This is a genomic window from Streptomyces iranensis (assembly GCF_017874715.1).
In the GTDB taxonomy this organism is placed as follows: domain Bacteria; phylum Actinomycetota; class Actinomycetes; order Streptomycetales; family Streptomycetaceae; genus Streptomyces; species Streptomyces iranensis.
In genome coordinates, this window is the sequence record NZ_JAGGLR010000038.1 from 1 (window position 1) to 80,954 (window position 80,954).

The following is an 80,954-nucleotide window of genomic DNA, read 5'->3' on the forward strand; positions in this document are numbered from 1 at the left end:
CAACGCCCACCGCGCGGGCACCGTCAAGGGTCTGGCCGCCGAGGTCGGCGCGTCCCTCACCTCGGGCGCCGTCATCTGCGAGATCAAGGACTGACGCGAAGATCGAGGACTGACGCGGAGATCGAGGACTGACGGGGAGATCGAGGGCCCACGCAAAGGTCGAGGGGCCGACGCAAAGGTCGACGGGCCGACCGCCCCATCACATGCCACATGCCCCATGACGGCGGGCCCCGGCCGAATCATCCGGCCGGGGCCCGCCGTCGTCGCGTACGGCCCGCTCAGCGGCCGTGCACCACGTCCTGCGGAAAGGTCAGCTGTCCGTTCATCCACCGCAGGGCGGTGGGCAGTTCGCGGCGCCAGGTGCGGAAGTTGTGGCTGCCCCGGTCCAGGATGATCGACTGCGCGCTCATCGGCGGCCGGACCGCGGCCAGGAAGTCGCGGGTGGCGCCGTAGTCGGGCTCGCCCCGGCGGCTGGAGGCCACCAGCACCGACACCTGCGGCTGGGGCAGATGGCGCAGCCGCCACAGCACATCGTGCTCCCGCTTCCTGCGCTCGCCCGCCGGGCCCCGGCCGAAGAGGTCGCCGGTGGTGGGGTCGTTGACCACGCGGTAGTCGGGCGACAGGGCCGCGGCCGCGCCGTAGACACGGGGATGGCGCAGGGTCAGCTGAAGGGCGCAGGTGCCGCCCGACGAGTAGCCCAGCACGCCCCAGGCGCTGGGGTCATGGCCGATCCGGTAGTGCGCCCGCAGTGCCTCCGGCAGGTCCCGGGCGAAGTACGTCTCGGCCTGGGGGCCGCCGGGGACGTCCACGCACTCGGTGTCGCGGGGCGGGGCGATGGTGGGCCGCACCATCACGATGACGGCCGGCTGCAGCACCCCGGTGCGGATCAGCCCGCCCGCGGTCTGGGGCAGCCGCAGATGCTGGGCCAGCAGGAAGGATCCGCCGGGGTAGCCGCTGATCGCCACGATCACGGGAAAGCGCTGCCGGGCATACTGGCGCTGGAAGTACTGGGGCGGCAGATAGACATACGCCGGGTTGGCCACCTGGCTGCGGCGGCCCAGGATCCGCACCGACTCGACCTTGCCCGCCTCGGCGGGCGGCCCGCTCGGCAGTCCGTGCACCGTGTTCAGCCCCTGCGGCGGGGCGGGCCGCACCAGACCGCCCGACTCCCCGACCGGCCCCGCGGCGCCGCCCTGCACATGGGACAGGGCCGCCGGTGCCGCATCGTCCTCGCCCAGCAGTTCGTCCCAGGACCCGTAGAACTGGAAGGTGCTGTTCACCGCGAGGGCCAGGGCGGCCACGATCGCGCACTGGGTCACGGCGAGGGCGGCCAGCCGGCCCGCCCAGGCCCGTACGCCCCGGCCCGCGAAGCGCGGCCACAGCCAGAGCGTCAGCCCCGCGCACGCCAGAGCGAGGGCGATCATCACATACTCGAGTGATCGACTGGTCAGTCCCATTGTTCTTCCACTCCGGCGCACCGCAACGCACTGTGCCGCCGCCCTGTTTGATGCCGCCTCCGGCACCCGCGTTGCCTGGCCAGGGCGTGCCTCCGGTCACGAAATGGCATGCTTGACTCACGGGCAGGCACGGCAGGGAGGACCGCGATGGCGATGGAGACAGCCACGGCGCAGACGCCACCGCGCCCCATGCGCGCCGACGCGCGCCGCAACTACGAGCGGCTGCTGGCCGAGGCGCGCACGGCCTTCACCCAGCACGGTACCGACGCCTCGCTGGAGGACATCGCACGCCGCGCGGGCGTCGGCATCGGCACGCTCTACCGCCACTTCCCGAACCGCACCGCGCTGATGGGCGCGGTCTTCCAGGGCGAGATATGCGCCCTGCTGGAGCGGTCGCGGGAGCTGGCCCAGGCGCCGCGGCCGTGTCAGGCGCTGATCGACTGGCTGCGCGCCATCGTGGACCACGCGAGCACCTACCGCGGGCTCTCCCAGGCCCTGATGGCGTGCTCGGGCGACGAGACCTCGGAGCTGTCCCGCGGCTGCGGTCTGCCGCTGCGCGAGGCGGGCAGCGAACTGCTCGCCCGCGCCCAGCAGAGCGGTGCCGTACGGTCCGGTGTGGTCATCGCCGATCTGATGCAGCTCACGAACGCGATCGCGCTGGCCGTGGAGCAGTCGCCGGACGACCCGGAGTTGGCCGACCGGCTGCTGGCGCTGGCCTTCACCGGACTCAAGGCCCGCTGACGCCCCCGGCGACCACTCGGTACGGGAGGTCCGGCGGACCGCGCGGCGGAGCGGCATATCGGCGCTTTCCGCTCCCCGCCCCTTCCCACGGCGTCGATATGCGGCTCCGCCGCATGGCAGGAGCTCCACCCCCAGGCCCCGGGGTCTGGGGCGGAGCCCCAGCTGAGGGAAGGGGCGGGGAGGGGAACAACCCGCCACAGGCATCACGATCCGGCGGCCAGTCGCTAGCGGCGGCGCGGCGCCAGGTCCGCCACCCGCCCCGGCTGCTGCTCCGCCAGCGGCACCGCCGTGCGCAGCTGGGCGGAGCCGGGCCCACCCGGCGGGTGGGGGTGGTTACGGCGAGGCCCCGGCAGCGGCAGGCCCTCCTCGCCGCCGCCACGGCCCTGCGACGGGCCCAGCCGCCCCGACTGCCGCCCCGCCGAACCGCCGCCCTCACCGCCCCCGGCCGGGCCGGACCCCGCGCCCGGCCCGGCCACGGCGATCTGAACCCCCTGGTCCGCGAGGGCCTGGAGCTCGGTCAGGGCACGGTCGTCATGGGCGGGCGGCTCATCGGTCACCAGCCGTGTGATCACATCGGTGGGCACCGTCTGGAACATGGTGTCGGTGCCCAGCTTCGTATGGTCGGCGAGCACGACCACCTCCGCCGCCGCCTGGACCAGCGCCCGGTCGACGCTGGCCGAGAGCATGTTGGAGGTGGACAGGCCGCGCTCGGCGGTCAGCCCGCTGCCGGACAGGAAGGCACGCGAGACCCGCAGCCCCTGCAGGGACTGCTCGGCGCCACTGCCGACCAGGGCGTAGTTGGAGCCGCGCAGGGTGCCGCCGGTCATCACGACCTCGACCCGGTTGGCATGTGCCAACGCCTGCGCGACCAGCAGGGAATTGGTGACCACGGTCAGCCCGGGAACCCGCGCGAGCCGGCGGGCCAGCTCCTGCGTAGTGGTCCCGGCGCCGACGACGACGGCCTCGCCCTCCTCGACGAGGCCGGCCGCGAGATCGGCGATGGCCGTCTTCTCCGCGGCCGCTAGATGGGATTTCTGCGGGAAGCCGGACTCCCTGGTGAATCCGCCCGGCAGCACCGCACCGCCGTGCCGGCGGTCGAGCAGTCCTTCTGCCTCCAGCGCCCGCACATCACGCCGGACGGTCACTTCGGAGGTCTGGACGACGCGGGCGAGCTCCCGGAGCGACACCGCTCCGTTCGCACGCACCATTTCAAGGATCAATTGGCGACGTTCTGCAGCGAACACGAAACTGACAGTAATGCCAACGACCGTCTGTTTTCAGCAGCTTGCACCAATTAGCAGAAGTTGTACATCTGTGAGGGCACGGAGTGCTATAAGGACCGGGTCTATGACTCTTCCTGAGTCTTCCGGGTGTGCAACTGCCGGGCCACCTCGGCGATCGAACCGGACAGCGACGGGTAGACCGTGAAGGCGTTGGCGATCTGCTCCACCGTCAGATTGTTGTCCACCGCCAGCGATATGGGGTGGATCAGCTCGCTCGCCCGCGGCGCGACCACCACACCGCCGACCACGATGCCGGTGCCCGGACGGCAGAAGATCTTCACGAAGCCGTCCCGGATGCCCTGCATCTTCGCCCGCGGATTGCGCAGCAGCGGCAGCTTCACCACCCGGGCGTCGATCTTCCCGCCGTCCACGTCCGCCTGCGAGTAGCCGACCGTGGCGATCTCCGGGTCCGTGAAGACATTCGCCGAGACCGTCTTCAGGTTCAGCGGGGTCACCGCGTCCCCGAGGAAGTGGTACATCGCGATCCGGCCCTGCATCGCCGCCACCGACGCCAGCGCCAGCACACCGGTGCAGTCACCGGCCGCGTAGATGCCCGGCGCGCTGGTCCGGGACACCTTGTCGGTCAGGATGTGCCCCGACTCCGCCAGCTTGATCCCGGCCTCCTCCAGGCCGATGTCCGCCGTGTTCGGGATCGAGCCGACCGCCATCAGACAGTGGGTGCCGGAGATGACCCGCCCGTCCGAGAGCGTGACCTCCACCCGGTCCCCGACCCGCTTGGCGGCCTGCGCCCGGGACCGGGACATCACGTTCATCCCCCGGCGCCGGAAGACGTCCTCCAGCACCGCCGCCGCGTCCGGGTCCTCGCCCGGCAGCACCCGGTCCCGGCTGGAGACCAGCGTGACCTTCGACCCCAGCGCCTGGTAGGCACCCGCGAACTCCGCGCCCGTGACACCGGAGCCGACCACGATCAGCTCCTGGGGGAGCTCGTCCAGGTCGTACACCTGCGTCCAGTTCAGGATCCGCTCACCGTCCGGCTCGGCGTCCGGGATCTCCCTCGGGTGAGCGCCCGTCGCCAGCAGCACCGCGTCCGCCACCAGCGTCTGCTCGCTGCCGTCCGCGGCCCGTACGACCACCCGCCGCGAACCGTCCAGCGACTGCTGCGGCTCCACCCGCGCGCGGCCGCGCATGACCCGGCCACCGGCCCGGGTGACCGAGGCCGTGATGTCGTGCGACTGGGCGAGCGCGAGCCGCTTCACCCGGCGGTTGACCTTGCCCAGATCCACGCCGACCACCCGGGCCGCCTGCTCCAGCGGCGGGGTGTCGTCGGCGACGATGATCCCCAGCTCCTCATAGGAGGAGTCGAAGGTCGTCATCACCTCAGCGGTGGCGATCAACGTCTTCGACGGCACGCAGTCGGTGAGCACCGACGCCCCGCCCAGACCGTCGCAATCGACGACGGTCACCTCCGCGCCGAGCTGCGCGGCGACCAGCGCCGCCTCATAGCCGCCGGGTCCGCCACCAATGATCACGATCCGAGTCACATGCTCCATTGTCCCGCACCGGTTCGAATGCCTTCAGCCCGGGGGGTTTCGCGGGGGCGACTGCCGTACGAAACCTCTCATCGAACCTCCTGCCAAACCTCCCGTCCCGAGGGCCGTTCCACCCCACTCCCGTACCCTCAGACCCATGTCGCTCTACGCCGCGTACGCCGGCAACCTCGACGCGCGGCTGATGTCCCGCCGCGCACCACACTCCCCGCTGCGCGGAACGGGCTGGCTGAACGGTTGGCGCCTCACCTTCGGCGGTGAGCAGATGGGCTGGGAAGGCGCCCTCCCCACGATTGTGGAGGCCCCGCGCTCCCAGGTCTTCGTCGCCCTCTACGACATCGCCCCCATGGACGAGGACTCCATGGACCGCTGGGAGGGCGTCGGCCTCGACATCTACCGCCGGATGCGGATCCGCGTCCACACGCTGGACGGCGACGAGGCAGCCTGGCTCTACGTCCTCAACGGCTACGAGGGCGGACTGCCGTCGGCCCGCTACCTGGGCGAGATCGCCGACGCGGCGGAGTCGGCGGGGGCGCCGCACGACTATGTGATGGAGCTGCGGAAGCGCCCTTGCTGAGTCCGGTGTTTCCGGTTGACCCGTTTGCCCCGGTTGCTCGGTTGGTTCGGTTCCCCGGGTGTCCCGGGTGCCCGGTTGCCGGGTTGGTTCGGTCCCCCGGTTGACCTGGTTGGCCCGGAGGCCCGAAGGCAACGCATGGGTCGGGCCGTGAGCCTTGCGGCAATGCAACGATCCGAACACCTCGGCGGGCTCCGTCTACGCGCGTAGGCAGTTACCGGCTACCCTCGTGCGCGTGAACGCATCAGTTTCTTGGGACAATCAGAGCGACCCACACGCCGCCGCCGACGCCGCCGCCACCCGCCTGCGCGAGCTGACCGGCGCGGAAACCCACGACGTCGCGCTGGTCCTGGGCTCCGGCTGGGTCCCCGCCACCGACGCCCTCGGGGCGCCCGAGCACGAGTTCCCCGTCACCGAGCTGCCCGGCTTCCCGCCGCCCGCCGTCGCGGGCCACGCGGGCCGGATCCGGTCGTACCGGATCAACGACAAGCGGGCGCTGGTCTTCCTCGGCCGTACGCACTACTACGAGGGGCGTGGTGTCGGCGCCGTCGCACACGGCGTACGCACCGCCGTCGCCGCGGGCTGCAAGACCATCATCCTCACCAACGGCTGCGGCGGCCTCCGCGAGGGCATGCGCCCCGGCCAGCCGGTACTGATCAGCGACCACATCAACCTCACGGCCACCTCACCGATCGTGGGCGCCAACTTCGTCGACCTCACCGACCTGTACTCGCCGCGGCTGCGTGCCCTGTGCCAGCAGGTCGACCCGACCCTGGAGGAGGGCGTCTACGCCCAGTTCCCCGGGCCGCACTACGAGACTCCGGCGGAGATCAACATGGCCCGCACGATAGGGGCCGACCTGGTGGGCATGTCCACCACCCTGGAGGCCATCGCGGCGCGCGAGGCGGGCGCGGAGGTTCTCGGCATCTCCCTGGTGACGAACCTCGCGGCCGGGATGACGGGCGAACCCCTCAACCACGAGGAGGTCCTCCAGGCGGGCCGCGACTCCGCCTCCCGCATGGGCAGCCTGCTGTCCCAGGTCCTCAACCGCCTCTGATCCCCGGGGCGCGGCGTCACGGCGCCCTGCGCGGGTACTCACCCCTTGGCTAACTGAACAGCGATGCGCAAGGTACGCGGGACGTGGCGGGGGCGCGGGCCGCGGGCGCGGTGCGGGCCGGGGCGCGAGTGCGGGACGGGCGGGCCGGGGTGCGGGCGCGGGGCGGGCCGGGGTGCGCGGTCGGTTGTGTGGTGGGTGCCGGGGGCGGGGCCTCCGGGGCGGCGCCCTGGACCGTATATTTACGGCGCCATTGACCGGGGACTTGCGTGGGCCGGAGATCGGCGCCACAAATACACGTAAGCGTCCAGGACACCGCCCCTCCGACCCCACCCCCTCCCGCCGTCCCGCGGCGAGCGGCGACCGACCGCCGGTGGCCCGAGCCTCTTCTCCGGCTCCGGATTCCCGGGTGCCGGATGCCCCCAGCCCCCTCCCGCCGTCCCACGGCTACCCGCGAGCGATACGGGCGCCCCATCCGTCTCCGGCTCGCCCGGGGGCGGCGACCACCCGCCGGTGGCACAAGCTCCCGCCCGGTTGGGGCCTGGTGGCGCCCCTGCCGTTCCTCGGCTACCTCCCCGCCCCCGAGGCCAGAGAAGGCTCGCCCTCGGCGGGCATGGATGTCGACGAGGCGCGAGGGACGGTGGCGCACCCAGCCCCCGGACGGTCCGGAAACCGGCCGGGGCTCGTGCCGCCGGGGGGCGGTCGCCGACGCTCGGGAGGGGGCGGGGTCGGAGGGGCGGGGTTCTGGACGCTTACGTGTATTTGTGGCGCCAATCTCCGGCCCACGCAAGCCCCCGGCCAATGGCGCCGTAAATATACGGTCCAGAGCCCCGCCCCGCAGGCCCCGCCCCCGCACCCGACCACGGACCCACCGCGCACCCCAGCAACCACCAACGCACCCGCACCACCGCACCCGCACCCCGCGCACCCCGCACCACCCATACGACCACCCCCCAGGAGGCCCCCATGGCCACGGAGCCCGATCTCATCGCCCAGGCTCGCGCATGGCTTGCCGAGGATCCCGATCCCGAGACGCGGGATGAGCTCGGGAAACTGCTCCAGGACGATGCCGTCGACGCGATCGCCGAGCGGTTCTCCGGCACGTTGCAGTTCGGCACCGCCGGTCTCCGGGGTGAGCTCGGGGCCGGGCCCATGCGGATGAACCGCGCCGTCGTCATCCGCGCCGCCGCCGGGCTCGCCGCGTATCTGCGCACGTATCACGGTCAGGACGGTCAAGGGCTCGTCGTCGTGGGGTACGACGCCCGCTACAAGAGCGCCGAGTTCGCCCGCGACACCGCCGCCGTCATGACCGGCGCAGGCTTCCGCGCCGCCGTTCTGCCCCGCCCCCTCCCCACGCCCGTGCTCGCGTTCGCCGTCCGCCACCTCGGCGCGATCGCCGGAGTCGAGGTCACCGCGAGCCACAACCCGCCGCGCGACAACGGCTACAAGGTCTACCTCGGCGACGGCTCCCAGATCGTGCCGCCCGCCGACGCCGAGATCGCCGCCGAGATCGAGGCGATCCGCAGCCTGGGCGACGTGCCCCGGCCCGAGACCGGATGGGAGACGCTGAACGACGACGTCCTGGAGGCGTACCTCGCGCGGACCGACGCCGTTCTCACCCCGGGTTCGCCCCGGAACGCCCGCGTCGTCTACACCCCGCTGCACGGCGTCGGCCGTGAGACCCTCACCGCCGCGTTCGCCCGCGCCGGGTTCCCCGAGCCCGCGGTCGTGCCCGAGCAGGCGGAGCCCGACCCGGCGTTCCCGACCGTCGCGTTCCCCAACCCGGAGGAGCCGGGGGCGATGGACCTGGCCTTCGCCACGGCCCGCAGGGTCGCGCCGGACATCATCATCGCCAACGACCCGGACGCCGACCGCTGCGCCGTCGCCATCCCCACGATCACGAACCCCACGGCCCCCACGGACGCCGCGAGCTGGCGGATGCTGCGCGGGGACGAGGTCGGCGCGCTCCTCGCCACCCACCTCGTTCACAAGCGCGCCCGCGGGGCCTTCGCGACCACGATCGTCTCCTCGTCGCTCCTGTCCCGGATCGCGGACGACGCCGGGCTGCCGTACGCCGAGACGCTGACCGGCTTCAAGTGGCTGGCCCGGGTGGACGGGCTGCGCTACGCGTACGAGGAGGCGCTCGGCTACTGCGTGGATCCGGAGGGCGTACGCGACAAGGACGGCATCACGGCCGCGCTGCTCGTGGCCGAGCTGACGTCGGAGCTCAAGGAACAGGGCCGCACCGTCGCAGATCTGTTGGACGACATCGCGGTGGCCCACGGCCTGCACGCCACCGACCAGCTCTCCGTCCGGGTCACCGACCTCTCCGTGATCGGCACCGCGATGAAGCGGCTGCGCGAACAGCCGCCCACCGGGCTCGCGGGGCTCGCCGTGACCTCGGCGGAGGATCTGACGCGGGGCACGGACACCCTGCCCCCGACGGACGGCCTGCGCTATCAGCTCGCCGGGAAGGGGAACGTTCGCGGCGCCCGTGTGGTCGTCCGGCCCAGCGGCACCGAGCCGAAGCTGAAGTGCTACCTGGAGGTGGCCGTCGACGTCCCCGCCGCCCACGCACTCACTCCGGCCCGCGCCACGGCGGACACCGTGCTGGCCGCGCTCAAGACGGACCTTTCGGCGGCGGCGGGAATCCAGCCCCCGGAAGCCGCCACCGCGGACGCGGACGCGGGCGTATCAGCTGCCGAGCCCGTCGCCGTCGCCCACGGCGATCAGTGACGGCGCCGGAGCGGCTCGGATCCGGCTGAGAAAAGGCCATGGACGACCGGGGGGCATCGCCCCGCACCCCGGGTACACGCTGTAGCGGAACGTGTCACACGGGCCGTCACGGTGACGACCGCCCCGTCCGGCCGTCGGCCCCGGTCCGTACTGATGGCCGCGTGGTCTCCGGCCCCGGCCGCCTGGCCCTCTGGGGGCGGGACGTGGGTGTCGCCGGGGGTGTGCTCGGCCCCCAGCGGCGGGCCAGGCACCCGACGGTCAGCCGGAATCAGGGCCACCCCAGCCCAAGCGGCCAGCCGGGGACCGGTAAACCGGACCCACCGGCCCAGCGGCCCGGCTCTCAGCCGATCGCCAGCATGACGCCCAACAGCACCGCGCCCGCCAGCGTCGGCGCGATCACCTCGAAGGCCCAGCGCACCTCCGGCGCCCCCTGGGCGCCCTCGCGCTCGGCGTTGAGTTCGGCCAACTCGCGCAGGTCGCCGATCGCCGCGTCGGAGGAGGCCCGGCGGTCCTCGTCGGGCCTGCCGGCCGCGACATGGGTGGACGCGGCGCCGAAGGGGTCCTCGGAGGCCGCCCTGGCCTGCTGCCGGGCGGCCCGCTTGCGCTGGCGCAGCGAGACCGGGATCGCCCACAGCTGGTACGTGGACCCGCCCGCGAGCACCTCGCTGGTGTACCCGGCGCGCAGCCCCTCGACCGAGGCCCAGGGGAGCGTGATCGTACGGAACGGGTTGCGGACGAGCAGCCGGTCCTGCCCCGCGTACACCGCCGGGCGCACCGTGAAGGCGATCACCACCGGCACCGCGAAGAACAGCCCGGCCAGCGCCAGCCACGGCGTCCGTCCCTCGCCCCGGACCATCGCGTCGATGCCGAGCCAGCTGCTGAGCCCGAGCAGCAGCACTCCGCCCGCGATACCGCTCGGGGAGCGGTAGATCCGGTCCGAGAAGGTCTCGGTCTCGGCATCGGAGGAAGCGGAGGAAGCGGAGCTGGAGGCAGCGGGGGCGGAGTCGTCGTCCGGGCTCGTCATGCGCCCGATTGTGCACCACACTCACGGGGCGGGGAGCGCCCAGGGCGGACGCGAGATCGCTCGCCTCCGGCCCCCGATCGATTCCAGGCCCGGGGGTGACATCCGACTACGCGCGTAGATATGCTCATCTGGTGACCATGCCCACCACAGTTCCCGCATACGGCAAAGAGGCCGCGGAGCGACTCGCGTCGATGGCGGACGTGACCGCCGGCGACGGCGCACTGCGCCGCTTCCTGCACGGCCTGCCGGGCGTCGACGCGGTCGGCCTGCAGGCCCGTGCCGCGACCCTCGGCACCCGCTCGATCAAGACCACGGCGAAGGCGTACGCCATCGACCTGGCGATCTCGATGATCGACCTGACGACCCTCGAGGGTGCCGACACCCCGGGCAAGGTCCGGGCGCTCTGCGCCAAGGGGATCAACCCCGACCCCACCGACCGCACCGCCCCGAAGGTCGCGGCGATCTGCGTCTACGGCGACATGGTGGCCACCGCCAAGGAGGCCCTGACCGGCAGCGGCATCCATGTGGCCGCCGTCGCCACCGCCTTTCCCTCCGGCCGGGCCTCGCTGCCGGTCAAGCTGGCCGACACCCGGGACGCGGTGGCCGCCGGGGCGGACGAGATCGACATGGTGATCGACCGCGGCGCCTTCCTCTCCGGCCGCTACCTCGACGTCTTCGAGGAGATCCGGCAGGTGAAGGAGGCGTGCGTCCGCGAGGACGGCAGCGGCACGGCGGCCCACCTCAAGGTCATCTTCGAGACCGGTGAGCTCCAGACGTACGACAACGTCCGCCGCGCCTCCTGGCTGGCGATGCTCGCGGGCGCGGACTTCATCAAGACCTCCACCGGCAAGGTGGCCGTCAACGCGACCCCGCCCGTCACCCTCGTCCTCCTGGAGGCGGTCCGCGACTTCCGCACCGCGGTCGGCGTACAGGTGGGCGTGAAGCCCGCGGGCGGCATCCGCACCTCCAAGGACGCGATCAAGTACCTGGTGATGGTCAACGAGACGCTGGGCGACGAGTGGCTCTCCCCGGAGTGGTTCCGCTTCGGCGCCTCCAGTCTGCTCAACGATCTGCTCATGCAGCGCCAGAAGCTGAGCACCGGCCGGTACTCCGGTCCCGACTACGTGACGGTGGACTGATACGCCATGCCAGTTTTCGAGTACGCACCCGCGCCCGAGTCCCGCGCGGTCGTCGACATCGCCCCGTCCTACGGCCTGTTCATCGACGGGGAGTTCACCGAGGCGGGCGACGGCAAGGTCTTCAAGACCCTCTCCCCCTCCTCCGAGGAGGCCCTCTCCGAGGTCGCCCAGGCGGGCGTCGAGGACGTGGACCGCGCGGTCAAGGCCGCCCGTAAGGCGTTCGAGACCTGGTCCGCGCTGCCCGGCGCGGAGCGCGCCAAGTACCTGTTCCGCATCGCGCGGATCATCCAGGAGCGCTCGCGGGAGCTGGCGGTCCTGGAGTCGCTGGACAACGGGAAGCCGATCCGCGAATCGCGGGACGCCGACCTGCCGCTGGTCGCCGCGCACTTCTTCTACTACGCGGGGTGGGCCGACAAGCTCGCGTACGCGGGCTATGGCGCCGATCCGCGACCATTGGGCGTCGCCGGTCAGATCATTCCCTGGAACTTCCCCCTCCTGATGCTGGCCTGGAAGATCGCTCCGGCGCTCGCCACCGGCAATACGGTCGTCCTCAAGCCCGCCGAGACCACGCCCCTGAGCGCCCTGTTCTTCGCGGACATCTGCCGTCAGGCGGGCCTGCCCAAGGGCGTGGTGAACATCGTCACCGGCGACGGCTCGACCGGCGCCGAGCTGGTCGCCCACCCCGGCATCGACAAGGTGGCCTTCACCGGCTCCACCGAGGTCGGCAAGGCCATCGCCCGTACGGTGGCCGGTACGAAGAAGAAGGTCACCCTCGAACTCGGGGGCAAGGCGGCGAACATCGTCTTCGACGACGCCCCCATCGACCAGGCGGTCGAGGGCATCATCGGCGGCATCTTCTTCAACCAGGGCCATGTCTGCTGCGCGGGCTCCCGCCTCCTGGTCCAGGAGTCCGTCCAGGACGAGCTGCTCGACGCGCTCAAGCGCCGGATGAGCACCCTGCGCGTCGGCGATCCGCTGGACAAGAACACCGACATCGGCGCCATCAACTCCGCCGAGCAGCTGGCCCGGATCCGTACCCTGGCCGACGCGGGCGAGGCCGAGGGCGCCGAGCGCTGGGCGCCGCAGTGCGAACTGCCCAGCTCCGGCTACTGGTTCGCGCCCACCCTCTTCACCGGCGTCACCCAGGCCCACCGGATCGCCCGTGAGGAGATCTTCGGCCCGGTGCTCTCGGTGCTCACCTTCCGCACCCCCGAAGAGGCCGTGGCCAAGGCCAACAACACGCCGTACGGGCTGTCGGCGGGCATCTGGACGGAGAAGGGCTCGCGCATCCTGTGGATGGCGAACAAGCTCCGGGCGGGCGTGGTGTGGTCCAACACCTTCAACAAGTTCGACCCGGCCTCCCCGTTCGGCGGCTACAAGGAGTCCGGATACGGCCGTGAAGGCGGTCGCCACGGCCTGGAGGCGTACCTCGATGTCTGACAACCGACTCTCCGTGCTCAAGACCTACAAGCTGTTCGTCGGGGGCAAGTTCCCCCGGTCCGAGAGCGGGCGGGTGTACGAGGTGACCGACGCAAAGGGCAAGTGGCTGGCCAACGCCCCGCTGGCCTCCCGCAAGGACGCCCGGGACGCGGTCGTCGCCGCGCGCAAGGCGTTCGGCGGCTGGTCGGGGGCCACCGCCTACAACCGGGGCCAGATCCTCTACCGCGTCGCCGAGATGCTGGAGGGCCGCCGCGACCAGTTCGTCCACGAGGTCGCCGACGCCGGGGGCGTTTCGAAGTCCAAGGCCACCGCGCAGGTGGACGCGGCGATCGACCGCTGGGTCTGGTACGCGGGCTGGTCCGACAAGACAACCCAGATCGCCGGGTCCGCCAACCCCGTGGCCGGGCCGTACTTCAACCTCTCCTCCCCCGAGCCGACCGGCGTGGTCGCGCTCCTCGCGCCCCAGGACTCCTCCTTCCTGGGCCTGGTGTCGGTGATCGCCCCGGCGATCGTCACCGGGAACACGACCATCGTCATCGCCGCCGAGGGCGCCCCGCTCCCCGCCCTCTCCCTCGCCGAGGTTCTCGCCACCTCCGACCTCCCGGGCGGCGTGGTCAACGTCCTGTCCGGCCGCACGGCGGAGATCGCCGCCCCGCTGGCCGCGCACCAGGACGTGAACGCGATCGACCTCGCCGGCGCGGACCCGGAGCTCGCGACCGAACTGGAGAAGGCCGCCGCGGAGAACCTCAAGCGCGTCCTGCGTCCACAGCCTGTGGATTGGACCGCCGACCCCGGCACCGGCCGCCTCCTCACCTTCCTGGAGACCAAAACCGTCTGGCACCCGATGGGCGCCTAGCCCGACGGCCGAGTCCCCCCGCCCCCGGGGGCCGGGGGCCGGTGAGCTGACCGCGACGTCGGCCCGCTAACCGGCCCGGCCACCAACCACGCCGCCTGCAACGCGGTGCTCGAGTGGCCACCGGCGAGCAGGGGGCCAGTGCACCCGCGGGACGGCATCCGCGTCGCCATCTGCCGACCAGCACCGACGACCGGATCCAGGTCAGCCGACACCCGGACGGCCCCCAGGAGCCCCCACCACGGCACCCGCCCCACAAGCCGGCGGCCGTGCACCGTTCGCGACGGCCGGCAAGGGCGTGATCACCTGCGCCGGCGAGCTGATCGCGGTCCGTACGCCGGCGCGGCGGGTGGGCGCGTGGGCTTCCGCGCACACCCTGGACCCACCCCCGCCCCCTCTTCCGCACCGAGCGCCCCCGCACCGTCCGCATCCCGGACATCGCGGCAGCATTTTTCGTCGCACATATTGTCAACAATTTCATCGACAGTTAGGTTGCGAGGAACCGCACGCCACGAAGGAACAGCGAATGATCATCGACTGCCATGGCCACTACACCACCGCGCCCCCGGCGCTGGAGGCATGGCGCACCCAGCAGATCGACGGACTCACCGACCCCGCCCGCACCCCCTCCCGCACCGATCTCCGCATCGGCGACGACGAGCTGCGCCGGAGCATCGAGCCGAATCAGCTCCGGCTGATGGACGAGCGCGGCATCGACCTGACGGTCTTCTCGCCCCGGGCGTCCTTCATGGCCCACCACATCGGCGATCTCCACACCTCCTCCGAGTGGGCGGCGCTCTGCAACGAGCTCTGCTTCCGCGTCGGCGAGCTCTACCCGGAGCGCTTCGCCCCCGCCGCGATGCTTCCGCAGTCGCCGGGCGTCGACCCGGTCACCTGCGTGCCCGAACTCGTCCGCTGTGTGGAGGAGTACGGGGCCGTGGCCGTCAACCTCAACCCCGACCCCTCGGGCGGCCACTGGACGGCCCCGCCGCTGACCGACCGCTCGTGGTACCCGATCTACGAAAAGCTGGTGGAGTACGACGTCCCGGCGATGGTGCACGTGAGCACCAGCGTGAACCCCGCCTTCCACACCACCGGGGCGCACTACCTCAACGCCGATACGACGGTGTTCATGCAGCTGGTGCAGGGCGATCTGTTCGCCGACTTCCCCACCCTTCGGCTGATCATCCCGCATGGCGGCGGGGCCGTTCCGTATCACTGGGGCCGGTTCCGCGGACTGGCGATGGCCCTGGGCAAGCCGCCCCTGGAGGAGCATGTCCTGGACAATGTCTTCTTCGACACCTGCGTCTATCACCAGCCCGGTATCGACCTGCTCTTCGACGTCGTCCCGGCCCGGAACATCCTCTTCGCCTCGGAGATGATCGGCGCCGTCCGCGACATCGACCCCCGGACCGGTCGGCACTTCGACGACACCCGCCGCTACGCCGAGGCCACCGGGCTCGACGCGGACGAGCTGACCGGCGTCTTCGAGCACAATGCCCGCACCGTCTACCCCCGACTGGACGCCCTGCTGACGAAACAGGGCCGCTGAGATGACGCGCACGTCCGTCGATTCGCCCCGGGTTCCCAACGACCGCAGGGCCGCCCACCCGCCCAGAGGAGCCCTCATGAGCACGCTCTCCCCCAAGACCCCGGGCTGGCTGGACTGGCATCCCGACCCGTCCCGGCCCGCCTTCGCCCTGCCGCCGGGCACCGTCGACACCCACTGCCATGTCTTCGGCCCGCAGGCCGCGTTCCCCTTCGCGCCCGAGCGGAAGTACACGCCCTGCGACGGCGGCAAGGACGACCTCTTCGCCCTCCGCGACCATCTCGGGGTCGCCCGCAATGTGATCGTCCAGGCGACCTGTCACGGCGCGGACAACAGCGCCATGGTCGACGCCGTCCAGGCGTCCGGCAGCCGGGCGCGTGGCATCGCGACCGTACGCCCGGAGGTCACCGACGCCGAGCTGCGCCGGCTCGACGCGGCGGGGGTGCGCGGGGTGCGCTTCACCTTCCTGAGGCGGCTGGCCGACGCCGCGCCCCAGGACGCGCTGGCCGCCGTCGCCCGGCGGATCGCCCCGCTCGGCTGGCATGTCGTCCTCTACTTCGAAAGCGCCGACCTGCCCGAGCTGGAACGTTTCTTCAGCTCCCTGCCCACCCCGCTCGTCGTGGATCACATGGGACGGCCGGACGTGACCGAACCGGCGGACGGGCCGGACTTCACCCGCTTCCTGCGGTTCGCCGAACGCAATGACGTATGGGTCAAGGTCACCTGCCCCGAGCGCCTCAGCGTCACCGGCCCCCCGGCCCTGAACGCCGAGCCGCACCCGTACGCCGATGTGGTGCCCTTCGCCCGCCGCGCGATCGAGGAGTTCCCCGACCGGGTGCTGTGGGGCACGGACTGGCCGCATCCCAACCTCACCGCCCATATGCCCGACGACGGGCTGCTGGCCGACTACGTGCCCCAGGTGGCGGTCACCGCCGAGCAGCGGCGGAAGCTGCTGGTCGACAATCCCATGCGGCTCTACTGGCCCGGCGAAGGCGCCTGACCCCGGTCCACCCCCGCCCCCCGCTCCGTCCCCCTCCCCGCCTCTTCGACAAGGGCCGCCCATGCAGCACTCCAACGCGGTGAACCGGCTGGACAGACTCCCCATCTCCCGGTTCCACAAGATCACCTTGCTGGCCGTCTCGTTCGCCTACTTCTTCGAGTTCGCGGACATCAACACCTTCGCCACCACCGCTCCCCAGCTCATCGACCTCTGGGGCATCACGGTCGACCAGATCGCCTACGTCACCTCGCTGTCGTTCGTCGGCATGTTCATCGGCTCCGTGGTCGCGAGCACCCTCGCCGACCGCTGGGGCCGCAGGAAGGCGCTGATCCAGACCACGCTGTGTTTCGGGGTCTTCTCGCTCGCCTCCGCCTTCGCCTGGGACGTCGTCTCCCTGGGCGTCTTCCGGGTGCTGACCTCGGCGGGGCTGTCCGCGATGACCGTCGTGGCGGTGATCTACGTCAACGAGATGTATCCGTCCGCCGTACGCGGCAAGTACCAGGCGTACGCCATCGTCATAGGCATCTGCGGCACCCCGGCCACCAACCTCATCGCCAGCGCCGTCGTACCGCTCAGCGACTGGTCCTGGCGGCTGGTCTATCTGTGGGGCTCGCTCGGCCTCCTCTTCGTCCTCTTCACCCGGCATCTGAAGGAGTCCCCCCGCTGGCACGAGAGCAGGGGCGAGTACGACGCGGCGGAGACGGTCCTCGGCGAGATCGAGGCCCGGGTCGCCGCCGAGAAGGGCCCGCTGCCCGAGCCCGCGCCGCCGATCGACGAGACCCGCCCCGCCAAGGCGTCGCCTCGCCTCCTCCTGAAGAGGAAGTACCTCGGGCCGACCGCGCTGCTCACCGTCCTGTGGGTGACCCAGACCATCGGCTTCTTCGGCTACTCCAGCTGGGCGCCCACCCTGCTGGCCAAGGAGGGCTTCAGCGTCGAGAAGTCGGTCTTCTACGTGGCCCTCACCACCGTGGGCGCGCCGCTCGGCTCGTTCCTGGCCTCCCTGGTCACCGACCGGTTCGAACGCAAATGGTGTCTGGTGGCCTTCGGCGCGGTGATCGCGCTGTGCGGTCTGCTGTACGGGCTGACCTTCAACCCGGCCCTGATCGTGGTCTTCGGCTTCCTGGTGAACCTCTTCGAGCGCGGCTACACGGCCCTGGGGTACGCCTACTCGCCCGAGCTGTTCGACACCCGCGGCCGCTCGCTGGGGACGGGCGTCTCCTACGGGCTCGGGCGGCTCTCGAACGCCGCGGGGCCGCTGATCATCGCGGCCCTCTACCACGGCACCGGCTATCAGAGCGTCTTCTTCTTCATCGCGGGCACCTGGCTCCTGGGCTCCCTCGTCCTGGCGGTCTTCGGCCCCCGGACCCGCCCGGCCCGTACCGCGGCGGCGGAACGGCCACGCGCGGTCGTCTGACGGCGGCCGGGGCCATATGGGCGGTCAGCTCGACGGTCACGCGGGGGTCACGCGGGGGAAAGGATGCGTCACACTGGTGTTCCGTGACCAGCCAACCGCCTTCCGCCCGTGTCGTCCTGCTCTCCGGCCCCTCGGGTTCGGGCAAGTCCTCCCTCGCGGCCCGCACCGGGCTGCCCGTGCTCAACCTCGACGACTTCTACAAGGAGGGCGGCGACCCGACGCTCCCCCAACTCCCCGACGGCGGGGGCGCCGACTGGGACTCACTGCTGTCCTGGGACGCGGACGCGGCGGTCGCGGCCATCGAGGAGCTGTGCCGTACGTCCGGTACGACCGTGCCGCTGTACGACATCGCCACCAGCGCCCGCGTCGGCGAGGAGGCGCTGGGCATCGGGCGGTCGCCGCTGTTCATCGCCGAGGGGATCTTCGCCGCCGACATCGTCGGGCGGTGTGCCGACCTCGGGGTGCTCGCGGACGCGATCTGTCTGCGCGGCCGCCCGTCCACCACGTTCCGGCGCAGGCTGCTGCGCGATCTGCGGGAGGGCCGTAAGCCCGCGCTCTATCTGCTGCGGCGCGGCTGGCGGCTGATGCGCGCGGAGCGCGGGATCGTGGCCCGGCAGACGACATTGGGCGCGTACGCGTGCGGCAAGGACGTGGCGCTGGGCCGGATAGCGGCGGCGGGAGAGCGGATCCCCGTCTCCGGCCAGAAGGCGTCCGTATAGCCACGTAGCCAAACGTAGCCACACGGCCAACGCAGCCACTCAGCCAACGCAGTCACGCAGCCAACGCAGCCAAAAAGGTGCGAGGCCGGACATCCCCCCTCGGCTGTCCGGCCTCGCACCTGTTTCCCCCGTGCTCCCCCGATTTCTCCCTCCCATTTCCCCCGTATCCCCCGATTTTCCCCCGCCTTCGATCGTCCCCGTCGCCGTCAGGCGACCAGTTCGCCGAAGGACTCCTCCTCGTCACGGCCGAAGCTCAGGCTCTCGTCCTCGCGCAGCCGGCGCAGCGAGCGCCAGATGCTGCTCTTGACCGTTCCGACGCTGATGTTCAGAATGTCCGCGATTTCCGGATCCGTCCGGCCCTCGTAGTAACGCAGCACCAGCATCGTGCGCTGCAGCTCGGGGAGCCGGGCCAGGGCCTGCCACAGCACGGTGCGCAGCTCGGTGCCGCGCATCGCGTCGTGGTCGCCGACCGTCTCCGGCAGCTCCTCGGTCGGGTACTCGTTGAGCTTCCGCCGACGCCAGGCGCTGATGTGCAGATTGGTCATGGTGCGGCGCAGATAGCCGCCGACCGCCGCCTTGTCGCTGATCCGGTCCCAGGCCCGGTAGGTCGAGAACAGCGCGCTCTGCAGCAGGTCCTCGGCCTCGAAGCGGTCCCCGGTCAGGTGGTAGGCGGTTGCGTACAGGGAGGCGCGGCGCTCCTGGACATAGGCGGTGAACTCCGCCTCCGACGTGGTGCGCCGCTCCCCCTCTGCCTCCCCGTACGAGCCACCCCCGTGGCCCCCCGGTCCCCCGCTGTCCCCCCCGAGGCCGTGACCGGCCTCCTTGTCCCCCGTGATCGCGTCAATGGCCACCATGTAAGGAGGCCGCTGACGCCCGGCGCCGCGAGCGCACCCCCGCCCGCTCACGGCACCGGACTTCTCATTGCCCCGCCCGGCGTCGTGGAGGCGCGTGCGAACTGCGCTGGTGGTGGAGAAGTGCAGTGTGCTCATTTCGCGCCCCCCGTCGATGGAGCCTGGTCGGTCTGGCTTCTGGCTGCCCCGGCCGGTGGTGTTCCGCCCGGTGCACAGAAGACTTTGCCGGGCCAGTTTCATCGGGGTGTCTGTCGACTGTCACAGGCTCGTCACAGGCGATCGAGCCGATAAACCCCTGACGGTCGAACTACAGGCCCCTTGTAGGCCAGAATGACCAACGTGCCTTTCCTGTTGCTGATCGAGGACGACGACGCCATCCGCACGGCCCTCGAACTCTCGCTGTCTCGCCAGGGCCACCGTGTGGCGACCGCGGCGACGGGCGAGGACGGCCTGAAACTGCTGCGTGAGCAGCGGCCGGATCTGATCGTGCTCGATGTGATGCTGCCCGGGATCGACGGCTTCGAGGTGTGCCGCCGGATCCGCCGTACCGACCAGTTGCCGATCATCCTGCTGACCGCGCGCAGCGACGACATCGACGTCGTGGTGGGCCTGGAGTCCGGTGCCGACGACTATGTGGTCAAACCCGTCCAGGGCCGGGTGCTGGACGCCCGGATCCGTGCGGTGCTGCGGCGTGGCGAGCGGGAGGCCAATGACTCCGCGGCCTTCGGCAATCTGCTGATCGACCGCGCGGCCATGACGGTCACCAAGAACGGCGAGGACCTCCAGCTCACCCCCACCGAGCTGCGGCTTCTGCTGGAGCTCAGCCGCCGTCCGGGGCAGGCGCTGTCCCGGCAGCAGCTGCTGCGGCTGGTGTGGGAGCACGACTACCTCGGGGACTCGCGGCTGGTCGACGCATGCGTACAGCGGCTGCGCGCGAAGGTGGAGGACGTGCCGTCGTCGCCGACGCTGATCCGTACGGTGCGCGGGGTCGGATACCGGCTGGACACGCCACAGTGAGCAGCCCGGTGAGCACTACGGTGTGCCGCACGCACGGGGGCGGAGAAGTACGGAATTGAGCGCAGTGAGCGACAAGCCCGGTCGGGCCCGGGGCTGGGCCGCGGGGCTCTTGCGGTGGTTCAGCCTCCGGCTGCGGCTGATGCTGGTCTTCGGCCTGGTGGCGCTGACCGCCGCCGTGTCCGCCTCCGCCATCGCGTACTGGCTGAACCGGGACGCGGTGCTCACCCGCACCCAGGACGCGGCGCTGGACGAGTTCCGCAAGGCCCTGAAGGACGACACCGATCCGTTGCCCTCCGTCCCCACCTGTTCCGAATTGCGGGAGGCGGCGGGTCGTATGGCGGACAACACCCAGAAGTACGAGGTGCTGCTGATCACCCGGACGAAGGACGCCGGAAGCTGTCCGGCGGCCTCGGACAAGGATCTGTTCACGCTCGATGTGGTGCCCTCCTCGCTGCGGCGCGCGGTGGACCAGAAGCGCCCGGTGGGCAAGGGGAACACCTCCCCGTACCACCTCTACTGGCAGCGGATCACGCTGGGCGGCACCCCGTATCTGGTCGGCGGGGCCAAGGTGAACGGCGGCGGGCCGACCGGCTACCTGCTCAAATCCCTGGACACCGAGCGCCAGGATCTGAACTCCCTGGCCTGGTCGCTGGGGATCGCCACCGGGCTCGCGCTGATCGGCGCGGCGCTGCTGGCGCAGGCCGCCGCGGCCACGGTGCTGCGGCCGGTGCAGCGGCTCGGGGAGGCGGCGCACCGGCTGGGCGAGGGACATCTCGACACCCGGCTGCAGGTCTCCGGCTCCGATGAGCTGGCCAATCTCTCCCACACCTTCAACCGGGCCGCGGAGCGGCTGCAGAAGCGGGTGGCGGAGCTGTCGGGGCGGGAGGCGTCCAGCCGGCGCTTCGTCGCGGACATGTCGCATGAGCTGCGGACGCCGCTCACCGCGATCACGGCCGTCACGGAGGTGCTGGAGGAGGAGGCCGATTCGCTCGACCCGATGATCGCTCCGGCGGTGCAGCTGGTGGTGAGCGAGACCCGGCGGCTGAACGACCTGGTGGAGAACCTGATGGAGGTGACCCGCTTCGACGCGGGCACGGCCCGGCTGGTGCTCGACGATGTCGATGTCGCCGACCAGGTGACGGCGTGCATCGACGCCCGCGCCTGGCTGGACGCGGTGGAGCTGGACGCGGCGCGCGGGATCGTGGCCCGGCTGGATCCCCGGCGGCTGGATGTGATCCTGGCGAATCTGATCGGGAACGCGCTCAAGCACGGCGGCTCGCCGGTGCGGGTCTCGGTGCGCACCGACGGCGATGAGCTGCTGATCAAGGTCCGGGACCACGGTCCTGGCATCCCCGAGGATGTGCTGCCGCATGTCTTCGACCGCTTCTACAAGGCGAGCGCGTCCCGCCCCCGCTCGGAGGGCAGCGGGCTCGGGCTGTCGATCGCGATGGAGAACGCGCATATCCACGGCGGCGACATCAGCGCCGCGAACTCGCCGGAGGGCGGCGCGGTCTTTACACTGCGGCTGCCGATGGACACCTCACGGACCGCCTCCGACGAGGCCGAGGACGAGCGCGATCACGATCACGACCGAGACGGCTCCTCCGGGGGCGATCGCGACGGCGGCGGGTCCAAGGGCAAGGGCACCGGCACGGGCCGGGACGAGGAGGGCAGGCCATGAGCGCGCGCTGGACCCGGTCGGCCGCCCTCCTGCTGACCGGCGCGGTCGCGCTGCTGGCGGCCGGGTGCGGGATACGGGGCACCTCGGTGCCGGTGGACGCCGGGGCCGCGCCCTCGCGGGCGTCGTGCCGGACACCGGAGTCGGAGCGGGCCGTCGAGGGGATGGGCAGGGGCTCCGTACGGATCTATCTGCTGTGCTCCTCACGGATCCTGTCGGTGAGCCGGACCACCCGGCAGGGCGACGAGAAGACGTCCCGGGAGCCGGTGCGGGTCGCCCAGGCGCTGCTGGAGCAGCTGCGGCTGCCGCCGGCGGCGGCCGAGGTGTCGGCCGGGTTCTCCACGGCGGTCGAGGACTGGGTGGAGATCTCCGGTCCGGCCAAGGGCGACCCGGACAGCGCGCTGCGGCTGAACCGGCCACCGGAGGAGATCCAGTCCCTGGCGCTCGCCCAGATCGTCTGCACCTTCGCGGACACCACGGTGGCCGGCGACGACGGCAAGGTGGTGCTCGGCGGCCCGGACAGCCAGCGGGATCCGCTCAAGGCGTACCAGTGCACCGAGGAGATGCGCCGCAATCCGACGATCGCGGTCAACTCCGGGGTCCTGGTGTCCTGATTCGTTACCTGTCGGTACCGCCCCGTCCCAGGTCGGCGACTTGTCGGTAACAAGGTGCTGACCAGCGGGGCGGGGGCGGAACCGCGACCCCCGCGTGCGGCGTCCTGATTTTCGTGCAGGGTCCTTTCGGCCGCAGGGCCGCCTTCCGCTACCGCGTCGCGGGCTTCGTGCTTCTCGTGGCACACCTCTCGTTCGTCTGCTGGCTGACCCTGCGACCGGTGAACGTCCCCTGGGTGTCCGCGGCGACCCTCGAACCACTGGCCACCATCCGCGCCGATCTGGCGCTCAGCCCCTGGTCGGCCGCCCGTTCCATCGGGGGCGGGCTGCTGCTGCTCGCACCGCTGGGGGTGCTGCTGCCGCTGGCCGCTGGCCGGGTGGAGGCGTATCCGCTGGCCTCGCTGGTCCGTACGGCCTTCACGGGGGCGATGGCGGCCATGGGGTTCGCGCTGCTGCGCAGCGAGGTGACCGGGCAGATCATGAACGTGGACACGGTGCTGCTGAACACCGTCGGGGTCGCCCTCGCGCATGTGCTGGTGGTCCCCGCCGTACGGGCGTGGCTCCGCCGCCGGGCCGACCGGGGCCGGGTGGCCCCCCTCCCCCGGAACGACGGCGCCCAGGCCCCGACCCCGACGATTCCCAGGGTCGGGATCGCACCGTGGAGCGACGTCTCCTCCAGCTCGCGGACATAGCGTTGAGGACATCGGGAACCAGCTCTTCCCGAGCCCACCCGACGACGAGGAGTGCCCATCATGGCCGCACCGCTGGTCCGCCCCCGCCACGACAAGAAGATTGCCGGTGTCTGCGCCGGTCTCGCCCGGCGCTTCGGGACCACCCCGACGACGATGCGGGTGCTCTTCGTGGTGTCGTGTCTGCTGCCGGGGCCGCAGTTCCTGCTCTATCTCGCGCTGTGGGTCCTGCTTCCGGCGGAGGACGCCTACCGCGAGGCGTGGTGACCCGGCGCGCCGACGCCACGGCGTAACCCCGCATAGGTACCCCATAAGGAAATGGCCGGGCCGCACACCCCCTTCGGGATGTGCGGCCCGGCGGTGTGCCCAGGTGGGATTCAGCCCAGCTTGATGAGGCCGCCGGTCGGCAGATTCCCCAGCGGGAGCTGCCCCAGCATGCCCTGGGCGGGCTTGGCCTGGGGGGCGGCGGGCTTCGCCGCGGGCTGGCCGGCGGTTGGCTGCCCCGGGGCGGCGACACGGCCCGCGGAGCCACCGGGGACCGGCGCCGCGGACGCGGCACTGCCTCCGGCGACGACGGCGGCGGCACCGAGGGCAATGACACCGAGAGTCTTGAGGGTTCCCTGCTTCATCAGAAATCTGTCCTTGAGACGGGGGCTTGACCGATACGGAAACGTAGCCATGGATTTCGGCTGCCCGCAAACACCGAAAACGGCCTTCGCTGCTCCGCCCAGATCGTGTGCCGGACGCGCCCGCTCAGTCGCTCTCGGGCACGGAATCCCTGGTCACAGCCGACGCGGAGGCCACATTGCGGAACAGCCATTCGGACTTCAACTCGGCGTATCCGGGCTTGATCACGTCATTGATCATCGCCAGACGTTCGTCAAAAGGAATGAAGGCCGATTTCATCGCATTGACCGTGAACCATTGCATGTCGTCAAGCGTGTAATGGAACGTTGATACAAGATGCTGGAATTCTCCGCTCATGCTCGTCCCGCTCATCAGACGATTATCCGTATTCACGGTGGCGCGGAAATGCAGTCGGCGGAGCAGTCCGATGGGGTGCTCGGCATAGGAACTGGCCGCGCCGGTCTGGAGGTTGGAGGTCGGGCACAGCTCCAGCGGGATGCGCTTGTCGCGGACGTACGAGGCGAGGCGGCCGAGGGAGAGGGAGCCGTCGTCGCCGACCTCGATGTCGTCGATGATGCGGACGCCGTGGCCCAGCCGGTCGGCGCCGCACCACTGGAGCGCCTGCCAGATGGACGGCAGCCCGAACGCCTCGCCCGCGTGGATCGTGAAGTGGTTGTTCTCCCGCTTCAGATACTCGAAGGCGTCCAGGTGTCGGGTGGGCGGGAAACCGGCCTCGGCGCCCGCGATGTCGAAGCCGACCACGCCCAGGTCGCGGTAGCGGTTGGCGAGTTCGGCGATCTCCAGGGCGCGGGCCGCGTGGCGCATCGCGGTCAGCAGCGCGCCGACGCGGATGCGGTGGCCGTTCTCCCAGGCCCGGCGCTCACCCTCGCGGAAGCCCTCGTTGACCGCCTCCACGACCTGCTCCAGGGTCAGCCCGCCCTCCAGGTGCTGCTCGGGGGCGTAGCGGATCTCGGCGTAGACGACACCGTCCTCGGCGAGGTCCTCGGCGCATTCGGCGGCGACCCTGACGAGCGCGTCGCGGGTCTGCATCACACCGACGGTGTGGGAGAACGTCTCCAGATAGCGCTCCAGCGACCCGGAGTCCGCCGCCTCGCGGAACCAGATGCCCAGCTTGTCGGGCTCGGTCTCCGGGAGCGCGTCGTACCCGGTCTCCCTGGCGAGGTCGACGATGGTGGCCGGGCGCAGCCCACCGTCGAGGTGGTCGTGCAGCAGCACCTTGGGCGCGCGGCGGATCTGTTCGGGGGTGGGCTCATGGGTGTGCTCGCTCGTCATCTGGGCAGCGTAGCCCCTACGCGCGTAGAACGTGCGGGATAGATACCCAACAGTGACCCGCACGGGTAGTGGAGTACACCAATCCTTCTGCGATCGTGTCGCCATGGCTCAGCAAGCGTTGCCCGAGCGGGGCGCACGGCTGGGGCGGCCGATGGGCGCGGCCGCCGCGCGAACGACCGTACATGGTGTGGTGCTGCTGCTCCCCGAGGGGGAGCCCAGCGGCACCAGACGGCCGTCCAGACTCTCGGTGGCCGCCACTCTGCCGCTGGCCCGGCGGCTGGTCCGGGCGGGCCGGGAGGAGGGGCTGGCCGCCCATGTCGTCCACTACCGGCGCCGGGGCTGGAACGGTGCGGCCGCCGACGCCGCGTCGGATACGGCGTGGGCCGTGGAGGAGGTGGTGCGGCGCTACGGCGACGTACCGGTCTGCCTCGTGGGCCACGGCATGGGCGGGCGCGCGGCTCTCCGCGCCGCCGGGCACGAAGCCGTCACCTCGGTGGTGGCGCTGGCGCCCTGGCTTCCGGCGCCGGACGAGGTGCTCGAACCCGAGCCGGTGAAACAGCTGGTCGGCCGGCAGGTGCTGATCGCCCACGGCACGAACGACGAGCGCACCGACCCCGATCTGTCCTACCGGCTGGCGGAACGGGCGAAGAAGGCCAACCGCGATGTGTGCCGCTTCGAGGTGCACACCGACGGGCACGGGCTGCATCAGCACCGCTCCGAGGTGCAGGCGCTGGCCGCGGACTTCCTCCTCGGCTCCCTCTTCCACTCCGGCTTCTCCCGCCCGGTGGCCGACGCGCTGGCGGCTCCCCCGCCGCTGGGCCTGCGGATGCCGCTGGCGGCGGGCTTCGGGGCGAACCTGGGCCGCTGAGTGCTTGGTTGTGCGGCTGGGGTGCGTCTTGGTTGTGCGGCTGGGGTGCGTCGAGGGCCGGGTTCGCTGTCGGGTGCGGCGCCGTCTCGCGCCTTCGGCGCCTTTGAGCAGCGGGGCAGGGTGTGGGGGGCGCGGGCCTCGCTGCCGGGCGCCGGGCCGGTGGGTGTGGGCGCCGGGGCGGCTTCCGTGCTCGATGGCCGAGGTCCCGCCGGACCCTCCCTCCGGGTACCCCTCCAAAAAACGCTTGATCTGACGCAACTAATTCATCAAGCGACTTTTAGGGGGTACCCCTCCGCTGTCCGGCATCGGCCCCGGGCCACCTTCGCCGCCACCGGCGCTCACCCCCACCGGCCCGGCACCCGGCGACGCGGGCCCGGCCCGGCACCCCCGACCCATGCTCAAATGCGCCGAAGGCGCGAGACGAAAGCCGCACCTGACCGAGCAGGCCCGCGCAGGCCCCCACGAACCGGGCCCGCACGGGCGAAGGGGCCGCCCCGCCGGACAGTGGCGGGGCGGCCCCTTCGGGCTTCAGGCGGTGCGCCCCGAAGGGGCGCGGGGCTGTATCGATGTGCGGCTCCGCCGCGGCTGTGTCGATATGCGGCTCCGCCGCGTGGGCGACCAGCCACGGCGGCGCCGCAGATGACCGACGGCAGGTCGGGGCACTACGCCGGCACGCCGACCAGCCCGCGCCGTTCGGCCCGCGCCTTCCGCGTCGCGTACACCGTGATCGCCGCCGCGCCGCCTACGGCCACCAGGCCCATGGCGACCGTGCCGCCCCACCCGGCCGTGTGGAAGGCGAACGCGCCCAGCGCACCGCCCACGCTGCTGCCGATGTAGTACGACGCCTGGTAGAGCGCCGCGGCCTGGGCGCGTCCGGTCTTGGCCGTACGGCTCACCGCCGAGGACGCCGCCGCGTGGCCCGCGAAGAAGCCCGCGGTGATCAGCACCAGACCGGCGAGCACCGCCGGGATCGAGTTCAGCAGGGACAGCAGCAGTCCGGCCGCGGTCGTGGACACCGCCACGTACAGCGCGCCGCGCCGCCCGAGCCGGCCGACGAGCTTGCCGGTGGCGGCCGAGGAGACCGTGCCGACCAGGTAGATCAGGAAGATCGAGCCGACCAGGCTCTGGGAGAGCCCGAAGGGCTCGGCCACCAGGCGGTAGCCGATGACCGTGTAGACCCCGCCGAAGACCGTCATGAACAGCGCGCCGATCGCGTACAGCCTGCACAGCAGCGGATCGGAGAGATGTCCGGCGAGGGTGCGGGCCAGCGCCCGCGGGCTCACCTCGGCCGGGGCGAAGTGCCGGGCCTTGGGCAGCAGCATCCGGAAGGACACCGCGCACAGCAGCGCCATCACGCCGACCGCGGCGAGCGCGGCCCGCCAGCCCCAGGCGTCCGCCACCCAGCCGGTGACGATCCGGCCGCTCATCCCGCCGACGCTGTTACCGGCCACGAACAGCCCGATCGTGCCGATCAGCGCCTTCGGGTGGACTTCCTCCGAGAGATACGCCATCGCGGAGGCCGGGATCCCGGCCAGCGCCGCGCCCTGGACCGCGCGCAGCCCAATCAGCCAGCCCAGGTCCGGTGCGAAGGGCACCAGCAGGGCGAGGACGACCGCGACCGTGAGCGAGACGGTCATCATGGCGCGTCGGCCGAACCGCTCGGACAGCGCGCTCAGCGGCACCACCGCGAGCGCGAGGCCGAAGGTGGCCGCGGAGACGCTCCAGCTGGCCTGGTCCGCCTGGACCCGCAGATCGTCGGAGATCGCGGGCAGCAGCGCCTGGGTCGAGTAGAGCAGGGCGAAGGTGGCGAGCCCCGCGGTGAAGAGGGCGAGCCGCATCCGGAGGTAGCCGGGGTGGCCCGGACTCATCCGCTCGGACTCGGTGGGGTTCTGGTTCGAGGACGGCGAAGCGGAGGCGTCCACGCGGTGGTTCCCGGTGGACGCCCTGGTATCGGCAGGAGGCATGGTTCGACCGTACGTAACCACGGTTGATGCGTCCAATGCACGGAATGGCGATAATCAATCCACAGCCGCATGAGTAAAGGTCAGGGCCGCCCGTGTCACGCATCAGTTACGAAAACGACATTCCGGTGACAGCAGATGTCGAGGTGGAGTCCTGGGCCGCCGCGCTCACCCCGCGCCTCGCCCAGTTCGCCGCCGTCGCCCGCCATGAGCATGTGACGCGTGCCGCACAGGAGTTGGGGGTGCCCCAGTCCACGCTCAGCCGGGCGATGGTCCGGCTGGAGGAGGACCTGGGCGTGTCGCTCTTCGCCCGCCGGGGCCGTACGGTGGCGCTCACCCCGGCCGGACGGACCTTCCTGCGCTCGGTCGAACGGGCCCTCGCCGAGGTCGACCGCGCCGCCGAGTCCGTACGGGCCGACGCCGACCCCGCGGCGGGCCGGGTCTCGTTCGGCTTCCTGCACACGCTGGGGACCGAGACCGTGCCCGGCCTGATCCGGAGCTTCCGGGTGGACCATCCGCGGGTGCGCTTCCAGCTGGTCCAGAACTACGGCGAGGCAATGATCGAGCGAATGCGCGCGGGCGGCCTCGACCTGTGTCTGACCTCCCCGGTGCCGGACGCCCCCGACCTGGTCGCCCGCCGCCTGGACGAACAGCGGCTGCGGCTGGTGGTCCCCGACGACCACCGGCTGGCCGGACGCCGCCGGGTCCGGCTCGCCGAGGCCGCCTCGGAGCTGTTCGTCACCCTGGAACCGGGCTACGGACTGCGGCGCATCACGGACGCGCTGTGCGCCGAGGCGGGCTTCACCCCGAGGGTCGCCTTCGAGGGTGAGGAGGCGGAGACCCTCCGCGGCCTGGTCGCCGCAGGCCTCGGCGTGGCCCTCCTCCCACCCCCGGCGGTCCCCCGCCCCGGCGTGGCCGAGCTGACCGTCACCGCCCCACGCGCCGTCCGCGAGATCGGCGTCGCCTGGCTGGACGGCCACCCGGACACACCCCCGGTGGCGGCCTTCAAGAAGTTCCTGCTGAGCCGCCGGGGCCAGCTGCTGACGTAGGCCAGTCGCCGAGGCAGGCCAGTCGCTGACGTAGGCCAGTCGCCGGCGCAGGGGTCAGACGAGCGCTTCGACCGCCAGCGCGGTGGCCTTCGCGATCAGGGGGTCGACGGCCTCGGCGTCCTGCTCCGGCCGCGTGGAGAGGACGGCCAGCGCGATCGGCGCCCGGTCCGGGGGCCACGCGATGCCCACGTCGTTGGTGGTGCCATAGCGGCCGGTCCCGGTCTTGTCCCCCACGGTCCAGCCGCCCGGAACACCGGCCCGGATGCGCGCGTCGCCCGTGGTGTTCGCCACCAGCCAGCCCGCCAGCCGCTTCCGGTCCCCGGCCTCCAGCGCGCGGCCCACGGCGAGCCCCGCGTAGGTCCGCCCGATGGCGCGCGGAGTGGTGGTGTCGGTCACCCGCCCCGGCTCGGCCGAGTTCAGATCCGGCTCCCAGCGGTCGAGCCGGGTGATCCCGTCCCCCAGGGAGCGGCAGAACCGGGTGACCGCGGTGGGGCCGCCGAGCTGGCGCAGCAGGAGGTTCATGGCGCCGTTGTCGCTGTAGGAGATGGCCGCGGCGCAGAGCTCCTCGACGGTCAGCCCGTTCGCGATGTTCTCGGGCGTACCGGTGATCGGGATGTGCCCGGCCGTCTTGACGTCGTCCTCGGTGTAGCGGATGCGCCGGGCGAGGTACTCCCCGTCCCGGTCCAGATCTCTGAGCACGGCCCCGACCGCGAGGGTCTTGGAGACCGAACAGATCGGGAACCGCTCATCGGCCCGGTGCACCACGGCCCGCCCCGTACCGGTGTCGAGCGCGAACACCCCCAGCCGCGCCCCGTACTCCCGCTCCAGCTCCCGCATCCGCCCCGGAATCCCCGCCGCGGCCCGTGCCCCGGTCGGCACCAGTACGGCGAGTGCCGTACCGGCGCCGAAGGAGAGCAGTGCACGGCGGGATGTACTGGCGCCTATGGTCTTCACAGCGGGACGTCCTCTCGTTGCGCTGATCGTTTCGCAACGAAAGACGCCCGGGTCGGGCGACCCGTTCCCTAGATCTTCTCCGCCGTCCGCGGCCTCGCCCTTCCAGCCCTGCTGCCGAATGCGGCCGAATGCGGCCGAAGCGGCTTACCCCTGGGCGATGCGGTCCAGAACGATCGGGGTGGCGGTGAATTCCGTGTTCGCCGGGGCGTAGGCGATCGCGTCGGCCAGGGCTTCCAGGGCGTAGGGGAAGGCCGACGGGGTGTCGGTGTGGAGGGTGAGGAGGGGCTGGCCGGCGGTGATGTGGTCGCCTGGTTTGGCGTGGAGTTCTATGCCCGCGCCCGCCTGTACCGGGTCCTCCTTGCGGGCGCGGCCCGCGCCCAGGCGCCAGGCGGCGAGGCCCACCGCGTAGGCGTCCAGGCGGCTGAGGACGCCGGTCGACTCGGCGTGGAGGACGTGGTGTTCGCGGGCCACCGGGAGCGGCGCGTCCGGGTCGCCGCCCTGGGCTGCGATCATGCGGCGCCAGTGGTCCATCGCGGTGCCGTCGGCGAGGGCCTTGGTGGGGTCGGCGTCCTTCAGGCCTGCCGCGTCCAGCATCTCGCGGGCCAGGGCCAGGGTGAGCTCGACGACGTCGGCCGGGCCACCGCCCGCCAGGATCTCCACGGACTCGCGGACCTCGAGGGCGTTGCCCGCCGTCAGGCCGAGTGGAGTGGACATGTCGGTGAGCAGGGCGGTCGTACGGACGCCGTGGTCGTTGCCGAGGCCGACCATCGTGGTGGCCAGCTCACGCGCGGAGCCGATGTCCTTCATGAAGGCGCCGGAGCCCACCTTGACGTCCAGGACCAGGGAGCCGGTGCCCTCGGCGATCTTCTTGGACATGATCGAGGAGGCGATGAGCGGGATCGACTCGACCGTGCCGGTGACATCGCGCAGCGCGTACAGCTTCTTGTCGGCCCTGGCCAGCCCCTCGCCCGCCGCGCAGATCACCGAGCCGACGTCGCGGAGGACGGCCAGCATGTCGCCATTGGTCAGCTGGGCGCGCCAGCCGGGGATGGATTCCAGCTTGTCCAGGGTGCCGCCGGTGTGGCCCAGGCCCCGGCCGGAGAGCTGCGGTACGGCGGCTCCGCAGGCGGCCACGAGGGGGGCGAGCGGCAGGGTGACCTTGTCGCCGACGCCGCCGGTGGAGTGCTTGTCGGAGGTCGGGCGCGGCAGGGAGGAGAAGTCCATCCGCTCACCGGACGCGATCATCGCGGCGGTCCAGCGGGCGATCTCGGCCCGGTCCATGCCGTTGAGGAAGATCGCCATCGCGAGCGCGGACATCTGCTCGTCCGCCACCTCGCCGCGCGTATAGGCGTCGATGATCCAGTCGATCTGGGCGTCGGTGAGGCGGGTGCCGTCGCGCTTGGCGCGGATGACGGAGATGGCGTCCATGGGGGCTGTACGGGGCCTTTCGTGTTCAGGGGGCCGACCGGGCGGGCCGAGGGGGCGCGGGCCGAGGCGGCGCGGGCCGAGGCGGCGCACGCCGAGGGGGCTCGGGCGTCAGCCGTGGGTCGCGGCGCGGCGCAGGTCGGCGGGGCCGAAGGCGTCCGGAAGGAGTTCGGCGAGCGGGCGGATGCCCGTGGCGGTGTCCATCTGGAGCTCCGGGCCGCCGTGCTCCCAGAGCAGCTGACGGCAGCGGCCGCAGGGCATCAGCACGGTGCCCTCGCGGTCGCAGCAGGTGAAGGCAGTGAGGCGGCCGCCGCCCGAGGCGACGAGGGAGGAGACCAGACCGCATTCGGCGCACAGCGCGACGCCGTACGCGGCGTTCTCCACATTGCAGCCGCTGACGGTCCGGCCGTCGTCAACGAGCGCGGCGGCGCCCACCGGGAAGCCGGAGTAGGGGGCGTAGGCCCGGGACATGGCGTCCCGGGCCTGTACTCGCAGCGACTCCCAGTCGGGGGCCGCGGCGGCGGTAGTGGTCATGTGCCCTGTCCCTTCCGGTAGGGCCTGTTGTTCGCCTTGGGCATCCGCAGCCGCTGTGAGGCGAGCCCCATGACCAGCAGGGTCACGATGTACGGCGTGGCGCTGACCAGGCCGCCTGGGACCGTGTCGGACAGGGCGTACCACAGCAGCAGCGCGACGGCCGCGGCGCCGGACACCGCGCCCGCGACATAACTCTTGCGGACAATCCGCCAGGCCGCCAGCGCGGCGAGGCCGAGCGCGACCAGGAGCAGCAGGGCGTGCACGGTCGCCCCGCCGTTGCGCAGCTGGAGCGCGTCGGAGTAGCCGAAGAGACCGGCGCCCATCGCGAGCCCGCCCGGCCGCCAGTTGCCGAAGAGCATGGCGGCGAGGCCGATGTAGCCGCGGCCGCCGGTCTGGCCCTCGTTGTAGATGTGCGAGCGGACGAGGGCGAGGAAGACGCCGCCGAGCCCGGCGAGGCCGCCGGAGATCACCACGGCCGCGTACTTGTAGAGGTAGACGTTGACGCCGAGGGACTCGGCCGCCGTCGGGTTCTCACCGCAGGACCGCAGCCGCAGTCCGAACGAGGTACGCCACAGGGCGAAGAAGCTGCCCACGACCAGCAGGACGGAGACGACGGTCAGCGCCGAGATGTCGGTGACCAGGCCGCCGAGGATGCCCGCGACGTCCGAGACCAGGAACCAGTGGTGGTTCTCCAGGTCGGCGAGCCAGTCGGACAGTCCGGGGACGGTGAACGTCTGGATGGGATCGACCTGCGGGGAGTTCTTCGGGGAGCCGCCGATGTCGGCCAGCGGCTCGAACCAGCGCTTGGCCAGATAGGTGGTGGCGCCGAGGGCGAGGATGTTCATCGCCACACCGGAGATGATGTGGTCCACTCCGAAGGTGACGGTGGCCACCGCGTGGACCAGTCCGCCGAGCGCGCCGCCGAGGACGCCCGCGAGCACCCCCACCCAGGGGTTGGTCTGGTAGCCGGCCCAGGCGCCGAAGAAGGTGCCGAGGATCATCATGCCCTCGAGGCCGATGTTGACCACACCGGCCCGCTCGGACCACAGCCCGCCGAGGCCCGCGAGGCCGATGGGCACGGCCATGGAGAGCGCGGCGCCGATCTGCCCGGCGGAGGTGACGCGGTCGAAGTCCGCCTGCTGGGCGGCGTCGACGAGCGCCCGCAGCACCGACAGCGCGATCAGCGCCCCGGCGACGATCAGCAGCACCTTGCCCAGGGACATCCGGGAGGCGGGCCCGTTCCCCTTGCCCGGCGTGCTCGTGCTCTTGGTGGTGGTCACCGTGGCACTCATGCCGGCACCTCCTGCTTGTCCGTACCCTTGTCGGCCTTGGCCTGGGCGGCGAGCTCCGCGCCCACCCTCTGCTGCTGGCGCTTGAGCCCGTAGCGGCGCACCAGTTCGTACGCGATGACGACGCACAGGACGATCACGCCCTGCATCACACCGACGATCTCCTTGTCGTAGTCCTCGAACTCCAGGCGGTTGGCGCCGCGCTCGAGGAAGCCCCACAACACGGCGGCCAGGCCGATGCCGACCGGGTTGTTGCGGCCGAGCAGCGCGATGGCGATACCGGTGAAGCCGATGCCGGTGGGGAAGTCGGAGGTGAACTGGTGGGTGTCGTTGAGCAGGGTCGGCATGCCGATCAGACCGGCCATCGCGCCCGAGAGCAGCATGCTGGTGAGCACCATGCGCTTGACGTTGACGCCGCTGGCCTGGGCGGCGGACTCGGAGCGGCCCACCGCGCGCAGGTCGAAGCCGAACCGGGTGCGCCCGAGCAGGAACCAGAAGCCGGCGCCCGCGAGCGCCGCGACCACGATGAAGCCCCAGATGGGGTCGAGGTCGCCGCCCGCCGGGATGGTGAAGAAGTGGCTGGAGGACGGCAGTGGGTCGGTGGCCACGATGTTGGTCTGCTTGTCGAGATCGGCCAGCCGCCCGTCCACCAGCAGATAGCTGATGACGATGCCCGAGAGGGAGTTCAGCATGATGGTGCTGATCACCTCGCTGACGCCCCGGTAGACCTTCAGCAGACCGGCGATGGACGCCCACATGGCGCCGACGAGCATGCCGACCAGCAGGATCAGCGGGATCTGCACCAGCCCGGGGAGCTTCAGCGCCCCGCCGACGACGGCGGCGAAGAAGGCGGCGAGCCGGTACTGGCCGTCGACGCCGATGTTGAAGAGGTTCATCCGGAAGCCGATGGCCACCGCGAGCCCCGCCAGGTAGTACGTGGTCGCCTTGTTGAGGATGTAGACCTGGCTGTCGGCCTTCACGCCGTAGTCGAACATGATGCCGAAGGCGTTGAACGGCTCCTTGCCGGTCGCCAGCAGCACCAGCGCGGTCACCACGAACGCGGCGGCGAGCGCCAGCACCGGGGCCGCGACCGCGAGCAGTACCCGCTCCTTGTCCAGCTTCTTCATCGGCCCTCTCCCCCGGTCGCGGTTCCGGCCTCGGTCCCGGCCCCTGTCGCGGCCCCTGTCGCGGCCCCGGTCCCTGTCGCGGCCCCGGCCCCGGTCCCTGTCGCGGCCCCGGTCCCGTCGTCCGCCGGGCCCTCCAGATGGCCGGAGGCGGCGCCGGTCATGGCCGAGCCCAGCTCCTCCGGGGTGATCGTGGCGGGGTCGGCGTCGGCGACCAGCCGGCCGCGGTACATCACCCGCAAGGTGTCGGACAGGCCGATCAGCTCGTCCAGGTCGGCCGAGATCAGCAGCACGGCCAGGCCGTCCCGGCGCGCGGCGCGGATCTGGTCCCAGATCTGCGCCTGGGCGCCCACGTCCACACCCCGGGTGGGGTGCGCGGCGATCAGCAGCTTGGGGTGGTGGCTCATCTCCCGGCCGACGATCAGCTTCTGCTGGTTGCCCCCGGACAGCGAGGCCGCGGTGACCTCGATCCCCGGCGTACGCACGTCGTACTCGGCGACGATCCGCTCGGTGTCGCGCCGGGCGGCGGCCGGGTTGAGCAGCCCGGCCCTGCTGTTGGGCTCCTCGGTGACATGGCCGAGGATGCGGTTCTCCCACAGCGGCGCCTCCAGCAGCAGTCCGTGCCGGTGGCGGTCCTCGGGGATGTAGCCGATGCCGTCCTCGCGCCGCTTGCGGGTGGGCGCGTGGGAGATGTCGGCGCCGTCGAGGGTGATGGTGCCGGCGTCGGGGTCGCGCATGCCCATGATGGCCTCGACCAGTTCGGCCTGGCCGTTGCCCTCCACACCGGCGATGCCGAGGACTTCGCCCTTGCGGATGGCGAAGTCGATGTCGTCGAGCACGGCCCGCTCCACCCCGTCCACATCGGTGGCGGTCAGCCGCAGCGCGTCCACGACGAGCAGGTCGGTGTCGGTGACGGTGGATTCGCGGGTCTCGGGCGAGGGCAGCTCGCTGCCGACCATCAGCTCGGCCAGCTGCCGGGGGTTGGTCTCGGACGGCACGACGGAGGCGACCGTGGTGCCGCGCCGGATGACGGTGATGTCATCGGCCACGGACAGCACCTCGCCCAGCTTGTGCGAGATGAACAGCACCGTCAGGCCCTCGGACTTGAGCTCGCGGAGGTTGTCGAAGAGCGCGTCGACCTCCTGCGGGACGAGCACGGCGGTCGGCTCGTCGAGGATCAGCGTCCGGGCGCCCCGGTAGAGGACCTTGAGGATCTCCACCCGCTGACGGTCCGCCACGCCCAGGTCCTCGACGAGGACGTCGGGGCGGACGCCCAGCCCGTAGGCGTCGGAGATCTCCTTGATCCGGGCCCGCGCCCTGCCGGCGATGCCGTGCAGCTTCTCGGCGCCGAGGACCACGTTCTCCAGCACGGTGAAGTTGTCGGCGAGCATGAAGTGCTGGTGCACCATGCCCACGCCGCGGGATATGGCGTCCGCCGGGGAGTGCAGTTCCACCGTCTCGCCGTCGATCGCGATGGTGCCCTCGTCCGGGCGCTGCATCCCGTAGAGGATCTTCATCAGGGTCGACTTGCCCGCGCCGTTCTCGCCCACGAGGGCGTGCACGGTACCGCGGCGCACGGTGATGTCGATGTCGTGGTTGGCGACGACTCCGGGGAACCGCTTGGTGATTCCGCGGAGTTCTACGGCGACGTCCGTGACGGCACCGGCGGGAGCGCCCTTGGGTGGGCTGGCGGCTTTGATGGCGCACTCCTGAGGGGCGGAGGGGGGTGGGGCTGGCCGGGGGCCGGACCGGCCGGGGTACGCCACGGACCCGGGCGGACCCGGGCGGACCCGGGGCGGGTGCCCGGGGGTGCCGTGCGGGTCCGTGGCGCGAAGGGGTCAGTCCTTGTAGGTGTCCTGGACCTTGATCTGACCGTCGATGATCTTCTTCTTGGCCGCCTCGATCTTCGGCTTGATGTCGTTGATGAAGCCGCCGGAGTAGGAGAGGGAGACGCCGCCGCGCTTGAGGTCGTAGCTCTGGACGCCGCTCTCGGGCTTCTTGTCCTTCACGACGCTCTTGATGAAGTCGTAGACCGAACCGTCCACGGTCTTGACCATGGAGGTCAGGATCGCCTTCTTGTACTGGGCCAGGCCCTTGTCGTAGTACTGGTCGCCGTCGACGCCGATCGACCAGGTGCCCTTCTTACCGGCGGTCGCCTCGATGGCGCCCGCGCCGGAGCCGCCGGCCGCGGAGAAGATCACGTCGACCTTGTTGGAGAGCATGCCCTCGGCGATGTCCTTGCCGCGGTCCGGCATGCCGAAGCCCTTGGGCGAACCGACCTGCACCCACTGGACGTCCAGGGATGCCTTGGGGTTGGTGTCCTTCAGGCCCTGCTGGAAGCCGCCCGCGAACTTCTTGATCAGCGCGCTGTCGGTGCCGCCGATGAAGCCGACCTTGTCGGACTTGGTCTTCAGCCCCGCTGCGACGCCGGCGAGGTAGGAGCCCTCGTGCTCGGCGGAGACCAGGCTGGCCACGTTCTTGGCGTCGACGACCGAGTCGACGATGGCGAAGTCGGTGTCCTTGTACTTCTTGGCGGCCTTGGTGAGCGAGGGGGTCCACGCGTAGCCGACGCCCACGACGGGGTTGTAGCCCGCCTCGGCGAGGCTCGCCAGCTTGTCGTAGCGATCGGCGTCCGTGTCGCCGTCCTTCGCCGTCAGCTCCTTGCCCTTGACGTCGAAGTCCTTCAGTGCCTTGTCATAGCCCTTGGCGGCGGAGTCGTTGAAGGAGTGGTCCCCACGGCCGCCCACGTCGTAAGCCAGACCGATACCGGCGTCCTTGCTTCCCTCTTCGGAACTGCTGCCACACGCGGTGACGGAAAATGCGAGAGCCGCGGTGGCAATGCCCGCGACAGCTATCGTGGATACCCGGCGCACGAGGGTCCCCTCTGATGATCTCGAAGCGCCCCTTGCGGCGCTGGCTCCGGCGCATCGTAACGCGCGTAGATGCCAGATAAAGGCCCCTTAGGAAGCCGTTATCGGATCGTCGCGAACCTCTCGTGTCCGCCAGGTCTACACAACGTTCCAGCCGGGTAAAACGGCCGCGATTACGCCCGGGTACGTCCCTGTATGTGCCCAGCGGGCGAGGGGCGTGTCAGGTGAGCGGAGCCAGAGCCGCTGTCCGCCGGGGGACACGGTCAGCCCGAAGTCGCCGGGGTCCGGGCTGCCGTCGTTCACGTACGCCTTGTGCACGGCGGTGGCCTCGTCCCACAGCCGCCGTGGGCCGTACTGCCACACCTCCTGCCGGGTGACCGTGGCCGCCGACCCGTTCCGATCGTGGAGCCAGATCTGATACCCGCCGTCCGGTGCTCCGTCGGCCATGACCACACCCGGCAGTTTCGCGCCCGCGTAGAGGGCGAAACCGAGGCCCGCCATGGTCTCGGCGGGAAGCGCGCCGGTGCTGCTGCGCCGACCGGTTCCGCTGTCCACCGGGAGGTCCGGGCCAGGGCGCTCCGAGCGCATCGGCATGAACCGGGCACCGCCGACGAACCGGCCGGAGGCCACCCCGTCACCGCCCACGTCGAGCCGCACCAGAGCCCCGGACCAGATGTCCCCCGCCAGCGGGGCGAGGATGAGCCCGCCCGGCTTGGTCTGCCGTACCCATGCGTACGGGATGCGGCGCACCGAACAGGTCGCGATGATCCGGTCGTACGGCGCCCCGGACTCCCACCCCCGTGCGCCGTCGCCCCATACGACGTCGGGGCTGTACCCGGCCTCCTCGATGACCTTCGCGGCCTTCTCCGCCAGCACGGGGTCGACCTCGACGGTGGTGACGTTCTGGCTCCCCAGACGCGCGGCGAGCAGCGCGGCGTTCCAGCCGCTGCCGGTGCCGATCTCCAACACCCGCTGCCCGTCGGCGACCTCGAGCGCGGTGAGCATGCGGGCCACCATCGTGGGCATGGAGTTGGACGAGGTCGCGATACCCGGACCGTCACGCTGCCCGTCGTCCACCTGCGTCACGATCGGCACATCCCGGTAGACGAGGTCCCACCAGGCCACGTCCGTCGTGACGGAAACGCATGTGGCCCGCTGCTCCCAGATGTCACCGGGGATGAAGTGGTGGCGTGGAACGGCGTCGAAGGCCGGACGCCAGGCGTCCGGCAGCTCGCCGGAGGCGGCGAGAACTTCCAGCAACGCCGCGTGACGCGGTCGCCAGTCCTCGGGCATGGCCCTCACTTCTCCCTCGGGGGCAGTGTGCCGTCCGGCGGGGGCGGTGGCGGGGGCGTCCATGGCTTGATCGGGGCGGGATCGCCGTTGTACTTGTTCTCGGCGGTCATAGTTCTACCTCCTGGGTGCGGGTGCTTGGGCGTCTGCGTTGGAGGCGCATTCCGGCCGGGCCTGCCGCGCAGCCTCCTCATAGGCACGGAGCAGCCGCTCCCCGGTCTCACACCCGGCACCGGGTGTCCGGCAGGCGAGGCAGCCCGCGGCGTGCTCGATGGCGGCGCGCCACGCCTCGTCGGCGAACGGATCCTTGGTTTGCTCGGCGGCCGTCATCGAGTCCTGCCCTGGTCGAGCGCGCGGCGCCTTGCGGCGGCCTCGGCGACGGCATCGCGCTGGTAGGTCCCGGTATGGCGCGGGCAGGCGTAGATGGTGCGTCCGGCTCCGCTGCCGCCGTGCTGGACGTCGACGATGACCGGTTCGTCGGTGGGGAGTTCGCAGCGATAGCAGGTCCGGCGGCCCTGCGGGACCGGGCCCAGCTCGGCGCGGTCGGCCTCGGCCAGCGCTTCCCACAGCTTGAAGGCGTCGGTGAGGTAGTGATCTGCCGAGAGCGGCACGCGCCAGTGGGTGCCGGGGCCCTCCGTCCTGGAGGTGGGCGGCACGCCGAGGTAGGTGCGCTCGTCGGTCAGCTCGGTGAGGACGCGGACCTGCCGCAGGCGCCAGCTCTCAGCGGAACCCACCTCGATGAACCAGTAGAGAGTCCCGTACTTGTCCTGGATGACGGCGCCGGTGTCGTCACCGAGCAGTTCCAGGGCGCGCTCGCCGACGAGGGGCGCGGCCCGCACGGAGTCCCACCATTTGCCTGCGGGTAACGCCTCGACATCCACGGCGGGCGGTGGCATCCACGGCAAGCGACAGGCGTCGTTCGACTTCATGGTTTCTCCCGACATTATCGGAGAAGGGTTGGCACACATCGAGATTGGTGGCGTGACAGCGATCACGGAATATCCGGCAGGTGTTACCGAGGCGGTAATACGCTCGTTCTTGGTTCGGTACACAGCATCGGTGCGCTTACGATCAACCGGAGTTGGACCGCCTATGAACGCCACCACCCCCGGCCCGCTCGCCCCGGACGTCCTCGACAGAGACGACCTGCGCCGAGCCCTGGAAGAGCACGACTTCGCCGCCGCGTTCACCCTGATCAAAAAATGGGGCGGACTGTCACAAAACCGAATCGCCGCAGCCTGTCGGCTCACCCCAGGCAAGGTCTCCACGATCATGAACGGATCCAGTCGGGTCACTTCCATAGAGGTCATCCGCCGGATCGCGGACGGGCTACACATCCCCGGACAGCTCGTCGGCCTCGCGCCCCGGCCATGGGAAAGCGCAGACTCCGCGCCCCAAGAATTACAGACAGCCCGCGCCCACCCAGAGCAAGCAGATACCGACGCCGTACCGTGGCGGCCAGACGCCACCGTCGACTTGGCCGCCAACCTCACCAGGAGCGACCTGATGGACCGCCGAGCCGTGACGCGCTCCCTCGCGGGCATCGTCACCGGTGCGCCGCTTCTCGACACTCTCGACGGGTGGCGCACACCCGCCGCAGCCGACGGCCGACCACGTCGCCCCGGCCGCCTGGGCACTCGCGAAGTGGACGAGCTGGAAACCACCGCGCGCGCCTTCCGCCAGTGGGGCCGCGCCGGTGGAAGCGGCCTCTGCAGAAAGGCCGTCGTAGGGCAGCTCGCTGAGGTGGCTGCCGCCCTCGACGAGCACCAGGCCCCGGCGGTCGAACGGCGTCTCTACACCGTCATGGCCGAACTCGCAGGCACAGCGGCCTCCATGTCATGGGACATAGGCCAGCAGCGCCGTGCCCAGGACTACTATCGGCTGGCACTCCGAGCGGCTCACGCCGGTGGCAACTCCCTCTTCGGCGCAAACGTGCTGGCGGGCATGGCCCGGCAGATGCTGTACCAAGACCGGCCACACGACGCCTTGGAACTGGTGCGCCTGGCCCAGGACGGCGTGCGCCGCACTGCTGGTTCCAGGCTGCGGGCGATGCTCCACACCCGCGAGGCGTGGGCACTGGCCAGCATGGATCGCCCGTCAGGTTTCCGCCGCGCAACCGCACAGGCCGCCGACGCGCTCGGCTCCATTGACCGGAACGAAACCGAGTCGTACTGGATCGGCTACTTCAACGAAGCCGAGCTTGCCGGAGTCACCGGAGGCAGACTCCTGGAGATGGCTCGCTCCCAGCCCCGTGCCTACGCGGACCAGGCTGCCGACCATATCCGTACCGCCCTGGAACAGCGGGGCCCGGAAGCCGGCCGCGGCTACGCCCTCGACTGGATCGGCCTGGCCGAATGCGCCTTCCTTCTGGGCGACACGCAGAGCGCGGCCGACTACGCGCAACGCGCTGTCGACGCCGCGTCCAGCCTTCGCTCCGGTCGCGTGCGCGTACAGCTGGCACAGCTGTACCCCTACACAGTGGGAGACGGCGTACCCCGGGCCGTGGCTGACGTGCGCGGTAGCATCCGGAGCCTGCTGACCGCATGATGAGGAAGGCGCGATGACGACGATCGCTGTGACGGGGCACATGGACATCACCGACGCGTCGATGCCGCTGGTGCGGGGAGAGCTGGACAAGATCCTTGCCGCCTATGAGCCCTCCGGCCTGGTAGGAGTGTCGTGCATCGCGAAAGGCAGCGACAGCCTCTTCGCGGACGCGGTCCTGGCCGCAGGCGGGCGCCTGGCCGTGGTGATCCCTTCAGAGGACTACCGGCAGGCGAAGGTGAAGCCAGAGCATGCCGAAACTTTCGACCGGCTGGTAGAGGCGGCGGACGAAGTGCTGGTGATGCCTCATGCCACGGCAAACCGTCAAGCGTACGAAGCGGCGAACGCCGTGCTGTTGGAGCGTGCCGATCGGCTGGTGGCCGTGTGGAACGGCCGGCCGCCCACGGGCAAGGGCGGCGGGACGGCGGACGTGGTGCACCAGGCGCGCGAGGCAGACATCCCTGTGGATGTCGTCTGGCCGGACGGGGCGTCCCGCCGGGCATGACGAAAGCCCCCCGGCCCGGCACGCGGGCCGGACGGGAGCCCGTCGCGCTCATAGTCAGTGCAGGGCTTCGATGGCCTTCAGGATCAATGCCCGCGCCTTGGCCCCGTACACGGCCATGCCGCGCAGTTGCTCGAACGCCTTCCCGTACATAGCGATCTCTGACGGCTGAGTGACGTTCACTTCGGCGGAGAGCAACTCGACGGACACCAGCGTGTCGTCGTGCACGTCGAATGTCTCCTGCGGCCACAGAACTCGCTCGCGCGTTCCGGCCGGGATGATGCCGAACGACACCTGCGGCAGGGCCCCCGCAGTCAGCAAGTAGCCCAGTTGGGCAGCCATCGCTTCCGCGTTGCCGAGCTGGTAATAGAGCACGGCCTCCTCGATGAGAAACACATAACGGTGTCCCGGCTCGTGGATGACCTGCGACCGCTCAAGGCGGGCCGCCGCAGCCTCCGCCCCGTCGTCGGGGACCTCAAGGAACCGGGCATTCATCGACAGCAGCGCCCTCGCGTAGCCCTCCGTCTGCAACAGGCCGGGGACCAGGACTGGCGAATAGACGCGCAGCAGTTTCGTCGACCGGTACAGCTGTGTGTAGCTGTCCTGGAGCTTGGCCAAGCCGGTCCGGACACGGCGCCGCCACTCCCGGTAGAGGGACTCGGCGTGCTGCGACGCCGCGATCAGGTCCACGACCTGGTCGGAAGCGTCTACCTCGCGGCACCACAGGCGAATATCCGTCGGTGAGGGCGGGGTGCGGGCGTTCTCGATCCTGGATGTCTTGGCGTGGTGCCAGCCGCACCGGGAGGCCAGCTCAGTAACCGTCAGTCCGGCATTTCTCCTCAGGTCGCGCAGCTGGCGCGCCACGTTCTCGCGGGCGGCTTGGGCTGAGGATGACGGTGAGATGGACATGAACTGACCGTGGTGCTCCCTGTTAGTGGATCTCGTACTGGTCGTGTGGGATCGCGCGATCCCACACCGCTTCGAACGCGTCCGAGCACTGCTTGACGATGACTGGCTCGGTCCGCAACTCCATGTCCGGGTCGGCCCAATTGCCGTCTCCGCTGAAGTGGTTGAACAGAACCTGCGTCCCGTCGAAGAGCCACAGGTCTGCGCCCGGAAGCATCAGGTCGACGGCCTGTCGGCGGGGAAGCCACCGCACCTGCTCGCCTGCGGCGACGTTCACGACAGCGCCAGCATGTTCGTAGCGGATGTAGTCGGTGACCGGCTCTGACACGATCCGGGCCCGGCGCACGACGAGGCCACGTGCGACGGCGCGGGAGATCATGTCGGTCCACGGCGCCCAGTACTCGGAGGTCGGGTCGACGTCCCGGCGCCCGGTGGCCAGCCAGGTATTGAAGTCGTCGGCTTCGTCGCCGACGGCGTATTGGTCGCGCATCTCGAGGTGTACTGCGGAGTGCTGCGCAGCCTGGAACAGTTCGTCAAAGCTGGGCACGTTCTGCGGCATCGCAAGCCTCCCTCAGGACCGGGACCAGACGGGCCGGGATACGGATGACCGTTTCGTGCTCGGGAATACCAGGGGCGTGCCCCGGCGCCGGCGTCTGAACGCACTGGGTGCGGGTGGCGTCATCGGCGGTGTAGCCCAGGATCACGATGTCCGCAGTCTCCTGGTCCACCCAGGCCGTGGGTGATCCGTTCTTGCCGGTGTCGGGGTCGATCCCGATGAACTGTAAGGGCATGGTCGTCTCCCGTGTCGTGCGCAGATGTGCACCAATTTCCTCCGGTGGTGTGGCCTCGTCAAGGACACGAATAAGCCTTGTAGCACGGTGGAACCTTGCACGCACATCCATGCACATCGCTGGCTGTACTGCGCATCTCACTCCTAGTGTCGCCGGGTACGCCCAAACCCCGGCGAGGCGGCGGAGCCTCCCGGGGCGCGGCCAACGCCACGAGGAGCGCCAGCATGGCCACTTCCACCGCCCAGAAGGTCATCGTCCACGACGACGAGAACACCACTGCCCCGTGCGAGGCGGGCCTCCAGCTCCGCGAGGAGTGGCGCACGGTCCTGGAGCACGCCGCAGGCTGCCTGGCCTGCCGGACGCCCGGCGCCGTCTGCTCGGAGGGCGGGCGGCTGCTACGCACCTACGAGGAGGCCGTGCGCCAGACCCGGTCGGGAGGCAGCGCATGAGGCACCATCGCCAGCCTTCTGCCGCGCGGGCAGCACCGCTCGTCTTGCATGCCGCCCGGATGCACATGCCGCTCCGCGCGGTCCCCGCACTGCTGGTGCTCGGAGTCCGCCGCTGCTTCGGGAGTACTCAGGCCCCATAAACCGGGGTGGGCTGCTGATGTTCCGGGCCCCGTACCGGACGACGGCGCCGACGGCCCGCCCTCCAAGACCCCCTGCCGGTCGATACAGCCAGGCACGGCCACCGACAAGGCAGAGGTGAAGGGACTCCGGCCGAGACCGCGGGCCGGAGTCCCGTCCAGCAAGGCTCGCCCCGAGCTCCCGCTTGCAGGCCAGTGGCCGGGACGAGCACCGCGCCATCGCGCGGGGACACCCCTGCGCGAGTGAACTCACCGGAGGCCCCATGCGATTACAGCACGTCGTCGTCCGTCAGGACCCCGAGGACGGCGACACCATGCCGGACACCGACGCCCCGTCACCGAGCGGCCGGACACCCGGCGACTCGGACGACGGCCGCCAGTACGCCAACTAGCCGACGTACGGCGCCCGGGGCAAACGGCGACCCGCGCTCCGGAAGCGCGGGCCGCCACCCACCGCGCAGGAGGTACTCCGGATGACCGTTCCGCCCCCGCCCATGCCCAGCCACTGGCACTGCTACCGCTGGACCGGAGAGCGCCGCACCTACGACGACGAGTCCGCCCGGCGGCCACCGCACCTCGTCGTAGCGGACATCCCGCCCCAGGAGTGGACGCGGATCGCGGCGGCCAGCCCCGCCTTCATGGCAAGCGACGTGCCCCCGCTGGAGGTACCGCACTGGCTGCTCCGTCCGGCCAGAATGATCAAGGCCACGTTCGAGGCACCCGACAAAGCCGCCGCCTGGTACAGAGACCAGGTCGGCGACTTAAGCCGGTCCTTCCTCACCGACCACGACAACGACTCCTCCCGGCAGGCCGAGCGGTTCGCGGCAGCGGATGACCGGCTCGGCTGGGGCGGGGACGTCGTAGGCGGCTGGTATCTCCGTGGCACCGGATTCGCCTCGGTCCAAGTCATCGCCTGCAGCGCGAACCGCATCCGCCCGACGATCCCGTGCCCGATGGGCTGACGCCTTCTCGGTGCGCCGCCGGGCGGGCGCATACCACCCGGCCGCATACCGTGCTCCAAGCTCAGGCGAGCAGGGCCGCGGCCGTGAACAGTTCCACGCCCACCGCGATCGCGCCCTCGTCCACGTCGAAGTCGCCCGCGTGGAGGTCGCGCCGGGTGGTGTCGCCGGCCTTGCGGACGCCGAGGCGGGCCATCGCGCCGGGCACCCGCTCCAGGTACCAGGAGAAGTCCTCGCCGCCGAGGGACTGCTCGGTGCCCTCCACCGCGTCCGCGCCCCGGCGGGCGATCATCGCGTCCCGCAGCAGTTCGGCGGAGCTCGCCTCGTTGACCACCGGCGGGACGCCGCGGATGTAGTTGATCTCCGACTTGGCGCGGTGCAGGGTGGCGATCTCGTCCACTGCGGCATGGACCAGGTCGGGCGCCTCCCGCCAGGAGGGCAGGTCCAGGCAGCGGACCGTGGCGGACAGCTCGGCGTGCTGCGGGATCACATTGCAGGCGTGGCCCGACTCCACCCGGCCCCAGGTGACGGCCAGACCCGAGCGGGCGTCCACCCGGCGGGCCAGCAGCGCGGGCACCTCGGTGATCACCTTGCCGACGGCGGTCACCAGGTCGGTGGTCAGATGGGGGCGTGCGGTGTGGCCGCCCGGCCCGTCCAGGGAGACCTCCAGCCGGTCGCAGGCCGAGGTGATCGGCCCGACCCGCAGCCCGATCCGGCCGACCTCGACCTTCGGGTCGCAGTGCAGTGCCAGGATCCGGCCGACGCCGTCCAGCACGCCCGCCTCGATCGCGTCGGCCGCGCCGCCGGGCAGCACCTCCTCGGCGGGCTGGAACAGCAGCCGCACCGGGCGCGCCAGCCGTCCCTCGCGGGCCAGCTCGGCCAGGACCAGACCGGCGCCGAGGACCACGGTGGTGTGCACATCGTGGCCGCAGGCGTGGGCACGGTCGGCGACGGTCGAGCGGTAGTCGACCGTCTTGGTGTCGGGGATGGGCAGTCCGTCGATGTCCGCGCGCAGCGCCAGCAGGGGCAGCTCCGGCGAAAAGCTGCCGCGCGGGCCGATGTCACAGATGAGACCGGTGCCGGAGGGCAGCACCCGAGGCTCGAGTCCCGCCTGCTCCAGCCGCGCCTTGATCGCGGCGGTGGTGCGGAACTCGCAGTTGCCGAGCTCGGGGTGCATATGCAAGTCGCGCCGGAAGGCGATGAGTTCGGCACGCAGCTCGTCGGGGAGCGTGCCGGGCAGCGCGGGCGCGTCGGCGGGTGTGACATCGGTCGCATCGAGGGACATCAATTGCTTCACCTGAAGAAGCGTAGAACGCCAGGTGGGTCCACCGAATGTCGATCAACAAAATTTCAATCTGTTCGGGTACGCAAAAGTACCCGGCCCGCTGCATGATCCTCCTAGTCAGGGGGTATAACAGCGGTTTTTCCCGGTCGGCCGCGGGTGAGATGTGCCACACGGCCGTACGGGCGACGAGCTCAGAACCTGAGACGCCTCAGGACGCCGCGCGCCCGGTCTCAGGACGCCGCGACCGGTGCCGCGGGCGGTCCCGGGCTCGTCGGCGGGGCCGCGTCCCGCTGCGGGACCGCGTCTCTGGGCGGGACCGCGTCTCTGGGCGGGGCCGCGTCTTTCGGCGGGGGTGACTCCGGCTGCGGCCCCGAGCCCAGTCGGCGCACATCGCGCGCCGTCCCGGTGACCCCGGACAGGAAGCCCTGGGCGCGCGGGGAGGCGTCCCTGGTCAGCCAGGCGGGGTCCACATCGCAGACCGCGACCTGGACGCCGGTGCCCACGAGCGCGAGCGGCAGGGTGTGCACCACGGTCGAGGGGAAGCTCACGATCGTGTGGCCGATGGGGCCGCGGCGGGCTATCAGCTCGAGCGGCAGATCGGGCCGTACGATCTCAAGGCCCACCTCGGCCGAGACCCGGTGCAGCTTCTCGGCGCTCTCCCGGCGGTGGGCGAAGTAGCGGGTGGCGCCATGGGCGCGGGCCAGCGAGCCGACCGCCTCCAGATAGCGCTCCAGGTCCACCACGCCCGTCTCGACCAGGGACGTGCCCACCAGGTCGGTGCCCCCGGTGAGCCGGGGCGGGCCGAACCGGGCGCGGGTCCAGGCGAAGTCGTTCGCGGTGATGGTGACCCCGGCGGGCGGCTCCACCGGCATCGAGCTGAAGACCTCGACCCGGCGCTTCGTACCCGGGGTGAGCCGGCGGCGCGCGGTGGCGGAGACCGGCGCGAAGACCATGTCGCGCGGCCCCTTGCTGCCGCGCCGGTGCCAGCGCACCAGGGGCTCGCCCTTGGCCAGCTGGGAGATGAACTCCATGGTGGCCGTGCCGTCGTCCACCACGACCAGGTCCTTGGCCCGGGTGAGGGTCAGCAGCAGCTGGACATAGCGGGAGAACGGATCGCCTATCACGATCCGCCCGGCCCGGCGCAGCGGTCCGCGCAGCCCGCCGATGGTCTTGATCGGCGCACCGGCCCCGCCGCGCGCGTCCTCCCAGCGCACGGCGAAGCCCTCGTCGCGCGCCAGCTCGGTCATCCGGCGCAGCTGGCCGCGGGTCATCGGATCGTGCGGGGAGAGCACCACCACGGTGAGGTCCTGGGGCGCCGTGCCCTCGGGGCCCGCGGCCGTGGCCTCGGGGCCCGTGGCGCGCCGGGCGTCGGCGTACGCCCACTCCAGCACGTTCAGCAGCTGAACCGGGCTCTCTACGAAGGCAAGCGTGGCCGGAGAGGCAAGGGGGGCAGCGGAGACCATCGCACCGTCCAAAGGCAGGGCCCGGAAGCGGCGGGCAGCCCCCGACGAGTCAGGGGTGCCCGCCGCTTCCGGGCAAGGGCCGGGCTCACCGGCCGGTGGATTCACGGCAGAGTGCCTCAGACCGCGGCGGGCTCGCGGTCGGCGGACTCGGACTCGGACTCGGACTCGGACGCGGACTCGGCGACGACGCCCGCGACACGGCGGAGCTTCTTCATCGGGCCGAGCTCGCTCTCGTAGACCTTCTTGACGCCGTCACCGAGGGACTCCTCGATGGTGCGGATGTCCCGCACCAGCCGCGTCAGGCCCTGCGGCTCGACCGAGGCGGCCTGGTCCGAGCCCCACATGGCGCGGTCGAGGGTGATGTGACGCTCGACGAACGCGGCACCGAGCGCCACGGCGGCCAGGGTGGTCTGCAGACCGGTCTCGTGGCCGGAGTAGCCGATCGGCACGTTGGGGTACTCGGCCTGCAGCGTGTTGATCACGCGCAGGTTGAGCTCCTCGGCCTTGGCCGGGTACGTGGAGGTGGCGTGGCACAGCAGGATGTTGTCGCTGCCGAGCACCTCCACCGCGTGGCGGATCTGCTTGGGGGTGGACATGCCTGTCGACAGGATGATCGTGCGGCCGGTCGCCCGCAGGGCGCGCAGCAGCTCGTCGTCGGTCAGCGAGGCGGAGGCCACCTTGTGCGCCGGGACGTCGAACTTCTCCAGGAAGGCGACGGCCTCGGTGTCCCACGGGGAGGCGAACCAGTCGATACCGCGCTTCTTGCAGTGCTCGGAGATGGCGCGGTACTCGTCCTCGCCGAACTCCACGCGGTGGCGGTAGTCGATGTAGGTCATCCGGCCCCAGGGGGTGTCACGCTCGATGTCCCACTGGTCGCGGGGGGTGCAGATCTCCGGGGTTCGCTTCTGGAACTTGACCGCGTCACAGCCGGCCTCGGCGGCGGCGTCGATCAGCCGACACGCGTTCTCCAGGTCGCCGTTGTGGTTGATGCCGATCTCACCGGTGACGTACACCGGGTTGCCGGGGCCGGCGGTCTTCGCGCCGAGGGTGCGGAGGCGAGAGTTGGAGCTCACTTAAGACAGTTCCTTTCCGAGAATCCACGAGGCGATCTCGCGGATCGCGCCGTCCCCTCCGGGGGTGGAGGTGACCGCACGTGCGGCGCCGCGCACGACGTCGTGCGCACCTGCGACCGCCACGGGCCAGCCGACGAGGCCGAAGCACGGGAGGTCGTTGACGTCGTTGCCGACGTAGAGCACGCGCTCCGGCGCGATGCCCTGCTCCTCGCACCACTGCTTCAGTGCGAGATCTTTTCGGTCGATGCCGTGGAGCACGGGGACCTGGAGTTTGCGGGCCCGTGCGGCGACGACCGGGTTCTTTTCCGTGGACAGGATCAGCAGCGCCAGCTCAGCGCGGCGCAGGGCGGCGATCCCGAGCCCGTCGCCGCGGTGCACGGCCACGAGTTCGCGTCCATCGGAGTCGACGAGCACCCGGTCGTCGGTCTGGGTGCCGTCGAAGTCGAGTACCACCGCGTCGATGTCGTCGCGGGTGGGGAGGGCGCCCGGCCGCTCGGCGTCGAACAGCGGGGCGAGCGCGCGGGCGCGGGCCAGATCGTGCGGATCGTCGATCTCCAGCACCCGGGCGGGGTCGGTGCGCACCAGGTCGGTGCGGCCGAAGAAGCGGTGCCCGGCCTTGCGGAAGCCGCGTGCGTCCATCGCGTAGGCGGCGCCGGTCTCCAGGAAGTCCTGGGGGCGGTCCTGGCGGCGCGGGCGGTACGACTTGTCGTGGTTGACCCCGTCGCCGCCGTCCCTCCCGGGGTTCTCGCCCTCGCGCCAGACGAAGCCGTGGAAGGGGGCGACGGTCAGGGCGGTGTCGGCGCCCTTCTCGGCGACCGCCGCGGCCACCCCGTCGATGTCCTCGCTGATGATGAAGGGGCTGGTGCACTGCACCAGGAGCACCACGTCCACGGTGATGCCGTGCGACGCCTCGTAGGCGTCCATCGCGTGGATCACCGCCGCCTCGCTGGTGGCGGTGTCCCCCGCGATGTCGGTGGGCCGCTGGACGACCACCGCGCCGGCCCCGCGCGCCGCGGCCGCGATGCCGGTGTCGTCGGTGGAGACGACCACGTCCGTCACCAGTCGGCTCGCCCGGCACTCCATGACCGCGCGGGCGACCAGCGGCACGCCGCCGACGGCGGCGAGGTTCTTCGCGGGAACGCCCTTCGATCCGCCACGGGCGGGGATCACGGCGAGCACACACGGGCTCGGGGCGGTCATGGCGGCTCCTTCAGGGTTTTCGGAAGTGATCGAGGCCGTCACAGCTCCCCCATCCGCCGGATGACGGGAGCCACACGCTGGACGCCATGGCGGTAGGCGCCGCGGGCCGCTTCCCGCATCGTGTTGCGCACCACCCGCCGCAACGCGGAGACCTGCGCCTCGTCCTCGGCGGAGGCCCCGGGGCGGGGTGAGCCGTCCGGCTCGAAGCCGTACCGGGCGAGCCGGCCGGGCAGATAGCCGGGTGCGGTGACGGGGGTGTAGAAGGGGGCGAGCGGCGGCAGGGCCGGTGCGGCGGCCAGCTCGGCCACCCGCCCCCGCGCGGCGTCGAACCAGGTCTCGTACGGCCCGTCGGCGGCCACGCCCTGGCGGCTGAGCCACTCGGCGTCCGGCTCGGGCAGATGCCCGGCGTCCAGCTGGTCCCAGGAGGCCAGACAGCCGGAGCCGAGGAAGTGGTGGTTGCCGAGCGTCTCGCGCACCCCGAGGTCGGTGAGCACGGCGGTCGGTACGGAGCGGTGCAGCGACTCCAGGGCGGCCGTGGAACTGACCGTGACCAGCAGGTCGGCGGTGTCCAGGACCTCGCCCATGTTTCCGTAGGCGAGCCGGAAGTTGGCGGGCAGGTTGTCGCCGAACTTCGCGATCAGCTTCTGGTACGGAAGCTCCTCGATGTGGGTGGTGTGCTCGCCCGGCTTGGAGCGGAGCTTGACCACGACCTCGCGGTCCGGATGGCGGCGCGCGTGTTCCACCGCGCGGCGCAGCAGATAGGTGCGGTCGGCGCGGTTGTCCGGGACGGACGGCTGGACGGCGAAGACGACCGTGCCGCCGGGGTACTTCCGGCCCAGCCGCGCCTGCTCGTCGTAGCGGTCGCCGCCGAGGAAGGGCAGCGCGCACTCCATGACGCTCTCCGCGTCGGCGCCGACGCCCTGGTAGACGTCACGGAAGCGCTCGGCGTCATGGCGCGAGTTGGCCAGCACCACATCGGCGCCGTGGCGCAGCAGCAGCCCGTCGGCCAGCTTCTCGTAGACGACACCGACGTAGCCGGTGACGACCACGGGGCGGCGGTCGGCGCCCTCCCAGGCGTGGCGCAGTCCGTGCAGCATGGCCTGGACGGCGCCGCCGACCAGGGAGAGGACGATCACGTCATAGCGCTCACGGTCCACTGCCCGTACGAATTCCACGCCCGTGACCTCGCGCATCGCGTCGGCGCGCACCCCGACCTCGGTCAGCTGCCGGGCGGTCGGCGTGGCGCGGCCGCGCAGCAGGAAGCCGTCGAGGTGACGTTCCGAGGCAGCGTCCGACCCGTCCGGTACGAGGCGATGCGCGGTGAGCGCGCCCCATTTCCACCGGGTGTCGGAGTCGGCGAGCACGGCGACTCGCACAGGGGATTTGGTACGTGAGGACACGTCGGAGACGCTAGGAAGCGTTGTCGATTCACGGCCCAACGCAAGAGCAACAAAGGGTTAACAGCACGTCGACGATTGGAGAATCGGCTGGCGGGAGCGGCGGGTTAACCGTTCCGACGTCCTTCGTTCACCTTTACGTACACCCTAGGTCAAGACGAATGCCGACCGGCGACCTAGCGTCACCCGCGTGGTTAAGCTCTCCGTCATCGTGCCGTTCTACAACGTGCAGACCTATGCCCCCGACACGCTCAGAAGTCTGCGCGCGAACGCGCGTGAGGACTTCGAATTCATTCTCGTCGACGACTGTGCCACCGACGGGACCCCGGAGATCCTGGAGCGGGCAGAACGCGACCTTCCGGGGGCCGTCTACGTACGGCATCAGAAGAACGGTGGGCTGGCCACCGCGCGGAACACCGGCCTGGACAACGCCACCGGGGAGTACCTCGCCTTCCTCGACGGCGACGACTGGCTGGCCCCCGGCTACTACGCCCAACTGCTCGCGGCGATCGAGGACTTGGGGTGCGACTTCGTCCGCACCGACCATGTCCAGTGCACCGCACGGGCGCGCTCCATCACCCGGGTGCCGCACGGCCGCCGCGATGAGGTGATGAACCCTCGGGACGTGATCCTCCCGGCCGACCGCTCCACCTCCGTCGACTACCCCTACGCCTGGGCGGGCATGTACCACCGCCGCCTGGTCGACGAGGGGCTGCTGCACTTCACCCATGGGCTGCGCACCGCCGAGGACCGGCCCTGGATCTGGCGGCTGCACCGCGAGGCCCGCAGCTTCGCCGTCCTCGGCCTGGCCGGGGTTTTCTACCGGCGCGGGGTCTCCTCCTCGCTCACCCAGATCGGCGATGTGCGGCAGCTCGACTTCATTCGCGCATTCGACCAGGTGATCGAGGAAACCGCGCGGGACCGCGACGCCGACGCCCTGCTGCCGAAGGCCGTCCGCACCTATTGCGCGATCATTTCCCACCACCTCGGCAACATCGAGAGATTCGAACCACAAGTGGCCCGCAAACTCCGTTCCATGTCGGCGGCGGCGATGAAACGCATGCCCCAGGACGTATTGAAGGACGCACTGGATTCCATGGACTACGAGCGCGCCGCACGACTGCGGCGAGTCAAGCGCCGGTCCGCGGGGGCGGAGGTGGCGGCCTGATGTCCGCCTACAAGCCCCTGGCGGAGCGCAAGCGCACCCAGATCTTCCTCGCCTCGACCCTCTACGGGGCGGCGACCCTCGCGGCCGCGATCGACGCGGGCAGCGTCGGCCCGGCCGACCGCCGGCTGCTGCTGATCAGCAACAACGCCGCGACGCCTGAGACCACCCCGCCGGTGGACGAGATGCCCGGCTTCGAGCGGCTGCGCGGCCGCTTCGACCGGGTGCTGTCCTGGAACGAGACGATCTCGCCGTTCCACCCGGGCGGCTGGGCCCCGCGCGTCGACGACGCCCCGCTGTGGGAGCGCCATCTGCGGCTGCTGTGGAACCTCGGCGACGACAAGGTCGAACTGATCCTGGAGTCCATCCAGGTCAACCCGGCGATGGCGGTCGCCAATGTGTTCCAGGGCGCGCCCATCGACGTCTACGCGGACGGGCTGATGAGCTACGGCCCGACCCGCAACAAGCTGGACCCGCTGACCGGCACCCGCATCCGCCGGCTGCTCCACCTCGACCTGGTGCCCGGACTGCGGCCGCTGCTGCTGACCGAGTTCGGCGTCGAGCCGGAGATCCTGCCGACCGAGGTGTTCACCAAGGTGCTCGCCGAGGTGGCCGAGGCCGCCCCGCGCAGTGTCGCCTCCGCCAGCGAGCGGATCGCGGTCGGAGGTGGCCCGGCGCTGATGCTCGGCCAGTACCTGTCCGCGCTGGACATCCTCTCCCCGCAGGAGGAGGAAGAGCTGCATCTGCGGATGCTGCGCGGCGCCGTGGCGCTGGGCCATCGCACCGTCGTCTTCAAACCGCACCCCACCGCCCCGGCCCGCTGGTCGCGGATGCTGGAGAAGAAGGCCGCCGAGCTGGGCGCGGAGCTGACCGTCATGGACACCCCGGTGCTCGCCGAGGTGCTGTATCAGCGGATGAGCCCGGCCCTGGTCATCGGCTGCTTCTCCACCGCGCTGCTCACCGCCGACGTCTTCTACGGGCTGCCGGTGGCCCGGATCGGCACCGACACGCTGCTGGAGCGGCTCACCCCGTACCAGAACAGCAACCGCGTGCCGGTGACGATCGTGGACGCGCTGCTGCCCGACCTCGAGGACCACAAGGCGGTGGCCGCCGCCCAGCCGGTGGACGAACGGGCGGGCAGGCGGCTGACCGGGCTGATCTCCGCGGTCGGCTTCTGCATGCAGGCCAAGATCTACCCGGATCTGCGGCCCGCGACCGAGCGCTATCTGGCCGCCCACCTGGACGACAACACGTGGCGCTACTTCAAGAAGCGCAGGCTGACCGCGCTCGCCCTGCCCGGGGCGGTGCCCTCGCAACTGGCGTTCATCCCGCGCAATGAGACGGTGCGCAAGGTGGCGCGCCGGGCCCGTGCCCTGAAGCGGGCCGCCCTCAAGCGGACGGTCACCGGATGAGCGCGCCGCCGACCCCCGACGCCGGGCCGATATCCGACGCGGACGCCGGGCCGATACCCACCGCCGACACCGGGCCGATACCCACCGCCGACACCGGGCCGGTACCCACCGCCGACACCGGGCCGATATCCACCGCGGCGGCGACGGCTCCCACGCCGACGCCGCCGCGCGCCCCCGGCATGGCATCGCGCGCCCCCGACATGGCCCTGGAGCGATCCGCCGAGCGCACCGCCAAGGCGGCGGCGCGCGGCGGAGGCCATCCGGTGCGGCTGCGAGCGCTGGACGGGCTGCGCCTGCTCGCCGCGCTCATGGTGGCCGCGTACCACTACGGCGGCCGCGACGGCGAGATAACCCAGGCGTGGGGCTCCTCGCCCCGCGCGCAGTTCCCCACCCTCTCCAGCTACTTCGCCTACGGCTGTCTGGGCGTCCAGATCTTCTTCGTCATCAGCGGCTTCGTCATCTGCATGAGCGGATGGGGACGGCCGCTGCGCTCGTTCTTCGCCTCGCGCGTCTCCCGCCTCTACCCCGCCTACTGGGTCGCGATCATCCTGGTGACCGGCGTCTTCGCGCTGCCCTGGGTCGCCTACGAGGCGGTGTCGCCCAGCGACGCGCTGGTCAACCTCACCATGCTGCAGCAGCCGCTCGGCGTGGACCGGGTGCTGGGCGTGTGCTGGACGCTGTGGGCGGAGCTGCGCTTCTACGCCCTCTTCGCGCTGTTCGTGGTGCTCCCGGGCGCGACCCGGCACCGCGTGGTGCTCTTCTGCGCCGTCTGGACGCTGGGCTCGGCGTTCGCCGAGGCGTCGGACCTGCCGCTGCTGGACGTGGTCCTGATGCCGGAGTACTCCTCGTACTTCATCGGCGGCATGGGCGTCTATCTGCTCCACCGCTTCGGCCATGACGCCCTGGCCTGGGGCATCATCGGGATCAGCTTCCTGATCGGCCAGCACTACGCGATCCGCGAGCTGTGGCACCCGGCTGGGATCGACGCCTTCTCCTACCGGTCGGCCACCGGCATCATCGCGGTGGTCGCCTTCGGCTATGTGGCGGTCACGCTGATCGCGCTGGGGAAGCTGAACTGGGCCAACTGGCGCTGGCTGACCGTCGCGGGCGCGCTCACGTACCCGTTCTACCTGGTGCACGAGCACCTGGGCTGGGTGGTGGTCCAGTATCTGCGCCGCGGCCTCGGCCTCCCCTCGTACGCCACCTTCGGGCTGACCGTGCTGCTGATGCTGGGGCTGGCCTGGCTGCTGTACCGATTCGTCGAACAGCGCCTGGCCCCGGTCCTGAAGCGGGCACTCGCGACACCGCGGGTGCGGTAGCCGCACCGGACCGCGGGCCCGCGGCGGGCTCCCGAGATCGTGGGCAAGCCCGCCGCGGGCCCTTATGCCGCACCAGCCCCGTCGCGGGCCCTGTGCCGTGCCGGTCCCGCCGAGGAAACCGAGCGGCAGGGCGGCCTCCATATGGAGCCGCGCGGCCCGCCCGGCACGCGCGGGAGCCGTCGACTGCGCCGCCGCGTCCGGCCGTTCGGCGGCCTCGGCGCGCACCGCCTCGGCCACCGTGCGCTCACTCAACTCACTACGCGCACCGCCGCACCCATCTCGCGTACGTCCTCCAGCTCCGCGACTCCCAAAGCGGCGCTTTCCACGGCGCGTGCCCGTGCGTCGGGGAGAGTTCGCCCGGCGAGGGATCGGAACTTCGCCCGAATGGCCGTTTCGGGAAGGGGATTTGCGGGAGATCCGCCCGCGTGGTGCACTCGGCGCTGATGGCGCGCCCCGGTTGTGGTGATCGCGGTGACGACAGGCTCCTCGGTCGGCGGCATCGTCTCGTCGATGTCGAGGGCGATCCGGTCCATGGCCGCCCGTACGGACTCCTCTCCGCGCTTGTCCTCGTCGTACGCGTCGAGGCCCGCGTGACCGTGGGCGAGCCGGGCCGCCAGCGCGTACGGCAGACTGAGCTGCGCTCCCGCGAGAGTGCGGATGTCCCGTCCCCCGCACATGCCGTGCAGGAAGTGACTGAGCCGTACGAAGACGGCGGTGATATCCGCGGCGTCCAAGCGGTGGTCGGCCATGATGGCGGACAGCGCGTCGATGGAGGAGTGGGTGCCGCGGCACGAGGCGTACGGCTTGATGGAGGATCGCATGATCTTCCACTGCGTGCCCAGTCCGCTGGTCAGGGCATCGGGGTCGGCGTCGTTTGCCGCGTACGTGGACAGCAGGCCGCCCCATACGTCGTCGAGAACCGCCGAGGGTCCGGTCATTCCGCGAAGGGCGAGCTGGGCCGAGAGCAATCCCGCTTCGGCGGCCCGACCGGCGTGGAGGCGTTTGCTCATGGCGCCGTCGTGGACGAAGGCCCACAGTCCCGCACTGCCGCTCGCCGCCAGGCCGAGTGCGGACTCGGTCTGCTGGGGCGTGAGGCCCAGTACGTGTGCCGCGGCCGCGGCCGCGGCGAACGGTCCGCAGGTGCCGGTCGAATGCCAGCCGGCCCCGTTGTGCGGCTCGTACCCGCCGAGCGCTTCGAGAATGCGGCGTCCCACGTCATAGCCGAGGACGATCGCGGTCAGCAGGCGGGTTCCGCTGACGGGGGTGGCGCAGGCGGCCGCCGCCGCGAGGGCGGCGGGCACGACGACCGCACCGGAGTGATCGCATCCGCCCGTGTCGTCGACCTCGTAGGCGTGGCTGGACACGGCATTGACGAGCGCGGCCGCCCGAGGTGAGAGGCACACTCCGGTGCCCCACACCGGTACCGGGCCGGGCTCGGCACCGAGGACCGACAGGGAGATCCTGGTCTCCTCGCTGCGTGCACCGGCCAGCCCGGCGCCGAGTGTGTCGAGCAGGTGGATGGTCGCCTTGCGGGTGGTGGCGTCCGGCAGGTCGGCGTACGCGGTATCGGTGATCAAGGCCGCCAGCCGGGCGAGCGGACCGCCTGCCGCCCCGGTCATCGGGCCTGCTCCTGCTCGGCTCGCAGACGTTGGAACAGGTCGGCCGGGTGGCCGGGCTCGTTTTCCCGATGCTGGGTCCGCCACCGGTCGGCGATCTGGGAGCCGGTTGCGAGCCAGACGTCCTGGCACCCCTGGATGTACTCGATGATCTCCCGCACGAGTCCGATCCGGCCAGGTGTGCCGGTCACCTCGGGCTGCAACCGAAGGACGTAGCACAGGCCGAAACGGTGGTAGGCCATGAATTCTCGCTTCCAGTTGTCGAGGGCGTGCGCGTACGAGGCGATACGCGACTGGCCGGTCGGGAAGGGCGGTTCGAGGTTGAAGAAGAAGTACTGGTGGTCTTCGAGTTCGTAGTGGACGGGGATCTCGACCAGCCCGGACGCTTCGGGGTGGAGGTAGGGCAGGTCGTCGCCGGGCATGGACGATGACCATCTGATGCCGAGGTCGGCGAGTCGGGCGCCGAGGCCGGGCTTCCACTCCCCCGCCGGGGTCCGGAATCCCCGCGGGGCCGCGCCGGTGACCCGACGCAGCCGCTCCGCGGCGTCCCGGACCGCCCGGACCTGCTCGCCGAGCGTCAGCTCCAGGAAGTTCTCGTGCGCATCACCGTGGCAGGCGATCTCATGCCCCGCGGCGGCGATGCGGCGTACGGCCTCGGGGTGGCGCTCGGCGTTGCGTCCGGGTACGAACCAGGTGGTGGGGACACGCAGGTCGGTGAAGAGGCCGAGCAGCCGGTCGATGCCGCGATCGGTGCCGTACCGGCCGACGGACAGGGTCTTACCGCGGTCGGCGGTGGTGGGTGAGCCGCTGAGGATGGCGAGGTCGGCGTCGTGGTCGACGCTGATCATCACCGCGACCCGGGCACCGTTCGGCCAGCGGCCCGCCGGGGCGCGCTCGCTCATGCCGCGGCCCCCTTGAGTCCCTGTCGGCTTTCGACCCACCAGTCGGCCACGTCCCCGCAGGTCGCGAACCAGACATCGTCGTGCGCGCGCATATGGTCGATTAGTTCCTCCAGGATGAGCAGGCGGCCGGGCCTGCCTGACACTTTGGGGTGCAAGAGCGTGGTCAGGCACAGTCCCTCGGCGCGGTATCCGTCGAACTCGCGCTTCCAGTTGTCGAGCGTGAGGGCGTAACTGGCGATGCGGTCCTGGCCGCCGGGGTAGTCCGGGTTGCGGTGGTAGGCGAGCGAGGCGTAGTCGTCAAAGTCCCAGCGCGCCGGGATTTCCACCAGTGCGGTCACCGCTTGGTCGATGGTGTGCAGATACGGGCGGTCGTCGCCGCGCATCGAGCTGGAGTACCGGAAGCCGTGCTCCAGCAGGAGCCGGGGCGTTTCCGGGTGCCAGTCGCCGGACGGGGACCGGAAACCGGACGCCTCGATACCCAGGACGCTCTTGAACACGCGCTGGCTGCGGCTGATGACGTCGGCCTGTTCGCCGACGGTCAAGTCGTAGTAGCACTCATGACGGTAGCCGTGGTGGGCCACTTCGTGGCCGCGCTCGATGATGCTCCGGCAGGCGTCCGGCCAGTGCTCCACCACCCAGGCCGGGGTGAAGAAGGTGGCGGGGACGTCGGCGTCGTCGAGCAGGTCGAGGAGGCGGGGCAGGGCGCGGAACGGTCCGTACCCGCCCAGTGCGAAGTAGCCGGGGAGGCCCCACAGGGAGCCGTCGAGCATGGCGGAGCCGGTCGGTCCGTCCAGGTCGAAGGCGAGGGCGACGGCCGCGCGGCGCTGCTGCGGCCAGTGCGGCGGGTGCGGGTCGGCGGGAGTGTGCATAGTTCAGTTCTTCACTCCGTTGAAGGTGGGCCGTGTCGCTCCGTAGGACATCCGTGATTCTTTGAGAATGCGCTGGTAGGTGCCGTCGGCCCACAGCTTGTCGAAGCCTTTGGTGACCAGTGCGGCCATGGCCTTGTCGTCCTTCTTCACCACGACGGCGAACGGCTTGGCCGGGAGCGGCTGGAGTACGGCACGGAATCTGCCGGGCTCGGTGCGGTCGAAGAACGCGAGGTTCTCGCCGCCCTGGATCGCCACGTCGGCACGGTTCTGCTCCAACTGGAGGCGGGCCGCGGCGCCGGAGTCGGTGGGCAGGATCCGGATGGCGGGCCTGCCCGCGCCGGTGCAGTACTTCTTGTTGAATTCCAGCGCCTGGCCGTAGTAGTCCGTCGTCTTGCTCACGGCGAGTTTCTTGCCGCAGACGTCCTGGCGCCCGCGGAAGTCCGCGGCCCTCTTGGGCAGCGTGTACAGCCGGCCGACGGTTTTGAAGTAGTCGACGAAGTCCACCGTCTGCTGTCGTTCGACGGTGTCGGAGATGCCCGACATCACCATATCGACGCGGGAGGTGGCCACGGAGTTCATGAGCTGGTCAAAGCGCTGCTCCTCGAAGATGACCTTGAGCCCGAGCTTCTTGCCCAGCGCCCTGGCCAGTTCGACGTCCACACCGGAGAGGGCGTTGGTCTTGTCGTCGCGGTACTCCATGGGCGGGAAGTCCGGTGAGAGGGCGACCTTTAGCTGCTTGTCTTTGGTGATCGAGGGCGGGAGCTTGTCGGCGCCGGCGGCGGAGCCGGGCAGGGTCGTACTAACGCAGCCGGTCAGCGAGACCGCCGTGCCGACGCCGATCAGGGTGGCCGCGAGAGCGCGGAGCGGACGGGACATGGGTGTCGTCTCCTGCACGGGTTAGAGGACTCGGGCCAGGAACGACCGGGTACGCGGGTGCCGGGGGGTGACGAGCACCTCGGACGGCGGTCCGATCTCCAGGACCTCGCCGCCGTCCATGAAGGCCACCCGGTCGGCGACCTCCCGGGCGAAGGCGATCTCATGGGTGACCACGATCATGGTGAGTCCGCTGCGCGCGAGGTCCTTCATGACGTCCAGGACCTCGCCGACCAGTTCCGGGTCCAGTGCGGAGGTCGGCTCGTCGAAGAGCATCAGATCGGGTTCCATGGCGAGGGCGCGGGCGATGGCGATGCGCTGCTGCTGACCGCCCGAGAGCTGGCGCGGGTAGGCGTCGGCCTTGTCGGCGAGCCCCACCCGGGTCAGCAGTGACATGGCGCGTTCGCGGGCTTCCCCGCGGGGTACGCGCTTGACGCCGACGGGCGCGTCCATGACGTTGTCCAGGGCCGTCATATGCGGGAAGAGGTTGAATTTCTGGAAGACCATGCCGATGCGCCGGCGCTGGCGTGCGATGGCCCGCTCGTTGAGCTCATGCAGTTGGTTGCCCTGCTGGCGGTAGCCGATGACCTCGTCGCCCACCCAGACGCGGCCCGAGTTCACCTGCTCCAGGTGGTTGATGCAGCGCAGAAAGGTGCTCTTGCCTGATCCCGAGGGGCCGAGGAGGCAGACCACTTCCCCCCGGTGGACCTCAAGGTCGACGCCCCGCAGGACCTCCAGGTCGCCGTAGCTCTTGTGCACCGACTCGGCTCGGACCAGCGCACGTTCGATGCTCGTGGTGGCACACATCACGAGACCGCCTTCTTCTGGTTGATGACCTTACGCAGCCGTTGGAGGGGCGTATCGGGCAGCGAGCGGCTGCTGCTGCCCTTGGCGAAGTGCCGCTCCAGGTAGTACTGGACGACCGAGAGGACGGAGACCGCGGCGAGGTACCAGATGGCACACACGATCAGCAGTTCCATGATCCGGTTGTTGACGAAGTAGATGTGCTGGGCCTCGGAGAGAATCTCGCTGACTCCGATGGCCGAGGCCAGCGATGTCGTCTTGAGCATGCCGATGGTCTCGTTCCCGATCGGCGGCAGGATGACGCGCATCGCCTGAGGCAGCACGATCTTCCTCATGGTGCGCAGCCGGGACATGCCCAGGGCCTGGGCGGCTTCCGTCTGTCCCTCGTCGATGGAGAGGATGCCGGCGCGGACCACCTCGGAGGTGTATGCCCCTTGGTTGAGACCCAGGCCGATGGCGGCGGCCACGAAGGGGGTGACCAGGTCGACGGTGCGGGCACCGCCCAGTCCGGGAAGCCAGATGTAGGGGAAGAGCAGCCCGATGTTGAACCAGGCCAGCAACTGGAGATAGACCGGGGTGCCGCGGAACACCCAGACGTAGAGCCAGCCGACGCCGGAGGTGACCGGATTGCGGGAAAGCCGCATCATCGCGACGACGACACCCAGGGCAACGCCCAGGACCATGCCGACGACCGTGAGGACGAGCGTGAGGAGGAGCCCCTTGAGGAGCACGCCCATCGTGAGGTAGTGCCTGACGACTCCCCAGTCGATGGCCGCGTGGGCGAGCGAGTACGCCAGCCAGCAGAGGAAGGCGACGACCGCGAGCGCGCCGAGCCAGCGCCCGTAGTGCGTCCGGGGCACAGCGGTGAGGTCGGCGGTCGGTACGGAATCGCTTCTCTTCGCGGGGGCTTCGGACATGACCTGGCTCTCTTCTCGGGGTACGGCGGTCTCAGCGGATACCGGCCGGCCAGTCGGGCCCTCGGCGGGACTCATGTCCGCGGGCCCGTGTAGTCCGCCGCCCAGTTGCGCTGGTCCGCGACGAGTTCTTCCAGTTCGTGGATCTGCTCGTCCACCCGGGCCGGTGCGGTGCCCCCCTGACCGCTGCGCGCGGCCAGCGCCGCCTCGACGGTGAGGACGGACCGCACCTCCGGTGTGAGCCGAGGGTCGATTTGTGCGTAGTCGTCGTCGCTCAGCTCCAGGAGGTCGAGGCCGCGTTCCTCGCAGAGCTGCACCACGGCGCCGGTGACCTCGTGCGCCTCGCTGAAGGGGACGCCCTGGCGTGCGAGCCAGTCCGCGATCTCGGTGGCGAGAGTGAATCCCGCCGTGGCCTGGGCCCGCAGCTCGTCGGCATGGACGACCAGGGTCCGCACCAGGCCGGACATCGCCGGAAGGACGGTGAGCAGGGTCTCGACCGTGTCGAGGGCCGAGCGCTTGTCCTCCGCCAGGTCGCGGTTGTAGGCGAGCGGCAGTCCCTTCAGCGCGCCGAGGACGCCCATCAGATTGCCCATGAGCCGACCGGCCTTCCCCCGGGCAAGCTCGGCGATATCGGGGTTCTTCTTCTGCGGCATGATCGACGAGCCGGTGGCGAAACGGTCGTCCAGGCCGACCCAGCGAAACTGCCGGCTCGCCCAGAGGCAGATCTCCTCGGCGAGCCGGGAGATGTCGACGGCCAGCATGGCGCCGACGAAGAGGAATTCGGCGACGTGGTCCCGGCCGGCCACCGCGTCGATGGAGTTCGTGCAGGGACGGTCGTATCCAAGTTCCTCGGCGGAACGCTCGGGGCTCAGCGCGATCGCGGAACCCGCGAGGGCTGCGGCACCCAGCGGGGAGCGCGCGCTGCGCCGGTCCCAGTCGCGCAGCCGGTCGATGTCGCGGCCGATCGCGTGCGCGTGGGCGAGGAGCTGGTGCCCGAAGGTGATCGGCTGTGCGGGCTGGAGATGCGTGAAGCCGGGAGCCGGGGTGGTGCGGTGTTCGCGGGCCTGGGCCAGCAGGGCGTCCACGAGGTCCGCGCCGGCCTCGGCCAGCCTGCGCACCTTGTCCCGCAGATACAGCCGCAGGTCATTGGCGGCCTGGTCGTTACGGGATCGCCCGGCGCGCAGCTTGCCGCCGACGACGCCCAGCCGCTCACTCAGCACCCGCTCCAGGAACGTATGCACGTCTTCGTCCTCGGGCTGCGGCCCGACCTCGCCGCGCCGGTACTCCCCGTCGAGTACGTCGATGGCCTGAAGCAGCGTGGCGAGCTCGCTGTCGTCCAGCAGGCCCGCACGGCGCAGCTCACGCGCATGAGAGCGCGATCCCGCGAGATCGTAGGGCGCCATGTCGAAATAGCCCGGCTCCGAACGCGAGAGCTTGGTGAGCGCATCGTCCGGGGCGTTGCGGAAGCGCCCGCCCCAGAGACGGGTGGGGGCAGCGTGAGTGGACATGTGCGAGTCTCCCTCAAGGGTCTAATCGCTCGGCAGCGGCACGAAGCGAGCAGCGTCAGGTCTCCGGCCAGGGCAGGGCATGTCAGGCTGGGACGGCTGGATCGCCCGACTGCCTGATTGTCGGACACTTTCAAGTTGCCGTAGCGCAGTCAAGGGTTCTGACGGTCGGCATCCACCCTTTCTCCGCCTGAGTAATCTGCCGGTAAGCTGGTTGAAACAACATCGTCCGGCAATCAGACACTCAATCGACAAGGGGCGTCATGGCGCTGGGGCCGATCAAGATCGACCGCTCGGGGACCGTGGACCGCGTGGCCCACGCACTGCGCGAGGAGATGTACCGGGGGGCACTCGAAGGCGGCACGTCCCTCCGGGAGGTGAACGTGGCCGAGAGCATGGGTGTCGCCCGCAGCACCGTACGAGAGGCGTTCCAGGTCCTCACGGGGGAGGGGCTGCTCGTCCGGCGGCCGAACCGCGGAGTAGAGGTCCGCCGGCTCGGCGAAGAAGAGATCGAGGACATCTTCAAGGCCCGGCGCATACTGGAGACGAGCGCGGCACGCTCGGTCGTACAGGCCACCCGCTCCGACATCGTGGCGCTCGCCTCGGCCCAGACCGCCTACGAACAGGCCGCCGCCGACTCCACCGACGCCGCCCCCATCACCGAAGCCCACCTCGCCGTCCACGTCGCCATCGTCGGCCTCCTGGGCTCCCCCCGCCTGACGGCAACGGCCCACCAACTCATGTCGGATATCCGGCTGGCCGTCGCCACCATCGACCGCACCAGCGACGACCTGCCGGCACAGGTGGAGGAGCACAAAACCATCGTGACCCTGATCCGTCAGGCAAAAGGCGAGGAGGCGGCGCAACTCCTGGACGCCCACCTCACACACGCGAAGGCGTTCATGCCGAAAAGCGACTGATCACCCCCTCACGTCGGTCACGACCGCTCAGGTCGATCACTCGGCCGAGAAGCGCGCAACCAGCGCGGGGTGTCGGCGCCCAGGAGGCCGGGGGGACGGGCCCAGTCGAGGGGGCCCGCCGGGGTGGCGATCGGTGCGCGGGCGTGGTGCAGCGTGCCCAGGTCGGAGGCGGTCTCGGTCAGCCAGGGCGCCGGGTCATGGGCGGGGCCGTCCGCCAGAGCGGCCGGGCCGATGCCGTGGGTCAGCCAGGACGCCGTGCCCGCGAGGGACAGCCGCAGATGGCGCCCGGCGCCTTCCTCCTGGCGCTCGGTCAGCGCCCGCAGCACCGCCGCCGCCAGCAGATAGCCGGTGCCGTGGTCGAGGGCCTGGGCGGGCAGCGCCCCCGGGTGGCCGTCGCCATCGCCCTTCGCCTCGATCGCGGCGATGCCGGTGGCCGCCTGGACCAGGCTGTCGAAACCACGCCGCCCGGCCCAGGGCCCGGACCAGCCCCATGCGCACAGCTGGGCCACGACCAGCCCGGGGTGGCGCTCCAGCAGGGCGTCCGGGGCGAGCCCGAAGCGGTCGAGCGCACCGGGTCGGTAGCCGGTGACCACGACATCGGCGTCGGCGAGCAGCGCCTCGAAGGTCCGGCGGTCCTCGGGCGCGGCGAGGTCGAGCGCGGCCGAATGCTTGCCGAAGCCGGTGTCGGCGTGGGCGTCCGGGTCCTCGGGCAGCCCGGGGGAGTCGATACGCAGCACGTCGGCGCCGAGCAGGGCCAGGGTGCGGGTGGCCACCGGCCCGGCGATGACCCGGGTCAGATCGAGTACGCGTACGCCGTTCGCGGGCAGCGCGCCGTTCATGGGCGGGGGCGCTTCCCGGAGGCGGCGCGGGGCGGCCTCCCCGACCTGCCGGGACTCGATCAACGGCAGCGCGCCCAGCGGGATCTCGCTCTCGCCCGGCTCCGCCACGGCCACGGCCAGACCGCCCGCCGCGTAGACGGTCTCCTGGATCGCGCGGGCGGGGCGGGCCGCGAGCGCCGCCGCCAGTTCGTCCGGCCCGGTGTCGCCGGGGAGGCCGAGGGCGGTGAGCAGCCGGGCCCGGTGGTGGGGGTAGTTGGCGTGCGTGCGGACCCACCCGTCGGCCGCGCGCCAGAAGCCGGACAGCGGGGCGAAGTTGGTGGGCTTCCGGCCGTCGATCCGCAGGTGCCGTTCGCTGACGAACGCGGTGGCGACGGCGCCCTCGTCGACCCGTACCGCAGGAACGGCCCCGCCGGAGCGCCGCGCGCCCAGCTCGGCGGCGGCCAGCGAGCACACGCCCACGGTGGCGCGGGCCAGCTCGGCCACGGGCAGCCGGGCGGGCAGTCCGCCGCTCACCGCGTGGTACGTCACCCGCTCCAGCAGCGCGGGGTCGCCGCCGAGGGCGGCCCAGGCATGGGCGGTGGCCGCGTCCCGCGTGTCCTGTGGTGGTACATCGCTCCTCGTCATGGGCTCATTGTGCGCCTGGCCACCTGAGCGCCTCACGGCGAGTGCCCCGCCCTCTCCTCCTGGTCGGGGACGGAGAGGGCGGGCCGTGCGAGGTGGGTGGCGGGCCTATGCGGCGCCCGCCTGCTGGTAGAGGCCGAGGGCCTCGTTGCCCAGCGTCGGGTGGTATTCGTTCGCGCCCGCGCTGACGCTGATGTTGCCGATCAGATAGCCCGCGCCGCCGGAGAAGTCGGCGAGGAAGCCGCCGCCGCTCGACCCTCCGGTCTGGACGCAGTCGATGCCCCACATCGTGGAGCCGGGACGGCCCGCGTCGGCGAACTCATTGCCCTCGCAGTGGTTCAGCCGCTCGCCGTTGCCCTCGGCGGCGGAGCCTCCGTAGCCGAAGGAGTGGACATGGCGGCCGGTCTGCGAGTTGAAGGCGATGCCCTGGGCGCCCACGGTGTCGGCCAGGGTGCGGCCGTTCAACGTGTTCATCACGGCGAAGGCGTAGTCCCAGTTGGCGTTGCCCCGGGTGGAGACGTACTGGGCGTCCCAGAAGAGGCGGCGGGCGGCGAAGGTGCCGTAGGGGCGGTTCCCGTTGTTGTAGCCCGGGATGAAGACCCAGTTGCGGTAGCCGGTTCCGGTGGCCGCGTCCACGGTGCAGTGGCCGGCGGTGAGCACGACGGACTTGTTGTCGCTGTTGGCGACGGTGGCGGAGCAGGCGAAGGTGCCACCGGAGGCGTTCTGGAAGAAGACCTTGCCCGCCGTGGTGCTGATCAGGCCGCCGCCGGTCCAGGCGGTGGGGGACGTGGCGCGGGGCGAGGGCGCGGAGACGGGGGCGGTGGGGCCCGGGAGCGGGGGCACGCTCACCCGCTCACCCGTGGTGGGCGCCGGGTCCGCGAGCTTCGCGCCGCGGGCGGCGGGCAGGGTGGTGACGTCCCTGGCGGTGCGCAGCCGTTCCGCCGTCCAGAAGCGGACGGCGGCGCGCTGCTCCTCGGTGGGGACGGAGGTTCCCTGAGCGGAGGGAGCAGGGTGGGCCGGGGCCGGGGCGGGGGTGGCGGCGTGGGCGGTGGTTCCGGCGGTCCAGCTGAGGGTGGCGAGGGTGAGGGCGCTGAATAAGGTGACGACACGTCTCATGCGGTCGACTCCAAGTCCGTTGGAGGTACCCGAGAGCGTCAGACAACGTTGTCTGACGCTTTGTCGCCGGTAGGGTGCCACGACTGGTCCAGACCTGCCATGAGGCCGGACATCACAATTAGGGATCCCCCTAGCGCACGCGCGATGCGCCCGCCGTAAGTGCGGCCGGGAGCGCCGTACGTGCAGGGACGCCGGGAGCGCCGTACGTGCAGGGACGCACGGTGGAGGTCGCGGCGAAGGGCATCGGCGGGCGACCTGGCGCAGAGGCCGGGTGGACCCCCGGGAGACACTGTTCTCCACCCCTGATTCCACCTCTGGGTCCAGGTGCGGAAGGGCGCGTGGCAGCACGCTTGGGGGCATGACAACGACCGAGTGGATCACCGACATCGCCCTCATCCTCGTCGTCTTCCGGCAACTGCGGGAAGGCCGTCTGGACCTCAAATCCTTCCTCATCCCGCTGGGCATCGTGGCCTTCGTGGTCCGTACGTACCTGGACGGCGTTCCCACCGCGGGCAACGACCTGGTGCTGGTGGGGGCGCTGATGGGCGTGGGCGCCGTGCTCGGCGTCGCCGGCGGTGTGTACACCCGGGTCCGGGCGCTCGGCGGAGACATCCTGGTCAAGGCCGGTGCGGTCTCGGCGGCTCTCTGGGTGCTGGGCATGGGCGCGCGCATGGGATTCCAGCTGTGGGTCGAGCACGGCGGTGGCGCCGACGACGTGGCCCGGTTCAGCGTCGCCCACCACATCACGGGCGACCAGGCATGGGTGGCGGCGTTCGTCCTGATGGCTCTCACCGAGGTGGTCACGCGGCTGGCCACGATCTTCCTGCGCAGCGGGCTGGTGCCCCGCGAGCAGCCGGCCCCGGCGGCGAACCACCTCCTGGCCCGACCGTGAGCTATGGTCTGGCCGTGCCCACAGCCGAGCCCGCGTCCTCCCCCGCGTCGGTGCCACCCCACCGGGACGGACCGCGGTCGATGCCGGGACGGGACCCCCGTATGCACTGGGTGCTGACCCTGGGCGTCATCGGCGCCGGGATGCTGACGATCCGGCCGATGGGTTTCAGCGGGCGGGGGCTGGCGGTCGCCGTCCTCTTCGTGCTCAACGGCCTGGCGCTGCTGGCCCGAGGGCTGCCCGAGGCCAGGGTCACGGAGCGGGTCGCCATCGTCTGGCTGTCTCTCGGGATCGTCGCGTCGGCCGCGCTGATCGCCACCGGCCGCAGCGGATCGACCTACCTCTTCGCCTTCTTCCTCGCCGGACACATCGGATACCGGCTCCGGACCAGACCGGCTGTCGTCCTCGCGCTGTCCTGCAGCCTGCTGTGCGGCGCCGTCCTGTACTTCCGTCTCGGGCCCGGTCACCACCTGGTGCCCTGGGAAATCGGTCTGGTCACCGGCGTCCCGGTCCTGGTCGGGATCGCCAACCGCAGTCATCACCAGGCCGTGCGGGCGGCGCTCTCGGCGGCGGAGTCCGCCGAGAGCGCCGCCCGAGCGGAGGCCCAGGCAGCGGCGCTGACCGAGCGCAGCCGGATCGCCCGGGACGTGCACGACGTCCTGGCACATTCGCTGGCCGGGATCAACATGCAGCTGGAACTGGCCGACGCGCTGCTCGACACCGGTGATCTGGAGAGGGTGCGAGAGGCCAACGGCAAGGCCCACAGCCTGGTCAAGGAGAGCCTGAAGCAGGCGCAGTGGACCGTACACACCCTCCGCGAGGACTCCCTGCCGCTGCTGGAGAGCCTGACCGCGATGCTGGCGTCGTCCGGCCACCGCGACGCCCTCACCGTCACCGGGACCGTCCGGGAGGTACCGGCGCAGGTGACCCAGCACCTCCTGCGGATCGCCCAGGAGGCGCTGACCAACGCGGCCCGGTACGCGCCCGGCGGCGATGTCGGCGTGGAGCTGACGTTCGCCGCCTCGTCGACGACACTGAGGATCCGCAACCGTGCCGCCACCCGCCCGGTGGACGCGGGCGTCGGCAGCGGGATGGGACTGATCGGGATGCGTGAACGGGTGGCCCTGCTGGACGGAACCCTCACCGCGGGCCCGGTCACCGAGGGGCCCGACCAGGGCGGCTGGCAAGTGGAGGCAGTGATCCCGCAATGACCGAACCCTTCGGCGACAGCCGGACGTTGAGGGTGGTCGTCGCCGACGACCAGGCCGCCATCCGGGAGCCGCTCGCCGCGGTGCTGGGACTCTCCGCGGACATCGAGGTCGTCGCCGAGGCGGCAGACGGGAGCGACGTCCTGACCGCGGTCGCCGCCGGGCCGGTGGACGTGGTGCTGATGGATCTGAGAATGCCCGTACTCGACGGGATCCAGGCGACCCGCAGGCTGAGCGAGGAACACCCCGGGGTGGCCGTCGTCGTCCTCACCACTTTTGCCGACGACGACTCGATCCTGGCCGCGCTGAGCGCGGGCGCCCGCGGCTACCTGACGAAGAACGCGGGACGCAAGGACATCGTCCGGGCGATCCGGGCCGCCGCCGCGGGTCAGTCCGTACTCGACCGGGAGGTCCAGGACCGGCTGCTGGCCACCGTCCGCGCCAAGCCCACGGCTGCCGGAAGCACGCTCCCCTCGGACCTCACCCCCCGCGAACGCGAGGTACTGGCCGCGATCGGGCAGGGTCTGCCGAACCGGGCCATCGCCGAGAAGCTCTTCATCAGCGAGGCCACGGTCAAGACCCACATCAACAACCTGTTCGCCAAGGCCGACATCCGCGACCGGGCCGACGCCGTGCGCCGCGCCATCGCGGCCGGCCTCGCCTGACCCGCCACGACCGGCGAGGGAGCGGGCCGCCGTCCGTGCGGTGAAGCGGGCCGCTCACAACGAGCACCGTTGCCGTACTAGCGCGAGGCCGCCGGGGCCAGGGTCGCCTCGATGCCCGCCACGATGGCGCGCAGCCCCTCCTCGAAGCGTGCCTCGTAGTCCTGGAACAGGTCCGAACTCACCGCCGCCGCCAGCGGATACCCCTCGGCGGCCATGCGCTCCTCGCGCTCGGTGACGTCGTAGCCGGGGGTCCGCTCCCCCGGCCGGGGCTCGACCGACTGCTCCTCGATCACGAAGCCGAGCGTGAAGCTGTGCGCGATGAACGAGGCGCGGGCGGCGGCGCTCGGGGTGAAACCCGCCGTGACGAAGGTGCGCAGGTGGTCCTCCTGCGGCCCGGCGTGGTCGGTGCCGGTGAACCGGCTGCCGCTGAAGACCTTCGCGCCGTCGCGGTAGCCGAGCAGCGCTTGGCGCAGGGCGCGGTGGACGTGGACGAGCCGCTCCTGCCAGGTGACGTCGCCGAGGTCGCCGTACGCCTCGAACATGCGCCGGTACATGGCGGTGCTCATCGCGTCGAGCAGCGCCTGCTTGTTCTTGAAGTGCCAGTACAGGGCGGGGGCCTGAACGTTCAGCTCCTTGGCGATGCGGCGCAGGGTCAGCCCTTCGAGACCCACGTCGTTCAGCAGCCGCAGGGCGGTGTCCACTACGAGGGTTTGGTCGAGTCGCGTCGTCGCCATCCGGTCATTCTCCCCGCTCATGAGGGATCCCTTGACAATTTAACGCCGTTAAGGGCACGCTCTCGAATGTGGAACTTAACAGCGTTAAGGAGGCTTCGGGCGAGCCCGTGGCCGTACTGGACGTACTGGATGAACTGGCTGTACTGGACGAACTGGACGTACTGATAGTCGGAGCCGGTCCGTCCGGTCTCACCCTCGCCATCGACCTGGCCCGGCGCGGGGTGCGGGCCCGGGTCGTCGAGCGCGGCGAGGCGCTGTTCCCGGGCTCGCGCGGCAAGGGGCTCCAGCCCCGCACCCAGGAGGTCTTCGACGACCTCGGGGTCAGCGACGCCGTACGGGAGGCGGGCGGCCCGTACCCGCCGATGCTGGGATGGCGGGACGGGCAGCCGCTCGGGGCGTTCCAGATGATCGAGCAGACCGATCCGGCGCCGGACCGGCCGTACCACGAGATCTGGATGCTGCCGCAGTGGCGGACGGCGGAGATCCTGCGCGCACGCCTCCGAGAGCTGGGCGGCGGCGTCGAGTTCGGCACCGCGCTCACCGGCCTGGAGCAGGACGCGGACGGCGTCACCGCGCACCTCGGCTACGCCGACGGCTCGACCATCGCCGCGCGCGCCACGTACCTCGTGGCGGCCGACGGCGGCCGCAGCGCCGTCCGGAAGGCGCTCGGCATCGGCATGACGGGCGAGACGGTCGACCCGGCGCCGACGCTGATCGCGGACGCGGTGATCGACGGCGCGGAGCGCGGCCTGGGCCGCGATCACTGGCATGTGTGGCAGCGGGCGAAGGGCGGCGCCATCGCGCTGTGCCCGCTCGCCGGGACCGACCAGTTCCAGGTCGCCGCGCAGTACGACGACCCGGACGCCGTCCCCGACACCTCCCCCGAGGCGGTGCGGCGGCTGATCGCGGACCGCACCCACCTCGCCGCCTCCGAGGTGCGCGAGGTGCGGTGGGCCTCGGTATTCACCCCGCGCGCGGCGATGGCGGAACGCTTCCGCGCGGGCCGGGTGTTCCTGATCGGCGACGCCGCGCACATCCACTCCCCGGCGGGCGGCCAGGGCCTCAACACCAGCGTCCAGGACGCGTACAACCTCGGCTGGAAGCTGGGGCAGGTGCTGCGACACGGCGCGGACCCGTCCCTGCTCGACAGCTACGAGGCCGAGCGGCTGCCGATCGCGGCGGGGGTGCTGGGCATCAGCACCCGCATCCACCGCGCCCACCGCTCGGGCGACACGGAGGGTCGGCGCCGCACCAGCGAGGTCCACCAGCTGGGCCTCTCCTACCGGGACGGCCCGCTGGCGGTGGACGAACGAAACGGCCGAGGCGGCCGAGGCGGCGGGAGCGACGAGCGGGACGAGAGGGCCCACCGGACCGACCAGGACCACCGAAACGACCGGGCCGACCGAAACGACCGGGCCGACCAAGGCCACCGGGCGGACCGAGACCACCCGGGCTCACTCGGAGCCGGTGACCGCGCCCCGGACGCGCCGTGCACCCTGCCCGACGGAACGCCCGTCCGGCTCTTCGACGTCCTGCGCGGCCCGCACTTCACCCTGCTGATCCTCGGCGACGCGGAACAGCCCGCGCCGGACGCCGACTTCGGGGGCCTCGCCCCGACGCTAGGGGCAGCCGGATGCGTGCGCACGATCCGGGCGGGCGGCCCGGCCCCCGACCTCCTGGACCCGGACGGCCACCTCACCACCACGTACGGCCCCGCCCCGGCCCTCTTCCTCATCCGCCCGGACGGCTACGTCTGCTGGGTGGCGGATGGCGCCCGGGTACGCCCCCTACTCACACGTTGAGCAAGCCCAGGGTCGGTCCCGACCGGCCCCGCACGCACCTCGGCGCCGCAGGTGGATCTTTCCCCTCCCCGCCCCTTCCCGATACCAGGGGCTCCGCCCCTGGACCCCGGAAGTCGACGAGCCGACTGTCGCCCGCGATCAACTCACCGGCCAGGACACCGACCGCACCACCTGCGACGCGGTGGTCGAGCCGCTGACCGGTGAGCAGGGGGCCAGGGCGTCCGCGGGATGGACGCTGCTGGCGGCGGGCGGCAGGGGCGCGACCACCTGCGCCAGCGGGCTGATCGCGGTCGGCACGCCAGTGCAGCGGCAGACCGGGCGGACACCCGCGCACGTCCGGGTCGCCCGGACGGGTTCCGGGGCGGAGCCCCGGTTTCGCTCCGCCCCTGCCCCCGGGGAGGCAGGAGCCGACCGTCGCCGCGGTCACTCACCGACCGATGCGCCGACCGCGCCACCCGCAATGCAGCCGGGGCCTGGGGCGAAGCCCCAGTTGCGGGAACCCGCCGCAAGCGCCACGAGCCGCCAAACACCACCCGGCCTACGCGAAGCCCAGCAGAACCTTAAACAACCGGCCACAGCCAACAGCGCCAAAGCAAACGCTTCCACCGCCTCCCCCACCGGCGGCACCCCGCTGATGTCGCCCCTGAACCCCGGGGCCTGGGGCGAAGCCCCAGTTGTGGGAAGGGGCGGGTAGGGGAACAGCCCGCCGCAGGCGTCACGGGCCGCCGGACACCACCCGGGCTAGCCGAAGTCCAGCAGGACCTTGCACGACTGGCTGCGGTCGGCGGCCAAGGCGAATGCCTCCGCCGCCTCCCCCACCGGCCGGACCCCGCTGATCAGCTCGTCGAACGACGGCTCAGCCGCCAGCAGCCGCAGGGCGTCGTCGAATTCGGTGTGGAAGCGCAATGCGCCCCGCAGGTCGATCTCCCGCGCGACCAGCACGTTCCCGGCGAACGGGCTCTGCCCCGGGGGCAGCATGCCGAGTTGGACGACGACCCCGCCGCGCCGCACCCTCCGCAGGCAGGTGTCGAGTCCGGCGGCCACGCCGGATGCCTCGATGGCGACGTCGACCTCGTCCGAGGGCCAGTTGGGGTCGTCCGGGTCGTCGGCCCGTACGCACGCGGTCGCTCCGGCCGCCGCCGCGAACTCCAGGGCACGGGGCAGCAGATCGGTCGCCGTGATGGTCGCCGCGCCCGCCGCGCGGGCCGCCGCGATGGTCAGGCAGCCGATCGGGCCGGCGCCGGTGACCAGCACATGACGGCCCTTCACCGCGCCCGCCCGCCGCACCGCGTGCAGCGCGACGGACAGCGGTTCGGCGAGCGCGGCCCGGCGCGGGTCCAGCCCGTCGGGCAGGGCACGCAGCTGGGCCGCCGGGACGGTGACGCGGGAGGCGAAGCCGCCCTGGACGTGGGGGAAGCGCGCGGCGCTGCCCAGGTAGCGGGTGTCGCGGCAGACGTTGGCGCGGCCGTCGGCGCACTCGGGGCACACCTCGCACGGCGTGGCCGGGTGCACGGCGACCGGCGTGCCGACCGCGGGCCCGGTCGCGCCCTCGCCGTACGCCACCACCGTGCCCACGACCTCGTGCCCCAGCACCATCGGCTCCTGGAGCCGGAAGTCGCCCACCCCGCCGTGCCGGTGGTAGTGGAGATCCGATCCGCAGATCCCGCCGTAGCGGATCGCCACGAGCGCCTGCCCGGGTGCCGGTTCCGGCTCCGGGAGTTCCTCGACCCGCAGATCACCCTGCCCGTGGATCACACAGCCCAGCACCATCCGCCCAGCCTCCTCAAGCTCACCTGGTGTCCCAGCGTTCACAGCACACTTGTCATGCCGCCGTCTACGTACAGCACCTGTCCGCTCACGAAGTCCGCCGCCGGGGACGCGAGATACAGCAGCGCCCCGATCAGGTCCTCGGTGCGGCCCCAGCGCCCGGCCGGGGTCCGGCCGCGCACCCAGGCGCTGAACTCCTCGTCCTCGACCAGCGGCCGGGTCAGCTCGGTCTCGATGTAGCCGGGGCCGAGCCCGTTGACCTGGATTCCGTACCGGCCCCAGTCCGCGCACATGCCCTTGGTGAGCATCTTCAGTGCGCCCTTGGTCGCCGCGTAGGGCGCGATGCCGGGGCGGACCACCTCGCTCTGGAGGGAGCAGATGTTGACGATCTTGCCGTGGCCGCGGGCGGTCATCCGGCGGGCGGCCTCCCGGCCGACCAGGAAGGCGCTGGTGAGGTTGGTGTCCAGGATCTGCCGCCAGGCGTCGTCGGTGAACTCCAGCAGCGGCGCCCGGTTCTGCATCCCGGCGTTGTTGACCAGGATGTCGAGCGGGCCCACCCGCTCCTCGACATCGGCGATACCGGCGGCGACGGCCGGGCCGTCGGTGACGTCGAACGCGGCGGTGTGGACCTCCGCGGCCCCCGCACCGCTCGCGGCCCCCGGCCCGACGCCGCCGAGTTCGGCGGCGGCCTTCTCCAGGGCCTGCGGATCGCGCCCGTTGAGTACCACCGTGCAGCCGGCCTCCACCAGACCGCGCGCGAAGGCGTGGCCGATGCCCCGGCTGGAGCCGGTCACCAGCGCCGTGCGGCCCGCGATGTCGAAGAGCGGATGTGTCGTCATGGCGTACGTACCTCTCCGGTGCTCAAGTCACCAGTTCCTAGATCACCAGGGACAGCAGCAGGACGAAGACGAGCCCGACGACGGAGATGATCGTCTCCATCACCGACCAGGTCCGCACCGTCTGCCCGACGCTCATCCCGAAGTACTCCTTGACCAGCCAGAATCCCGCGTCGTTGACATGGCTGAAGAAGAGCGACCCGGCTCCGATGGACAGCACCAGCAGCGCCACATGCGTGCTGGACATATCGGCGGCGAGCGGTGTCATCAGCCCGGCGGCCGAGATCGTGGCCACCGTCGCCGAACCGGTGGCGAGCCGGATGGCGACCGCGATCAGCCAGGCGAGGAGCAGCGCGGAGACGTTCCAGTCCTGCGAGATGTCCATGATCATCTTGCCGACGCCGATGTCGATCAGCGTCTGCTTGAAGCCGCCGCCCGCGGCGACGATCAGCAGCATCCCGGCGATCGGGGCGAGCGAGTGCTCGACGGTGGAGGAGATCCGGTCGCGGGTGAAGCCCGCCGGCCGGCCGAGGGTGAACATGCCCACGATCACCGCCGCCAGCAGCGCGATCAGGGGGTTGCCGATGACGTCGGCGACCCGCTGCACCCCGTCCTCCGGGTCGTCCACGACGATGTCGACCAGTGCCTTGATCAGCATCAGCACGACCGGCAGCAGCACGGTGAACACGGTGACGCCGAACCCGGGGCGCCGCTCCAGCTCCTCCGACGGACGCGTGGGCATCAGCCGGTCGGGCGGGGTGACGTCGACCCAGCGGTCGGCGACGCGCGAGAAGACCGGGCCCGCGATGATCGCGGTGGGGATGGCGATGAGGACGCCGAGCGCCAGGGTGATCCCCAGGTCGGCGTGGACCGCGTCGATCGCGGCGAGCGGGCCGGGGTGCGGCGGCACCAGGCCGTGCATCACGGAGAGGCCCGCGAGTGCCGGGATGCCGATCCGCATCAGGGAGAAGTTGCCGCGCTTGGCGACCAGCAGCACCACCGGGATCATCAGCACCATGCCGACCTCGAAGAAGAGCGGCAGCCCGATGATCCCCGCGATGAGCACCATCGCCCAGGGCATCGTCCGGTTGTTCGCCCTGGCGAGGATCGTGTCGACGATCTGGTCGGCGCCGCCGGAGTCGGCGAGCAGCTTGCCGAGGATCGCGCCGAGGGCGATCAGCACGCCGACGCCCGCGACGGTCGACCCGAGACCGGCCGAGAAGCTGGTGATGACCTTGTCGAGCGGGGCTCCCGCGACGGCGCCGAGCGCCAGTGAGCCGATGGTCAGCGACAGAAACGCGTGCAGCTTGGTCTGGGTGATGAGCAGGACGAGAACGGCTATGCCGACGAGGACGGCTATGCCGAGCTGCGCGTGACCGGCCGACGTGATCGGGTCGACGGTGTCCGCTGCCAGCATCTCGGCGCTGAGTCTGGTCACGGCGGGTTTCCTAACGTGCGTTACTGATGTTCGAGCCGCCGCAGTTCGGCGGCGGCCCGCTCGGTGATGACCTCGGGTTCGGGGGAGACGTCCACGGCGACGCCGTACTCGTCCGGCTGGAGCGGTTCGAGCGTGGCGAGCTGTGAATCGAGCAGGTCCCCGGAGAAGAAGTGGCCCTTGCGCTCCTTCATCCGCTCGGCGATCACCTCGCGGTCGCCGGTCAGATGGAGGAAGACGATGCCGGGGGCGGCGGACCGCAGCCGGTCGCGGTACATCCGCTTGAGCGCGGAGCAGCTCACCACTCCCCCGCCATCGGCGTGGGTCCGGGCCCAGGCACCGATGGCGTCCAGCCAGGGGCGTCGGTCGTCGTCGTCCAGCGGGGTCCCGGCCGACATCTTGGCGATGTTGGCCGGCGGGTGGAAGTCGTCCGCCTCGGCGTACGGGACACCGAGCTCCTCCGCCAGCAGAGGGCCGATCGTGGTCTTGCCCGTTCCGGACACTCCCATGACCACGACTACCTGGGGGGCGTGCATTGTGTGAAACCTCGCTGTCTTCTTCGACCTCGGCGCCGCCGGACACTCAACCCCACAGATACGACGTATTCAAGAGTCCGTGACTTAAAAGTCATACTTATTTGATGGACGGGTGTCCGCGTAGGCTGAGCGCATGGACGAACAGGGGCCCGAGGGCCGTGGTCAGAGGCCCAGGGCCCGAGGGCTGCACGACCGCGTCCTGGAATCCCTCGGCCCCGCGATCACGGCGGGCGACTACCCGCCCGGCACGGTGCTGCGCACGGACGAACTGGAGCGGCGCTACGACGTCTCCCGCACGGTCGTCCGGGAGGCGGTGCGGGTCCTGGAGTCCATGCACCTGGTGGAGTCCCGCCGCCGGGTCGGGGTGACCGTGCGCCCCACCGAGGAGTGGGACGTCTTCGATCCCCAGGTCATCCGCTGGCGCCTGGCCGGCCCCGACCGCCCCCGCCAGCTCCGCTCCCTCACCGCCCTGCGCTCGGCCATCGAGCCCGCCGCCGCCGGGCTGGCCGCCGAGCACGCCACGCCGGAGCAGTGCGCCGAACTCACCGGGCACGCGCTCAACATGGTGGCCACCTCGCGCGGCCAGCAGCTCCCCGCGTACCTGGTCCACGATGTGGCCTTCCACCGCGTGGTCCTGCGCGCCTCGGGCAATGAGATGTTCGCGCGCCTCGGCGACGTCGTCGCCGAGGTCCTCACCGGCCGCACCCAGCACCGCGTCATGTTCAGCGACCCCGACCCGGAGGCGGTCACCCTCCACGTCCGGGTGGCCGAAGCGGTCCGCGCGGGCGACGCCGAGGCGGCGGAGCGCTATACGAAGGAGATCACCCTGGGCGCGCTGCGGGAGCTGGACATCCTGGCGCCGTAAGGACGGCGGGGTCCGCACCCGGAGCACCTCCGCGCGAACTCGTGCCACACGTAGTACCCGATGTCCGCTACGTCTCACCCGTGGGCTGTTATGCCGGATGCGCGGCTGGTGTCTCAAGGCCGAGTCCATAACGCGAGGGAGACATCATGAACGGGAACGTCGAGGTGGTCGTGATCGGCGGCGGGTACGGGGGCGTGACGGCGGCCAACAGCCTGGCTCGGCGCGATGGCGTGTCCGTGACCCTGGTCAATCCGCGTCCCCACTTCGTCTCGCGGATCCGCCTGCACCAGCTCGTGACCGGCTCCGATGACGCGGTCGAGGACTTCGGTGAGGTTCTGGGCGGGAAGGTCCGGCTGGTGGTCGACACCGCGACCCGGATCGACGCTGCCGAGCGCCGGGTGTCGCTGGCGGGCGGTGGCACGGTCTCATACGACCACCTCGTCTACGCGGTGGGCAGCGGCGCCGCCGATCCCGGCGTACCCGGAGCGGCGGAGTTCGCTCATTGGGTGTCGGACCTCGAGGGGGCGGAACGACTGCGGTCGGCGCTGGCCGCGACGCCCGCGTCGGCTCCGGTGACCGTGGTCGGGGCCGGCCCGACCGGCCTGGAGACCGCCGCCGAACTGGCGGAGGCGGGCCGCGAGGTCACCCTGGTCTGCGGCGAGGTGCTCGGCCCCTCCCTGCATGCCCGGGTCCGCCGCCCGGTCGCCCGTCGGCTGGCCAAGCTGGGGGTGACCGTTTTCGAAGGTTCCGGTGCGCAGGTGACGGAAGTGACATGCGACGGCGTAAGGCTCGACGGCGGCCGGGAGCTGCCCAGCGCGGTAACGATCTGGACGGCGGGATTCCGTGTCCCGGACCTGGCCGCCCGCAGCGGGCTGCGCACCGACACCGAAGGCCGCCTGGTCACCGACGCCACGCTGACCAGTGTGGACGACATGCGCATCGTCGCCGCTGGGGACGCGGCGGTGATGACGGACCGGCCGTTCCGGATGAGCTGCCAGGCCGCCGTGCAGCTGGGCCCGGCGGCCGCCGCCACGGTCCTGCGCCGGATCGCGGGGAAGACACCCGCTCCCGTCCGGATGTTCTTCGCCGGGCAGTGCCTCAGCCTCGGCCGAAACGAGGGCGTCACCCAGTTCTCCTACCCGAACGACAAGGTGAACGCGGGCCGCATCAGCGGGCGGACCGGTGCCGGCGTCAAGGAGATCGCCTGCCGGTTCACCCTCAACAAGCTGGTGTCCGGGGCACGCAAGGCCAGTTCCCGCGCATCCCACGGCGACCGCACCGACCGCACCGACCGCCTGGAAACGCCCCGGCCGGAACACCGCACGACGCCGTCCGACAGCCGAGGCGCAGCCTAGGGACCAAGTCCCCTTCTTGAGCCGAGTACATTTCCACGGCCTGCTTCCGGCACATGGGGCCGACCGCGAGAGAGTGAAGCGCACGACATGGACGACCACGTCTCCGACCCCGCGACCGAGGTCTTCGTCGCCCACCGCGACCTGCTGTTCACCGTCGCCTACGAGATGCTCGGATCGGCGGCGGACGCCGAGGACGTCCTCCAGGAGGCCTGGCTGCGGTGGGTCAGGGTGGACCTGGCGCAGGTGCGGGACCAGCGCGCCTACCTGGTACGGATCACGACCCGGCAAGCGCTCAACCGGCTGCGCACCCTCAAACGGCGCAAGGAGGCCTACGTCGGCCCGTGGCTGCCCGAGCCCCTGCTCACCGCGCCGGACGTGGCCGAGGACGTCGAACTGTCCGAGAACCTTTCGCTGGCACTCATGTTCATCCTCGAAACCCTCTCACCGACCGAACGCGCCGTCTTCGTGCTGCGCGAGGTCTTCGACATCGGCTACGACGACATCGCGGCCGCGATCGACAAGAGCCCCGCCGCCGCACGCCAGATCTCCTACCGCGCCCGTCGGCATGTCGAGGCCCGCCGGCCGCGCACACCGGCTTCCCCGGAAGAAACCCGGGCAGCGTTGCATTCGTTCCGGCGCGCGCTCGCGACCGGCGACCTGCGGGGCCTGCTCGACGTACTCGCCCCGGACGTTGTCTTCGTCAGCGACGGCGGCGGCCTCAGGCTGGCGGCCCTCCAGCCGGTCGTCGGCGCCGACAAGGTGCTCCGTTACATGGCCGGCAGTATCGACAAGGCCGGCGGCATCCTCACCGGTGAGCTCACGGCGGTCAACGGCAACCCCGGACTCGTCCTGCGCCTGGACGGCGTGGTCGACGGCGTGCTGGCCTTCCGCGTGGAGAACGCCCGCGTCACCGGCCTCTACTACGTCCGCAACCCCGAAAAGCTCACCCGCGTCGAGTCCGAGACCCCCCTCACCTCCCGCTGACGGCCCCCCACTGCGCCGGGGCCGCGCGGGTGAGCGCCGGCGGTGGCGGCCGGTGCGCCCGGGTCAGATCTGGTTCTCACCTCCGTCGACGTAGAAGTTGGCGCCGAGGATGAAGCCGCTCTGCTCGGAGGCGAGGAACGCCACCAGCCCGGCGACCTCCTCGGGGCGTCCCATCCGGCCGATCGCGGTGGTCGTGGTGAGGTGCGCCCTGGCGTCGGCCGCCTTCTCCTCGCCGAAGAGGTCCGTGATTCCCGGAGTGTCGATCGGGCCCGGCGAGATCGCGTTGACCCGGATGCCGCGGCCCTTGAGCTCGTTGGCCCAGGTCCGAGCGAAGGACCGGATCGCGGCCTTGGACGCCGCGTACGCGCCGAACGCCTCCGTGCCGTTGTCGGCGGCGGTGGAGGCGTTCAGGATCACCGAGGCGCCGTCGTTGAGCAGCGGCAGTGACTTCTGCACGGTGAACACCGTGCCCCGCACATTGACGGCGAGGGTCCGGTCGAGGTGCTCCTCGGTGACCTCCTCCAGTGTGGCGAAGGCGGCGGTCGCCGCGTTCGCGAAGACCACGTCCAGGCCCCGGCCCCGGGCGCGGACCGCGTCGTAGAGCCGGTCCAGGTCGGCCAGGTCGGTGACGTCACCCGCCACCGCGGTGGCCCCCGCCGGGCCGATGGCCTCGACGGCCGCGTCCAGCTCGGCCTTCCGCCTGCCGCTGGTGAACACGTGCGCGCCCTCGGCCGCCAGCCGTACGGCGGTGGCCAGGCCGATCCCGGTGCCGCCGCCGGTGATGACGGCGGTCTTGCCCTCAAGCTGTCCCATGCCAATGACCTCCCAAAACTTCGGTACCGTTCGGTACTGAAGGCGAGCGTAGCGCACTTCTGAACCGATCGGTACTGAAGAGGTATGCTCGACGGCATGAAGACGCGGCAGCAGGCACCGATCGGCCGACCGAGGGGGTTCGACGCCGACGAGGCCCTCGAGCGCGCCATGCGGGTCTTCTGGGAGCAGGGCTACGAAGGCGCCAGCCTCACCGACCTGACCAGCGCCATGGGCATCACCCGCACCAGCATGTACGCGGCCTTCGGCAACAAGGAGGACCTGTTCCGCAAGGCCCTGGAGCGCTACTCCGAAGGCCCCGCCGCGTACGCGGACCGGGCCATGCGGGAACCGACCGCCCGGCAGGTGGCCACCGCGTTCCTCCACGGCTCCGTCCGGGCCAACACCCGCCCCGGCTGCCCCGCCGGATGCCTCGGCGTCCAGGGCTCCCTCGCCGCCGGCGACCCCGGACGCAGCGCCCGCGACGCCCTCATCGCCTGGCGCAACGAGGGCACGGCCCGCCTCCGCGACCGGTTCCGGCGGGCCGTGGACGAAGGCGACCTGCCACCGGACACCGACCCCGGAGTGCTCGCCCGCTACCTCATGACCGTGGCGAACGGCATGGCCGTCCAGGCGGCCAGCGGCGCCACGCAGGACGAGCTGCGGCAGGTGGCCGACGTGGCGCTGCGCAACTGGCCGCCCGCGCAGGGGGTGTCCAACGGATCGTGAAGTCCGCGGACCCTGCGGCGGGCTGATCCCCCCTCCAGGACACCCCTAGGCCGTGTTTTAGAACTCGCTGACCTGCCTGGTTGGCCGTCCGGGGAAGTCGCGGGCGGCCATCCAGATCGTGAGGTCGCGGGCGATGT

Annotated in this window: 77 protein-coding genes; 35 read left to right on the forward strand and 42 right to left on the reverse strand. The window is 71.2% G+C overall.

Annotated features, from left to right (window positions below):
• Nucleotides 1-278: 278 nt before the first annotated feature.
• Nucleotides 279-1,457 (reverse strand): alpha/beta hydrolase, encoded by a 1,179-nt coding sequence (locus J2Z30_RS45645; RefSeq protein WP_044574140.1) that lies wholly within the window; start codon nucleotides 1,455-1,457, stop codon nucleotides 279-281.
• Nucleotides 1,458-1,604: 147 nt separating this feature from the next.
• Here J2Z30_RS45645 and J2Z30_RS45650 point away from each other — a divergent pair, with 147 nt between their 5' ends.
• Nucleotides 1,605-2,198, forward strand: a complete 594-nt coding sequence (locus J2Z30_RS45650; RefSeq protein WP_078956835.1) for a TetR/AcrR family transcriptional regulator — start codon at nucleotides 1,605-1,607, stop codon at nucleotides 2,196-2,198.
• A gap of 224 nt (nucleotides 2,199-2,422) precedes the next feature.
• Here J2Z30_RS45650 and J2Z30_RS45655 read toward each other — a convergent pair whose 3' ends face one another.
• Nucleotides 2,423-3,406, reverse strand: a complete 984-nt coding sequence (locus J2Z30_RS45655; protein ID WP_044574134.1) for a DeoR/GlpR family DNA-binding transcription regulator — start codon at nucleotides 3,404-3,406, stop codon at nucleotides 2,423-2,425.
• Nucleotides 3,407-3,543: 137 nt separating this feature from the next.
• Nucleotides 3,544-4,992 (reverse strand): NAD(P)H-quinone dehydrogenase, encoded by a 1,449-nt coding sequence (locus J2Z30_RS45660; RefSeq protein ID WP_044574131.1) that lies wholly within the window; start codon nucleotides 4,990-4,992, stop codon nucleotides 3,544-3,546.
• A 136-nt stretch (nucleotides 4,993-5,128) separates the two neighbouring features.
• On the opposite strand from J2Z30_RS45660, the gene J2Z30_RS45665 reads away from it, so the two are divergent.
• From J2Z30_RS45665 to J2Z30_RS45675, 3 genes are all read left to right on the forward strand, one after another.
• The gene (locus tag J2Z30_RS45665; protein WP_020870716.1) at nucleotides 5,129-5,566 is read left to right on the forward strand and encodes a gamma-glutamylcyclotransferase family protein; all 438 of its coding nucleotides are present in this window, start codon (nucleotides 5,129-5,131) and stop codon (nucleotides 5,564-5,566) included.
• Between the two features lie 226 nt (nucleotides 5,567-5,792).
• Nucleotides 5,793-6,620, forward strand: coding sequence for a purine-nucleoside phosphorylase (locus J2Z30_RS45670; RefSeq protein WP_372453411.1), 828 nt, complete (start codon nucleotides 5,793-5,795; stop codon nucleotides 6,618-6,620).
• Nucleotides 6,621-7,583: 963 nt separating this feature from the next.
• On the forward strand, nucleotides 7,584-9,353 hold the full coding sequence (locus J2Z30_RS45675) for a phospho-sugar mutase (protein ID WP_245389231.1): 1,770 nt from the start codon (nucleotides 7,584-7,586) through the stop codon (nucleotides 9,351-9,353).
• 340 nt (nucleotides 9,354-9,693) lie between these two features.
• Here the strand turns inward: J2Z30_RS45675 and J2Z30_RS45680 are convergent, their stop codons facing one another.
• Nucleotides 9,694-10,377, reverse strand: a complete 684-nt coding sequence (locus tag J2Z30_RS45680) for a PH domain-containing protein (protein WP_044574128.1) — start codon at nucleotides 10,375-10,377, stop codon at nucleotides 9,694-9,696.
• A 137-nt stretch (nucleotides 10,378-10,514) separates the two neighbouring features.
• Here J2Z30_RS45680 and deoC point away from each other — a divergent pair, with 137 nt between their 5' ends.
• The 7 genes from deoC (at nucleotide 10,515) to J2Z30_RS45715 (ending at nucleotide 18,491) form a co-directional block, all read left to right on the forward strand.
• Nucleotides 10,515-11,516 (forward strand): deoxyribose-phosphate aldolase, encoded by a 1,002-nt coding sequence (gene deoC, locus J2Z30_RS45685; RefSeq protein ID WP_209469129.1) that lies wholly within the window; start codon nucleotides 10,515-10,517, stop codon nucleotides 11,514-11,516.
• A 6-nt stretch (nucleotides 11,517-11,522) separates the two neighbouring features.
• On the forward strand, nucleotides 11,523-12,956 hold the full coding sequence (locus J2Z30_RS45690; RefSeq protein WP_044574122.1) for an aldehyde dehydrogenase family protein: 1,434 nt from the start codon (nucleotides 11,523-11,525) through the stop codon (nucleotides 12,954-12,956).
• Nucleotides 12,949-13,812: an aldehyde dehydrogenase family protein gene (locus J2Z30_RS45695; protein WP_044581830.1), complete on the forward strand. Its 864-nt coding sequence runs from the start codon at nucleotides 12,949-12,951 to the stop codon at nucleotides 13,810-13,812. The genes J2Z30_RS45690 and J2Z30_RS45695 overlap by 8 nt, the downstream gene beginning before the upstream one ends.
• Before the next feature lie 523 nt (nucleotides 13,813-14,335).
• The gene (locus J2Z30_RS45700) at nucleotides 14,336-15,361 is read left to right on the forward strand and encodes an amidohydrolase family protein (protein WP_044574118.1); all 1,026 of its coding nucleotides are present in this window, start codon (nucleotides 14,336-14,338) and stop codon (nucleotides 15,359-15,361) included.
• Between the two features lie 76 nt (nucleotides 15,362-15,437).
• Nucleotides 15,438-16,358, forward strand: coding sequence for an amidohydrolase family protein (locus J2Z30_RS45705; protein WP_044574116.1), 921 nt, complete (start codon nucleotides 15,438-15,440; stop codon nucleotides 16,356-16,358).
• A 61-nt stretch (nucleotides 16,359-16,419) separates the two neighbouring features.
• The gene (locus J2Z30_RS45710; protein WP_044574114.1) at nucleotides 16,420-17,772 is read left to right on the forward strand and encodes an MFS transporter; all 1,353 of its coding nucleotides are present in this window, start codon (nucleotides 16,420-16,422) and stop codon (nucleotides 17,770-17,772) included.
• An 83-nt stretch (nucleotides 17,773-17,855) separates the two neighbouring features.
• On the forward strand, nucleotides 17,856-18,491 hold the full coding sequence (locus J2Z30_RS45715) for an ATP-binding protein (RefSeq protein ID WP_044574112.1): 636 nt from the start codon (nucleotides 17,856-17,858) through the stop codon (nucleotides 18,489-18,491).
• Between the two features lie 206 nt (nucleotides 18,492-18,697).
• Here J2Z30_RS45715 and J2Z30_RS45720 read toward each other — a convergent pair whose 3' ends face one another.
• Nucleotides 18,698-19,480 (reverse strand): SigE family RNA polymerase sigma factor, encoded by a 783-nt coding sequence (locus tag J2Z30_RS45720; protein ID WP_044574110.1) that lies wholly within the window; start codon nucleotides 19,478-19,480, stop codon nucleotides 18,698-18,700.
• 201 nt (nucleotides 19,481-19,681) lie between these two features.
• Between J2Z30_RS45720 and afsQ1 the strand changes: the two genes are divergently transcribed.
• The 5 genes from afsQ1 (at nucleotide 19,682) to J2Z30_RS45745 (ending at nucleotide 23,604) form a co-directional block, all read left to right on the forward strand.
• Nucleotides 19,682-20,359 (forward strand): two-component system response regulator AfsQ1, encoded by a 678-nt coding sequence (gene afsQ1, locus J2Z30_RS45725; protein ID WP_171072689.1) that lies wholly within the window; start codon nucleotides 19,682-19,684, stop codon nucleotides 20,357-20,359.
• Between the two features lie 139 nt (nucleotides 20,360-20,498).
• Complete coding sequence (locus tag J2Z30_RS45730; protein WP_245389235.1) at nucleotides 20,499-22,040, forward strand: ATP-binding protein; 1,542 nt, start codon at nucleotides 20,499-20,501, stop codon at nucleotides 22,038-22,040.
• Nucleotides 22,037-22,651 carry a hypothetical protein gene (locus J2Z30_RS45735; RefSeq protein ID WP_044574105.1) on the forward strand — a complete coding sequence of 205 codons (615 nt, stop codon included), beginning with the start codon at nucleotides 22,037-22,039 and terminating at the stop codon, nucleotides 22,649-22,651. The genes J2Z30_RS45730 and J2Z30_RS45735 overlap by 4 nt, the downstream gene beginning before the upstream one ends.
• A 113-nt stretch (nucleotides 22,652-22,764) precedes the next feature.
• On the forward strand, nucleotides 22,765-23,340 hold the full coding sequence (locus J2Z30_RS45740) for a VanZ family protein (RefSeq protein ID WP_044574102.1): 576 nt from the start codon (nucleotides 22,765-22,767) through the stop codon (nucleotides 23,338-23,340).
• A 60-nt stretch (nucleotides 23,341-23,400) separates the two neighbouring features.
• On the forward strand, nucleotides 23,401-23,604 hold the full coding sequence (locus J2Z30_RS45745; protein ID WP_020870700.1) for a PspC domain-containing protein: 204 nt from the start codon (nucleotides 23,401-23,403) through the stop codon (nucleotides 23,602-23,604).
• Nucleotides 23,605-23,714: 110 nt separating this feature from the next.
• On the opposite strand, the gene J2Z30_RS45750 is transcribed toward J2Z30_RS45745, so the two are convergent.
• Nucleotides 23,715-23,966 (reverse strand): hypothetical protein, encoded by a 252-nt coding sequence (locus tag J2Z30_RS45750; protein WP_044574099.1) that lies wholly within the window; start codon nucleotides 23,964-23,966, stop codon nucleotides 23,715-23,717.
• Nucleotides 23,967-24,090: 124 nt separating this feature from the next.
• Complete coding sequence (locus J2Z30_RS45755) at nucleotides 24,091-25,257, reverse strand: adenosine deaminase (RefSeq protein ID WP_044574096.1); 1,167 nt, start codon at nucleotides 25,255-25,257, stop codon at nucleotides 24,091-24,093.
• 103 nt (nucleotides 25,258-25,360) lie between these two features.
• Here J2Z30_RS45755 and J2Z30_RS45760 point away from each other — a divergent pair, with 103 nt between their 5' ends.
• On the forward strand, nucleotides 25,361-26,125 hold the full coding sequence (locus tag J2Z30_RS45760; RefSeq protein ID WP_044574093.1) for an alpha/beta hydrolase: 765 nt from the start codon (nucleotides 25,361-25,363) through the stop codon (nucleotides 26,123-26,125).
• A 662-nt stretch (nucleotides 26,126-26,787) separates the two neighbouring features.
• Here J2Z30_RS45760 and J2Z30_RS45765 read toward each other — a convergent pair.
• Nucleotides 26,788-28,089, reverse strand: a complete 1,302-nt coding sequence (locus J2Z30_RS45765) for an MFS transporter (RefSeq protein ID WP_044574088.1) — start codon at nucleotides 28,087-28,089, stop codon at nucleotides 26,788-26,790.
• A gap of 92 nt (nucleotides 28,090-28,181) precedes the next feature.
• Here J2Z30_RS45765 and J2Z30_RS45770 point away from each other — a divergent pair, with 92 nt between their 5' ends.
• Nucleotides 28,182-29,135: a LysR family transcriptional regulator gene (locus J2Z30_RS45770; RefSeq protein WP_052701524.1), complete on the forward strand. Its 954-nt coding sequence runs from the start codon at nucleotides 28,182-28,184 to the stop codon at nucleotides 29,133-29,135.
• A 54-nt stretch (nucleotides 29,136-29,189) separates the two neighbouring features.
• On the opposite strand, the gene bla is transcribed toward J2Z30_RS45770, so the two are convergent.
• From bla to J2Z30_RS45820, 10 genes are all read right to left on the reverse strand, one after another.
• Entirely contained in the window at nucleotides 29,190-30,089 is a 900-nt protein-coding gene (bla, locus tag J2Z30_RS45775) for a class A beta-lactamase (RefSeq protein ID WP_044574083.1), read from the reverse strand.
• Nucleotides 30,090-30,233: 144 nt separating this feature from the next.
• Nucleotides 30,234-31,517, reverse strand: coding sequence for a thymidine phosphorylase (locus J2Z30_RS45780; RefSeq protein ID WP_044574080.1), 1,284 nt, complete (start codon nucleotides 31,515-31,517; stop codon nucleotides 30,234-30,236).
• Nucleotides 31,518-31,625: 108 nt separating this feature from the next.
• Nucleotides 31,626-32,048 (reverse strand): cytidine deaminase, encoded by a 423-nt coding sequence (locus tag J2Z30_RS45785; RefSeq protein ID WP_044574076.1) that lies wholly within the window; start codon nucleotides 32,046-32,048, stop codon nucleotides 31,626-31,628.
• The gene (locus J2Z30_RS45790; protein WP_044574073.1) at nucleotides 32,045-33,340 is read right to left on the reverse strand and encodes an ABC transporter permease; all 1,296 of its coding nucleotides are present in this window, start codon (nucleotides 33,338-33,340) and stop codon (nucleotides 32,045-32,047) included. Before J2Z30_RS45790 ends, J2Z30_RS45785 begins: the two co-directional genes overlap by 4 nt.
• Entirely contained in the window at nucleotides 33,337-34,464 is a 1,128-nt protein-coding gene (locus J2Z30_RS45795) for an ABC transporter permease (protein ID WP_044574070.1), read from the reverse strand. The genes J2Z30_RS45790 and J2Z30_RS45795 overlap by 4 nt, the downstream gene beginning before the upstream one ends.
• Entirely contained in the window at nucleotides 34,461-36,161 is a 1,701-nt protein-coding gene (locus tag J2Z30_RS45800; RefSeq protein WP_078957366.1) for an ABC transporter ATP-binding protein, read from the reverse strand. The genes J2Z30_RS45795 and J2Z30_RS45800 overlap by 4 nt, the downstream gene beginning before the upstream one ends.
• 138 nt (nucleotides 36,162-36,299) lie before the next feature.
• A complete protein-coding gene (locus tag J2Z30_RS45805; RefSeq protein WP_044574067.1) occupies nucleotides 36,300-37,334 on the reverse strand; it encodes a BMP family lipoprotein in 1,035 nt (344 codons plus the stop codon).
• Nucleotides 37,335-37,469: 135 nt separating this feature from the next.
• Entirely contained in the window at nucleotides 37,470-38,624 is a 1,155-nt protein-coding gene (locus J2Z30_RS45810; protein ID WP_052701522.1) for a methyltransferase domain-containing protein, read from the reverse strand.
• 114 nt (nucleotides 38,625-38,738) lie between these two features.
• Nucleotides 38,739-38,951, reverse strand: a complete 213-nt coding sequence (locus J2Z30_RS45815; protein WP_078956833.1) for a hypothetical protein — start codon at nucleotides 38,949-38,951, stop codon at nucleotides 38,739-38,741.
• Nucleotides 38,948-39,550 carry a hypothetical protein gene (locus J2Z30_RS45820; RefSeq protein WP_044574061.1) on the reverse strand — a complete coding sequence of 201 codons (603 nt, stop codon included), beginning with the start codon at nucleotides 39,548-39,550 and terminating at the stop codon, nucleotides 38,948-38,950. Before J2Z30_RS45820 ends, J2Z30_RS45815 begins: the two co-directional genes overlap by 4 nt.
• A 163-nt stretch (nucleotides 39,551-39,713) precedes the next feature.
• Between J2Z30_RS45820 and J2Z30_RS45825 the strand changes: the two genes are divergently transcribed.
• Together J2Z30_RS45825 and J2Z30_RS45830 are read left to right on the forward strand one after the other, a co-directional pair.
• The gene (locus J2Z30_RS45825) at nucleotides 39,714-41,168 is read left to right on the forward strand and encodes a helix-turn-helix domain-containing protein (protein WP_044574058.1); all 1,455 of its coding nucleotides are present in this window, start codon (nucleotides 39,714-39,716) and stop codon (nucleotides 41,166-41,168) included.
• 13 nt (nucleotides 41,169-41,181) lie between these two features.
• On the forward strand, nucleotides 41,182-41,670 hold the full coding sequence (locus tag J2Z30_RS45830) for a hypothetical protein (RefSeq protein ID WP_044574055.1): 489 nt from the start codon (nucleotides 41,182-41,184) through the stop codon (nucleotides 41,668-41,670).
• Nucleotides 41,671-41,724: 54 nt separating this feature from the next.
• On the opposite strand, the gene J2Z30_RS45835 is transcribed toward J2Z30_RS45830, so the two are convergent.
• Genes J2Z30_RS45835 through J2Z30_RS45845 form a run of 3 tightly spaced genes read right to left on the reverse strand, consistent with a single transcriptional unit; the run spans nucleotide 41,725 to nucleotide 43,364 of the window.
• Nucleotides 41,725-42,576, reverse strand: a complete 852-nt coding sequence (locus J2Z30_RS45835; protein ID WP_044574052.1) for a helix-turn-helix domain-containing protein — start codon at nucleotides 42,574-42,576, stop codon at nucleotides 41,725-41,727.
• A gap of 22 nt (nucleotides 42,577-42,598) precedes the next feature.
• Nucleotides 42,599-43,132: a DUF6879 family protein gene (locus J2Z30_RS45840; protein ID WP_044574049.1), complete on the reverse strand. Its 534-nt coding sequence runs from the start codon at nucleotides 43,130-43,132 to the stop codon at nucleotides 42,599-42,601.
• Nucleotides 43,107-43,364, reverse strand: a complete 258-nt coding sequence (locus J2Z30_RS45845) for a hypothetical protein (protein WP_044574046.1) — start codon at nucleotides 43,362-43,364, stop codon at nucleotides 43,107-43,109. Before J2Z30_RS45845 ends, J2Z30_RS45840 begins: the two co-directional genes overlap by 26 nt.
• A 224-nt stretch (nucleotides 43,365-43,588) precedes the next feature.
• Here J2Z30_RS45845 and J2Z30_RS45850 point away from each other — a divergent pair, with 224 nt between their 5' ends.
• The 3 genes from J2Z30_RS45850 (at nucleotide 43,589) to J2Z30_RS45855 (ending at nucleotide 44,912) form a co-directional block, all read left to right on the forward strand.
• Nucleotides 43,589-43,813, forward strand: a complete 225-nt coding sequence (locus J2Z30_RS45850) for a hypothetical protein (protein ID WP_044574044.1) — start codon at nucleotides 43,589-43,591, stop codon at nucleotides 43,811-43,813.
• 400 nt (nucleotides 43,814-44,213) lie between these two features.
• Complete coding sequence (locus J2Z30_RS51215; protein ID WP_281062844.1) at nucleotides 44,214-44,342, forward strand: hypothetical protein; 129 nt, start codon at nucleotides 44,214-44,216, stop codon at nucleotides 44,340-44,342.
• 81 nt (nucleotides 44,343-44,423) lie between these two features.
• Nucleotides 44,424-44,912 (forward strand): hypothetical protein, encoded by a 489-nt coding sequence (locus J2Z30_RS45855; protein ID WP_052701521.1) that lies wholly within the window; start codon nucleotides 44,424-44,426, stop codon nucleotides 44,910-44,912.
• A 61-nt stretch (nucleotides 44,913-44,973) separates the two neighbouring features.
• Here the strand turns inward: J2Z30_RS45855 and J2Z30_RS45860 are convergent, their stop codons facing one another.
• The 5 genes from J2Z30_RS45860 to J2Z30_RS45880 form a co-directional block, all read right to left on the reverse strand.
• Nucleotides 44,974-46,194 carry an amidohydrolase gene (locus tag J2Z30_RS45860; RefSeq protein ID WP_044574037.1) on the reverse strand — a complete coding sequence of 407 codons (1,221 nt, stop codon included), beginning with the start codon at nucleotides 46,192-46,194 and terminating at the stop codon, nucleotides 44,974-44,976.
• A 230-nt stretch (nucleotides 46,195-46,424) separates the two neighbouring features.
• On the reverse strand, nucleotides 46,425-47,657 hold the full coding sequence (locus tag J2Z30_RS45865; RefSeq protein ID WP_044574034.1) for a hypothetical protein: 1,233 nt from the start codon (nucleotides 47,655-47,657) through the stop codon (nucleotides 46,425-46,427).
• A gap of 116 nt (nucleotides 47,658-47,773) precedes the next feature.
• A complete protein-coding gene (locus J2Z30_RS45870) occupies nucleotides 47,774-48,730 on the reverse strand; it encodes an N-acetylneuraminate synthase family protein (RefSeq protein WP_044574031.1) in 957 nt (318 codons plus the stop codon).
• Entirely contained in the window at nucleotides 48,731-49,930 is a 1,200-nt protein-coding gene (locus J2Z30_RS45875; protein ID WP_044574028.1) for an acylneuraminate cytidylyltransferase, read from the reverse strand.
• A gap of 38 nt (nucleotides 49,931-49,968) precedes the next feature.
• Nucleotides 49,969-51,330 carry a DUF6716 putative glycosyltransferase gene (locus J2Z30_RS45880; protein ID WP_044574025.1) on the reverse strand — a complete coding sequence of 454 codons (1,362 nt, stop codon included), beginning with the start codon at nucleotides 51,328-51,330 and terminating at the stop codon, nucleotides 49,969-49,971.
• 187 nt (nucleotides 51,331-51,517) lie between these two features.
• Between J2Z30_RS45880 and J2Z30_RS45885 the strand changes: the two genes are divergently transcribed.
• The 3 genes from J2Z30_RS45885 to J2Z30_RS45895 all read left to right on the forward strand — a co-directional run bounded on the left by J2Z30_RS45885 (nucleotide 51,518) and on the right by J2Z30_RS45895 (nucleotide 55,223).
• Complete coding sequence (locus J2Z30_RS45885) at nucleotides 51,518-52,495, forward strand: glycosyltransferase family 2 protein (RefSeq protein WP_044574023.1); 978 nt, start codon at nucleotides 51,518-51,520, stop codon at nucleotides 52,493-52,495.
• A complete protein-coding gene (locus J2Z30_RS45890) occupies nucleotides 52,495-53,904 on the forward strand; it encodes a polysialyltransferase family glycosyltransferase (RefSeq protein ID WP_044574020.1) in 1,410 nt (469 codons plus the stop codon). The genes J2Z30_RS45885 and J2Z30_RS45890 overlap by 1 nt, the downstream gene beginning before the upstream one ends.
• Nucleotides 53,905-54,104: 200 nt before the next feature.
• Entirely contained in the window at nucleotides 54,105-55,223 is a 1,119-nt protein-coding gene (locus tag J2Z30_RS45895; protein WP_372453413.1) for an acyltransferase family protein, read from the forward strand.
• A gap of 248 nt (nucleotides 55,224-55,471) precedes the next feature.
• On the opposite strand, the gene J2Z30_RS45900 is transcribed toward J2Z30_RS45895, so the two are convergent.
• From J2Z30_RS45900 to argH, 7 genes are all read right to left on the reverse strand, one after another.
• The gene (locus tag J2Z30_RS45900) at nucleotides 55,472-56,842 is read right to left on the reverse strand and encodes an MmgE/PrpD family protein (RefSeq protein ID WP_044574017.1); all 1,371 of its coding nucleotides are present in this window, start codon (nucleotides 56,840-56,842) and stop codon (nucleotides 55,472-55,474) included.
• Nucleotides 56,839-57,741, reverse strand: a complete 903-nt coding sequence (locus J2Z30_RS45905) for a polysaccharide deacetylase family protein (RefSeq protein ID WP_044574014.1) — start codon at nucleotides 57,739-57,741, stop codon at nucleotides 56,839-56,841. The genes J2Z30_RS45900 and J2Z30_RS45905 overlap by 4 nt, the downstream gene beginning before the upstream one ends.
• On the reverse strand, nucleotides 57,738-58,610 hold the full coding sequence (locus J2Z30_RS45910; RefSeq protein WP_044574011.1) for a polysaccharide deacetylase family protein: 873 nt from the start codon (nucleotides 58,608-58,610) through the stop codon (nucleotides 57,738-57,740). Before J2Z30_RS45910 ends, J2Z30_RS45905 begins: the two co-directional genes overlap by 4 nt.
• Before the next feature lie 3 nt (nucleotides 58,611-58,613).
• On the reverse strand, nucleotides 58,614-59,486 hold the full coding sequence (locus J2Z30_RS45915; protein ID WP_052701520.1) for a transporter substrate-binding domain-containing protein: 873 nt from the start codon (nucleotides 59,484-59,486) through the stop codon (nucleotides 58,614-58,616).
• 21 nt (nucleotides 59,487-59,507) lie between these two features.
• Complete coding sequence (locus J2Z30_RS45920) at nucleotides 59,508-60,290, reverse strand: amino acid ABC transporter ATP-binding protein (RefSeq protein ID WP_107073347.1); 783 nt, start codon at nucleotides 60,288-60,290, stop codon at nucleotides 59,508-59,510.
• Entirely contained in the window at nucleotides 60,290-61,204 is a 915-nt protein-coding gene (locus tag J2Z30_RS45925) for an amino acid ABC transporter permease (RefSeq protein WP_044574009.1), read from the reverse strand. The genes J2Z30_RS45920 and J2Z30_RS45925 overlap by 1 nt, the downstream gene beginning before the upstream one ends.
• 71 nt (nucleotides 61,205-61,275) lie before the next feature.
• Nucleotides 61,276-62,709 carry an argininosuccinate lyase gene (gene argH / locus J2Z30_RS45930; RefSeq protein WP_044574006.1) on the reverse strand — a complete coding sequence of 478 codons (1,434 nt, stop codon included), beginning with the start codon at nucleotides 62,707-62,709 and terminating at the stop codon, nucleotides 61,276-61,278.
• A gap of 260 nt (nucleotides 62,710-62,969) precedes the next feature.
• On the opposite strand from argH, the gene J2Z30_RS45935 reads away from it, so the two are divergent.
• Nucleotides 62,970-63,626: a GntR family transcriptional regulator gene (locus J2Z30_RS45935; RefSeq protein ID WP_044574004.1), complete on the forward strand. Its 657-nt coding sequence runs from the start codon at nucleotides 62,970-62,972 to the stop codon at nucleotides 63,624-63,626.
• 17 nt (nucleotides 63,627-63,643) lie between these two features.
• Here the strand turns inward: J2Z30_RS45935 and J2Z30_RS45940 are convergent, their stop codons facing one another.
• Together J2Z30_RS45940 and J2Z30_RS45945 are read right to left on the reverse strand one after the other, a co-directional pair.
• Nucleotides 63,644-65,089: a CoA transferase gene (locus J2Z30_RS45940; RefSeq protein WP_044574001.1), complete on the reverse strand. Its 1,446-nt coding sequence runs from the start codon at nucleotides 65,087-65,089 to the stop codon at nucleotides 63,644-63,646.
• A gap of 105 nt (nucleotides 65,090-65,194) precedes the next feature.
• Nucleotides 65,195-66,202: a hypothetical protein gene (locus J2Z30_RS45945; RefSeq protein WP_044573998.1), complete on the reverse strand. Its 1,008-nt coding sequence runs from the start codon at nucleotides 66,200-66,202 to the stop codon at nucleotides 65,195-65,197.
• 358 nt (nucleotides 66,203-66,560) lie between these two features.
• Here J2Z30_RS45945 and J2Z30_RS45950 point away from each other — a divergent pair, with 358 nt between their 5' ends.
• The 3 genes from J2Z30_RS45950 (at nucleotide 66,561) to J2Z30_RS45960 (ending at nucleotide 68,964) form a co-directional block, all read left to right on the forward strand.
• A complete protein-coding gene (locus tag J2Z30_RS45950; protein ID WP_044573995.1) occupies nucleotides 66,561-67,094 on the forward strand; it encodes a hypothetical protein in 534 nt (177 codons plus the stop codon).
• A 101-nt stretch (nucleotides 67,095-67,195) separates the two neighbouring features.
• On the forward strand, nucleotides 67,196-68,302 hold the full coding sequence (locus J2Z30_RS45955; RefSeq protein WP_044573992.1) for a sensor histidine kinase: 1,107 nt from the start codon (nucleotides 67,196-67,198) through the stop codon (nucleotides 68,300-68,302).
• Complete coding sequence (locus tag J2Z30_RS45960; protein ID WP_044573989.1) at nucleotides 68,299-68,964, forward strand: response regulator transcription factor; 666 nt, start codon at nucleotides 68,299-68,301, stop codon at nucleotides 68,962-68,964. The genes J2Z30_RS45955 and J2Z30_RS45960 overlap by 4 nt, the downstream gene beginning before the upstream one ends.
• 77 nt (nucleotides 68,965-69,041) lie before the next feature.
• On the opposite strand, the gene J2Z30_RS45965 is transcribed toward J2Z30_RS45960, so the two are convergent.
• Entirely contained in the window at nucleotides 69,042-69,719 is a 678-nt protein-coding gene (locus tag J2Z30_RS45965) for a TetR/AcrR family transcriptional regulator C-terminal domain-containing protein (protein WP_372453412.1), read from the reverse strand.
• Nucleotides 69,720-69,805: 86 nt separating this feature from the next.
• Between J2Z30_RS45965 and J2Z30_RS45970 the strand changes: the two genes are divergently transcribed.
• On the forward strand, nucleotides 69,806-71,500 hold the full coding sequence (locus J2Z30_RS45970; protein ID WP_308280271.1) for an FAD-dependent monooxygenase: 1,695 nt from the start codon (nucleotides 69,806-69,808) through the stop codon (nucleotides 71,498-71,500).
• A gap of 138 nt (nucleotides 71,501-71,638) precedes the next feature.
• Here J2Z30_RS45970 and J2Z30_RS45975 read toward each other — a convergent pair whose 3' ends face one another.
• From J2Z30_RS45975 to J2Z30_RS45995, 5 genes are all read right to left on the reverse strand, one after another.
• On the reverse strand, nucleotides 71,639-71,797 hold the full coding sequence (locus J2Z30_RS45975) for a hypothetical protein (RefSeq protein WP_209469127.1): 159 nt from the start codon (nucleotides 71,795-71,797) through the stop codon (nucleotides 71,639-71,641).
• Between the two features lie 444 nt (nucleotides 71,798-72,241).
• Nucleotides 72,242-73,270: an L-idonate 5-dehydrogenase gene (locus J2Z30_RS45980; RefSeq protein WP_209469128.1), complete on the reverse strand. Its 1,029-nt coding sequence runs from the start codon at nucleotides 73,268-73,270 to the stop codon at nucleotides 72,242-72,244.
• 38 nt (nucleotides 73,271-73,308) lie between these two features.
• Entirely contained in the window at nucleotides 73,309-74,106 is a 798-nt protein-coding gene (locus J2Z30_RS45985) for an SDR family oxidoreductase (RefSeq protein WP_044573984.1), read from the reverse strand.
• A 37-nt stretch (nucleotides 74,107-74,143) separates the two neighbouring features.
• Complete coding sequence (locus J2Z30_RS45990) at nucleotides 74,144-75,541, reverse strand: GntT/GntP/DsdX family permease (RefSeq protein ID WP_044573981.1); 1,398 nt, start codon at nucleotides 75,539-75,541, stop codon at nucleotides 74,144-74,146.
• A gap of 20 nt (nucleotides 75,542-75,561) precedes the next feature.
• Nucleotides 75,562-76,074, reverse strand: coding sequence for a gluconokinase (locus tag J2Z30_RS45995; protein ID WP_044573978.1), 513 nt, complete (start codon nucleotides 76,072-76,074; stop codon nucleotides 75,562-75,564).
• A 133-nt stretch (nucleotides 76,075-76,207) separates the two neighbouring features.
• On the opposite strand from J2Z30_RS45995, the gene J2Z30_RS46000 reads away from it, so the two are divergent.
• The 3 genes from J2Z30_RS46000 to J2Z30_RS46010 all read left to right on the forward strand — a co-directional run bounded on the left by J2Z30_RS46000 (nucleotide 76,208) and on the right by J2Z30_RS46010 (nucleotide 79,278).
• Complete coding sequence (locus J2Z30_RS46000) at nucleotides 76,208-76,939, forward strand: FadR/GntR family transcriptional regulator (protein ID WP_044573975.1); 732 nt, start codon at nucleotides 76,208-76,210, stop codon at nucleotides 76,937-76,939.
• A 146-nt stretch (nucleotides 76,940-77,085) separates the two neighbouring features.
• The gene (locus J2Z30_RS46005; RefSeq protein WP_044573971.1) at nucleotides 77,086-78,294 is read left to right on the forward strand and encodes an NAD(P)/FAD-dependent oxidoreductase; all 1,209 of its coding nucleotides are present in this window, start codon (nucleotides 77,086-77,088) and stop codon (nucleotides 78,292-78,294) included.
• 87 nt (nucleotides 78,295-78,381) lie between these two features.
• The gene (locus J2Z30_RS46010; RefSeq protein ID WP_044573968.1) at nucleotides 78,382-79,278 is read left to right on the forward strand and encodes an RNA polymerase sigma-70 factor; all 897 of its coding nucleotides are present in this window, start codon (nucleotides 78,382-78,384) and stop codon (nucleotides 79,276-79,278) included.
• Between the two features lie 63 nt (nucleotides 79,279-79,341).
• Here the strand turns inward: J2Z30_RS46010 and J2Z30_RS46015 are convergent, their stop codons facing one another.
• Nucleotides 79,342-80,091: an SDR family NAD(P)-dependent oxidoreductase gene (locus J2Z30_RS46015; RefSeq protein WP_044573965.1), complete on the reverse strand. Its 750-nt coding sequence runs from the start codon at nucleotides 80,089-80,091 to the stop codon at nucleotides 79,342-79,344.
• 96 nt (nucleotides 80,092-80,187) lie between these two features.
• Between J2Z30_RS46015 and J2Z30_RS46020 the strand changes: the two genes are divergently transcribed.
• A complete protein-coding gene (locus J2Z30_RS46020) occupies nucleotides 80,188-80,817 on the forward strand; it encodes a TetR/AcrR family transcriptional regulator (RefSeq protein WP_044581823.1) in 630 nt (209 codons plus the stop codon).
• Nucleotides 80,818-80,954: the final 137 nt, after the last annotated feature.

Coding starts and splice junctions, on each gene's coding strand:
- J2Z30_RS45645 (WP_044574140.1), bottom strand. CDS start 1,457: ATGGGACTGACCAGTCGATCACTCGAGTATGTGATGATCGCCCTCGCT.
- J2Z30_RS45650 (WP_078956835.1), top strand. CDS start 1,605: ATGGCGATGGAGACAGCCACGGCGCAGACGCCACCGCGCCCCATGCGC.
- J2Z30_RS45655 (WP_044574134.1), bottom strand. CDS start 3,406: ATGGTGCGTGCGAACGGAGCGGTGTCGCTCCGGGAGCTCGCCCGCGTC.
- J2Z30_RS45660 (WP_044574131.1), bottom strand. CDS start 4,992: ATGGAGCATGTGACTCGGATCGTGATCATTGGTGGCGGACCCGGCGGC.
- J2Z30_RS45665 (WP_020870716.1), top strand. CDS start 5,129: ATGTCGCTCTACGCCGCGTACGCCGGCAACCTCGACGCGCGGCTGATG.
- J2Z30_RS45675 (WP_245389231.1), top strand. CDS start 7,584: ATGGCCACGGAGCCCGATCTCATCGCCCAGGCTCGCGCATGGCTTGCC.
- J2Z30_RS45680 (WP_044574128.1), bottom strand. CDS start 10,377: ATGACGAGCCCGGACGACGACTCCGCCCCCGCTGCCTCCAGCTCCGCT.
- deoC (WP_209469129.1), top strand. CDS start 10,515: ATGCCCACCACAGTTCCCGCATACGGCAAAGAGGCCGCGGAGCGACTC.
- J2Z30_RS45690 (WP_044574122.1), top strand. CDS start 11,523: ATGCCAGTTTTCGAGTACGCACCCGCGCCCGAGTCCCGCGCGGTCGTC.
- J2Z30_RS45695 (WP_044581830.1), top strand. CDS start 12,949: ATGTCTGACAACCGACTCTCCGTGCTCAAGACCTACAAGCTGTTCGTC.
- J2Z30_RS45700 (WP_044574118.1), top strand. CDS start 14,336: ATGATCATCGACTGCCATGGCCACTACACCACCGCGCCCCCGGCGCTG.
- J2Z30_RS45705 (WP_044574116.1), top strand. CDS start 15,438: ATGAGCACGCTCTCCCCCAAGACCCCGGGCTGGCTGGACTGGCATCCC.
- J2Z30_RS45710 (WP_044574114.1), top strand. CDS start 16,420: ATGCAGCACTCCAACGCGGTGAACCGGCTGGACAGACTCCCCATCTCC.
- J2Z30_RS45720 (WP_044574110.1), bottom strand. CDS start 19,480: ATGAGCACACTGCACTTCTCCACCACCAGCGCAGTTCGCACGCGCCTC.
- J2Z30_RS45730 (WP_245389235.1), top strand. CDS start 20,499: ATGCTGGTCTTCGGCCTGGTGGCGCTGACCGCCGCCGTGTCCGCCTCC.
- J2Z30_RS45735 (WP_044574105.1), top strand. CDS start 22,037: ATGAGCGCGCGCTGGACCCGGTCGGCCGCCCTCCTGCTGACCGGCGCG.
- J2Z30_RS45745 (WP_020870700.1), top strand. CDS start 23,401: ATGGCCGCACCGCTGGTCCGCCCCCGCCACGACAAGAAGATTGCCGGT.
- J2Z30_RS45750 (WP_044574099.1), bottom strand. CDS start 23,966: ATGAAGCAGGGAACCCTCAAGACTCTCGGTGTCATTGCCCTCGGTGCC.
- J2Z30_RS45755 (WP_044574096.1), bottom strand. CDS start 25,257: ATGACGAGCGAGCACACCCATGAGCCCACCCCCGAACAGATCCGCCGC.
- J2Z30_RS45760 (WP_044574093.1), top strand. CDS start 25,361: ATGGCTCAGCAAGCGTTGCCCGAGCGGGGCGCACGGCTGGGGCGGCCG.
- J2Z30_RS45765 (WP_044574088.1), bottom strand. CDS start 28,089: ATGCCTCCTGCCGATACCAGGGCGTCCACCGGGAACCACCGCGTGGAC.
- J2Z30_RS45780 (WP_044574080.1), bottom strand. CDS start 31,517: ATGGACGCCATCTCCGTCATCCGCGCCAAGCGCGACGGCACCCGCCTC.
- J2Z30_RS45785 (WP_044574076.1), bottom strand. CDS start 32,048: ATGACCACTACCGCCGCCGCGGCCCCCGACTGGGAGTCGCTGCGAGTA.
- J2Z30_RS45790 (WP_044574073.1), bottom strand. CDS start 33,340: ATGAGTGCCACGGTGACCACCACCAAGAGCACGAGCACGCCGGGCAAG.
- J2Z30_RS45795 (WP_044574070.1), bottom strand. CDS start 34,464: ATGAAGAAGCTGGACAAGGAGCGGGTACTGCTCGCGGTCGCGGCCCCG.
- J2Z30_RS45810 (WP_052701522.1), bottom strand. CDS start 38,624: ATGCCCGAGGACTGGCGACCGCGTCACGCGGCGTTGCTGGAAGTTCTC.
- J2Z30_RS45815 (WP_078956833.1), bottom strand. CDS start 38,951: ATGACGGCCGCCGAGCAAACCAAGGATCCGTTCGCCGACGAGGCGTGG.
- J2Z30_RS45820 (WP_044574061.1), bottom strand. CDS start 39,550: ATGAAGTCGAACGACGCCTGTCGCTTGCCGTGGATGCCACCGCCCGCC.
- J2Z30_RS45825 (WP_044574058.1), top strand. CDS start 39,714: ATGAACGCCACCACCCCCGGCCCGCTCGCCCCGGACGTCCTCGACAGA.
- J2Z30_RS45830 (WP_044574055.1), top strand. CDS start 41,182: ATGACGACGATCGCTGTGACGGGGCACATGGACATCACCGACGCGTCG.
- J2Z30_RS45835 (WP_044574052.1), bottom strand. CDS start 42,576: ATGTCCATCTCACCGTCATCCTCAGCCCAAGCCGCCCGCGAGAACGTG.
- J2Z30_RS45840 (WP_044574049.1), bottom strand. CDS start 43,132: ATGCCGCAGAACGTGCCCAGCTTTGACGAACTGTTCCAGGCTGCGCAG.
- J2Z30_RS45845 (WP_044574046.1), bottom strand. CDS start 43,364: ATGCCCTTACAGTTCATCGGGATCGACCCCGACACCGGCAAGAACGGA.
- J2Z30_RS45850 (WP_044574044.1), top strand. CDS start 43,589: ATGGCCACTTCCACCGCCCAGAAGGTCATCGTCCACGACGACGAGAAC.
- J2Z30_RS51215 (WP_281062844.1), top strand. CDS start 44,214: ATGCGATTACAGCACGTCGTCGTCCGTCAGGACCCCGAGGACGGCGAC.
- J2Z30_RS45855 (WP_052701521.1), top strand. CDS start 44,424: ATGACCGTTCCGCCCCCGCCCATGCCCAGCCACTGGCACTGCTACCGC.
- J2Z30_RS45860 (WP_044574037.1), bottom strand. CDS start 46,194: ATGTCCCTCGATGCGACCGATGTCACACCCGCCGACGCGCCCGCGCTG.
- J2Z30_RS45865 (WP_044574034.1), bottom strand. CDS start 47,657: ATGGTCTCCGCTGCCCCCCTTGCCTCTCCGGCCACGCTTGCCTTCGTA.
- J2Z30_RS45875 (WP_044574028.1), bottom strand. CDS start 49,930: ATGACCGCCCCGAGCCCGTGTGTGCTCGCCGTGATCCCCGCCCGTGGC.
- J2Z30_RS45890 (WP_044574020.1), top strand. CDS start 52,495: ATGTCCGCCTACAAGCCCCTGGCGGAGCGCAAGCGCACCCAGATCTTC.
- J2Z30_RS45895 (WP_372453413.1), top strand. CDS start 54,105: ATGGCCCTGGAGCGATCCGCCGAGCGCACCGCCAAGGCGGCGGCGCGC.
- J2Z30_RS45900 (WP_044574017.1), bottom strand. CDS start 56,842: ATGACCGGGGCGGCAGGCGGTCCGCTCGCCCGGCTGGCGGCCTTGATC.
- J2Z30_RS45905 (WP_044574014.1), bottom strand. CDS start 57,741: ATGAGCGAGCGCGCCCCGGCGGGCCGCTGGCCGAACGGTGCCCGGGTC.
- J2Z30_RS45910 (WP_044574011.1), bottom strand. CDS start 58,610: ATGCACACTCCCGCCGACCCGCACCCGCCGCACTGGCCGCAGCAGCGC.
- J2Z30_RS45915 (WP_052701520.1), bottom strand. CDS start 59,486: ATGTCCCGTCCGCTCCGCGCTCTCGCGGCCACCCTGATCGGCGTCGGC.
- J2Z30_RS45920 (WP_107073347.1), bottom strand. CDS start 60,290: ATGTGTGCCACCACGAGCATCGAACGTGCGCTGGTCCGAGCCGAGTCG.
- J2Z30_RS45925 (WP_044574009.1), bottom strand. CDS start 61,204: ATGTCCGAAGCCCCCGCGAAGAGAAGCGATTCCGTACCGACCGCCGAC.
- argH (WP_044574006.1), bottom strand. CDS start 62,709: ATGTCCACTCACGCTGCCCCCACCCGTCTCTGGGGCGGGCGCTTCCGC.
- J2Z30_RS45935 (WP_044574004.1), top strand. CDS start 62,970: ATGGCGCTGGGGCCGATCAAGATCGACCGCTCGGGGACCGTGGACCGC.
- J2Z30_RS45940 (WP_044574001.1), bottom strand. CDS start 65,089: ATGACGAGGAGCGATGTACCACCACAGGACACGCGGGACGCGGCCACC.
- J2Z30_RS45945 (WP_044573998.1), bottom strand. CDS start 66,202: ATGAGACGTGTCGTCACCTTATTCAGCGCCCTCACCCTCGCCACCCTC.
- J2Z30_RS45950 (WP_044573995.1), top strand. CDS start 66,561: ATGACAACGACCGAGTGGATCACCGACATCGCCCTCATCCTCGTCGTC.
- J2Z30_RS45955 (WP_044573992.1), top strand. CDS start 67,196: ATGCACTGGGTGCTGACCCTGGGCGTCATCGGCGCCGGGATGCTGACG.
- J2Z30_RS45960 (WP_044573989.1), top strand. CDS start 68,299: ATGACCGAACCCTTCGGCGACAGCCGGACGTTGAGGGTGGTCGTCGCC.
- J2Z30_RS45965 (WP_372453412.1), bottom strand. CDS start 69,719: ATGAGCGGGGAGAATGACCGGATGGCGACGACGCGACTCGACCAAACC.
- J2Z30_RS45980 (WP_209469128.1), bottom strand. CDS start 73,270: ATGGTGCTGGGCTGTGTGATCCACGGGCAGGGTGATCTGCGGGTCGAG.
- J2Z30_RS45985 (WP_044573984.1), bottom strand. CDS start 74,106: ATGACGACACATCCGCTCTTCGACATCGCGGGCCGCACGGCGCTGGTG.
- J2Z30_RS45995 (WP_044573978.1), bottom strand. CDS start 76,074: ATGCACGCCCCCCAGGTAGTCGTGGTCATGGGAGTGTCCGGAACGGGC.
- J2Z30_RS46000 (WP_044573975.1), top strand. CDS start 76,208: ATGGACGAACAGGGGCCCGAGGGCCGTGGTCAGAGGCCCAGGGCCCGA.
- J2Z30_RS46005 (WP_044573971.1), top strand. CDS start 77,086: ATGAACGGGAACGTCGAGGTGGTCGTGATCGGCGGCGGGTACGGGGGC.
- J2Z30_RS46010 (WP_044573968.1), top strand. CDS start 78,382: ATGGACGACCACGTCTCCGACCCCGCGACCGAGGTCTTCGTCGCCCAC.
- J2Z30_RS46015 (WP_044573965.1), bottom strand. CDS start 80,091: ATGGGACAGCTTGAGGGCAAGACCGCCGTCATCACCGGCGGCGGCACC.
- J2Z30_RS46020 (WP_044581823.1), top strand. CDS start 80,188: ATGAAGACGCGGCAGCAGGCACCGATCGGCCGACCGAGGGGGTTCGAC.